We start from the raw sequence: 115,343 nt of genomic DNA on the forward strand, positions 1-115,343 counted from the left end.
GACATCAAGACGGTGCGCCGCTGGGAAAAAGGCGAAACACCGTGCCCGGCGATGCTCGAGCCGGCCCTGCGTGATCTGTTGCAGGAACGCGCGCGAACCGGCAGCGGCACGGCCGGCGACGCGCAATTCCGTTTCATCGATCTGTTCGCCGGTATCGGCGGAATTCGCATGGGCTTCGAGGCGCACGGCGGCGATTGCGTGTTCACGAGCGAATGGAACGACTTTTCGACGAGAACGTACCGCGAGAACTATCCCGGCGGCGGCGACCACGCGCTGATCGGCGACATCGTCGCCTTCCCCGCCGACGAGGTGCCGGGTCACGACGTACTGCTGGGCGGCTTCCCCTGCCAGCCGTTTTCGATTGCCGGCGTCAGCAAGAAGAACGCGCTGGGCCGGCCGCACGGTTTCGAATGCACGACGCAAGGCACGCTCTTTTTCGACGTCGCGCGGATCATCGCGGCGAAGCGCCCCGCCGCGTTCCTGCTGGAGAACGTGAAGAACCTGCTGTCGCACGACAAGGGCCGCACCTTCGACGTGATCCTGCAAACCTTGCGCGACGAACTCGGCTATGAAGTGCACTACCGCGTGATCGACGGCCAGCATTTCACGCCGCAGCATCGCGAGCGGATCATCATCGTCGGCTTTCGCGGCAAGACCGCGTTTTCCTGGGACGACCTGCATCTGCCGGAACAGGGCCCGCGGCTCGGCTCGATCCTGCATCGCACGGATGGCAGCGAACCGGTGCTGCCGTGGGACCACGACCGCTTCTTCGACCACACCGCGCAACGCGTGCAGCCGAAGTACACGCTCACACCGAACCTCTGGACTTATCTGCAGAACTACGCGGCCAAACACCGCGCGGCGGGCAACGGCTTCGGCTTCGGCATGGCCTATCCGGACAGCGTGACGCGCACGCTGTCGGCGCGCTATCACAAGGACGGCTCCGAGATTCTCGTGTACCAAGGCGAAGCGCTACGCCCGCGCCGCCTGACACCACGCGAATGCGCGCGGCTGATGGGCTTTCCCGACACCTTCAGGATTCCGGTCAGCGACACCCAGGCCTACCGGCAATTCGGCAACAGCGTCGTCATGCCGGTGATGCACGAAGTGGCGCGCATCATGCTGCCGCATGTGCAAACCCTGCTCGCCGAGGACAACTCGCATGGCTCGAAGCAAGCCCTTTCGCTGTACGCGTGAACCGCGCGTCGCCGTGACGGCCCGCCGGCGTCGCGGCGACGTCGCATCCAGGTCAGGGCACTGACGCGATGGTCGATATCGTCGACAGCGCGACACGCAGCCGGATGATGTCCGGCATTCGCGGCCGCAATACCAAACCGGAAATCCTGATCCGCAGCCTGCTGCATCGCCAGGGCTTTCGCTTTCGTCTCGATGCGCGTGATCTGCCGGGCCGCCCCGACATCGTGTTGCCGCGCTATCGCGCGGTCGTGCTGGTGCACGGCTGCTTCTGGCACGGCCACGACTGCCGTCTGTTCAAATGGCCGCAAACGCGGCCGGAATTCTGGCACGAGAAGATCGGCCGCAATCGCAGCAATGACGACAAGGTACGCCACGCGTTGCTCAACGACGGCTGGCGTGTGGCGGTGGTGTGGGAATGCGCGTTGCGTGGCGCCAATCGCGACATCGCGGGCGTGTTGCAACGGCTCGTCGACTGGTTGAAAAGCGACGCGCCGAGCTTCGAGGAACGCGGCTGAAAGCCGCCTGTCGCCGGCCTGTCGCCTGCCCGGGCAGGGCGAATCCCGCAGCCGCTGGTGATACACTCGACAGGCTACTTCGGAGCCTTTTTGTGCGCCGTTGCGGACGGTGCGCCGCACCCCGTCCAGCACGCAACCGCACGCTCCGACTATCCCAGAACCAATCAACAAGGGAGGCACATCATGGCTGATTTCCGTCTCTGGTCCGACGACTTTCCCACCAACGGCTTCATGCCGAAATCGCACGAATATCACGATAAGGCGTTCGGCGTGGACGGTGAGAACATCTCGCCCGCGCTGCAGTGGGATGCGCCGCCGCCGGACACACAAAGCTTCGCGCTCACCGTGCACGACCCCGATGCCCCGACCGGCAGCGGCTTCTGGCACTGGGTCGTGGTGAACATTCCGGGCGACGCCCGCTCGCTGCCGCGCAACGCCGGCAAAGCGGACGGCTCGCTGCTGCCGCAAGGCGCGCTGCAGGTGCGCAACGACTACGGCACGGTCGGCTTCGGCGGCGCCGCGCCGCCGCGCGGCGACCGGGCACATCGCTACATCTTCCGTCTGCATGCGCTGAAGGTGCCGCATCTGCCGATCAACGCGGACACCACCAACGCCGTGGCGCGCTTCATGACCCATCTGAACGAACTCGACTCCACCACCCACACGGGCCTGTACGAACTCAAGTAACGCACGGCACGCACTGCCGGCTCGCGTTCGCGGCGCCGGCAGTGCGTTTTACCGTGCACGGCGAGCCGCGCGCGCGGTCGTCGGCGGATCGCCGGGCCATCCCACTACAAATCGAACAATCGATGCACGCACAATCCTCGCGCAACGGCCCCTCCTCGCCGAGCGCTGCAGCCGACGCCCCCGCCGCGTCGCCCGAGACCGGCGCCGAACTCGGCCTGCCGCTGCCACAACGCTACTGGGCGATGCTGGTCATCGCGCTCGGGCTCACGCTCGCGGTGCTCGACAGCGCGATCGCCAACGTCGCGCTGCCGACGATCGCGCGCAACCTGCACGCGAGCGCGGCCGGCTCGATCTGGGTCGTCAACGCCTATCAGCTGGCGATCACCATTTCGCTGCTGCCACTCGCCTCGCTCGGCGACCGCATCGGCTACCGGCGCGTCTATCTGAGCGGCCTCGTTCTGTTCACGGTGTCCTCGTTCGGCTGCGCGCTGTCCACCTCGCTGCCGACCCTCGCGTTCGCCCGCGTGATCCAAGGCTTCGGCGCGGCGGGCATCATGAGCGTGAACACCGCGCTGGTACGCATGATCTATCCGCCCGCGCAGCTCGGCCGTGGCGTCGCGATCAACGCGATGGTGGTCGCGGTGTCGTCGGCGGTCGGGCCGACGGTGGCCTCCGGCGTGCTCGCGGTCGCGTCGTGGCCGTGGCTGTTCGCGATTAACGTGCCGATCGGCATCGCTGCGATCGTCGGCGGCTTCAAGGCGCTGCCGATGAACCCTGGCCACGACTCGCCGTACGACTACCTGAGCGCCGTGATGAACGCGTTCGTGTTCGGCCTGCTGATTTTTGCGGTCGACGGACTCGGCCACGGCGAGCGGTACGGCTATGTCACGGTCGAAGCCATCGCCGCGCTCGTGATCGGCTACTTCTTCGTGCGCCGTCAGTTGACTCAGTCGGCGCCGCTGCTGCCGATCGATCTGCTGAAGATTCCTGTGTTCGCGCTGTCGATCGGCACCTCGGTCTGCTCGTTCTGCGCGCAGATGCTGGCCTTCGTGTCGCTGCCGTTTCTGCTGCAGGAAACCTTGGGGTTATCGCAAGTCGAAACCGGTCTGCTGATGACGCCGTGGCCCGCGATCATCATTCTCGCGGCGCCGCTTTCCGGCGTGCTGTCGGACAAGGTGTCGGCGGGCTGGCTGGGCGGCATCGGCCTCGCCGCGCTGGCGCTCGGACTGCTGCTGCTCGCCACGCTCGGCCCGCATCCGGACGCATGGCAGATCTCGTGGCGCATGGCGTTGTGCGGCGCTGGCTTCGGCATCTTCCAGTCGCCAAACAACCGCACCATCCTCTCGGCCGCGCCGCGTGAGCGCAGCGGCGGCGCGAGCGGCATGCTCGGCACCGCGCGCCTGACCGGGCAGACGCTCGGTGCGGCACTGGTCGCGCTGATCTTCGGCATTGCGCCGCAAACCGGGCCGATCGTGGCGCTATATGTGGCGGCGGGCTTCGCGGCGGTGGCTTCGGTGGTTAGCACGGTGCGCGTCATGCAGCCGGGCAGCACGCCAGCCGTTTGACGCAGTTTTCCCCCTCGCATCGCACACATCGCACGCACAAACAGAAAGAGCGCGGATCACATGATCCGCGCTCTTTCTGTTTCGTTCGTTCTCCGATCTTGATTTCAATCCCGCCTGGACGTGACAGCCTGGGTGCCTCCCTCAAGACCGAAAGAGGCGCCGATCCGGCTACGACGAAGACGCCGTCACGTCAGCGAGCTTTACCGCTTTGGCCGTCACCGAAGAGGCGGTCGCGACGTTGCGCAGATCCGCGAGGAAGGTGTCGCGCCAGACCGATAGATTGTTCTCGCGCATCGGTGCCATCATGTCGGCGTGACGCGCCTGGCGCTCGGCGAGCGGCATCGACAGTGCGCGCTCCAGCGCTTCGGCCATCTGCGACAGATCGAACGGATTGACGACCAGCGCGCCCGGCAACTGCTCGGCCGCGCCGGCGAATTGCGACAGCACCAGCACGCCGGGATCGGCCGGGTCCTGTGAGGCGACATACTCTTTCGCGACGAGATTCATGCCGTCGCGCAACGGCGTCACATAGCCGACCTGCGACTGACGGAACAGCGCCATCAGCAGATTGCGTTCGTACTTGCGATTCAGGTACTGGATCGGCGTCCAGTCGAGCTGCGCGAAACGTCCGTTGATGCGGCCCGCTTCGCCCTCCAGCGTCTGACGGATGCGCTGATAGGTCTGCACGTCCGCGCGCGTCGGCGGGGCGATCTGCACGAGCGAGACCCGGCCGTGCCAGCCCGGCGCATTCAGCAGCAATCGTTCGAACGCCTGGAAGCGCTCCACCAGCCCCTTCGAATAATCGAGGCGGTCGACGCTCATGATCAGCTTGCGCCCGCGCATGCCGTCGCGCAGGCTGCGTACCGGCTTGCGGTCGGTGAACTGCTCGGCGGCCTTCGCAATCGCGTCCGGATAGATGCCGATCGGATACGCGCCGACCTTCAGGAAGCGGTTATACGCGTGCACCATGCCGTCTTCGCTGGAGGTGCCGTGCTGGCCGCGCTCAATATAGTCGACGAACGACTGGCGATCCGCCTCGGTCTGAAAACCGATCACGTCGTAGCTGCACATCGCCTTGACCAGTTCTTCGTGCGGTGGAATCGTGCGCAGCACTTCCGGCACCGGAAACGGAATATGCAGGAAAAAGCCGATCGGATTCTTCACACCGAGTTCGCGCAAGCAGCGCGCGAACGGCAGCAGGTGATAGTCGTGGACCCAGATGATGTCGTCGGGCTTGAGCAGCTCTTTGAGCTGCTTCGCGAGCGTCGCATTGACGCGCTGATAGCCCGCGTATTCCTGGCGGTCGTAGCGCGAGAGATCGTTGCGATAGTGGAAGGTCGGCCACAGCGTCGCGTTGGAAAAACCGCGGTAGTACTGGTCATAGTCGCGCTTGGTGAGGCCCACGGTCGCGTAGGTCACGTTGCCCTGTTTTTCGATGACCGGAGCGGACGGCTCGCTCACCGTTTCGCCGCTCCAGCCGAACCAGACCCCGCCGGTTTCCTTCAACGCGTCCAGCACGCCGATCGCCAGGCCACCTGCTGCTGGGCGTCCTTCCTGAATGGGTGCGACACGATTCGATACCACGATCAGTCTGCTCATTGGTTCTCCACCTAGTCAGTTGTTTCGTTGCATGCGGACATATGCCGAAAGGTGTATGCAAGTCGCGTGCCGAATTTCGACATGGGAAAATAAAAATGTATGCAAATGTGACGGGCAAGCAGAAACCCGCGAGGAATTCGCATCACAAAGGAATTTTTGCTGTACTAGCCGACGAAACCGGAACAGACGCTCCGACCGTCAAAATCGTTCGAATGGGGTTCGGACGAACTCACGCATCCTGTTCCGAGCCCAGATCGCGCTGGTAATCGAGCCCTTCCTTGCGTGCGCCGCCCTGGTTGTGCTCGCCGTCGGGCGGCGCGTCGGGCGCCACGCGGTTCTGCGCGGCCGGGTCCGGCGACACCGCGGGCTCGGTCTGGCTGCCGCCTGGCCGGGCGTCGCGCTTCGAATGGCGCGCTGAGCGTCGCAATGCGGGATGTCTCATGATCGTTGCCTCCGGGGAAGCGCGCCGCTATCCAGCGGCATCCATACAGTCTAGGGGGCGCGAAGGTAAATTGCCGGTAAAAGATGCGCCCGGTTTGTAACAAATACACAAATTTGCTGCGTCAGACGGGTGCCCGGTGTAGCGGACGTGTCAGAGTTGCATTCGCTGCGTCAGGGTGCCGACAGCTTGCGGCGTCTGCGTGGGCTGCGGGGGCGGATCACCGATCGGCGGAGCGACGGGCTCGATCGGTTCGATCGGCTCCGGATCCGGAGTGGGGATGGTGTCGGGCTCGGCCGGGTTCGGCGGCGGCGACGGCGGTTCGATCGGCTCGGGACGATGAGCGTGCTTCGAAGGGGGAAGCGCGGGAGCGGCGGCGTAGTCCGGCATGTCGGTTATCCTCGTTTGCGTTCCTTCGGATCGCAGCAAGGCCTGTGCCGCTAAGACGCGCTCCCGGCTGGCTGGGCGATGGGAGTGCGGACGGGCGCCAAGCCGCGCCCGTCAGGCGTCCGCGCCGCCCAGTGCGCGCGATTCGTCGGCGGCATCGCCTTCCTCGCGCGCGTCGTTGCCGTACTCGACCAGCCGGTTGTACAGCGTCTTAAGACTGATGCCGAGAATCTCCGCGGCGCGCGTCTTCACCCCGCCGCATTGTTCGAGCGTGGCGAGAATCAGCTGACGGTCCGCCTCGGCGAGCGACGTGCCGAACGGAATCGTAATGGCCGTGCCGGCAGCGGGCTTCGACAGCGTGATCTGCAACGGCACCGTCGCCGTGCTGTCCGAATCCGTGCCCGACATGATGTGCGCGCGCTGCACATAGTTCTTCAGCTCGCGCACGTTGCCCGGCCACGGATACGACATCAGCATTTCCTTCACGGCGGCGGGGAAGTGCTTCTTCGTGCTGTGGCGCTCGTTGAGTTCGTCGAGGAAAGCCTGCGCGAGCAGTTCGACGTCCTTGCCGCGGTCGCGCAGGGGCGGCAGGCTGATCGGAAACACGTTCAACCGATGGTAGAGGTCGAGGCGCAGCTTGCCTTCCAGCACTGCCTGCTCGGGGTCACGGTTGGTGGCCGCGATCAGGCGCACATCGGTTTCGATTTCCTTGGTCGTGCCGACCCGCATGAACATGCCGGTTTCCAGCACGCGCAGCAGTTTCACCTGCAGCTCGATCGGCATCTCGGTGATCTCGTCGAGAAACAGCGTGCCGCCGTTCGCGCGCTCGAAATAGCCCTTGTGCTGCCGGTCCGCGCCGGTGAAGGAACCGCGCTCGTGACCGAACATTTCCGATTCGATCAGATTCGGCGAGATCGCCCCGCAGTTGACGGCGAGGAACGCGTGCTTGCGGCGCAAGCTCAGTTCATGCAGCGTCTGCGCGGCGACTTCCTTACCGGTGCCCGACTCGCCCACCAGCATCACGGAGGCCGCGGTCGGCGCGACGCGGCCGATCTGGTCGTAGACCTCCTGCATCGCCGGCGAGTTGCCCAGCATCAGCCCGAAGCGTCCCATGCGGCGCAGCTCGCCACGCAACGTGCCGATTTCCGCCTTCAGGTCGCCGGCGCGCGGCAAACGCGACAGGATCGCCTTCACGCGCTGCATGTTGATCGGCTTGACCAGGTAGTCGGTGGCGCCCATCTTCAGCGCGTTGACCGCCGACTCCACCGTGGCGTGGCCGGTAATCACGATCACCTCCACGCCGGAGCGCGGATCCAGATCTTCGAACAGATCGACCCCGCTGCCATCGGGCAGCTTCAGGTCCGTAAAAACGACGTCCGGCATCTGCCGGATCAGTTGAATGCGCGCTTCGCGCAAATCGCCCGCGGTGGCGGTGGTCAGACCGTCTTCCCCAATGATGGCGGAAAGCGCCTCGCGGGTACCGGCATCGTCATCGACAATCAGTACATGTGGCATCGCGTCTCGAAAAGCTGCAAGCGTGGGTAGGGAAGCATGCCAATGTGCATGCTGAAAAGCGGGCCGGCGGTGGCGCGCTCTACCGCACCGCGCCTCGGATATGACGAACGCATTGACTTTTTGCGCGCGCACTCGCCGGTGACTTCATACAATACTGCAACAATAACCAGGGAATTCCCGACTATCGCCGCAGCATTGTTGTGTATTTACCCATTATACGGCTTTATCCAAACAAATTAACCTTTTGGCTTGGGGCGACGTGCGTCAATGTGAAATGGCCGCGATACGGGGCAGCCACCGCTTTAACTGCGCGGAAACGGCCACGCCCGGCCATCGCCATTCGTATGCGCCGGGCCGTTCGCTGCGTGCGCGTCCGGGCTCGCACTTGCCGTTGCCAGGCCCGCTGCGGGGGACGCGGGCGTGGCGACAGCGCCGCCCTCGCCTTCCCAGCGGCTCAATTCCCGCGCAGACGGCAACTTGGCCGCGCGCTTGCTCTGCACGTAACGGACTGCCAGAAAGCCGCCCAGCGCCATCAATGCACCGAAGATGCCAATTGGTCGTGCCATCGTGAACTCCTCGTGATCGTGAAGCGGATAAGGTCCGCACCGCGCTCGCCACTCAGCGCGCGGTCAGGACGCCCAGCAGAAAGCCTACACCCGCCGCGATACCGATCGCACGCCATGGGTTGTGCCGCACGTAGCGCTCCGTGCTGACGGTGGCTACCCGGTAACGCCGCTGCGCGTTGTGCTGCGCATCGCCCAGCGCGGATTGCAACGTCTCCACGTGCGTGCCTAGCCTGTCGCGCAGCGCGTCCACGCCCTCGCCCGGGACGTTGGCGGCGAGCCGCAGCATTTCCTCCGAGTCCTTCAGCAGCACCCGCAGATCCTCGACAATCTTCTGGCCGCCGAGTGCAAGTTGTTGCGTGGTGTCAGTCATCATTCACTCCTCGTCTAGATTCCGCGTTCGTGTGCGCACCGGGGCGTCACGGGGCTTCGCACCCTGCGTCGATGTTCGCCGCGGAAAAACACACGCGTGTCGGGCCGTTGGCGCAAACGCTGTGCCCGGTAAAACCGGCCTTCCAGGACCCCGCTCGTTGCGTCATGCACATTCGACCGATCGCGCGCGAATGTCCGTCTCACTGCGTTAGTTAGATTGCCGGAAACCGTGTCGAAGTGGTTAAATCGACTTCTGCGAGATATCGGCTGGACCGCGCTGTCTCGCGTCCAAGGCCTGCGCGCCGTAACAACACACTCATTTGCACAGGACCGTCTATGGCGTCAATCGATCTGGACTCGCCCACCGTCTCCGCCGGCGGCAATGCTTCGCCACAGGCGAAGCAGCGCGTCGCGGACGGCGTCGCGGGACTGAAATCGTACGGGCTGCTGTACGGCTCGTCGCCGATCATGCTGGATCTGTACGAGCAGATCGAGCGCGTCGCCAGCACCGACGCGACCGCGCTGATCATCGGTGAATCCGGCACCGGCAAGGAACTGATCGCCCGCACGATTCACGATCAAAGCAGCCGCAAGGACGCCGCGTTCGTCGCCGTGAACTGCGGCGCGATTCCCGATGAACTCATCGAAGCCGAGCTGTTCGGCCACGAAAAAGGCAGCTTTACCGGCGCGGTCCAAGGCCGCGTCGGCTACTTCGAACACGCTAACGGCGGCACGCTGTTCCTCGACGAAATTACCGAAATGGCGCCGGTGCGCCAGGTCAAACTGCTGCGCGCGCTCGAAACGGGCACCTTCTACCGGGTCGGCGGCACCGACCTGATCAGCGGCAACGTGCGCGTGATCGCCGCCACCAATCGCGACCCCGCGGTGGCCGTGAAGGAAAACGGCTTGCGCGAAGACCTGATGTACCGGCTCGCGGTGTTCCCTTTGCGCGCGCCGCCACTGCGCGAGCGCGACGGCGACCGTGAACTGCTCGCGCAACACTTCCTCGTGCAATTGAATCAGCAGGAAGGCACGAGCAAGAGCTTCAGCAAACGGTCGATCGAAACGCTGCGCACCTGGTCGTGGCCGGGCAACGTGCGCGAGTTGAAGAATGCGGTGTATCGCGCGTTCATTCTCGCGGAGAAGACCGTCGAGCTGCCGCATCCGCATCTCGCGTCGCGGGTTAAAAAAGCCGTCACGCAGGGTGACGCGATGAGCGTGTGGATCGGCACGCCGCTCGCCGATGCGCAAAAGCAGATCATCCTCGGTACGCTCAAGTATTGCGGCGGCGACAAGCGGCGCGCGGCCAAAGCGCTCGGCGTGAGTTTGAAGACGCTGTACAACCGCCTGAGCGCATACGGCGACGAAGGCGCGGAAGAAGAAGCCGAACAGTAAGCGTTTCGCAAGACGAGCCCCTGCGCTGAACCACTGCCTTGCCTGGCCCGGTACTCACGCGATCCCTCGCGTGAGTACCGCTCCACTATCCCGATAATGTGGATGCAGCGGGCGAAACAGCCGGCTCCGCATCGCTTCGTGCATTGCTTCGCATTACCAGGCAAATTCCTGGTTTCGCTCACCAGAAACCGGTTTGGTCTGCATCATGTTTTGCAATTTCTTGCACTTTGCCACTGCCAATTACAAAACGCATCCTGCAAAATGCGGCAGCGTATTGGAACGACGTGCCGCACGTTCGCGCTCGCTTCTCGCGTGAATGAAAGGCACTTGCACGAGCAGAGACAGGGAAATGCAAAAAAACACGGTGTGGGCCGGCAGGGCAAAAACAACGGCCAGATGCGCACGTCAGCGTGCAACGGCGCTCGTCGCATTCGCGCTCGTTGCGTCGTCGGCGTTGAGCGGCTGCAGCTCGCTTTACTCCGAAGGTGCCGTGGCAGGCGCCGGTATCGCGGGCGCGGCGGTCGCGACGAAAGTCACGAGCAACGCGGCAGTCGCCACCGGCATCGGCCTCGGCGCAGTGGCGGCGGCCCGCGCCGGCGTGCAGTATTCGGAGCGCGTGGTCCATCGGAATACGCAGGACAGCATCGCCAGAGCGGCCGGACCGCTCGAGGTCGGCGCGGTCGCGCCATGGGGCGTGACCCACTCCTTCCCGATCGAAGACGATCAGCACGGGCGCGTCACCGTCAGCCGCGCAATCAGCACGGGCGCGCTCGACTGCAAGGAAATCGTCTTCTCCGTCGACGAGACCGCCACCAAAAACGTCCCCGCGAGCAGCGCGTTCTTTGTCGCGTCGGTCTGCCGTGACGGCGAGAACTGGAAGTGGGCGTCGGCCGAACCCGCCACCGAACGCTGGGGCGCGCTGCAATGAAGACGCTCTCGCTTCGCGTCTCGCGCGCGGCGGCTCGCGCACGTGTCGCGCGATTGTCCGGCAACCGTCTGCGGCTGATCGCGGCCGGCGCGCTCTGCGTCGGCGCAAGCCTGCTGACGAGCGGCTGTTCGTCCGTCGGCGCCGCGAGCGGCGCGGCGGCGGGCGTTGCATCGGGTCTCGTGACCTCGAACCCGGCCGTCGCGATCGGCGTCGGTATCGCCGTGCAGGCCGCGACAGACGAAGTCGTCGGTCGCTACATGCGCAGCATGCACAAGGACCAACAGGACCTGATCGCCGCGTTGGCAGGCGCGATGCCGGTGGGCGAGACGCGGCCCTGGTCGGTCAAGCACACGCTGCCCATCGAGAACGGGCACGGCGAGGTGCGCGTGACGCGCGCGTTCGGTTCGGCGCTCGCGCTGTGCAAGGAGTTCGTGTTCTCGGTGAAGGACGGCGACGGGCCGAACGCGCCGCAAGCCTGGTTCACGGCGAGCGCTTGCCAGCAGGACAAGGGCTGGAAGTGGGCTTCGGCCGAACCGGCGGTCGAACGCTGGGGCAATCTGCAATAAAAAAGCGGCGGGGTCTCCCCTGCCGCTTTCGCACGAACCGCCTTCCTTGTCTTGTCTGTCTGAATCAATCAGACCCGCTACGCCTCAAGACTCCACGTCTTCCAGACTGAAGATTTCGGTCTGGTCGTTGTACGAGAAGATCTCGCCATAACGGCCCCAGTTGATCACCGCGTCGAGCGTTTCTTCTGCCGCGCTGTCCGACAGAAAATCTTCCAGCTCCTGCTCGAAGCGCACGCGCGGCGCGCGATGCCCCGGCCGCTCGTTCAACACCTTCTTAATCCGCGCGGCGAGCGGCACGTGCCGCAGCAGATGCTCGGCGAACATCATCTTGCGTTCCTGCGTACCGAATTCGGAGAACACGCGCGCGGGCGGCGTCAGGAAAATATCGCCTTCGCGCACGTCGGCAAAACCCAGATGCTGCAGCACTTCGGCCACCGGGAACAGGTCGTCCACCTCCAGATGCAGCGAGCGCGCGATTTCCGGCATGTCCGCGCGGCCGTGATACGGCGCGGCGGCCAGCGTCTCGATCAGACCGGCCATCAGGTTAGTCGACACATGCGGCAGCCAGCTATGCAGCTCCAGCCCCTTCTTGGTCTTTTCGTCGGTCTGACGCGCGGTCATCTTCGCGTAGATGTCGTCGACCAGACGCCGGAACGCCGGGTCCAGCCGGTTGCGCGGATGCTTGAACGGCACCTTGATCTCGGCGATCACGCGGCCCGGATTCGACGACAGCACCAGAATCCGGTCGCACATGAACACCGCTTCCTCGATGTTGTGCGTGACGATCAGCACCGCCTTGATCGGCATGCGGCCTTGCGTCCACAGATCGAGCAGATCGGTGCGCAGGGTTTCGGCGGTCAGCACGTCGAGCGCGGAGAACGGCTCGTCCATCAGCAGCAGCGTGGGGTCGACCACCAGCGCGCGTGCAAAGCCGACGCGCTGCCGCATGCCGCCCGACAACTCGCGCGGATACGCGTTTTCGAAACCGTCCAGACCGATCAGGTCGATCGCGGCCAACGCGCGCGTGCGCCGCTCGGCGGCGCCGACGCCTTGCGCTTCGAGACCGGCTTCCACGTTCTGCAGCACGGTCAGCCAGGGGAACAGCGCGAAGGTCTGGAACACCATCGCGACGCCCTTCGCCGGGCCGTCGAGTGGCTTGCCCATATACGTGACTTCGCCGTCGGTCGGCTCGATCAGACCGGCGATGATGCGCAGCAGCGTCGACTTGCCCGAGCCCGAACGGCCCAGCAATCCGACGATCTCGCCTTCGCGCAACGACAGGTTCGCGGCGTCGAGCACGAGCAGCTCGCCCTGCGTCTTGTTGAAACCACGGCACACGTCCTTGACACGCAGGATCTCTTCGCCGAGGCGCGGCGGCTTCGGCGGCGTCTGGGTCGGCGCGGCGGTCATAGCAGCTTTGGGATTTTGCATCGCGTTATGCCTTCATATCTCAATCGAGCCGGAGCTTGGCTTCGGCGTAGGCGTACATCGGACGCCACAGCAGGCGGTTGAACAGGGTCACGAACAAGGACATCACGGCGATGCCCACGATGATCTTCGGATAGTCGCCCGCCGCGGTGGTCTGCGCGATGTACGCGCCCAGCCCGTGAGCGGCCACCTTCGTATCGCCCCACTGGACGAATTCGGCCACGATGCTCGCGTTCCATGCGCCGCCCGACGCGGTGATCGCCCCGGTCACGTAATAAGGGAAGATGCCCGGCAGCATCGCCTGACGCCACCACTGCCAGCCGCGGATGTGGAAATTCTTGGCCGCCTCGCGGTAGTCGTTCGGATAGGAACTCGCGCCGGCGATCACGTTGAAAAGGATATACCACTGCGTGCCGAGCACGATCAACGGCGACAGCCAGATGTCCGGGTTCAGATGGAAACGCACGATCATGATCACGAACACCGGAAACAGCAGGTTCGCCGGGAACGCGGCGAGGAACTGCGCGAGGGGCTGGATCTTTTCCGCCAGCGCCGGGCGCAGGCCGATCAGCACGCCGACCGGCACCCAGATCACCGAGGCGATCGCGATCAGCACCACCACCCGCAGCAGCGTGATGAGCCCGAGCACGAGCACGTGGCCGACCTCTTCGAGCGTCACGCCGGTGCGCACATAGAGGAACACGCGGTACACCACGTAGACGGTAGCGATCAGCACGAACGCCGCCCACAGGATGTCGCCGAGCTTCGAACTCTTCTCGCGCTGCGGAATCTGGAAGCGCGGCGCGCTGAACGCCGGCAACTGGAAGCGCACCCGCGCGGCCTTCGCGAACATCCAGCCGATCGGCACCAGCAGGCGGTGAATCAGGCGCGTGCGGCGAATCAGGTCGAGCAGCCAGGACTCCGGCGCGTCGCCCGAACTGGTGGTTTCCATGCGGAACTTGTCGGCCCACGCGACGAGCGGACGGAACAGGAACTGGTCATACGCGAGGATCACGACCGTCATCGCGAGGATCACCCAGCCGATCGCATGCAGGTTCTTCTCCGAGATCGCCTGCGCCAGAAACGCGCCGATGCCCGGCAGCGTGATCGTGTTGTTGCCGACCGTGATCGCTTCGGAGGCGACCACGAAAAACCAGCCGCCCGACATCGACATCATCATGTTCCAGATGAGGCCCGGCATCGAGAAAGGCACTTCGAGTTTCCAGAAGCGCTGCCACGAGGTCAGATGAAAACCGCGCGACACTTCGTCCAGATCGCGCGGCACCGTGCGCAGCGACTGATAGAAGCTGAACGTCATGTTCCACGCCTGGCTCGTGAAGATCGCGAAGATCGCCGCGAGTTCGGCGCCGAGCACGCGGCCCGGAAACAGCGCGAGAAAGAACGTGACCGTAAACGAAATGTAGCCGAGCACCGGCACCGACTGCAGGATGTCCAGAATCGGCACCAGCACGAGGCCGGCGCGGCGGCTCTTGGCCGCGAGCGTGCCGTAGACCAGCGTGAAGATGAGCGAGGCGACCATCGCCGCGAGCATGCGCAGCGTGGTGCGCATCGCGTACTCGGGCAGGTTCGCCGGATCGAGCGAGATCGCCTGGGTCTTGAGCGTCGACATCGGCGCAAGGGTTTCGTGAAAGCCGATCGCCGCCATCGCGATCATGCAGATGATCAACGGAAAGGCGACGAAGTCCCAGCGATTGGGCAGCACCCGCCATGCCGACGCATTGGCGGTGCGCTTCAGGTTAAAACTGAAATCCATTAGATGCCCCCCCCTTCGATGCAGGCACTGGTTCGCTCGAAGGAGGCCGCGGCTTCGGCGCGGCGGTCTGAAGATCGGTCCGGAAAGCGGAAATCATGCATGGGAAAACGCGTGTGCGCGGTAAATCGTTAGCGTTGGAGACACGTGGGCCGGTAACGGACGTGTCATGGACGAGCCGTCCAGGACCACCCCATCACGCCGGACTCCTGTCGCCGCAGGCGCCGCCCGAAGGCTGGCGAGCTTTCCTTGTTTTGGACGGCACGACACTACACCATCCTATGTTTCAGGCACAACCTTTCACGGCAAATCGCGATAAATCGCCCCCGCCCGCGCCACGCCGGCCTTGGCCGGCGCCGCGGCACGTTGGCGCGAACCGTCGATCGTGGTGCGTGAGCCACAGCGCGGCTCATCGCCGCCACGCCGGCCACACGCGGCGAACCACCCGGACGACCCACGCAGCCATCAAGAATCCGGCTCGCGTGCCGTTAAGAGCCGGACAGCCTTCGTTTATGCACTTCGCATTCCCGCAATAACGGTGGCGTCTGGCCCCATGCCGGTTAAAATCAGAAAATGACGCGCATGTTTGTCAGCGTGCGGTTTATCCCGGGCCGCAGCGGCGGCGCGGGCAGCCGCTTCCTAAGGGTCGACACAGCGCCTGCGCGCTGCCACGAATGAGCTAGTTGCATGTCACAGCCAGACGGATCAGAGGGTCGATGAACGGGACAACCTTGCGCCAGGCAACCGGGCCGGTCAGCTTCGTGCTGATCGTACTGGTTTGCTGGTTTGTGGCCGGCATGGTCGCGGACCGGATGGTACAGCAAGAGCTGGACGCGGCGCTGCGCGCGCAGCGGCAAATGTCCGCGTCGATCGTCGACAACATGGCCGAGGTGATTGCCAGCGACCTCGCCATGTCCCGCGCCATCCCCGCAACCATGGCCGAAATGGACGTGGTCCAGCGCGCCCTGGTGCAATCCCAGAATTATGCCGCGAACAGCGAGGCGGCGGAACCCGCCCTGCGCGCCGCGCTGCTAAAAGATGCGCGAATGACCACGGTCAGCCGCTTCCTGCACGACGCACAAGGTTTCTCCGGGCTCGACCAGGTCTGGCTCGTAAACGCCAACGGCATTTGCGTGGCGTCGAGCAACTCGATCGACAACCCGATCGCGGCGGAGCACTCGTTCGTCGGCGTCGACATGCGCATGCGCGGCTATCTGACGAGCGCGCTGCTCGGCGCGTTCTCGGAAGCGTATGGCGTCGGCCGCACGAGCGGCGAGCCGGGCATCTTCATCGCCGCGCCGGTTTACGCGGAGGGGTTGCTGGTCGGGGCGGTGGTCGCCAAAGTGGGGATCGCGCGGCTGCGCCACTGGGTTGCGCACGCGGGCACCTTCGTCGCCGACGACAACGGCGTCATCATCATGGCGCACAACAGCGAACTCGAAGGCCATACGCTGCCGAACTCGCGCGTCACGCAGATGAGCCCCGCCGAGCGCAGGCTCGTCTACCACCGCGAAACTTTCCCCGGCATGCAGATTCGCGTCGCCGCCCAGGTGCGCGAACAGGCTCCGTGGGTGCCCGCGGCGGTCGCCGGCCAGTTGTTCGGCATGAGCGAGCAGCGGATGCCGGCGCTGTATCAGGACCGCGTCGGCCTGAATTCGGGGCTCTCCGCGCATCTGGTCGACCCGCTCGCGGCCTGGCCGGAACTGCTGCGCAATCACAAGCGCGACCATCTGCTGGTGTTTCTGACGCTGGCTGGCACGGTCGCGCTGGCGTGGGTGATCACCGTGTCGTATGTGCGCGAGCGGCGCCACCATCGCGCCACGCGCGACCTCGCCGAGCAGTTGCAGGCGGCCAATACGCTGCTCTCAGCGGAAGCGCGCCACGACGTGTTGACCGGCGCGCTGTCGCGGCGTTACTTCCTCGATCTGCTGCGCCACGAGATCGAACGCGCGCATGCGAACAACGAGCCGCTGTGCATGGCGATCGCCGACCTCGATCACTTCAAGCAGATCAACGACCGCTTCGGCCATGCCGCCGGCGACCGCGCGCTCGAACATTTCGTCGACACCTGCCGCGCCGAACTGCGCGGCGCCGATGCGATCGGCCGGCTCGGCGGCGAAGAGTTCGGCTTGCTGCTGCCGGCCACCGGCCTCGCCAGCGGCCGCGACGTCGTGGAACGCTTGCGCCTGCGTCTGAAAGCGGTGCCCTCGCCGAAGCTGCCGCCCTCGGTGGGCTTGAGCGTGAGCATCGGCATCACCGAACTGTCGCCGGACGATCTGCCCGAGCGCCTCATGAGTCGTGCCGACACCGCGCTCTATGCCGCGAAAACCGGCGGCCGCGACCGCACCGAAGCGCTGCCGCCCGACGACACCGCACCGCCCGCACGCACGGTAGCGAACGTCTGGTAAAGCGCCGGCTGGCGCCCTTCCTGCGCCTTTCTCCCCTGCCGCTCCCGCGCGCCGATGTGTGCTTCGACCGACATAGCGCAAGCGCGCAGCGCGGAGCTTTCCGTAACGAAGCAGGTATGATCGACTCTGACATCGAGGTTGACGCTACCGATTTAACGGGAGATTCGCATGAAGGGAAATTTGGTCATCGTCTGTCGCGATCAGGATGCTGACGCGTTCGATCATCTGCTGGCGGAATACGGTGCGTTCCAGACGCGTCTGTCGTCTACCGCGTGGTACCTGAAGCTGGCCGTCGCGCCGGAGCTGATTCAGGAAGAGATCCTGGCGCGCCTTGGCAAATACACGACGCACTATATTTTCGAAGCGGAAACGGTGACATGGAACACGGTGGACAGTGACGCGGCAAATGCATTGAACACGCTGTTCTCGGACTAGTCCCCGCTTGAGCGCCACGCTCGGAACGATGCGTCCGGGGTTCATCAAATCGACTATCAATACGGTGCAGACGCATCGCGTCCGCACCGCCTGGCATTTACCAGAGAACTACCACGCGCTTTCCGAAGCCGCCGCCACGCGCGGCAACGCCTCAAATGGAAAGCTCATCAAAACCCGCAAGCCACGGCCGCCGTGGTTGCCGATCTCCCACTCTCCGCCCGCACGCCGTACCAGCCGCTCGACGATCGCGAGCCCGAGTCCGCTATGGCCGTTGCCGCCGCGCGCCGGGTCGAGCCGCACGAACGGCCGGCTCGCGTTGAACAGATCCTGAGCGGCGATGCCGCTGCCGTTGTCGCTCACCGACAGCGTGAAGCCTTGCGCCGTGCGCGCGGTGGCGACGGTGACCGGCGGCGCGCCGTATGCGTGCGCGTTGTCGAGCAGGTTCGACAGAATCCGGTCGAGCGTGGCGGCGGGCAGCAGGAACGCCGGCCCCGCGTTAAGTTCGGTCAGCACGCTGGGCGCACCGGCGGCCACCGCGCGATAGCTGCGCACGACCCGCTCGCACTGCATGTCCACTTCGACGGCTTCGCTGCGATCGGCGCCGTCATGCGCGAACACGAGAAACTGTTCGACGATATGCGTCATCGAATCGACGTCGCGCACCACGCCGTCGCGCATCTTCACCTCGTCCATCATCTCGGCGCGCAACCGCAAACGCGCCAGCGGCGTTTTCAGATCGTGCGCCACACCGGCCAGCATCACCGCGCGATCGTTCTCGGTGCGCGCCACTTCCTGAACCATCTGATTGAAGCCGTGCGTGAGTTGCCGCAATTCGCGCGGACCGCGCTCCGGCACCGGCGGCACCGGCAGGCCGCGGCCGAAGCGCGCCACCGCCTGGGCCAGCGAGCGCAGCGGCTGCTGCAACGCCCAGGCGGCGAACAGCGCCGCCATCACCGCGAACGAGAAGATGATGACGAGCCACAGCACCGTACGGTCGAGCGAGCGTGGCATGCGCAACGGCTGCATCGGCACGACGATCCAGCTGTGATCGTTGGCCGCGCGCACCCATAGCGCGGGCGGGCGGCCCGGCAAGCCGACCCGCACCTGGGTATCGGAAGGCATGCGCTCACGCACGTCCTCGACGAAACGTTCGAGCGGCGGCGGCATCTCCGTACTCTCGGGCGGCACGTCCGGGCTCGCCGGGTCGACGAGTCTGACGCGCGACGGCAACGGCTGGTCCGGCGTACGGGCGACGTGCTGGCGCACCGCGTCGACGAGGAAGGTCGCTTCCTCGACCGCGTAGCGCGTTTGCAATTGCGAGCGTTCGAGCCGCATCAGCGCGTACCAGGCGAAGTGCGACAGCAACAGCACCGCGACGACTAGCAGCGCGAGTCGTCCGAACAGCGAATCAATGGGCCGGCGCATGTTGCTCGCCGTCGGGCACGAACACGTAGCCGCGCCCGCGCACGGTCTGAATGAAGCGCGGTGTGGACGGGTCGGTTTCGAGGATACGGCGCAGGCGCCACACCTGCACGTCGATGCCGCGGTCGGTGCCGTCGTATTCGGGACCGTGCAGCAGTTCGAGCAGGCGCTCACGCGTGAGCGTGCGCATCGGGTGATTGACGAAGATCTTCAGCAACGCGAACTCGCTGCCGGACAGCGTGAGCGGCTTGTCTTCCAGATGCAGCGTGCGCGACTGGAAGTCGAGCGTGAAGCGACCGAAGTTGAACGGCTCGCGCTGCTCCGGCGCCGCCGCCGACGGCAACGTACGGCGCCGCCGCAGCACCGCCTGGACGCGCGCGAGCAACTCGCGCGGATTGAACGGCTTGCCGAGGTAGTCGTCCGCGCCGAGCTCGAGGCCGACGATGCGGTCGACGTCGTCCGCGCGCGCCGTGAGCATGATCACGGGAATGTCGTCGCCTGACGCGCGCAGCTTGCGCAGCGCCGTGAGTCCGTCGACACCGGGCATCATCAGATCCAGCACGATGAGGTCGGGACGTTCGCGTTCGAGCCTGCGCTCGAGGGAGCCCGCGTCGTGCAGCACCGACACTTCGATGCCCTGGCGGGCCAGATAGTCGCGCAGCAGGTCGCGCAATTCGACGTCGTCGTCGACAACAAGTATTTGAGTAGCCATGGAATGAAGTTTAACGCGCAGCAGGAAGGGTTTTCGTTAACCGATGCCCCTCAAGGGTTACCGGGTGTTACTGTGAAAGGCAGGCGTAATGGTCCGTAATAGCCGCATCAAGCCACGTAACACAGCCATCGGCGAGCTTCTCTACGCTGTGCCTTACCGAATGCACGCAGTCCACATGACCGGTTGCATCGTCGGCTATTCCATTACAAGGAGCCTTATATGTCCATCAAAAAGATGTCGCGCGTTCTCGCCGTTGCCACCACCGCCCTCGCCATCGGCACGGGTGCCGCCTTTGCCGCACAACCCGCCTCGCCTGACGGCCACGGCGGTCCCGGCGGCTGGCATGGCCACTTCATGAAGCAGCTGACGCAACTGCACGACCAGTTGAAACTGAACGCGGATCAGGAAAAGCAATGGCAAACCGCGCTCGACACGATGAAGCAGGGCCACGAAGCGATGCGCGCCAATCACGAGCAGATCAAGAGCCAGTTCAAGGCTGCGCAGCAACAGCCGATCCTCGATCTGAACGCGATGGCCGCCGCGCATCAGCAAGTCGAGCAGAAGGACGCGCAACTGCGTCAGCAAACCACCGACGCATGGCTCAAGTTCTATGACGGCTTGAACGATCAGCAGAAGACCACCGTCAGCACGGCGCTGAAGCAGCGCTTCGCGAAGATGGAATCTCGCCACGAGAAGATGCGCGATCGCTGGGAGCATCACAAGGGCGCGGCGTCGGCGCCGGCCGCGAATCAGTAAGCGGCGCGAGCGAGCAGCAAGGCGGGCCTATGCGGCCGTCTTGTTCCTGTCGATGCAAATAGAAACGCCACGGAAAAATATCCGTGGCGTTTTTGCGTGGTGCTACTGGCTTCTGTTTTGCGACGGCAAGCTCGTTCCACTTTCATTCATTAGCGCAACGAAGACCCGCCGACACGATCCGTCGATCAGCCGTTCATCTCAGTTCAGTTGACCGAGATCAAACAGCAGCACTTCGGAGTTCTCGCCCTTCTCGAGCGTCACCGTATCGGTTTCGCTGAGCTTTGCGGCATCGCCTGCCTTAAGCGCTTGCCCGTTCACCGTCAGCGCACCGCGCGCCACGTGCACGTACGCGAGACGGCCCTTCGGCAACGCAAACGTGGCCGCTTCCGCACCGTCGATCAAACCCGCATAGATCGATGCATCCGCGTGAATCGTCACCGAGCCGTCACGGCCATCGGGCGACGCGACCACACGCAGCCGGCCGCGCTTGTCGGCGGCGTCGAAACGCTTTTCCTCATAGCCGGGCTGATCGCCCGCGCGCTTCGGAATCACCCAGATCTGCAACAGATGCGCGGGCTCGTCCTGCGATGCGTTGAACTCGCTATGCTGCACGCCGGTGCCCGCGCTCATGCGCTGCACGTCGCCGGGACGGATGGTCGAGCCGTTGCCCATGCTGTCGCGATGAGCGAGCGCGCCTTCGAGCACATACGTGACGATCTCCATGTCGCGATGGCCGTGCGTGCCGAAACCCTCGCCGCCGGCGATGCGGTCTTCGTTGATCACGCGCAGCGGGCCGAAATGCACATGCTGCGGGTCGCGATAGTCGGCAAACGAGAAGCTGTGATACGAGTCGAGCCAGCCGTGGTTGGCGTGGCCGCGTTCTTCGGAACGGCGAATCTCGATCATGGAAATACTCCCGGTATGTAAATAGCGATGACGAGAATGTAGGGGCAGCGCGGCCGCCAAACAATCAGGCGCGAGTGCACCGGATCGTTCCATAAATACGGGCAATCGGGCGCGGGCGTGGTGGGCGGACGTTCGGGCCAGGACTGCGACGGCGAAAGAGCCGCCCTCGCCGCGAAACCGCCAAGCCGCCAAGCCGCGCGAGACCCGCAAACCTCGCGCAAATCCCATACGCGAGCCGGCGCCCGGCCGGCGCAAACGCAAATCCGCACAGGAGCAAATCCACGCGGGGCACAAACCTGCCCAAAACTAGCCGACGCGAAAAGGACGCGCCACCGCCACGCTCGCCGCAATCGGAGCAAATCACCCGCAACGTCGCGCACGCACAACGCCAACAACGGCCAGTTAGCCGTCATCGGCGTCCTGCCTGACGCCTTGCCTCTGTTCGGGTAAAATACCGCGCTTTTCAAGATGCGTGGGCGCCCAAGTACGCCAGCGGACCCGGCATGGTTGGCCGCGAGGCGCTCGCGCGCAGGCTTCGGGTCCGCGCCGGGTTTCCTCGACGCCTCAAAAATGCCGCCGCCAAAGCGCAGCAGCATCCCGCGCGGCGCAACAATTTTGACCGCCTAGAATAGCGACGGCCGGCCCAGCGCCGGCGGTCGCCGGGTCATCCCAAGACGATCAGTTTGATCCAGGAGAAACATGAAGAAGTTCGCACTGTGCGTGGCGCTTGCGCTCATGGCCACCGGCGCGATGGCGAAAGAGTGGAAGACCGTGCGCATCGGCGTGGACGCCAGCTACCCGCCGTTCGAATCGAAAGCGCCGAGCGGCGAGGTCGTCGGCTTCGACGTCGATCTGACCCGCGCGCTGTGCGCGAAGATGAACGTGAAGTGCGTTTGGGTCGAACAGGATCTCGACGGCATCATTCCCGCACTGAAGGCCCGCAAGTTCGACGCGATCGTGTCGTCGCTGACCGTCACGGACAAGCGCCGCGAACAGATCGACTTCTCCGACAAGCTGTTCGACGCCCCCGCCCGCATGATCGCCAAGGCTGGCTCGCCGCTCCTGCCCACGGTCGAGTCGCTGAAGGGCAAACGCGTCGGCGTCGAGCAGGGTTCGACTCAGGAAGCCTATGCCAAGGTCTGGTGGGAGCCCAAGGGCGTGATCGTGGTGCCTTACCAGAATCAGGATCAGGTGTACGCCGATCTCGGCTCGGGCCGCCTCGACGCCGCGCTGCAGGACCAGATCCAGGCCGACGCCGGCTTCCTGAAGACGCCGCGCGGCAAAGGCTTCGGCTGGGCCGGTCCGGCGGTGCAGGATCCGAAGACGATCGGCGACGGCACGGCCATCGGCCTGCGCAAGACCGACGCCGATCTGAAGGCGATGTTCAACAAAGCGCTGGCGCAAGTCCACCAGGACGGCACCTTCGAGAAGCTCGAAAAGCAGTACTTCGAGTTCGACATCTACCCGGGGCATTAAGCCGGGGCGCCGGGCGGTTGCCGCGCAAGCGGCCCGCAGCGGGTAGCAAGCAGCACAAAATAAGCAGCACGCAGCATCCGCGAGACTCGGGGCTCGCCCGCATGGGCTTTCCCGGGGCTTCGTACTAGAGTCGGAAAGTCAGTCAGTCGGCAGTAGATTCAAACCGTTTCGAGACAAGTTTCCCAACAAGCGCGCTGCAAGGCCGGCAACGTCCATGCAGTCATGATTTGCACAGCGGTGCGCTGTGCGCCGCAGGTCACAGCGAGCATCCGGCTCGCGGCAAACGCGGCGCAGAGCTGGCCGCGTCTTTCGCGGTGCGTCGCAAACGCATCGTCAAGGACCCCATATGTTTCTTCAAGGCTACGGCCCGCTGCTTCTCAACGGCACCTGGCAAACCGTCAAACTGGCGGTGTTGTCGCTGGTGTTCGCCTTCGTGCTGGGCTTGCTCGGCGCGGCGGCGAAACTGTCGAAGAACCGCCTTTCCTACGGCGTCGGCACGGTGTACACGACGCTCGTGCGCGGCGTGCCCGATCTGGTGTTGATGCTGCTGCTGTTCTACAGCATCCAGATCTGGCTGAACAACCTGACCGACATGCTCGGCTGGGACCAGATCGACATCGATCCGTTCGTGGCGGGCGTCGCGGTGCTCGGCTTCATCTACGGCGCGTACTTCACGGAGACCTTCCGCGGCGCGTTTCTGGCGGTGCCGCGCGGCCAGCTGGAAGCGGGCTCGGCCTACGGCATGACGAGCTGGCAGGTCTTCAGGCGCGTGATGTTCCCGCAGATGATGCGCTTCGCGCTGCCCGGCATCGGCAATAACTGGCAGGTGATGGTCAAGGCCACCGCGCTCGTGTCGATCATCGGTCTTGCGGACGTCGTCAAGGCTTCGCAGGATGCCGGCAAGGGCACGCTGCGGTTCTTCTTCTTCACTTTGCTCGCAGGGGCGATCTACCTCGCCATCACCACCGTGTCCAACTTCGTGCTGATATACCTCGAAAAGCGCTACTCGACCGGCGTGCGAAAGGCGGATCTATGATCGCGATCATTCAGGAATACTGGCGCAACTATCTCTTCACCGACGGCTACCGCTTCACCGGCCTCGCGATCACGCTGTGGCTGCTGGTGGTGTCGATCGGTTTGGGCTTCTGTCTGTCGATTCCGCTCGCGGTCGCGCGGGTGTCGAAGAAGAAGTGGCTCGCCGGCCTCGTGTGGCTGTACACGTATATCTTTCGCGGCACGCCGCTCTACGTGCAGCTGCTGCTCTGCTACACCGGCCTGTACAGCCTCGAAATCATCCGCAATAACGAGCTGACCAACGCGTTCTTTCGCGACGGCATGCATTGCACGCTGCTCGCCTTCACGCTGAACACCTGCGCGTACACCACCGAGATTTTCGCCGGCGCGATCAAGGCGACGCCGTATGGCGAGATCGAAGCGGCGCGCGCGTACGGGATGTCGTCGTTCACGCTGTACCGGCGCGTGATTCTGCCGTCGGCGCTGCGCCGCGCGCTGCCCTATTACAGCAACGAAGTGATTCTGATGCTGCACGCCACCACGGTCGCCTTCACCGCGACGGTGCCGGACATCCTCAAGATCGCCCGCGACGTGAACTCCGCGACTTATCAGTCGTTCAACGCGTTCGGCATCGCCGCCCTGCTCTACCTCTGTATTTCTTTCGCGCTCGTGTGGCTGTTCCGCCGCGCCGAGCGCCGCTGGCTCGCTTACCTGCGGCCGCAAGGCAAGTAAAACCGGGCACCACCGTGCCCCTGGCAAGTAAGCTCGTCAAGGATCCTGATGAACACCAAGAAGCAAAAGCTCTTCGTCGACGAGCTTCACAAGCAGTACGGCGATAACGAAGTTCTCAAAGGCGTGTCGCTCAAGGCCAACGCCGGCGACGTGATCAGCGTGATCGGCTCGTCCGGCTCGGGCAAGAGCACGATGCTCCGCTGCATCAACTTTCTCGAACAGCCGAACTCGGGGCGCATCTTCGTCGACGGCGAGGAAGTGCGTACGCAGATCGGCAAGGCCGGCGCGCTGCGCGTGTCGGACCCGAAGCAGCTGCAGCGCGTGCGCACCAAGCTGTCGATGGTGTTCCAGCACTTCAACCTGTGGTCGCACATGAACGTGCTCGAGAACATCATCGAGGCGCCGGTCAATGTGCTGGGCTTAAAGCGCAAGGACGCCGAAGAGCGCGCCCGCGAGTATCTGGAGAAGGTCGGCCTCGCGCCGCGTCTGGAAAAACAGTATCCGTCGCATCTGTCGGGCGGCCAGCAGCAGCGTGTCGCGATCGCGCGCGCACTGGCGATGCATCCCGACGTGATGCTGTTCGACGAACCCACCTCGGCGCTCGACCCGGAACTGGTGGGCGAAGTTTTGAAGGTCATGCAGACGCTCGCCGAAGAAGGCCGTACGATGATCGTCGTCACCCATGAAATGGCATTCGCGCGCAACGTGTCGAATCACGTGATGTTTTTGCATCAGGGCCGCGTCGAAGAAGAAGGCCATCCCGACGAGGTATTCAAAAACACGAAAAGCGAACGCCTCAAACAGTTCCTTTCCGGAAGTCTCAAATAATGACCGCTCAAAGCCCGATACTTGGGCTTTAACCGCATTAGTATTACAAGGCGCTTACGAGCGCCTTTTTTTGCTTTTCTCCGCGCATATTTGCCCTAGGGGCCGCGAAACCCGCTCCGGGCGGGCCTCGCCCCTCGTCAGACCGCCCTACTCTGCCACTTTAAAATCGTCAATAGTGGCAATCCTTAATCTTGCCCCCGCCGAACCATGATTCCCTTGCCGGATAAGGGTTTGCACGCTTTTCCCAGCCTACGCAACGAGTCATTGCACACATTCTTATTGCAATTTGGAGACACCACCAAATGCCGGTACTAATTTCTTCTCCCACTCCAGGGTATTTTTGCTAAATTAGTAACCAAAGTAGCAAAACAAAGTTGATTAAAAGTAGTTTCACTTCAAAGCACAGAGGAGAACCGGTCGGCGAGGGATCGGCATGACGAGCAGATAGCCCGAAGGCTACACGTCACGGCAGGAGACCCAATCCACCCGCTAATCTCCCTGGTACCACCGATTTCTGTTCGGCACGGCTCGTGTCCGAACACCATTCGCAGTACTGGGTTTCATTTTTTGACAGGGTATGGAGGAGAAGATGAAGAAAGCTTTGCTCGCCGCTGCGCTGATGTCGGCCGGGGTTGTCGCACACGCTCAAAGCAGCGTCACGCTGTATGGCCGCCTTGATGCGGGCATCGAATACATGTCGGGTGTTCCGACCGGTGCGAACGCCAATGGCGCGGCCAATGGCAAAACGAACCGCTGGAAAGCTGAAAGCGGCGACTGGGGTACCAGCCTGTGGGGCTTGAAGGGCGTTGAGGACATCGGTGGCGGCAACAAGGTCCTGTTCCAATTGGAAGGCTCGTTTAACACGATGACGGGCGCGGGTCCTGGCGGCGGCGGTCTCTTCAATCGTTGGGCAACCGTCGGCCTGGCGAACGACCAGTACGGTACGTTCACGATGGGCCGCATGCTCTTCATCTCGAACGGCGTGTGGGACTTCGACCCGTTCGGTCAGTCGAACTGGTCGTCGGCATCGCTGGTGCGTGGCCGCAACTGGCCGCAATCGAGCAACAACTTCGCGTACCAGTCGCCGAAGATCGCAGGCTTTGACTTCTACGGTCAATACGCTCTGTCGAACGCAACGGCATGGAACGGCAACGGCACGACCGCACAAGGTCGCGAAGCCGGCGCACAGGTCACGTACACGAACTCGCTGTTCCAGGTCCGCGGTATTTACGACGAAATCCGCAACCCGACTACAGGCGGTCTGTGGGGCGGCGCAGTTGCCAACAATGGCATCAATACGGCTAATACGGGTAACGGCGTTTTCTCGGCATCGCGTGAATACTCGGCGCTCGTAAACGTTTTCCTCGGCCAGTTCAAGATTCAGGCGGCTTACCAAGCTGTCCGTTCGGCAGGTGCAACCGGCGTACTGCCGGGGCAGCCGACCACGCTCGATCATGAATGGGGCGGTGTGACGTGGCAAGCAACGCCGGCTGCAGCGCTGATTGCAGCGGTCTACCACGTGAACGGCAACAATGGCGCAGGCAATGCGACGATCTACACGGTCGGCGGCTCGTACAACCTGTCCAAGCGCACGCTGCTGGATCTGCAGGTGGCAACGGTGCAAAACAGCCGTGCAGCCAACTTCGGTCTGAACGCGAACAACGCAGGTTACGCCGCTTCGACGGACAACCCGCTGCAAGGTCGCGCGCAATCCGGCGTGTACGCAGGTATTCAACACTCGTTCTAAACGAACGAAGCGCCCCGAAAGAATTTCCTTCGGGGCGCATTCAAGACTTCTTCAAGAGAATCTTTTTCACGCTGCTGCGAGAGGCGCGTATCGGTGCAATATCCGCAAGGGTATTGCACCGTTTTTTATTTGTGCGCGCGGTTTTGCCGTGGTCCCGACGCACCGGCTCGGTGCGTGCGTGGATCAGAGAGGGCAAGACCGGCGTTTGCTACCTTGTTCTTCGATACGGCGATTTTGCGAAGCCGCACGCTCGCCTCAGACCGCCGCTTCGTTTTCTTCGCCGGTACGGATACGGATCACGCGCTCCACATCCGCGACGAAAATCTTGCCGTCGCCGATCTTGCCGGTGCGCGCCGCGCCGATGATCGCGTCGATGACCTGGTCGCACTGATTGTCCGCAACCACCACTTCGATCTTCACCTTCGGCAGAAAATCGACCACGTACTCTGCACCACGATAGAGCTCGGTATGGCCTTTCTGCCGGCCGAAGCCCTTGACCTCGGTCACGGTCAGCCCGGTGAGGCCGACTTCAGCGAGCGCCTCGCGCACTTCGTCGAGTTTGAACGGTTTGATGACTGCAGTGATGCGCTTCATGGCGGACCTCGTCTCGTGACTGGAAGAGTGAAAGGGAAATGGGTGATTTTTATTCTACGCCGCGCCGGATGCATTGCGGCATTCCGGCGCGTGCTTCGGATTTGCTTCGCGTGCGGCAGCAGTGCTGCGCCGCGTCTCACTCTACCGGCTCGGTATAGCGTGAGGTGATCGGATAGCGCCAGTCGCGGCCAAACGCGCGATGCGTGACGCGAATGCCGATCGGCGCCTGACGGCGCTTGTACTCGTTGACCTTGATCAGGCGCGTGACGCGTTTCACGTCGTCGGCCGCATAGCCCGCGGCGATGATTTCAGCGAGCGAGCGATCCTCCTCCATGTACATGCGCATGATCGCGTCGAGCACTTCGTATTCGGGCAGGCTGTCCTGATCGGTCTGGTTTTCGCGCAGTTCCGCCGACGGCGCACGCGTCAGAATCCGTTCGGGAATTACATCGCGCTTCTCGAACGTCGTCGCTTCGTTGCGATAGCGGCACAGGCGGTACACGAGCGTCTTGGCGATGTCCTTGATGACCGCGAAGCCACCGGCCATGTCGCCGTACAACGTGCAGTAACCGACCGCCATCTCGCTCTTGTTGCCCGTGGTCAGCACGATCGAGCCGAACTTGTTCGACAGCGCCATCAGCAACGTGCCGCGAATGCGCGCCTGAATGTTCTCTTCGGTGGCGTCTTCAGCGCGGCCCGCGAATTCCTCCGCGAGCGAGCCGCGGAACGCGTCGAACATCGGCGCAATCGCGATTTCGTCGTAGCGCACGCCGACACGGCGGGCCATGTCGGCGGCGTCGGTGGTCGAGATGTCGGCTGTATAGCGCGAGGGCATCATCACCGCGCGCACGCGATCGGCGCCGAGCGCGTCGCACGCCACGGCCAGCACCAGCGCCGAATCCACCCCGCCGGACAAGCCGATCAACGCGCCAGGAAAACCGTTCTTGTTGATGTAGTCACGCACGCCCATCACGAGCGCCGCATACACCTGCGCTTCGAGCGACTGCTCCGCGGCGATCGCGCCAGGCACCGGCACACCGTTGTCAAATTCGACGATCGCGGTCGCTTCCTCGAACTGCGCCATCTTCGCGATCAACGCGCCTTGCGCATCCAGCACGAACGAACCGCCGTCGAACACCAGCTCGTCCTGCGCGCCGACCATATTCACGTAGACCATCGGCAGGCCGGTTTCGCGAATCCGCGCACGCAGAATGTCGAAGCGCACCGCTTCCTTGTTCAGGTGATACGGCGAGCCGTTCGGAATCAGCAACACTTGCGCGCCCGCCGCCTTCGCCATCTGCGCGGCCGATGCATGCCACGCGTCTTCACAGATCACCACCCCGTACTTCACGCCGTCGAGATCGAACACGAACGGCTGCGGGTCGGACGCGAAGTAGCGCTTCTCGTCGAACACTTCGGTATTGGGCAAATCCTGCTTGCGGTAGGTGCCCTTCACTTCGCCGTCGACGATCAGCGACGCCGCGTTGAACGTATCGACCGGCGGCACGCCGCGCTCGATCGGCGCGTTTGCATTACCATGGCCGTGCGCTGCGTCGCGTGAAGGATGGCCGACGATCACATGCAAGCCGCTGAACGGTTTGAGTTGCACGGCGAGATCGGCCAACGCCGCCGCGCTCGCGGTATAAAACGCGGGACGCAGCAACAGATCTTCGGGCGGATAGCCGGATAGCGCGAGTTCAGGCGCGATCAGCAGCTTCGCACCATCGTTGTGCGCCGCGCGTGCGGCTGCGACAATCTTGGCGACGTTGCCGGCGAAGTCGCCGACAGTGACATTGATTTGAGCAAGAGCGATTCGGGTCTTCATGGCAGGATCGACAGGCAAGCCAGGTGGCTTGCGAGTACCGCGGCTGGTTGGCTCGACGGAACGGACAAATCGGATAAACAAACGACGCGGTCATCACGACACCGCGCCGCTCATTGGGAACAGTCACACAGATTGAACCAGGAACGCTTCGATTATCGCACGGGCATTCTGGCGTCGCCCTCCGAGGTGGACGCCGCCGAATGGAATGCCCTCCTCGCGCAGCAGTCGCAACCCACGCCGTTTCTGCGGCACGAGTTTCTGAGCGCGCTGCATGCGACCCAATGCGCGGTCGCCGATACCGGTTGGGCGCCGCAATTCGTCACCCTGACCGACGCCCGCACGGGCAAGCTCGCGGCGGCCGCGCCGGTGTATCTGAAGGGGCACTCGTACGGCGAGTATGTGTTCGATTGGGCATGGGCCGACGCGTACAAGCGCAATGGCTTGCCGTATTACCCGAAGCTGCTGTGCGCGGTGCCGTTCACGCCGGTGCAGGGCAACCGCTTGCTATCGACGGATGCGCACGCATTGCGGCATCTCGCGGCCACGCTGATGGCGTTCGCGGAGCAGGCCGACGTGTCGTCGCTGCACGTGCTGTTTCCGACCGAGACCGAAGCGAACGCGCTGACCGGCATGGGCATGATGCAGCGCGAAGGCGTGCAGTTTCATTGGCTCAACGACGGCTATCGCGACTTCGACGATTTCCTCTCGACGCTCGAACAGAAAAAGCGCAAGAACATTCGCGCCGAGCGCCGCAAGGTTCACGAGGCGGGTGTGACGATGCGCCGGATTCGCGGCGAGGACATCCAGGACGCCGACTGGCGTTTCTTCAGCAAGTGCTATCGGCAGACGTACCGCGAGCATTTTTCGAGTCCGTATCTGAACCTCGATTTCTTCCGCATGATCGGCGCGACGATGCCGGAGAATCTGCTGCTCGTGATCGCCGAATACGCAGGCAAGCCGATTGCGAGTTCGCTCGTGGTGTATCAACGCGACGCGGCAACTGGCGGCACCTTGTATGGCCGCTACTGGGGCGCGTTGGAACACGTGCCGTGTCTGCACTTCGAAACGGCGTACTACCAGCCGCTTGAATTTTGCATCGAGGAGAAGCTCGGCGCGTTCGAAGGCGGCGCGCAAGGCGAACACAAGATGGCGCGCGGTTTCCTGCCCACGGTGACGCGTTCCGCGCATTGGCTCGCGCATCCGGCCTTCGCCGATGCGGTCGGCCATTTCCTCGACAACGAAAAGAACAGCATCCACGCCTACGTGGATGAGCTGCGCGAACACAATCCGTTCAAAGGGTAAAGCGCGTTTATGGCGTGGTTTCTTTATCTGCTCGAATGCTCGGACGGCAGCGTCTATACCGGCATCGCCGTCGATGTGCAGGCGCGTTTCGACAAGCACATGAGCGGCATGGGCGCGCGTTATACGCGCTCGCGAAAACCGGTGCGGGTGCTGGCGTCGTTCGAACTCGCGGACCGCTCGAGCGCATCGCGGGCGGAGTATTGGGTCAAGCGCTTGCCGGCAGTCGATAAGCGCGCGCTGGCGGCGGGGTTGCGGACGATCGAATCGGTGATGCCGGTGGCGGAGCCGACCGCTGAAGAGACTGAAGCGACACGTGAGGAAAGCGACGCCGCGTGATGACGCTGATTCGACGTATTGCGGCGCCCTCACCCACTACCCCCTCGCCTCCCGCATCCTCTCGGTCAACAATCGCTGCATCCGCGCGAGCTCGCCCACCGCATCGGCTTCGAGCGACGTCAACGTGTCCCGCGCGGGAAGCTCATGTCGAACCGGCCGCAAGGTCCGGTTTAACGCCGCATCGATATCGGCGCTCACCTGCGCGACCCATTCTTCAAGTCCATCGTGCCGGTCGCGCCGGTTCGTGCTCAGACGCAACTGTGTCGCGGTGCCGGCCATTCTGCGCAACAGGCTGAGGACCGTCAGCGTCACCGTATCGACCATCGTATCTTCGAGTTTTTCGAGGCGAATCCGTCCGATCGCTTCTTCGGCGTTATTGCTGCCGAGACCGGCGGCGCGGCGCAAACGCTCCATGTCCTTCGCGCTGCGATGTGGCGACTCCAGCGCGGCACGCAGATACGCCACATTCGCACGCACCGCCTCGCCCAGATAGGCACGGTAGTCGGCCTTTTCACGCGTCGGCCACAGATAAAAAGTCGCGAGCAGCGCGAGCACGCAGCCGAGCACGTTATTGCCGAGCCGCGTGAGCGCGAATGAGAATTCGTTGGCGCCCGGCGTCGCGAAGTCGGCGACGAGCACGAAGGTCGGCGTGAGAAACAGCACGAAGAGGCTGTAGCTGACGGGCCGCAATGCCATGGTCGCCATCACCAGCGGAAAGACCGCGAGCGATATACCGAGCGGCGAATGAATCGCGTAGCCGATAGCCGCCGCCAGCACGCCGCCGACAATGCTGCCCGCCGCGCGCTCGATGCTGCGCGGCCACGTCGCGGCAATCGACGGTTGCAGGATCAGCAGCGTCGCCATCGTGGCCCAGTAGCCGAACGGCAGGCCGAGCGCGCGGATCACCAGAAAACCCGTCGTGGTCGTCACACCGACGCGCGCCGCGTGCCGCAAGCCGACAGACTCACTCGACAGATTGGCCTTGAACGTCGCCCACGTGCGCGCCGCGAGACGGGTCGCGCCCTCGGTCCACCGTTCGGGCTTTGCATCGCGCGGCGCGAAATCGACCAGCTCGAAATCGGACTGCAACTTCACGGGTTCCATCAGCGCGCTTTCGAGGCGCGTCGCAAGACGGCGCAAGCGCGCCTGCAAATTCGCGAGACGCTCCCAGCGCGCGTCATTGGCCGCTGCGGCGATGGCGCGCAACACCTCGCCGAGCGCGCTCAACAGGCGGGCTGCGCGCTTCGCGCGCCAGGCGTCGTCGGGGACTTTCTCACTCGCGCCGGACACGGCGATCAGATATGCGAACAGCGCTTCCCCATCGGTCAGCAAGCCGAGCAGCGTGTCGTAGACCGGCCGGCCGTTCGTGCGCGACGCGGGCACCTTTGCCAGCGCCTCGCGCGAGCGCTCCAGCGCGGCGCGCGCATCGGCGCGGAATTTCGCGGCATGCGTGGCCCAGTCGCGCGGCGGCGCGCGGTGCTCCAGCAAACGCGCGCTGTCGAACGCGATGTCGGCGAGCCGCAGATACACGGCGCGCAGCGTCGAACGGCTCGTGCCGAAGGGATGAATGCGCCACACGCTCAAACTGAGCGCGACGGCAAACAGGCAGCCGACCAGGTAGACGCCGAGAAACGCGATGCCGGCGCGCACGTCGTGCACCGGCCGGTCAACCATCACCACGCAGGCGGTCGCGGCGAGAATCGTCACCTGCGAGGTCGCCGCGCCCCAGATGCGGCCGAACGCGCCGAGCGTCGTGAACACGAGCACCGCGAGCGCCGCGAACTGCGCCCCGGCGCCGGAGGCGAACGAGGTGAGGCCGCCGCACAAGGTCGACAGCAACGCGAAACCCATCATCGATGCAAAGCGCGCACGGTTGGAACCGGCGGCGTCGGCGAGACAGGTCCAGAAGGCGCCGATCGCGGCCCACGCGAAGACCGGATCGTGCAGCAGGTTGCCCACCGCCAGCATCGCCGTGGAGGCGCACGCTGCTCTCAAGCCTTCCGACAGACTGGCCTCGCTCGTTGCGAACGACACCATCCAGACCGGCCGCTTGCGATAGATCGCAGTGACGATCGCATACAGCCGGCTCGACCAGCGTGGCGACGACGGGTGGGACTTGCGGTTCATCATCCGGACGATGTGCTCCTGAAAACGCTCATCAAGCGTTGCGTTTGGCGCGAGGTCCGCGCTTCGATCCAGCCGAGCGCAACTGCGCTCGGAAGGTGGTCAATGTTACGGGTTAACACCTAAATATGAAAATGCCTTCGCCTCATCCCCGCGATGCACTGCGTCTATACGCTCGGCCATGCCGTCAGGGTCCATCTGCCTGATTGGATCATCGTGTGGCGGGATGAGCCGAGGGCTCGTTGACGCTTGGGGGTAGAGCATTCACTTGCCTTGCTGCGTCATCGTCTTTAATGGACTCCGCTTGGATTGTGGCGTCTTGCTTTAAAAATCCGCGGAGCAACGTCTAGTGTTCAGCAATAGGTCGGTGATACTCGACAGACGACGCCGACGCTCGAAGCAACGAACGACCGCCAGACAAACCATAATGTTTTTTCGCCGTGCCCTATACGGCGAGCTTCACCTAACGGGCTTCCATAACAATTCAAGTGAGGTTTTCGTGAGACATGCGCTGATGCTGACGGTTGGTCTGGCAGGCGCCCTATTCGTCAATTCAACCCGAGCCGCTGACATTAGCGGTGCAGGCAGCACTTTCGCCGCGCCCATCTACACCAAATGGGCAGGCGCTTATGTGGGCACGGGCGGCGGCAAGGTGAGCTATCGCGGTATCGGCTCAACGGACGGTGTCAGGCAGATCGTCTGCCAGTCAGGTCGAAACCACATGTCCTATGTCGCCATGAAACGTTGAAATTTTTGACTGGGCACTCACGAACGGTCAACAGGCCGCGGAGGATCTGGACTACGTTCCACTTCCCGCAGCTGTCGTCGACGAGGTCCGTGCTCAACTACGCATCAAGATCAGGAGCGCGTCGGGCAAGGCAATCACCGCGCAGTGATTTTCCTTGACAGACATTCGAAGATCGCTATCCCGTAGGTGGCGTCGTGAACGGTCACGGCAAGCGAGGCTCGTAGCATTCGACAAGCCCTTAAACATGCCCGCTCCTCGCAGGCGAGCCGCTTCTACGCGACTCATGTCCTGCGACGAGTGAGGCGAGTGCGACGACCGATGACGACAGTCGCACTCAGCCGGCTCAGGATTTTGCTGGCCGCCCGGTCTTGACTTGCTCCACTGCGGCTACGGCGGCCAGCAGTCGCTTGGGTGCCGCCGATTCGAGCATCAGCAGGCCCGCGCGCAAGAGTTCGCTCTTCTTGATTGAAACGCCCGCCGCCAGGCACTTGAGCTTAAGCGCTGCGATTTTCTCGTAGTCGGACTGGGGCATGGTGAAGCTGTCGCGTACGACCTTATCCTTTTTCGCCCGCTTGGCTTTGACCTCAGCATTGGCTTTGGACGGCTTGGTCTTCACTGTCGCGCTGGGCTTGGTCTTCGACGATTTTTTGACCGTTGCCGCGTTTTTCGGTGCGCTCACCTTCGGCGCTGCCGTTACCGCATTGTCCTCGACTGCAGTAGTGCTATCGGCGGCCTTGGGGAAATGAAATGCTTTCTTGGTTGCTTTTTTAATGGTGGGTTCGCTCATGCTCATCTTCCGTTGATATTCGGTATAAACAGTATATACGGTTTCTGAGGGATAACCTGCTTTGTGTCAGGTCGGGTCGCCGTGTGGACACGACCCTCAATCAAAACCGGAGCGCAAAACTAAAGCCGCGGGAAATCAAAGGCAAAAAAAAACGCTCCCGAAGGAGCGTTCTGTGAGCAAAGCAAGTTTTCTGATGGCCGACTTTACTTCGAGAAGTTCGCAACGCCTTCGCTGATTTCCTTATGGGCGGCTTCGATGCCTGCCCAGCCGTCGACCTTCACCCACTTGCCCTTCTCCAGCGCCTTGTATTGCTCGAAGAAGTGCTTGATCTGGTCTTTCAGGTACGCCGGGACGTCGTCGATCGACCTGAGGTCGGCGGTCATCGGGCAGACCTTGTCGTGCGCGACGGCGACCAGCTTCGCGTCCACGCCCGATTCGTCGGTCATCTGCAGCATGCCGAGCGCGCGGGCGCGCACCACCGAGCCTGCCAGCAGCGGGAACGGCGTGATGACGAGCACGTCGACCGGGTCGCCGTCGCCCGAAAGGGTTTGCGGAATGTAACCGTAGTTCGCCGGATAGCGCATGCCGGTGCCGATGAAGCGGTCGACGTGAAGCAGGCCCGTTTCCTTGTCGGCCTCGTACTTCACCGGATCGCTTTGCGCCGGGATTTCGATGATGACGTTGAAATCGTGCGGAAGGTCTTTGCCTGCGGGGACGTGATTGAAGCTCATGAGCGCTCTCTGATCAGGATGGAAGTCGGGACACGGCGTGCGGCGCGCAGGCTCGAGTTTGCAGGTCCTGCGTGAATCTCGTGCGGACCTTGCGTCGAGCGGCATTGCGCACCGAACAGTGCGGAATGCGCCATTATAGCCGCTCGGGCGTTGCCACCTGGCCGGGGATCGGCGCGATAATCGTTCTGCGTCTCCCGTTCGCTTCGATCATTTGCGTCACCGGTTCGCGTCACCCGTTTGCGTCACCCGTTTGCGTCTCTCGCTTGTGCCTCACTTGTATCTCTCGTTTGTGAACACCGCGTCGCCGGACACGGCTCGCGCGAAACATCAAGGAGCATGCATGGAAGAAGCCCGACACTTCATCGGCGGCGAGTGGGCCGCCGCATCCGGCGGCGACACGATCGCCGTGCTCGATCCCTCGGACGGCCAGCCGTTCACGCGCATCGCGCGCGGCAACGCGGCCGATATCGACACTGCCGTGCACGCCGCCCGCCGCGCCTTCGAAGGGGCGTGGGGCGCGGCGAGCGCGGCCGAACGCGGACGCGTGCTGTACCGGCTGTCGATGCTGGTGGCCGCCCGCCAGGAAGAACTGGCGCAACTCGAAGCACGCGACACCGGCAAGCCGCTCAAGCAGGCGCGCGCCGATTCGGCCGCCCTCGCCCGCTATTTCGAGTTCTACGCGGGCGCCGCCGACAAGCTGCACGGCGAAACGCTGCCTTATCAGAACGGCTACACGGTACTGACGATCCGCGAGCCGCACGGCGTGACCGGCCACATCGTGCCGTGGAATTACCCGATGCAGATTTTCGGGCGCAGCGTCGGCGCGGCGCTCGCCACCGGCAACGCGTGCGTCGTCAAACCGGCCGAGGACGCGTGCCTGTCCGTGCTGCGCGTCGCCGAACTGGCCGCCGAGGCGGGCTTGCCGGCCGGCGCGCTGAACATCGTCACGGGCTATGGGCACGAAGCGGGCGCCGCGCTCGCGGGCCATGCGGGCATCGATCACATTTCGTTCACCGGGTCGCCGGAAACCGGCAAGCTCGTCACGCAAATGGCCGCCGAAAACCACGTGCCCGTCACGCTGGAACTCGGCGGCAAGTCGCCGCAAATCGTTTTCGCCGACGCCGACCTCGACGCGGCGCTGCCCGTGCTGGTCGCGGCGATCGTGCAGAACGCCGGGCAAACCTGTTCGGCGGGCAGCCGCGTGCTGATCGACCGAGCGATTTACGAACCTCTGCTCGACCGCTTGAGCGGCGCATTCAACGCGCTGCGCGTCGGCCCTTCACAGGCCGATCTCGACTGCGGTCCGCTGATCAACGCAAAGCAGCAGCAGCGCGTGTGGGACTTCCTCTCCGATGCGCAGCACGACGGCATCACGATGGCCGCGCATGGCGAGGTGATTCCCGAGGCGCCGGAAAGCGGCTTCTATCAGGCGCCCACGCTGCTGCGCGACGTGCCCGCGAGCCACTGCCTCGCCCGCGACGAAGTGTTCGGCCCGGTGCTCGCCGCCATGTCCTTCAGCGACGAAGACGAAGCGCTCGCGCTCGCCAACGGCACGCAATACGGACTTGTCGCCGGCATCTGGACCCGCGACGGCGCACGCCAGATGCGACTCGCGCGACGCGTGCGCTCCGGCCAGGTGTTCATCAACAACTATGGCGCGGGCGGCGGTGTCGAATTGCCGTTCGGCGGCGTCAGGCATTCGGGGCATGGACGCGAGAAAGGCTTCGAGGCGCTATACGGCTTTACCGTGCTGAAGACCATCGCGATCCGGCACGGCTAGGGGCATCCCGATTCGATTCGATTCACGCAGACAGCAACACCATCCACAACAAGCAACGGAGACATCATGCGGTTGACAGGTAAAACGGCCATCGTCACGGGTGGCGGCTCGGGTTTCGGTGAAGGCATCGCGAAGACCTACGCGCGCGAAGGCGCGAACGTCGTGGTCAACGATCTGAACGGCGCGGCCGCCGAGCGTGTGGCGAGCGAAATCGCGCTGGCCGGCGGCAAGGCCATCGCGGTGGCGGGCAACGTCGCCCAGCAAGACGACTGGCGCACACTGCGCGAGGCCGCGCTCGAAGATTTCGGCAGCGTGCAGATCGTCGTCAACAACGCGGGGACCACGCATCGCAACAAGCCGGTGCTCGAAGTGACCGAAGCCGAGTTCGATCGCGTCTACGCGGTGAACGTCAAAAGCATCTACTGGAGCGTGCAGGCGTTCGTGCCGTATTTCCGCGAGCAAGGCGGCGGCTGCTTCATCAACATTGCGTCGACGGCCGGCGTGCGGCCGAGGCCGGGGCTCGTCTGGTACAACGGCAGCAAGGGCGCGGTGATCATCGCGAGCAAGTCGCTTGCGGTCGAACTCGGCCCGGACCGGATTCGCGTGAACTGCGTGAATCCGGTGATCGGCGAAACGGCGCTGCTCTCCGAGTTCATGGGCGTCGAAGATACACCGCAAAACCGGCAGCGTTTTCTCGCGGGCATTCCGCTCGGAAGATTTTCGACGCCGCAGGATATTGCGAATGCCGCGCTGTATCTGGCGTCGGACGAGGCGGAGTTTATTACCGGCGTGTGCCTCGAAGTGGATGGCGGGCGCTGCGTGTAACGGCGTGCGGGGCTGACGTGAGCCGGTCCGTTCGCGCGGGCCGCTCATGTGTGGCCGCGCGGGTGTCAGTGTTTTCCCCCGGTATTGATTCGTCATGCAAAGCACCGGGCGCGGCTAGAATCGGTCCCAGTCGTTAGCGCTTCAATTCCACAAGAAAAGAGGAGACATCATGGCTAGTCCTGCAAATCCGCTTCAGCATCCCGGCGCAGAGGCGCCGTCAACCTTCGAAGAGGCCACCTACCGCAAGGTCAGTTGGCGGCTCGCGCCGCTTCTGATGCTCTGCTACGTGGTCGCGTATCTCGACCGCGTGAACGTCGGCTTCGCCAAGTTGCAGATGACGAGCGACCTCGGTCTGAGCGATGCGGTGTACGGCTTCGGCGCGGGGATTTTCTTCCTCGGCTATTTCATCTTCGAAATTCCGAGCAACGTGATCCTGCACAAGGTGGGCGCGCGGGTGTGGATTGCGCGGATCATGGTGTCGTGGGGCGTGATCTCGATGCTGACGATGTTCGTCACCACGCCGACCATGTTCTACGTGATGCGCTTTCTGCTAGGGCTGGCCGAAGCGGGGTTCTTTCCTGGGATCATCCTGTATCTCACTTACTGGTATCCGGCGCATCGGCGCGGGCGCATGACGACGTGGTTCATGACGGCGATTGCGCTGTCGGGGGTGATCGGCGGGCCGGTGTCGGGCTACATCCTGAGGAGCTTTAACGGCATGAACGGATGGCATGGCTGGCAGTGGCTGTTTCTGCTCGAAGGGATTCCTTCGGTGATCGTCGGGATCATGGTGTTTGTGATGCTCGATGATCGGATTGCGAATGCGAAGTGGTTGACGAACGAAGAGAAGCAGTTGCTGGAGCGGCAGGTGTCGACGGAGGAAGCGACCAAGCATGACATGCCGATTCGTCAGGTGCTCACGAATGGGCGTGTGTTGATGTTCAGCCTCACGTACTTTTCGTTCGTGATGGGCTTGTATGGGGTGAGCTTCTGGTTGCCGACGATTATCAAGGCGACTGGTGTGACCGATGCGTTCATGATCGGGTTGTTGTCGGCGATTCCGTTTGCGGCGGCTGTTGTCGCGATGGTGTTGGTTGCGCGTAGCGCGGATCGGCAGCGCGAGCGGCGCTGGCATATTGCGTTGCCGGCGTTTGCGGGGGCTGTGGGGTTGGTGCTTTCTGTTGTGTGGGCGCATAACACCGTGCTGGCGATGGCGTCGCTTACTCTCGCTACTATGGGGATTCTCACTACTCTGCCGTTGTTCTGGAGCTTGCCTACGGCGATTCTCGCGGGGACGGGGGCGGCGGCTGGGATTGCGATGATTAATTCTATTGGCAACCTGGCCGGGTTTCTTAGTCCTTATGCGGTGGGGTGGTTGAAGCAGGCTACTCAGGCTAATGATTCGGGGATGTATATGTTGGCGGCGTTTATGGTGCTGGGGGGGCTGCTTGCGATTAGTGTGCCGGCGAGGATGGTTAATAAGTGAAGGGTGAGGTGAGGTGCGGGCCTTGGCGGTGATTTTACCGCTGAGGCTTCGCGTTGATGCGCGAAGGAAAGACTACTTCATCGCTACAAACGGTGGTTTCGATAGATGTGGCCGACTCCTGCCAATGGCATGAGGCAATAGCCGGCCACAACCAGACGGTCGACACAGCGGGCAAGATTGGTGACAATTTTCCTCAGCGGCTCCATCCCGTGTCCGGTCGCGGATACTGGCCGAACGACACCTAGAGTTCCCATCTAGCATGAGCAATATCTTGCCAGTCGTCTTCATTCATGGCTTCATCGGCACTCTGGATGTGGCCAGCTACGAGTCTCCGCACGCAGCTCCCGATCTGCTCGGTTACGGCGAGCACCAATCCGCGCCCATAGATGCCATATCGCTCCCCGGCCAGGTCGAACACCTGCGAGCCTTCGTTGACGCCCGCTTTGGGAGAAAGCCCGTCGACATAGTTGGTCATTCCGTTGGCGGTGCGATCGCCATGCTGTTCGCCCATACGTACCCGGAGTACGTCCGCAGGGTTGTCAATGTCGAAGGGAACTTCACATTGGACGATGCGTTCTGGTCGGCGTCGGTCGGTCGAATGAGTTCGAACGAGGCCGGCGCCATGATGAACAAGTTCCGCTCTGACCCGGTAGCCTGGATCAGTGGTTCCGTAATCGCGCCTGCGCCACATCTGAGTGAGATCGCCATCCGCTGGCTTTCTCACCAGCCGGCGTCTACGCTTCGCGCGATGGGGCAGTCGGTTGTCACAACAACAGGCGACGATAACTACCTCGCGGCACTCGAACAGGTCTTCGATCGGCATCCGGTGTATTTGCTTTCCGGTGAGCATTCACGCAAAGACTGGAACGTACCAGACTGGGCACTGGAAAAATGCGCTGGAGATCACACACTAGCTAACAGCGGTCATCTGATGATGCTCGACAACGATGTCGCTTTTTCAGCAGCGATCAAGCGATTCTTGGCCGAATAGCTCGGCTGCTGCGATTACGTGGGGCGACAGTCGGCCAAAAGCCGACGTCCATCGATGTAGGTCGAATCGCCGACAATCGGTTCCCTCGTGGTAGGGCCGTTCTCGTGCGGCGGTTGCGCACCCGCCGTATGCCGCGCCTTGTCAAACCGTACCTATCAGCGCTCGGGAACGACTTCGAGCGGTGTAGCCAAGATTGCAATCGTCGCTATTTTTTTCTTCAAAACGTTGTGTAGACTCTTATCTCGGAAAAGAACTGCTTACGTGCCAATGGCATTATTTTTCTGTGATTTCGTTCAGGCGCGCGCCTAAGGGACAGCAAATCAATGGACAAGAATACCCAGGCTGCCGCTCCGGACTCTATCGGGCAGAAAATCACAGAATTACTCGCTGCGATTAACTCAAACGACCGCCTTGCAGTTCGAGCGTTTCTGGATGAAAACGTCGTTTCCCCGCCGGCTTCGCAGAAATATCCTGCCCGAAACGATCTCGAATGGTTGCTTGGCCTTTTCCGAATTACGCAGGGCGTGGACTTACTGTCCGTGGCCGAAGATACGAGTAACTCGACGGTGGTGGTCACCGTCGAGGACCGAGTGTACGCGGGATGGCACGAAATTCGATTGATTATGGAATCTGGTGGGTCAGGACGCATATTCGAGATGACCGCGAGGCCAACTCTCACGCGAAACGCAACTCGGACACAACTGGCCACGACGGATTTGGCTGAGCAGGCGCTCGAACTCTGCGTGAAAGGATTCAATGCCGGTGTGTTTTCCGGGGCGGTGCTCATCGCGCACGGGGGTGAGGTTCTGTTCGAATATGCATGTGGTCACGCAAACAAGCGCTTTCACATCAATAATGGTCCGGATACCAAATTCAACCTGGGGTCCGCGAACAAGATGTTCACTGCCGTTGCGCTCGCGCAGCTGACAGAAACCGGTCAGCTCAGTTTTGAGGACTCTCTCGACAATTATCTGAGCGATGAGTGGCTTCCTGCCTCCGTGTCGAGTAGGGTAAAAATAAGACACCTTCTTACCCATACCTCTGGCTTGGGAAGTTACTTCAATGAGACATTTTTCAAGACTTCCCGCGACCTTTTCCGCAGCATAGACGACTTCAAAGTACTCGTTCGAGACGACAGCCTTGCGTTCGAGCCTGGAAGTGAGTTTCTATACAGCAACAGCGGTATGTTGCTGGCAGGTGCCGTTATTGAACGGGTAACTGGTGCGGACTACTTTAGTTATGTTCGCGATCGAATATTTGTTCCGTGCGGAATGTTTGACACCGACTGCTACGACATCGACGACCCCATCGAAAATCTCGCGATGGGCTATGTTCCCACATCGCAGAATCGGTCCGGGTGGCGCGAAAACATATTCACCCACGTTGCCAAAGGCGGACCGGCAGGCGGCGGTTTCTCAACCGTTCGAGATCTTCACCGATTCGCCACGTCGCTCTTGTCCGATCGCCTGATCAGTCGCAAGACACGTGATTTGCTGTGGAGAGATCACATCGGGGCGCAGTATGGGTACGGATTTTTTGTGTGTGGTGAGGGGAGCGACTTAAAGGTCGGCCACGCTGGTGGTTTTCCGGGCATCAGTGCAGACTTCGAGATTCAACTGAATGGCGGTTTTGTTACAGTTGTGTTGTCTAACTACGACCTTGGAGCATTGGAACTATCACGGCGCCTACACGAGCTAGTTGACCAAATACATTTTTGAATTGTCTCGATTCTCGCAACTAGCTGCCCTCCGCTGAATCTGCTTCAGCGGCCGGCACGACCGTCGAAGATGAAGTTTGAATGTCCGCTCTGGAATCCGTCGAAAGACCGCTGTGGGTCGACTTCAGTCCTCCGCGTCGTCCTGAGTACTTCCCGGCCTTGTATCGATTGGAGCGCTAGAAGGCACAAACTCCAGTCAGCCGTCTACGAAATTGCGGTAGAAATAGGCAAAGCGCCGAGCAACCATCCCAGTGGATTAGTCGCGCTTATCCAATCGGCCAATCCCAACATTTAGGCGCAAGACTAAATCCGAGATAGGCCCACTCCCTTATAATTACTAAGTCGTCGGGAAACACCCGGCGACCGGGTTTGACAGCCTGTTTGTTACGTCCGCACCCCGCTCAGGCGGGAGTGCGTCTACCTCTGCACGTCTATATTCAATGGGCGGGCCTTGGTAGGGGAGCCGCAAGGCTCGCCGGCTTGACGTAACCGGTCTGTCAACCCTACTTCGTGCCCGCTCACCCCTCCCCCAAAAGGCGCGTGTTCGGGCGACCCCAAGAACCAACAGGGAGATCACCCCATGCCCAGGTCCGTCAAAAATCAACCGGCTTCGCGTCCGCCAGTCGACGCACTCCAGTACGAAAAGCTTGCCCTATCCGCGTTCGATTTATGCGACCGGCAGGTGGGTCAACTGAACACCTTGATCACACTAGCGTCCTCAATAGTTAGAAATCCTGCCCTTACGCGCGACGAAAGAAATCGCCGCCAAACGCTGCTCGAATTGCTGCTGGACACAACCGAGCAGTATCAGCAGGAACTCGAATGCGACCGCGAGTTGTTCCAGGTGATTGCACTCGACGCGAAGGGCGTCCCGCGCAGCCGCATGACGGCGCAGCATGCGACGAAGTTGCTGGCCGAAGCATCGCAGAGAGCAAAAGCGCCCATCGAAGAAGCCAACGCTTCGCCCCGCAAAAAGCCCTCCGCGAAAAGCACGATCACGTTGACCTCAACCGCCCTGCACCAACCGTCCACTGCCCCGCACTAAGCGATCAAAATCAGGCAACCGCACAACAGGCAACAGCCAGCACAAAAACAAATGGCCGCAGCAAAAGCTGCGGCCATCGAGGTGTCGAGCATCGATTCGAGAGGCTTAAAACAGTGCGCCAGAAATCAAGAACGAACGCACAAACGCACGCACCACCAACCCCTCAAACAATATTCATCGCCAACGCACTCTCCCGATAATGCTGGCTAGCCTTATCGCTATCCCCAAGCTGCTCATGCAACCGCGCCAACGCACGATGCGAGCGAATCCTCAGCGTCTCGTTATCGGCCAGCTTCAACGCCCGCTCAAGGAACGACTGCGCCTTCCCCCACAACTGCTGATGCAGGCACAACCGCCCCAACGCAAACATCAAATCCGCATCTTCCGGCCGATCCTTCTGCCACCCCTCGGCCTTCTGAATCAGCGGCAACGCATCGCCCCCAGTCGTATCCGGATAACGCCGCAACAATCGCGCATCCCAATTCTGCGCAAGCGCTTCCTCGACGATCTTGCGCGCTTCCTGCGGCCGGTTCAGCGCCACCAGCAATTCAGCGGCGAGATCCGCAAGACGCGGCGAATGACGCTCGGTCGCCGACAGCGAATTCCACAACTCCAGCAACGCATCCGCGTTATGACGCCGGTCCCGCAACAGGTTCTCCGCCGCCAGTTGACGCAGACGCACCGCCACCGCCGGATGAATCGCCTCGCGCTTCTCCAGCGTCTTGACGAGCTTGAGCACTTCGCCCCAGTTCTTCAATTGCTGCTGCGCGCGCAACATGATCTGCTGCGCGTGAATGCGCCGCGCGCCCTGCGATTGCATTTCAGTCAGCGCGGTCAAGGCGCCGTCCGCGTCGCGGCCGTCGGCGCGCATGTCGGCGGTGGCCATCAGGCGCGCGTCCTGCCAGTCGGCTTCGTCGATCTTCGCGAGCCATTCGTCGCGCCGCGCATATTCATGCATCCGATGCGCGGCCGTGGCCGCGATCAAACCGGCCGCGCCCTTGTTGTCGCCGTTCGCGAGCGCATCCTTCGCGGCCTTTTCGGCGCGCGAAAAACGTCCCGCGTACAGGTTGCCGATCGCGTCACGCAGCGCGGCGTGCGCCTTCGCGACACGCGCACGCGCACGGTACGCGGCCACGCGCTGCGGCATGCGCCAGACATTGCGGACGATGCGCAACAGCGCATACAGCAGGATGAACAGCACCACCAGCCCGACCACGAACAGATTCAACGAAATGTCGACGCGGTACGGCGGATAGATCAGCAGCACCTGTCCGGTGTCGAAGCGCCCCGCCACCGCCAGCACCACCGCGATGGCGAACAGAAACGCGAGCCATAGAAGTCCCCGGATCGCCATGATTAACCTCGGCTCCGGTATTGATTGACGGCCTGCAGGCTCGTGTCCAGATTCGGCAGCGCGACCGCACCCGAACCGGCATCCACCTGCTTGACCAGATCGAGCACGGTCTGCGTCTGTTTCGACGAGTTGTCGAAGTAGCGCGTGAGCGCGTTTTGCGCCGCCAGCAGGTCCGACTTCAGCGTGGTCTGGTTGCGCGAGAGCAGTGCGAGTCGCGCGGACAGCAAACGCAGCTTCACGTTCTGCCGCACGAAGTAGCCTTGATCGGGCGCGCTCAGCATCGCGTCGGCGTTATCGATGCGGCGCACGTGCACGAGGCTCGTCAACTGATCGCCGATGCCGGCGGTCACTTCCTTCAACCACACTTCCCAGCGCGGCTTGCCGGTGGCCGCGGCCACCTTTGCGGTGTCGGCCCATGTGGCCGCGCGCGGCGTCGCGTGCGGGATCGGCGCTTCGCCGGAGAGCGGCAGGTCGTCGATGTGGTCGATCGCGTTGTCGAGCTTGATCGCGAGACCGGTGAGGTCGGTGGAAGGCGCGGCCTTCAGCTTGTCGATGTCCAGCGCGATGGCCTTGCGCACGGCCAGCGCCTGCGTGCTGTCCGATGCGGCGAGGCGCGTGTCCGCGCTTTGCAGCGCGAACAGCGCGAGCTGCGTGTTGCCGGTGAGCTGCAACTGCTGGCTCGCGGCCGACAGCATCTGCGCGACTTCGGCGAGCGTCCAGTCGTCGCGATTGCGCGCGAGGTCCGTGTACTGCTGTTGCAGCGCCTGCTGCGCGGCTTGCGTATCGGCGAGCTTGCCGGTCACCTGCGCGACCTGCGAATCCGCCTGATGCACAGCGGCGAGCGCCTGCTCGATCTTGATGCGCAGTTCGTTGGCCTGCGTGTCGTTGGCTTGCTGGCGCTGCGCGAGCTGCTGCTCGGTGCGCTCCAGCTTGCGGTTCAGCGCAAAGCCCGCCACGCCCACCGCGCAAGCGATGATCACCACCACGAACCACAAGAGCGGCATGCTCGCGTTGCGGCGCTTTTGCGCTTCGTATGGCGTGAAGGGTTGATTCGGCGGCAACGGGGTGCTCGCGGCCGGCTGGGGAGAAGCGTTCTTGGATTCGTTCGTTTCAGTCATGCGTGATTTAGCCGGTGATTGAGCCGGGTTGGACGGTACCGGTTGAACTACGGGCGGAACGGCGGCAAGCAACGCGCGGACAATGCGCTCGTCGCCCGCACCGGACACCGTCATCCTATCAAAACCCAATGCCCGCGCGGTTTGCGAGATACGGGGATGCGGCGTGACGAGCGACGCGTGTTTGAGTTGCACGATTTCGTCGGCGGTCAGGTGCTCCTGCGCGAGTTCGTGCAGGTTGCGCACGCCTTCCGAACTGGTCAGCAGCCACGCATGCGGCGCGCCCGCGAGCAACGCGTGCACGCGCGCCCAGCCGCCGATCGACGGTTCCGGCACGATGCGCCGGTAGGCGGCGACCGCTTCGACTTCGGCCCCCGCTTCGCGCAGACGGTCGGCGAGCCATTCGCGGCCACCGTCGCCGCGCACGATCAAGACGCGCTTGCCTTCGAGACTCGTTGCGCCGAGCGATGTCTCGATCGCGGCATAGAGACCTTCGGAGTCGAAGCTCGTCGATTCGTCGTCGGTGGCGGAAGCGGGGCTGATCACCTGATGCGCCGGGGCCGCGACGCCGTGGCGTGCCAGTGCCTGCACGCTGCCCGGCCCGACCACGCCGACCGGCAACGCATGCGGCCAGATGCCGTCGCGGCGCGCGAACGCGTGATCGACGGCGTTCGGCGACACGAACACGACCAGCGCATACCGTTCGAGCGAGGCGAGCGCCGCGCGCAAGGGGGCGTCGTCCGCCACAGGTGCGATGTCGATCAGCGGGAATTCGAGCGAGGCGACGCCCGCCGCGTCGAGCTGTTTGATCAACTCGCTCGACTGACCGGCCGGTCGCGTAATCACAACCGTGAACGCCGCCTTATCGGCGGAGGAAGTCGCGTTGCCTGGGATGTCGGCTGCCATCACGCGCCGGTCGCCGCGCTGTCGTCGCGTGATGCGGCGGCGGGCCCGCTGGCGGTGCTGAGCGCGCGCACGATGTCCATCGCGCCTTGCTGTTCAAGCTCGCTCGCCACTTCCTGGCCGAGCGCAAGCGCACGTTCAACGGTAGGCGCGGGCGCCGACGCCTGCGCACTCAACACGCGCTGCCCATCCGGCGTAGCGACGATGCCGCGCAGATGCAGCGCGCCGTCGTGCCAGCTCGCGTACGCGGCGAGCGGCACTTCGCAACTGCCGCCGAGCGCACGCGACACCATGCGCTCCGCTTCGACGGCCGCCGCCGTGTGTTGGTGATGCAACGGCGCGAGCCACGCGGCAAGGTCCGCGCGATCGGCACGAATCTCGATGCCGAGCGCGCCCTGCCCCGCTGCGGGCAAGCTGTCCTCAGGATCGAGCAGCGCACGGATGCGATCGCCGAGACCGAGGCGCTTCAAACCGGCCGCAGCAAGAATGATCGCCGCGTAATCGCCGCGATCGAGTTTCGACAGACGCGTATCCAGATTGCCGCGCAATGGCCGCACCTCGAGATGCGGATAACGCATGCGCAGCATCGCCTCGCGCCGCAGGCTGGAGGTGCCGACCACGGCACCAGCGGGCAGCGCGGCCAGCGAATCGTATTCGTTGGACACCAGCGCGTCGCGCGGGTCTTCGCGCTCCATGATGGTGGACAGCGCAAAGCCCTCGGGCAACTCCATCGGCACGTCTTTGAGCGAGTGCACCGCGAGATCGGCGCGGCCATCGGCCAATGCGGCTTCGAGTTCCTTGACGAACAAACCCTTACCACCGACTTTCGACAAGGTGCGATCGAGAATTTGATCGCCGCGTGTCGTCATTCCGAGGATTTTTACGTCGCAAGATGGATATAATTTGTGCAGCGCACATTGCACATGCTCCGCTTGCCACATGGCGAGGCGGCTTTCTCTCGACGCAATCACAAGCGTGTGGGGTGGCGTGGAAAACGTCTCGGTGTTCATTAGCTTGCTGATCGAATGAAGGGATGTAACAACAATCAATGTTAGCACGCGCCCTGGTGTCTTCCTTGCCTCTCAAGACACGGCGGAGCGCCGTGCCGGCACGGTATCGATGGAGGAGACGGGCTTCGCGCCGCGCGCGCCTGCCCCATCCCGCTTATGTTCACGCACGGTCGTTCGCGCACCGTGCCCCGGCATGCGGGATGATGCAATGCGGCGCAACCCGCGCCGCCTGCATGCGCATATGTCTTCGCGCGTGGCGCGTAGCGTGGGGTGTACTCAGCGAGTGCGCCTCGCGTGGTTCGTGCAGTTCGTGCGAACGCGCGTCCCCCTCTCCGGCGTAGTGCCATCGGTCCAGACCGTTTCGTGCAGTTCACGTTGCAGTTCCAAGTGCAGTTCCGCAGTAGCAGTTCATCACTTAACAGACCCTGGCTTCCCTGAGGAAACCCATCGTGACGTCTTCCGGATCGGCGCGCCCTGCCCGCCGCAACACTGCATCGCCCAATGCACGCGCGGCCGACGCCGCTGCGCCCACGAATTCCGCCGCCACCGCTGCTGAGACCGGCAGCGCAGCCCAGGCTGCGTCGACAGCCGGCCAACGCGCCGGCAAAACCGCGTTGGCCGCCAAAGCCCCCAAGGCCGCGAAGACCTCCACACCGGTTAAGGCGAACAAAGCGCTGAAGACCGACAAGGCGAATAAAGCAGACAAAGCGGGCAAGCCGGCCAAGGCCGCGGCGTCCGCGAAAGTCAAAGCGGTGGCGACCAGCGCCGTCGCGGAACCCGCGAGCGCGCCGGCATTGCAAGCCGTGTCGGCCGACACGCTCATAGCCGCGCCAAAAAGCAATGGCCGCACGCGTGAGAACAAGGACCATCCGCTGTTCCAGGATATTCGCTATCTGGGCCGCCTGTTGGGCGACGTGCTGCGCGAGCAGGAAGGTGACGAGGTGTTCGACATCGTCGAAACGATCCGTCAGACCGCCGTGCGTTTTCGTCGCGAGGACGACAGCGCCGCCGCGCAGACGCTCGAGAAGAAGCTGCGCTCGCTGAGCCCGGAGCAAACCGTCAGCGTGGTGCGTGCGTTCAGCTACTTCTCGCATCTCGCGAACATCGCCGAAGACCGTCACCGCAACCGCCGTCACCGGATTCACGCGCTGGCCGGTTCGACCTCGCAGCCGGGCACGATCGCCCATGCGCTCGAACGCCTGGTCGAAGCGGGCGCGGCCGCCACGCCCGTGCTGCAGCAGTTCTTCAACGACGCGCTGATCGTGCCTGTGCTGACCGCGCACCCGACCGAAGTCCAACGCAAGAGCATTCTCGACGCGCAGCACGACGTCGCGCGTCTGCTCGCCGAGCGCGACCAGCAGTTGACGAGCCGTGAACGCGCGCACAACGAAGCGATGCTGCGCGCGCGCGTCACGTCGCTCTGGCAAACGCGGATGCTGCGCGACTCGCGTCTGACTGTCGCCGATGAAATCGAAAACGCGCTGTCGTATTACCGCGCGACCTTCCTCGAAGAAATCCCGGCGCTCTACGCCGACATCGAAGAGTCGCTCAAGGAGCACGGTCTCGAAGCGCGACTGCCGCCGTTCTTCCAGATGGGCAGCTGGATCGGCGGCGACCGCGACGGCAATCCGAACGTCACCGCCGAGACTCTGGAAAACGCGATCACGCGCCAGGCCGCGGTGATCTTCGAGCACTACATGGAGCAGGTTCATAAGCTCGGCGCGGAGCTGTCAGTATCGAACCTGCTGGCGGGCGCGAGCGACGCACTCAAGGAACTCGCGGCGACCTCGCCCGACCAGTCGCCGCATCGCACCGACGAGCCGTACCGGCGCGCGCTGATCGGCATGTACACGCGGCTTGCGGCGAGTGCGCGCGTGCGTCTGGGCGAAGGCAGCGTGCCGGTGCGCAGCGCGGGCCGCGGCGCGGCGCCCATTCGCGCGAAACCCTATGACGACTCGTCTGAATTCGTACGCGACCTGCACGTGCTGATCGATTCGCTCGCCGAGCATCATGGCGCGCCGCTCGCCGCTCCGCGTTTGTCGCCGCTCGCGCGCGCCGCCGAAGTGTTCGGCTTCCATCTCGCGAGCATCGACTTGCGGCAAAGCTCGGACATCCACGAAGCGGTGATCGCGGAACTGCTCAAGCGCGCGGGCGTCGAGAACGACTACGCGGCGCTCTCCGAAGAAGACAAGCTCAAGGTGCTGCTCGCCGAACTCGCGCAGCCGCGCCCGCTGCGTCTGCCGTACGCCGAGTACTCGGACCTCGTGAAGAGCGAACTCGGCGTGCTCGAAGAAGCGCGCGTCACACGTGAGAAGTTTGGTGCGCGCGCGGTGCGCAACTACATCATTTCGCACACGGAGACCGTCAGCGATCTGGTCGAAGTGATGCTGCTGCAAAAGGAAACCGGTCTGCTGCGCGGGCGTCTGGGCGACGCGAACGATCCGGCTCACGCAGGCCTGATGGTGATCCCGCTGTTCGAAACGATCCCCGACTTGCGCAATGCGCCGCACATCATGCGCGATCTGATCGCGCTGCCGGGCGTCGATGCGCTGATCGAACATCAGGGCAACGAGCAGGAAGTGATGCTCGGCTACTCGGACAGCAACAAGGACGGCGGCTTCCTCACGTCCAACTGGGAGCTGTATCGCGCGGAACTCGCGCTGGTGTCGCTGTTCAACGAACGCGGCGTCACGCTGCGTCTGTTCCATGGACGCGGGGGCACCGTCGGCCGTGGCGGCGGCCCGACCTACCAGGCGATTCTGTCGCAGCCGCCGGGCACCGTCGATGGCCAGATCCGCTTGACCGAGCAAGGCGAAGTGATCGCGAGCAAGTTCGGCAACCCGGACATCGGCCGGCGCAATCTGGAAACGGTGGTGGCCGCGACGCTCGAAGCGTCACTGCTGCCGCACGGCAATGCGCCTGAGCAACTGCCCGCGTTCGAGGAAACGATGCAGCAGTTGTCCGACGCGGCGATGGCTTCGTATCGCGCGCTGGTCTACGAAACGCCCGGCTTCAAGGAGTATTTCTTCGAGTCGACGCCGATTGCGGAAATCGCCGAGCTGAACATCGGCAGCCGGCCGGCTTCGCGCAAGTTGCAGGACCCGAAGCAACGCAAGATCGAAGACCTGCGGGCGATTCCCTGGGGCTTCTCCTGGGGGCAATGCCGTTTGCTGCTGACCGGCTGGTACGGTTTCGGCAGCGCGGTGGCCGCGCATCTTGACAGCGCGCCGAGCGACGCTGAACGCGCACGCCGTCTCGGGCTCCTGAAGAAAATGCATAAGACGTGGCCGTTCTTTTCGAACCTGCTGTCGAACATGGACATGGTGCTCGCCAAGACCGACCTCGCGGTTGCGTCGCGCTATGCGGCGCTCGTGTCGGACAAGAAGCTGCGCAAGCACGTGTTCGAGCGGATCGTCGCGGAGTGGGAGCGCACGTCGAAGGTATTGTCGGAGATCACAGGCAAGAGCGAGCGGCTCGCGGAAAATCCGCTGCTCGCGCGGTCGATCAAGAACCGCTTCCCGTATCTCGATCCGTTGAATCACTTGCAAGTGGAGCTGCTCAAGCGGCATCGCGGGGGCGATACCAATGCGCGCGTGCGGCGCGGGATTCATTTGAGCATCAACGGGATTGCAGCGGGGTTGCGCAATACGGGTTGAGGCCGCGCACTACCGTGTAAGCGGCGTGCGCTGATTGGGCGCCACGTAGGGTCAAGGTGGTTCGCTGCGGCGGGATGTCGGTTTGTCGGCATCCCGCCGTTTTCATTTTTTCGTTTGCGGCGGCGCTTACTGCGCGGCGATCATCAATGCGTCGAGCTTGAAAGAGTGATCCGTCTGCACGTCGAAATACTGCCGCACTTCATCAGGCGCACCGTCCCACAGCGAGTGGATCGCCACCACACGCGGCTGCGGCGTGCGCATGCGCGCGACCCAGGAAGCGAACTCGATATCGATGCGCCAACGCTCGCGAATCGCCGCCTTGAACCCCGCCGCGTCGAACAACGCAACCCATTCGTCGGCGCGGTAATCGCGGATATGCGAGCCGTCGCGCAGCAACTCGATCGCCTGGATATGCGTGTCGAGCAACGGATGATCGATCCCGGCGATATCGACGAACAGCACCTTGCCGCCCCGCTTCAGCACGCGCCGCACTTCGGCGAGGGCCGCCGGCACATCGTGCCAGTGGTGCGCGCTCATGCGGCTGATGACCCAGTCGAACGAATGGTCGTCGAACGGCAGCGTTTCGGCCGCGCCCTGCTGCGTGCGGATGTTGGCGAGGCCGCGCTCCTTCGCCGCGCCGTCGACCGTCGCGAGCATTTGCGGCGCGATATCGTAGGCGACCACATCCTTCGCATGGGGCGCGACCGCGAAACTCGCGTGCCCTGCGCCACAGCCCATGTCGAGCACCGTCGCGCCCGGCGTCGCGGCAATCGACTCGGCCAGCATCCGCAGATCGGCGCCGGTTGCATGGGTTTGACTCGTCAAATACGCGGCGGCGGTCGAGCCGAAGGCGTCGGCGACCTGATCGTGATGCTTCATGGGGAGGCTCCGGTTATGAGTTGAAAAGCGGATTGCAAACCGCGCCACAAGCACACTGGGAGGCGGTTTGCCGTTCCAGTCGCTACAATAGGGCCCGCCGTGTACCAGTACAAGTTGAGCAAGTATTCTGGTATATCTATTACTACCCCGAATCCACGCCCTACTCGCCACCCGATCAGCATGACCACGCCGTCTTCCGCCGACCACCCGCCGCCGCTCGACGCCACCCCGGCCCGCGCGCTCGGCGACTTCATCCGCGCGCATCGCGAACGGCTCTCGCCGCAAGCGGTCGGCCTGCCGCCCGGGCCGCGCCGCCGCACGCCCGGCTTGCGGCGCGAAGAGGTCGCGCAGTTGTGCGGCGTGAGTCCGACCTGGTACACGTGGATTGAACAGGGCCGCCCGGTTTCGGCCTCCGCCGACGCGCTCGCGCGTATCGCGGTCGCGCTCCAACTGTCGCGCGCGGAGCGGGCTTATCTGTTCGAGCTGGCCGCGCAGCGCGACCCCGCCGAGCCCGACCCGGCCGCCGCCGACGCGCCCGCCACGCTGCTGGAAACGGTGCAACTCGTGAACGCGCCGGCCTATGTGCTCGACCGGCAGTGGAACGCGCTTGCCTGGAACGAGCGCGCCGCCGATCTGTTCGTCGGCTGGCTGGACGGCGCGCACGACCGCAATCTGCTGCGCTATACCTTCACCGAGCCGGCCGCGCGCGCCTTGATCGTCGATTGGGAAACGCGCGCGCGGCGGCTCGCCGCCGAATTCCGCGCCGACTCGATCCGCCATCTGAGCGACCCACCCACGCGCGCGCTGATCGACTCGCTGAGCGCCGCGAGCGACGCGTTTACGCGTCTCTGGGCGTCGCAGGATGTGGGCGGGCGCGAGGGTGGGCAGCGCGAGTTCAACCATCCGCGCGATGGGCGCATCGTCTACGATCAGATCACCTTCAAACCCGCGCACCGGGAGGATCTGAAGCTGGTGGTGCTGGTGCGTGAATAGCGGCGAGGCGTCTTGAACGCCCACGGCCAGTGTTAAAATCCCTGTCTTTCCTCGCGTCGGCGCCACCTTTGCACCGTACGTGGCGTGCATGACGCGCCGACAGCCTGTTCACCGCTCGCTCAACTGCCGCTTAACTGCCCAACACCATGACGTCCCAACTGCACAAAAAAGGCGAAGCCTGGTCGGCTCGCTTCTCGGAGCCGATGTCGGAGCTCGTCAAACGTTACACGTCGTCGGTTTTCTTCGACAAGCGTCTGGCACTCGTCGACATCGAAGGGTCGCTCGCGCACGCCTCGATGCTGGCCGCGCAGAAGATCATCGCCGCCGACGACCTCGCCGCGATCCAACGCGGCATGGCGCAGATCAAGGGTGAAATCGAACGCGGCGAGTTCGAGTGGCAACTCGATCTGGAAGATGTGCACCTGAACATCGAAGCGCGCCTGACCGCGTTGATCGGCGATGCGGGCAAGCGCCTGCACACCGGCCGCTCGCGCAACGATCAGGTCGCGACCGACATCCGCCTGTGGCTGCGCGGCGAGATCGACCGGATCGGCGGCTTGCTGACCGAGCTGCGCAGCGCGCTGCTCGACATGGCGGAAAAGAATGCGTCGACCATCATGCCGGGCTTCACGCATCTGCAGGTCGCTCAGCCGGTCACGTTCGGCCATCACCTGCTCGCCTACGTCGAAATGTTTTCGCGCGACGCCGAACGCATGCTCGATTGCCGCAAGCGCGTGAACCGCCTGCCGCTCGGCGCGGCGGCGCTCGCCGGCACCAGCTATCCGATCGACCGTCACGCGGTGGCGAAAACGCTCGGCTTCGACGGCATCTGCGCGAACTCGCTGGACGCGGTCTCCGACCGCGACTTCGCAATCGAATTCACGGCGGCGTCGGCGCTCGTCATGACGCACGTGTCGCGCTTCTCGGAAGAACTCGTGCTGTGGATGAGCCCGCGCGTCGGCTTCATCGATCTCGCCGACCGTTTCTGCACCGGTTCGTCGATCATGCCGCAGAAGAAAAACCCGGACGTGCCCGAGCTCGCGCGCGGCAAGACCGGCCGCGTGAACGGCCATCTGATGGCGCTGCTCACGCTGATGAAAGGCCAGCCGCTCGCGTACAACAAGGACAATCAGGAAGACAAGGAACCGCTGTTCGACACCGTCGATACGGTGGCCGATACGCTGCGGATCTTCGCTGAAATGGTCGCCGGTATTTCGGTGAAGCCGCAGGCGATGCGCGACGCCGCGTTGCAAGGCTTCTCCACGGCGACCGACCTTGCCGACTACCTGGTCAAGCGCGGCCTGCCGTTCCGTGACGCGCATGAAGCGGTCGCGCTGGCCGTGCGTATCTGCGCGGATCGCGGCTGCGATCTCGCGGACCTGACGCTCGAAGAAATGCGCGCCGAGCTGCCGAACGTCGCACATCTGATCGGCGAGGACGTGTTCTCGTACCTGACGCTCGAAGGCTCGGTCGCGAGCCGCAATCATCCGGGCGGCACTGCGCCGGAGCAGGTGCTCGCGGCGGTGAAGGCAGCGCGTGCGGCGTTGAAGTAACGAAAGTGGCAGGCGGCGCAGCAGGTCAGCGAGCGCCGCTTACCGCTTGCATCGCGCATGCTTGAGGAAAGGCGGATCCGTCAGCGGGTTCGCCTTTTTTATTTGTCGGGCCGGTCGGCCCGCAGCAGTCTGTGCGAACGCGTCGCCGCGCAAAAAAATAAAGCCCGCACGAAGCGGGCTAAAAAAGACTTCCACCGATGCCTCCCGAAGGAGGCCATCGAAGTGTAGGCGTGTTCCGTCCGCCGACCAACCCGCCTCATATTTCCGGCTATTACACGAGAGCGCGGCGGTACGTCGAGGCCCGTTGCGGGCGAACGCCAATTGCATCCCGGCGGGTTTTGACTACCATCAAATCAGGTCCTCTCCATGCTTCTCGCCGACGATGTTCACCCGCTCGCGTCACCCTCTCCGCCTGACCGGACGCCGCGCAGCCTGCGTGGGCGCGGCGCCATCGCGCACGCGGCAGGCGCTGCTCGCCACGGCGCTCACCGCCGCCGTGGCCGGCTGCACGATCACGCTGCCGCCGCACGAGGCCGCCGTCAAAACACCGGTGGCCGCAATCAACAGCGCGACGCTCGATCAGTATCGCGAGGCGGTCGCGCGGCGCATCACGGACCGCAATCCTTCTTACGTGCTGCGCGGCACGCCGCAGGCGATGCTGCGCTCGCTGGTGGTGGTGTCGTTCACGGTGGATCGCAACGGGCACATCGTGGAGTCGTCGGTGTATCGCACCAATGGCGACGACGAAACCGAGAGCACCGCGCTCGCCACGCTGCGGCGCGCCGCACCGCTGCCGCAACCGCCCGACAAGCTGCTGAATGGGCGCGGTCAGCTCGAACTGTTCGAAGACTGGCTGTTCAACGACGACGGCAAGTTCCAGTTGCGCGAGCTTGCATCGCCGCAAGCGCAGACGATCGATTGAAGGCGAGTGGCCTTGCGGCGTGCGGCGCGACTGTGCACGTCAGACCGGCGTCGTAACGACTGCGTCGCGGCCTGGCCACCGCCTCGCCACAATTCAACCGCACACGGCGATCCTTACGCCGCCATTGCTGCTCGACGCCCGCGCTCGCTATAATTTTCCGATTCCCTGCGCCGGAGCCTTCCGGCATGGCTCACGCCGCCCGCCTACCCGCCGGCGCGGCGCGACGCCCGATTGCAGCGCCGCCGCGCCATCCGCGCGCGCCGTCTGCTCGATGCTCGATGCGCGATGCACGCGACGCCTGATGCTCAGGTTTGACGCCTGGCGGCTCATACCGGGCAGTCAACGCGTCGCGCCGCACCGGCCGCCTCGTCGTCCGCACGCGTCACGCAACCCACCTGGTTATTCCCCTGGTAGGGCCACTGTTGGGCGCGACCCGCGCGGGCTGCCGTTGTAAGCTGTCGCTTCATCGCCCGCGCCGCACGTGGCTTCACTGAGCCAGCGAACGGCGCGGCGCTGGCGAACCCCCAAAAAGATGCCGCCCGGCACGCGCCGTCGAGCTTCGACGTATTTCGACGCACGGCGCCCCGGCGGCCCTACGACACCTGGAGACCCTGCATGTCCACATCGCCGATTTCCTCGGCCCAGCCCAACGCAAGCGGGCAGAACAGCAGCGCGCGGATTATCTTCGCGAGCTTCATCGGTACCGCGATCGAGTTCTACGATTTCTACGTCTATGCGACCGCTGCGGCGCTCGTCATCGGACCGGTGTTCTTCCCGCATAGCTCGACGACCGCCCAGGCCTTGTCGGCCTTCGTCACGTTCGGCATCGCGTTCATCGCGCGGCCGATCGGCTCGTTCCTGTTCGGTCACTTCGGCGACCGCATCGGCCGTAAATCGACCCTGGTCGCGTCGCTGCTGGTGATGGGCCTATCGACCACGCTGATCGGCTTCGTGCCGGGCTACGACTCGATCGGCAGCCTCGCGCCGATCCTGCTGTGCGTGCTGCGCTTCGGCCAGGGCATCGGCCTCGGCGGCGAATGGGGCGGCGCGGCGCTGCTCGCCACCGAAAACGCGCCGGCCGGCAAGCGCGGGTGGTTCGGCATGTTCCCGCAGCTCGGGCCGTCGATCGGCTTTCTCGCGTCCAATGGCCTGTTCTTCGCACTGGCGACGTCGTTGAGCGACGAGCAGTTCCGCAGCTGGGGCTGGCGCGTGCCGTTCATCGTCAGCTCGGTGCTGGTCGTGCTCGGCCTGTACGTGCGCCTGAAAATCGCCGAGACGCCGGCCTTCCAGGCCGCCATCGAGCGCAAGGAACGCGTCAAGGTGCCGATCGCCACGCTGCTGTCCCAACACTGGGTGCCGACCGTGCTCGGCGCACTCGCGATGGTGGTCTGCTACACGCTGTTCTACAACGCGACCACGTTCTCGCTCTCGTATGGCGTGTCGGTGCTGCATATTCCGCGGCAGACCTTCCTCGGCCTGCTGTGCATCGCGGTCGTCTTCATGGCGCTCGCCACGCCGCTGTCGGCGCGTGCGAGCGACCGCTTCGGGCGCAAGCCGGTGCTGATCGTCGGCATCATCGCGGCGATTCTCTCCGGCTTCACGATGGCGCCGTTGCTCGGCAGCGGAGAAACGCCGCTGGTGCTGCTGTTTCTCGTCATCCAGCTGTTCCTGATGGGCGTGACCTTTGCGCCGATGGGCGCGCTGCTGCCGGAGCTGTTCCCAACCAACGTGCGCTATACCGGCGCGGGCGTCGCCTATAACCTGGGCGGGATTCTCGGCGCCTCGGTCGCGCCGTATATCGCCCAGCTGCTGTCCGCGCACGGCGGACTGCCTTGGGTCGGCATGTATGTGTCGGTGGCTGCGGCGGTCAGCCTGATCGGCGTGCTATGCATGCGCGAAACGCGCGACGCGCGCCTGATGTAATGCCGTAGCCGGTATCGGCGCGCCGATCCCCTGCCGACGCCTCGAATGCAACGCCGCCAGGCGCGTGATGGACGCGCCGTGGCGGCATCCGTTGCCCCTTCCGCCCAAGCTCGGCTTTCGTTCTGCTTACCGAGCATTCTTTGGGTAAATTCCCTGCCTTGCGCGCCTTTTTGACTTGCCTATACTCGAATTGAATAACCCTAAGGCAAGCAGGGAGGCTCGGATGAACATTCATCTCCACAACTCGGACATTGTGATGATCATCGCGCTCGCGCTGCTCGGTGCGCTGCTGCTCGCGTTGCGTTTTCGTCCGGCGACATGGAAGGGTATCGTCGTCGAAGCGGTGGCTGCGAACGCGGCCGCCATTGCCGCGGTAGTCGCGTTCGAAATCCTGATGGCTTGAGCGGCGTATCCGAGGTGGCTTACCGGTAGTAATAGCCGCCGTGATGGTGGTAGCCGCCGCCGTAGTAGCCCGGCGCGGGGGCAACGATGCAGCCGCCGAGTGCCGTTGCGAGGAGCGTGCCGGCGGCGAGGGTCAAGATCAGGCGTTTCATATTTGTTCTCCATCGAGTCGAAATTCATTCGAGCCAAATCCCCGAATGACCCGATTGGACACGACCTCGACCTGCTGGAACGTTGCGATTTGTAAGGGAACATCACGAACGCGTTACATGATCGGTGGCGAAACTCGCCCGCTCCGAAGCACCGGAGGATCGCTTCAGGTCGCCTGAAAACAGCGCGTATACTGCGTTGAACGTGTTCAAGAAAGTGCGCCCCCCCGCTGGCGTGGCGTAGGCTGTTCAAGGCGCTGCGGGTGTGACGGGGTTTGCGCTGCTGCGGCGCACGCGAGGCCGAAGTCAAAGCCGCCGGACATGCGAACCCAGCCGGCATAAGCAATGAGGCACTCAACGAAAAGCGACAGATTTAACAGGCGTGTAATGTGCGAGGAGCGCCGCCAATCTCACGCTGACCGACATTGAGATCGGAACGTGTAACCTGACCGCTGCATCAGGCAGCCAATGCAGGCTCAGATTTTTTGCAACGATTTCCTCTCCGCCCGCTGTTCCCCGACGCGGGCGTTTTCGGAGGCGTTACGTAGCGGCGCCCGTTTGACTGGGCGGATGCGCGTCACGCCTCTTTTCTTTTTGAGCAAACGATTGCGCATCAGCAGGACGCCGCCGCGCCACGCTCATGCTATGGCTTCATGCGGCTCGCTGGGGCGCTCATAGGCCTCGCCGTGCACGTAGTCGATCGCGTCGAGTGCGGCGCTGACCGGCGGCACCGACTGGCCGTCACCGATCGAGATGGAGCGATTCGGCGATTCGACGCCGCAATGCGACGGCGACGTCGCCACGAAGATCATCACAGTGCGCTTCTGCAATGCGTGAGCAAGATGGACGAAGCCCGTGTCGGTGCCGACCACCAGCGCGCACGCGTCGATCATCTGCGCGATTTCGGTCACGCTCATTTTCGGCAGCACATTCGCGCCCGGCACCTGCGCGGCGATCCTCTCCGCCTCGGCGCGCTCGGCGTCCGAACCCCACGGCAAGACCACGCGAAAACCGCGTCCCGCGAGTTCGAGGCCGACCGCGACCCAATGGCTCAGCGGCCACTTCTTGTCGTCTTTGGAGGTGGCGTGGAAAAACGCCGCGACCGGCGCGCTGTCGGCGGCGAACGGCGGGCTGGCCGGTTCAGGCAGGCGCAGATTGTAGACAGCCGGGCCGTCAACCTCGTAGCCGAGCGCCTCGCCTGCGCTGATGCGCATGCCATGCCAGGCATTGCCTTGCGGACGCGGGCCGAATCGCCCGGTGTACGCGAAGGCAGCGCCCCGCTCGCCCAGATCCTGGGACTGATAGCCAATGCGCCGCGACGAGCGCGCGAGGAACGCGATGATCGCGCTCTTGTAGACACCGTGAATGTCGATGATGAAATCGTAGCGATGCGCGCGCAACTCGGCGATGGACGCCCAGATGGCCTTGAGGTCGCTCCAGTTGCGCGCTTTCTTGAAGCGGCGCAACGGCGCGCACAGCACGCGGTCCACGCTTTCGCTCCAGTGCACGAGTTCGGCGAAAGCCTCGTCTGCCGCCCAATCGACCTGAACGCCCGGAAACGCGCGCTTGATATCGGCGACGACCGGCAGCGCCTGTACGATATCGCCGAGTGAGGTGACCTTGACGATGAGGACTCGCTTCATTGAAGACCTGTTAGTTGTTCAAAAATCGCATCATTTTAGCCGACGATTGAAATTTCTTGCCAAATCGCCTCGGCCCGCACGCCGCATTCGCAATACCGCGCATTCCGTCGCGCGTCTGGAACGCGGCGATTCTGCGGCATTCAAAAAAAGTTTCATACGCGTTTGCACGCGCGCCGCGCTCTATACTTGACGCTTTTGCGCCGGCCCGTCATGCCCAAGCTCTTCTCTCTCCAACCTTCCGTCGTCCTGCGTCGCGCGAGACGCCTTTGGCGGCAGTACGGCATTTTCTGGCTCGGCGCAATCGCCGTCGGCCTGATTGCGGTGCTGTATGCCCGCCTGATCGATTGGGGCTACGCCGAATTCCGCACCTTGCAGAAAGGGTACGCGTGGGCCCCGCTCATCGTCACGCCCGCGGTCGCGGCGCTCGCCGTCTGGCTCACGCGCACCTTCTTTCGCGGCGCCGAGGGCAGCGGCATTCCGCAAGTGATTGCCACGCTGCATTCGAAACCCGGTCCATACGGCGAGCGGCTGTTGTCGTTCCGGATTCTGTTCGGCAAGATCGCCGTGTCGTTTCTGGGAATTCTGGGCGGCTTCACGATCGGCCGCGAAGGACCGACCGTGCAGGTCGGCGCGGCGCTCATGTTCAATCTACGGCGGCTCTATCCACGCTCGAATGCGCTGATCGAGCGGCAACTGGTGCTGGCCGGCGCGGCCGCGGGCTTGTCCGCCGCGTTCAATACGCCGCTCGCCGGCGTCGTGTTCGCGATCGAGGAACTGACGCGCAGCTTCGAGGCGCGCGCGAGCGGCGTGCTGATCACCGCGATCATCATCGCCGGCGTGGTCGCGCTTGGGTTGAACGGCAACTACACGTATTTCGGCACCATCCAGATTGGCGTGCACTTCCCCGACCTACTCGCGCTCGCGGTGCTGCTGACCGCGGTCGTCACCGGCATCGCCGGCGGTGTGTTCGGTTGGCTGCTGCTGAACACGGCGCGCTGGATTCCTACACCATTGCGTCAATTGCACCGCGAACGGCCGGTCGTGTTCGCCGCGTTGTGCGGTTTCACGATCGCGGTGGTCGGGCTGATTTCGGGCGGCACGACCTTCGGCAGCGGTTATGCGGAAGCGCGCGGATTGCTCGACGGCCATGAGCGCCTGTCGGTCTTCTATCCGTTCCTGAAGATGATCGCGATGATCGGCTCTTACCTGCCCGGCATTCCGGGCGGCATCTTCGCGCCGTCGCTGTCGATCGGCGCGGGCTTCGGCAATCTGCTGCACATGGTGTTCGATTCGATGCAGTTGCCGATGCTGATCGCGCTCGCGATGGTCGGCTATCTCGCCGCCGTCACGCAGTCGCCGATTACGTCGTTCGTGATCGTGATGGAGATGATCGACGGCCACGCGCTGGTCATTTCGCTGATGGCCACGGCGTTGATCGCGAGCCGCGTGTCGCGCCTGTTCGCGCCGCCGCTATACGAGTCGCTGGCGGAGCGTTATATGGCGCCGCTGCCGCAGCCGGTGCCCGCACCCACGCCCGAAGTACCCGAGGTGCTCGACGTGCCCGAGCCGGCAACGGAGCCGGTCGACGGCGAGCCGCCTGCCGAAGACAGCGCCGACACGCCGCGTCAATAAACGACGATGCGCGGCGCGTGCACGTACAACGGCCGGGCCGGCACGATGACACAGCCGGCCAGCATCACCGCCAGCGCGGCAAGCAGAAGCAGATTCTTTTTCATCACGTGTTTTCCTGAAGCCACGGGCGCGCGCTACGCGGCGCCCGTGTTGTCGAACTGGTGAAGGCGGCGCGAGCGATATCGAACGCGCCGCGCCTTGCCAAACGTTCTCGCGTTACGCCCAGTGGCCCTGGACCCAGCGGTAGTGCGGACCGTGCGAGACCCAGTGGCCCGGCACCCAGTGATAGCCGACGCGCTCGGCCTGCCAGTGTCCCGCAACCCAGACGTAGCGGCCATGATCCCAGCGCCAGTGACCGTGGTCCCACACGTAGCCGGCTCGCGCCGCGGGCACGGCTTCGTAGCGCACAGGCGGCGGCGCGGACGGTGCGATCACGACGACTTCCGCGGCCGACGCGGACGCCACAGCGGCGGCACCGGCCGCGATCAACACGGTATGGGCAAGCAGCAAGCGAAAGGTTCTGTTCATGATTTCCCTCTGTGATTGAACACCGGGTACGGCGTTATCCGTTTAATGCGCGAGGGCTGCGACCGGCTGACGGTGGGCGTGTAACGGCGCACGCTGAAGTGCAACGGTTTATTTCGACGCAAGGACTGCGCATGGGAAAGCGTCATGACGGGCTTGCGCGACGCGTGGGGACGCGGCTCGGCACAGCGACGCAGCCACGCAGCGCGGCTCGCGATAGCCCGCAGAAAACGAGGGAGGGAATTGAAACGGCAAGGAAACGACGGGCAGCCGCGCACACGACAATCACGCAGCGAATACCGCACGGCGTCACGTCATCTCAACGCAGCACCGCGCGGCGCACATCGGCTGAAACCAGCCGCGGAACAGAACCGCTTCCGGCCGATCAGGCCTGCGGTATTTCGATCTTGACCTCGAGCACTTCGAGATCGTCCTGACGCTCGAGACTCACGCGAATATCGTCGTCGGAAATCTTCACGTACTTCGAAATCACGGCTACCAGTTCACGTTGCAACGCAGGCAGATAATCGGCGGGCGCGTGGCCGCCGGCGCGCTCGTGCGCGATGATCAACTGCAGGCGTTCCTTCGCTACCGACGCGGACTTCTTTTTCTCGCCCAGCAAAAACGAAAGAATCGACATTACGTGCGCTCCCCTTACTTGGTGCCGAAGAGGCGCTGCAGCAGCCCGGGCTTCTGGTAATCGGTAAAGCGAAGCGACTTCTGCTCGCCGAGGAAACGCGACACGACGTCCTTATAGGCTTCGGCCACATCGGTGCCGTCCAGATGCACGGCGGGCAGACCCTGGTTCGACGCGTGCAGCACCGCTTCCGATTCCGGAATCACGCCGATCAGATCGATGCGCAGGATTTCCTGGATGTCGGTGAGCGACAGCATTTCGCCTTCGCTGACGCGCTTCGGGTTGTAGCGGGTGATCAGCAGGTGCTCCTTGATCGGCTCCTTGCCTTCGATCGCGCGCTTGGTCTTCGACGACAGGATGCCGAGGATGCGGTCCGAGTCGCGTACCGACGACACCTCGGGATTGGTCACGATCAGCGCTTCGTCGGCGAAGTGCATCGCGAGCAGCGCGCCCGATTCGATACCGGCCGGCGAATCGCAGACGATGTATTCGAAGTCCATCGCGATCAGGTCGTTGATGACCTTCTCGACGCCTTCCATTGTCAGCGCGTCCTTATCGCGCGTCTGCGAGGCCGGCAGGATGAACAGGTTCTCGCACTTCTTGTCCTTGATCAGCGCCTGGTTCAGGTTGGCTTCGCCCTGGATCACGTTGATCAGGTCGTACACCACACGACGCTCACAGCCCATGATGAGATCGAGGTTGCGCAGGCCGACGTCGAAGTCGATCACGGCGGTTTTGCTGCCACGCAGTGCGAGGGCCGATGCAAAGCTCGCGCTCGTGGTCGTCTTGCCCACGCCACCCTTGCCCGAAGTCACCACAATGATTTTTGCCATTACCCTTACCTTGTGTTCGTCAAATTCATCAATTATGTGCGGCCATATTTGCCGTGAAACGCCGCGCGCCGGATTCGTTCAGCGCCGCACCCGTTTCCCGTCGCTTACGTGAGCCGCAGCGGTTCGATCATCAGTTTTTCTTCTTCGAGCCAGATCTGCACCGGCTTGCCGAGTACATCGGACGGCAGCGGGTTCTCGGTCGTTCGATAGATGCCCGCGATCGAGATGAGTTCCGGTTCGAGACACGTGCAGAAAATGCGCGCGTCGTGATTGCCCTGCACGCCGGCCAATGCGCGGCCACGCAGCGGCGCGTAAATATGGATGTTGCCTTCCGCAATCACTTCCGCGCCGTAGCTCACGAGACCGAGCACGACCAGATCGCCCTTTGCGTAGATGCGCTGGCCGGAGCGCAACGGCTTCTCGACCACCATCGTTTGCGACGACGTGGCGAGGCGCACGGGTTCGGCGGCGACAGCCGGCTCGAGCGCAGCGGGGGAGCCGGATTCGGGGACGTCGGGCGGAAGCAGGCTCGCCTGGGCCGGCGCGTCTGCCGTCGGCGCAGCGCCGCTCGTGCCGCTCGCCGCGTCGGTGCTGCCTTCGTCGCCAGGCTTCGACACCGCGCCGCGACGATCGCGCGCTTCGAGCAACGGCAGCGCCGATTCCGCCGCCCACGTCTGCTGCGCGTTGGCGACCACGCCGACCGGACGCATGCGCACGCTGTCGAGCAGTTGCGCGATGTCGGCGAGCCGCACGCTTTCGTTGTCGGCGAGACGCCGCACGTCGATCGCAACGACGTCGTTAGCGAAAAACTCGGGGGTCGCCTCGAAGCGCCGGGTCAGCTCGGCACGCATGGCATCGAGGTCGGTAGTCTTGACCACGAACAGGAGCGTATCGACCGAGCCGCTGCGGAGTTCGAAAAAAGGCGATTTCTTGGGCGACATAGCGTTCGGCAAAAAATTTTGCGTATTTTACAGGCGTCCACGTGCGCGGCCAGCTTTTTTGCCGGTGAATGCACGACCTCGACGAGCCACCTCGATCGACGCAACCACGCACAGGGCATTCAGGCCGCGCCATGGCCAACGATCGGGCCGCTCGCAGGACCGGCGAGCCGGCCACGATTGCTGGACTGACGCGGAGGGGATTCGAGCGGCAGACTGTTGCGCCGCTCGCGAGATCACTGCTGGAGCGCCTGTGACGTGCTCGGCACGTGGCGCACCAGCAGACTTTCGACTTGCTCCGGCGCACGTTCGACACGCCGGTGTTCACCGGTCGGACCGAAGCCGAGCGCTTCATAAAAGCGCATGGCGTTGCGGTTGGCGTCGGCGACCCATGCGTAGATTTCCGTCGCGCCTTCGCCCGCGAGCCAGTGGCCGGCCGTGTCGACCAGCAGCTCGCCGCCGCGCAGATGACGCACGGCCGGCGCCACCCACAGCTCGCAGACGAACGCGCGGCGCTCGGCGGTGTCGTCGAAATGCGCTTCGATCAGGCCGGCCGGATGGCCTTCGGTGTAGAGGATGAAAGTCGCGACGGAGAACGAAACCGCGCGTTCCGCGGCGGTGGTGTCGAAACTGGCTGCATCGGCCGACAACGCGTCTTCGAGCGTCGCGCCGAAGGCATAGGGCGCCTCCCGTAGCGACGCAGTACGGAGTTCGCGAAAAACGGCGCCCTGATCAGCGGCGATACGGCGAACGGTCAATGACGGACTCATGCAGACGGAAACCTCTTGAAACCCTAAGGCGTAGCTTTAACCGAACCGGCGCGCGAGTCAATTCATTATTGACCGGACCGCGCCATCGCTCGACGTATTCGCACGCGGCACGCACAAAGCCGCGGCACGGCATGCCGGCGGCGTGGGCTGCTAGCTGCAAGCAGCCCGATGTTGCGCGCGCTGCGTGCTCACGGCGCTTCGTAGCTACCGGTGCCATCCGGCCACGGCGTCAGCAGTTCATAACCGTCGTCCGTGACGGCAATCATGTGCTCCCATTGCGCGGACAGCGAGCGGTCTTTCGTGACCACCGTCCAGCCATCGCGTTGCACGCTGGTGCCGGCGCGGCCCGCGTTGATCATGGGCTCGATCGTGAAGACCATGCCCGGCTTCAGGCGCACGCCCTGCCCCGGCTGGCCGTAATGCAACACCTGCGGGTCTTCGTGATAGACCTTGCCGATACCATGCCCGCAGTAGTCGCGCACGATCGAGAAGCCGTCGCGCTGCGCGACTTTCTGGATTGCGTGGCCGACGTCGCCGAGCGTCGCGCCCGGCTTCACTTCGCGGATGCCGGCGAGCATCGCCTCGTAGGTCGTGTCGATCAACTGGCGCGCCACCGTGCTCGGCTGGCCCACGCAATACATGCGGCTGGTGTCGCCGAAGTAGCCGTCCTTGATGATCGCGACGTCGATGTTGATGATGTCGCCGTCCTTCAGAATCTCGCCGCGATTCGGGATGCCGTGGCACACCACCTGGTTGACCGACGTGCAGACGGTCTTGGGGAACCCCAGATAGCCGACATTGGCCGGAATCGACTTTTGCATGTTGACGATGTAGTCGTTGCACAGCGCGTCGAGTTCGTCGGTGGAGACGCCGGCCTTGACGTGCTCGCCGATCATCGCCAGCACGTCGGCCGCGAGGCGGCCGGAAATGCGCAGTTTGGCGATGTCGTCGGGAGTCTTGTAAGTAATGGCCATGAATTCAATCGATGTGAGTCGGATGGGGTTCGAGGTTCGGCGCAAGACGCCGGGCCGCCGCAAGCGGCACGGCGAAAGCAGGCTCACGCCGCGATCGATCCGGCCAATTGTACAGAGGATCGCCGCCCGAGCCGGCAAAATGGCCCGAACTGGCTAGCCGGGCGATTGTGTGGCGGCGGTGGATGGCTGGTGAAATCCAGCGCGCCGCCCGTCCGCGCTTCATGCGACGAGTCTTGCACGTCGTATGTCAGTTCGCCACTCAGCACACGCGCTGCTCGCCCACAGTACCGGCACGAGAACCGCCGAAAGCGCGCAGGTCAGTCGGCTTTGGCGAGTACTGCTAGTACTAACGGCAGCACGTCGGTGCGCCCTTCGTCGAAGCCCGCTTCGCAATACGCCAAATACAGCCGCCACGTGCGCACGAAAATCTCGTCGAAGCATTGCGCGCGGATCGCATCGAGTTGCGCTTCGAACGCGCCGCGCCAGCGGCGCAAGGTCTCCGCGTAACCGTGGCCGAATGCGAGCGACGCTGCACGCCAGCAGCATGGCACGCCATGCCGCGTCGGCGAAACGCCGTGGACTCGGCAACATGTCCCCCCGCGGAAATGAGCTCACGGATCACGGATAAAGTCGCTCGTCGCTCGTCGCTCGTCGCTCGTCGCGCGATAAGCGGCGAAGTGCGAGTCGTCGATCGTGATGGTTTGCATCAGCGCGCGCGCACCGTGACGCAGACACTCGCAGCATGCCGAAGTACGTCGGCCAGAAGGTCTCGCACTGCCGTGCCGAGGCGGACATCGTCGAGCGTGCTCGTCATGCGCCTCACGTACTCCCGGCCGCCAGCAGTTCGCCCATCGACACGCGCGTTTGCATCGCGATTTCGAGGTTGTGCTCGGCGCCGCTGTTAAAGCGCACGATGTCGCGCAGCATGCCGATGAAGGTCGGCGAAAACAGGTTACGGCGTTGCGCGAAGACAGTGTTCAGCTCGTGCCGGATCATTCGAGACGGCCTTCGTCGAGCGAGACCGAGATGCTCATGTCGCTCGGATGCGACTGGACGCCGAGCTCGCCGAACAGCGCGATCAGCTTCGGGTAGGTGCGGTCGTTGACCACCAGGAAGCCTGGTATCGACGGGATCCATGTGGTCGTCGAACGTGACGTCGACAGTGTTGGTATGGCCGCCCGCGTAGGCGGCCGATTCGAATAGCGCGACGCGGTGGTAGCGCGCCAGCAGGTACGCGCTGGCCAGGCCAGAGATGTCGACGCCTATGACCGCGACCCGCGAGCCGCGCGGTAGTGAGGAGGTCAATGCGGGGTGAGGCATGGCGCGTGTCCTTGAGGGGATTTACGCAGCGGGAGCGGGAACGGATGCAGGTCGCGTTAGGCCACAGGGCACGGTCGAAACAGTCAAACGTCTCCAACTTCCAAAAGCAAAACCCCCGCTGAACTTCCGTTCAGCGGGGGTTCTTAAATTTGGCGGAAAGGGTGAGATTCGAACTCACGGTACCCCTAAAGGTACACTGGATTTCGAGTCCAGCGCATTCGACCACTCTGCCACCTTTCCGTGATTTCCAACTCACAGCGATGAAGCTGTTTCGTCAGAACCAAGCGGGTCGTTGCTTGGGAGAGAAAGATTATAGAACAGCTAAATCCGTTTTCCAAGCCCCTCGTCAAAAAATTTTCATGCGGCTGGCCAACCACATGGCACGCCGCGGCGTCATTGCAAGCAGATCAGCCCGCCGTTACTTCCAGCCGCTCCACACCGCCGAGGTAAGGCCGCAGCGCCGTCGGCACCGTCACCGAGCCATCGGCATTCTGGAAGTTCTCCAACACGGCCACGAGCGTGCGGCCCACTGCCAGCCCCGAACCGTTCAAGGTATGCACCAGCTCAGGCTTGCCCTGGGCATTGCGATAACGCGCCTGCATGCGCCGAGCCTGGAACGACTCGGTGTTCGAGCAGCTCGAAATCTCGCGATAGGTGTTCTGCGCCGGCACCCACACTTCCAGGTCATAAGTCTTCGCGGCCGAGAAGCCCATGTCGCCCGTGCACAATGTGATCACGCGATACGGCAGTTCCAGCTTCTGCAAAATCGCCTCGGCGTGGCCGACCATCTGCTCCAGCGCGTCGTACGACGCTTCCGGCGCGACGATCTGCACCATCTCGACCTTGTCGAACTGATGCTGGCGGATCAGGCCGCGTGTGTCGCGGCCATACGAGCCCGCTTCCGAACGGAAGCACGGCGAATGCGCGGTCAGTTTGATCGGCAATGCGTCCGCTTCGACGATGCTCTCGCGCACCGTATTCGTCAGCGAAATCTCCGACGTGGAGATCAGATACTGCGTGACCGTGTTCTCGTCGCCGCCCTTCTCGACGCGGAACATGTCGTCGGCGAATTTCGGCAGCTGGCCGGTACCGTAAAGAATCTCCGGATTGACGATGTACGGCGTGTACACCTCGGTATAGCCGTGCTGTTGCGTGTGCGTGTCGATCATGAACTGCGCGAGCGCGCGATGCAGCCGCGCAATCTGTCCGCGCAGCAGCGTGAAGCGCGCGCCCGACAGCTTCGCGCCGGTCTCGAAGTCGAGCCCGAGCGGCGTGCCGACATCCACGTGATCCTTCACCTCGAAATCGAACTGGCGCGGCGTGCCCCAGCGGCGCACTTCGACGTTGCCGGCTTCGTCGTCGCCGACCGGCACGCTTTCGTGCGCGAGGTTCGGCACGCCGAGCAGCAGGTCCGACAGACGCTTCTGGATATCGTCGAGCTTCGCGGCCGACGCCTTCATCTCGTCGCCGATGCCACCGACTTCGGCCATCACCGCCGAGGTGTCCTCGCCCTTGCCTTTCATCGCGCCGATCTGCTTCGACAGGCTGTTGCGGCGCGCCTGCATTTCTTCGGTACGAGTCTGGGTGTCGCGGCGTTCCGCTTCGAGCGCGGTGAACGCTGCCGCGTCGAAGGTATAGCCGCGGTCGGCGAGGCGTTTGGCGACGCCTTCGAGGTCTTTGCGCAGCAGCTGAATGTCGAGCATGGGATGGGACGGGTATTCGTTGTATGAAGGTGGGATTTTAGCGCACCGGCGCGCGCGGCCGGTGCGTTCGATGGTCGACGCGCGCGGATCGCCGCCTCGGCCGGCACCGCCGCGAGCGCAATGGCGCAACGGGCCGCGCCGGAAAACGGCAAGGCTCAGCTCTTCTTCCGCTTGTTCTCGCTGCGCCATTGCGCATCCAGTTCGGCCAGACGCGCCATCTTGTCGCCGATCTTGCCTTCGAGCCCGCGCGGCGTCGGCTCGTACCAGTGCGGATCGCGCATATTCTCCGGCAGATAGGTCTCGCCGGCCGCATACGCATCGGGCTCGTCGTGCGCGTAGCGATACTCGTGGCCGTACCCAAGCTCCTTCATCAGCTTGGTCGGCGCGTTGCGCAGATGCACCGGGACGCCGCGCGACTGATCCTTGCCGACGAAACGACGCGCTTCGTTGTACGCGTTGTACCCGGCGTTCGACTTCGGCGCGACCGCGAGATAGATGATCGCCTGCGCCAACGCCAGCTCGCCTTCCGGCGTGCCGAGGCGCTCGTAGGTTTCGGCGGCGTCGAGCGCGATGCGCGCGGCGCGCGGGTCGGCGAGGCCGATGTCCTCCCACGCCATGCGCACGATGCGGCGCGCCAGATAACGCGGGTCAGCGCCGCCGTCGAGCATCCGGCAGAACCAGTACAGCGCGCCGTCGGGGCTGCTGCCGCGCACCGATTTATGCAGCGCGCTGATCTGGTCGTAGAATGCGTCGCCGCCTTTGTCGAAGCGGCGCAGGTTTTCCGCGAGCGCGCTGCCGAGCAACGCGCTGTCGATCTCCGTGGTCTTTTGCTGCGCGGCCGCGCGCGCGACGATTTCGAGGTTGTTCAGCAGCTTGCGGCCATCGCCGTCGGCGGAGCCGATCAGCGCGTCGCGTGCTTCGTCGGTAAACGTGAGGCCGCCGAGTTCCTGTTGCGCGCGCTCGAGCAGTTCGCGCTGTTCTTCGTCGGTGAGGCTCTTGAGCACGTAGACCGCGGCCCGCGAGAGCAACGCGCTGTTCACCTCGAACGACGGATTCTCGGTCGTCGCGCCGACGAACACGAACAGCCCTGACTCGACGTGCGGCAAGAACGCGTCCTGCTGGCTCTTGTTGAAGCGATGAACCTCGTCGACGAACACCAGCGTCTGATGGCCGTTCGCGCGATGAATCTGCGCGGTCTCGACGGCTTCGCGGATATCCTTCACGCCCGAGAGCACCGCCGACAACGCGATGAACTCGGCGTGAAACGCATCGGCCATGAGCCGCGCGAGCGTGGTCTTGCCGACGCCCGGCGGGCCCCAGAGGATCATCGAATGGGCTTCGCCGGATTCGAACGCGACCCGCAACGGCTTGTTCGGGCCGAGCAGGTGCTTCTGGCCGATCACTTCGTCGATATTGCGGGGCCGCAGGCGTTCGGCGAGCGGAACATTGGCACGGGTTTCTTCAAACATGACGTTTTGGGGATAATCTCGGCTTTTCCGGACGCGGTCCGTGGGAAGGCGGCGTGCTGCCGGACGAGCGCAAAGCCGGCACGTGAAGGTGCGGGCAACGTCCTGCATTATGACAGTGACGGCGTGCACACGAGGATCGCGCGGCGCGGCGGCATGCCCCGGGCGGCAGCGCGCGCCGGAAGTTCGGCCATGAAGACCGCAGCCGCGCAGGCAACCGCGGCGTGAAAGACAAATGCAAACATAACAGGACAGGACAAGCCACCCGGCACGCACGCCGCCGAGCGGCATGGCAAGCAACACCGCAACACCAACAGGGACAACTACAGATGGCAAACGATCCACTCGCCGGCGACGCCGGTTCCACCTACGCGCCGCTCACGCCGGTGCCCGACGCGCGCCGCGCGTTCCGCACCGGCGACGCGTTCGCGCTCTGGTTCTCACTCGGCATCGGCCTGCTGGTCGCGCAGGCCGGCGCGCTGCTGGTGCCGGGATTGTCGCTGCCGCACGCGCTCTTGGCGATCGTGATCGGCAGCGTAATCGGCGTGGTGCTGCTGGCGCTGGCCGGCGTGATCGGCACCGACACGGGGCTCGCGGCGATGTCGTCGCTGCGCCCGACGCTCGGCGTGCGCGGCGCGTCGGTGCCGGCAGTGCTGAACGCGGTGCAACTGGTCGGCTGGGGTTCGTTCGAAGTGATCGTGATGCGCGATTCCGCCGACGCCCTCGCCAAACAATCTTTCGGCCTTTCGATGCCGCTGATCTGGACCGTCGTGTTCGGCCTGCTCGCGACGCTGTTGGCGATCAGCGGCCCGCTGTCGTTCGTGCGGCGCTTTCTGCGCAAGTGGGGCATCTGGCTGCTGCTCGCGGGCGCCGCATGGCTCACGTGGAATCTGCTCGCGCGCCACAACCTGGCCGAGCTGATGCGCCGGCCGGGCACCGGCGAGATGCCGTTCGGCGGCGCGATCGACCTCGTGGTGGCGATGCCGCTGTCGTGGCTGCCGCTGATCGCCGACTACACCCGCTTCGGCCGGCAACCCGGCGAGACGTTCCGCGGCACGCTGCTCGGCTATGGCATCGCGAACATCTGGTTCTACGCGCTCGGCGCGGTCTACGGCCTCGCGGCCGGCGGCGGCGACGCGCTGCTGACCAGCGCGCTGGCCCAGGCGGGCGGCGGCCTTGCACTGCTGCTGATCCTGATCGACGAAATCGACAACGCGTTCGCCGACATTCACTCGGCCGCCGTCTCGACCGGCACGTTCTGGACGCGCGGCAGCGTGCCGTTGCTGTCGGCGGCGTTCGGCGCGTTGTGCACGCTGATCGCGCTGCTCGTGCCGATGGCGAAGTATCAGAACTTCCTGCTGCTGATCGGCTCGGTGTTCGCACCGCTGTTCGGCGTGGTGCTGATGGATCACTTCATCGTGCGCAAGCGCCGTATCGAGGCCGCCGTGCTCGCCGACGTGCGTGGCCGTTACGGCTTCTCGGGCGGCTGGCATCTGAGCGCATTCATCGCTTGGGCGATCGGCATCGCCTCGTATCAGGTGATCAATCAATGGCTGCCGAATCTCGGCGCGACCTTGCCGTCGCTCGTGATCGGCGCGGTGTGCTACTACGTGTTCGTGTCGGCGCGTAAGACGGCTTACGCCTGACGCATCTGGCGCGCGGTCAGCGCAACTTGGCCGACGAAGAAAAAGCCTGCATTTACAGGCTTTTTCTTTTGCGCATGACGCGCCACGCGTTCGGTTCAGTTCGGTCCACTTCAACGCGCGGCGGCGCGATATTCGACACCCGGCAGCACGCATAGCAGCTCGAACGCGAGATTCGCGCCGAGGAGCGCAGTCGTGCCGAACGGATCGTACGGCGGCGCCACCTCGACCAGATCGCAGCCGACGATGTTCAAGCCGCGCGCACCGCGAATGATCTCCAGCGCCTGCGGCACCGTCAGCCCCGCGATCTCCGGCGTGCCCGTGCCCGGCGCGAAAGCCGGATCGATCCCGTCGATGTCGAATGTGATGTACACGGGGCCGTCGCCCATCCGCTCGCGAATGCGCGTCATCAGCGGCGCGAGCGACTGATTCCAGCAGGCCTCCGCCTGCACGACCTCGAAGCCCTGATCGCGGCACCAGTCGAAGTCTTCCGCCGCGTAACCGGTGCCGCGCAAACCGATCTGCACGACCCGCTCGCAATCGAGCAGCCCCTCCTCCACCGCACGGCGAAACGGCGTGCCGTGTGCAATCTTCTCGCCCATCATCGTGTCGTTGACGTCGGCGTGCGCGTCGACGTGAATCAGCCCGACCTTGCCGTGCTTGCGATGAATCGCGCGCAGGATCGGCAGCGCGATGGTGTGATCGCCGCCGAGCGTGATCGGCTTGCAATCGTGCTGGAGGATTTCGTCGTACGCGGTTTCGATCCGCGCGATCGAGTCGTGCAGGTTGTACGGATTGATCGCGACGTCGCCGAGGTCGGCCACGCGCAGCGAGTCGAACGGCGCGGCGCGGGTCGCCATGTTGTACGGGCGCAGCAGCACCGATTCGCTGCGTATCTGGCGCGGCCCGAAGCGGGCGCCCGTGCGGTTCGACGTGCCGAGATCGAACGGCACGCCGACGAAGCACGCGTCGAATCCGGCAGCCGAGCCGACGTTCGGCAGCCGCATCATCGTCGCGATACCGCCGCAGCGTGGCATCGCGTTACCGGACAGCGGTTGGGGCCGTTCGCCGGCTTCGGGGGAAATGAAGGAGGAAGTATTCATCGTGGCTCGGCAATGAAAGAAATTCGGCGCGAAGAATCGGCGGAAATGGGCCACAGTCCGGCCAGAACAGCGCGTCTTTTGGAGGAACTTCAATTCTTGAGCCGTTTCCCGCCAGCGTAAATACCGGTAATGCATCCTTCACATTGATCATTAGCGATGTATGCTGAAGCATGTTCTCCCAACTCACCGATCTTGACCTGCGGCTGATCCGCGTCTTTCTCGCCATCGTCGACGCGGGCGGGGTTTCGCCCGCCCAGGCGACGCTCAACATCGGCCAGTCCACCATCAGCACCCAACTGGCGACGCTCGAAACGCGCCTCGGCTACCGCCTGTGCGAGCGCGGCCGCGGCGGCTTCAGTCTGACCGCGCGCGGCGAGCAGTTCATCGAGGCCGCCCGCGCGCTGCTGTCGGCCGTCGACACCTTCGGCATGCAGGCGCGCAACGTGGGCCGCAAGCTGGTCGGCACGCTCGACATCGGCATGATCGGCCATACGCCGGTGTCGGCGAGCGCGCGCATCAGCAACGCGATTGGCCGTTTTCGCGCGCGGGATCAGTCGGTGCGTTTTTCGATTCTGGTGCGCTCGCCGGGTGAGCTGGAAGAACTGCTGCTCAATGGGCGGATTCAGATCGGCATCGGCTATTTCTGGCATCGCGTGCCGTCGCTCGAATACACCGAGGTGTTCGCCGAGGAGCAGTTTGCCTACTGCGCGAAAGGTCACCCGTTGTTCGCGCAGGCGGGCAAAGTGTCACCCGAAGAGGCCGCGCAACATGAATGGGCATGGCGCAGTTATCCGTTGCCCGAAGCGCAGAGTTCGGCCACGCCGCAGAACGTCACGGCGGTCGCGGACAACATGGAAGCGGTTGCGATGCTGGTGCTGTCATCGCATCACCTCGGTTATTTGCCGGGGCATTTCGCGGCGCCGTTCGCCGCGCAAGGAATGCTCGCCGCGTTGAATCCGGTGCAGATGCGCTACCGCGTCGCGTTTCACATGGTCACGCGCACGCGTCAGCATCGGTCGGAGATCGTCGAAGCATTTATCGACGATATGAAAGCCGCACATGCGCTAGAAGTTCCGATGGGGGACGAGTAGCGTGTCCTCAAGCGCGCGTACTCGCGACGCGCACCCGGAAATCAAAAAGCCGTACCCGAAGAGCGCGGCTTTGTTGTTGCCTGCGTGCAAAGCTATGTCAATCAGCAGGCTTATCCGTTGATCACATCCGCGCCCTTCGGCACCGTGAACTTGAATGCATCGGCGGGCAGCGGCGGGTTCTTCTGGATGTTCGAGAACGTCAGCAGCGTCACGTTGCCGAACACGTCGTGCAATTCCATCGCTTCGAGATTGCCGTCCTTGAAGCCGATGCCGACGCGTTGAAACTGCGTGTCCTTCGCCTTCGGCGTCAGTTCGAGCCAGTCGATGCCGGCCTTCACGCCCGCATCGCGCAGCGTGAAATTCTTGTCCAGATCGTTGCTGCCGAACAATATCGCCGCCGGACTCGCGCCGAGCGCGCCACCGAGCGCACGCACCGTCACCTGGTTCAGATCCTTGTCGTACACGTAGAGCTTGTCGCCGTCCGCTTGAAGCAGTTGTGCGTAGGGCTTCTCGTATTGCCAGATGAACTTGCCGGGGCGCGCGAACGTAAAGGTGCCGCTCGACGTGCCGGTCTTGCCCGCGCCGCCGGTGGACAGCGCGCCGCTCGCGCCCTGCGCCTTGCTCGGCGCGCGCACTTCCTGCTGCACGAACGTGCCGCGCGCGGAGTGCACCTGCGCGACGAACGCCTTCAGTTGCTCGGTGCCGCTCGCGAATGCCTGCGACGCGACGAGCATGGACGTGCCGATCGCCACGCTGCCGACGCTGCGCACGATAGTCCGCGCGAGTTGGCCGAAGCGGCTGGCTTGAGCGCTGTGTCTAGTGCGCTGCTGCGCGAATAGCTGCATGTAGTTTTCTCCCTTGATTGAATTCGATGAGCGGGGCGAACGGCGGTGAGGCCGGGCGATGGTCGCTTTCGGTGGCAGGACCGCTCGCGTGGCTGGCAGATCCGCAACCGACGCGATGCCCGACACGTCGAGCGGTCCAGCTTGAGCGCGCGTTGCAAACCTTCTGCAGCGAGCCGTTGCCCGCAGACTCGCCCGCCGCGCACCTCACCGCACCGGCTTCGCCACGCGATAACGCCATCCGCCTATTCCGCTTCCCGCGCCGGCGCCAGGATCTCGCGATTGCCGTTCGACGACATCGCCGACACCACGCCCGAGTTTTCCATCTGCTCGAGCAAACGCGCCGCCCGGTTGTAGCCGATGCGCAAATGCCGCTGCACCAGCGAGATCGACGCGCGACGGTTCTTCAGCACCACGTCGACCGCCTGGTCGTATAACGGGTCCGACTCGCCATCGGCCGATCCGGTTCCCGCCGAGCCCTCGTCGCCCTCGCCGGTCACGCCGCCTTCGAGAATGCCCTCGATGTAGTTCGGCTCGCCCTGCTCCTTGAGTTTGTCGACGACGCGATGCACCTCTTCATCCGACACGAACGCGCCGTGCACCCGCACGGGCAAGCCGCTGCCCGGCGGCAGATAGAGCATGTCGCCCATGCCGAGCAGCGATTCCGCGCCCTGCTGGTCGAGAATGGTCCGCGAGTCGATCTTCGATGACACCTGGAAGGCCATCCGCGTCGGCACGTTGGCCTTGATCAGACCGGTGATGACATCGACCGACGGACGCTGCGTGGCGAGAATCAGATGGATGCCGGCCGCGCGCGCCTTCTGCGCGATCCGCGCGATCAGCTCTTCGACCTTCTTGCCAACCACCATCATCAGGTCGGCCAGTTCGTCGATCACGACCACGATATTCGGCAGGCGCGTGAGCGGCTCCGGTTCTTCCGGCGTGAGGCTGAACGGATTCGGCAGCTTCTCTTCGCGCTTGGCCGCTTCGTCGATCTTGTTGTTATAGCCGGCGAGGTTGCGCACGCCGAGCTTGCTCATCAGCTTGTAGCGGCGCTCCATTTCGGCGACCGCCCAGTTCAGCGCGTGGCCGGCTTGGCGCATGTCCGTGACGACCGGACACAGCAGATGCGGAATGCCTTCGTAGACGCTCATTTCGAGCATCTTCGGATCGATCAGGATCATGCGGACCTGCTCGGCGCTCGCTTTGTAGAGCAGCGACAGGATCATCGCGTTGATACCGACCGACTTGCCCGAACCGGTCGTACCCGCGACCAGCAGGTGCGGCATTTTCGCGAGGTCGGCGCATACCGGCTTGCCACCGATGTCCTTGCCCAGACCCATGGTCAGCGGCGACGCGGCGTCCGCATAGACCGCCGAGCCGAGAATCTCCGAGAGGCTCACGGTCTGGCGGCGCTGATTCGGTAACTCCAGCGCCATGAAGTTCTTGCCCGGAATCGTTTCGACCACGCGGATCGACACGAGCGACAGCGAGCGCGCGAGATCCTTCGCCAGATTGACGATCTGGCTGCCCTTCACGCCCGTGGCCGGTTCGATTTCATAGCGCGTGACGACCGGACCCGGATAGGCGGCCACCACGCTCACTTCGACGCCGAAGTCCTTGAGTTTTTTCTCGATCAGACGCGACGTGAATTCCAGCGTGTCCGCGGAGATGGATTCCTGCGCGGCGGGCGCGGGGTCGAGCAGCGCAATGGGCGGCAACGTCGAGTCGCCCGGCAGGTCGGTGAAGAGCGGCACTTGCCGTTCCTTCTCGACGCGCTCCGATTTGGCCGGCGTGACGACCGGCGGCACGATCACGACCGGCTCATGCTCCTCGATCCGCACGCGGCCCTTCTCGACCTTGCCCTCGCGCTTCACCGCGGCCGCTTCGCCGAGCTTGCGGTCGCGCCCGGCCTCGCGGCGCAGCTTCGCGAAAGTCACCGCCGAAATGATCGACTCGCCGACTTTCTCCGACACCGACAGCCACGAGAAACGGAAGTACAACGACAAGCCGATCGCGAGCGCGATCAGCAGCGCGAGCGTGCCGCCGGTGAAGCCCAGCGCATGCGACACCCCACGCGCGACGGCTTCGCCGACCACGCCGCCCGGCGCGCGCGGCAACTGCACTTTGAGCGACCACATGCGCAGCGCTTCGATGCCGTTGCACGCGAGCAGCACGAGCAGGAACGCGAACGCATCCGCGAGCCAGCTCACGCCGCGCGGCTCCTCGTCCTGCTCGTCTTCGTGACGGGTGATGCGCTTGTAGTTGCGGGAAATGTGACGGCCGAGCAGCACGATCCACCAGTAGGCGGACAGACCGAACAGCAGCAGCAGGATGTCCGAGGTCCACGCGCCGACACGGCCCGCCCAGTTGGAGATGTGGTCGACCTGCGCGGCATGGGTCCAGCTCGGGTCGCGCCTGCTGTAGCTGACGAGCGCCATGAGCAGGAACACGCCGAGCGCCACCTGCAGGATCCAGCGGATTTCGGTGAAAAGGCGCGACATGCGGTGCGGCAACGCCTGCGCGCTCGCGGAATAGGGAGCTTTTGCCATTGATCCTGTTGCGTGGGTAGCCGGTTGCCGACCGGAAGCGCGGCCAGAGCCTCGCCCAGCGTGGCTTCGGGTCCGATCCCGGCGACCGGAAACGTCGATCCGGCCTATTGTAAACGCACTGTCCCGCGCAAGGCTGTAAATGACGGTAACTTGGCCGATTGGCCACAGAGCGGCACCCGGAATGCGCCCACGGCGCTATCGCGGCGATCGGAAAGCTTCATGGAGCAGCCTCGCGCCACGCCCTTTATAATGCCGCACTGGCACCCATCTACAGTGACAGCTTAAGTCGCACGGCCTCGCATGGGCGAGCCCGGCGCCGTACAAGGATTCAATCATGCCCGCAACTTCAACGAAACACGCCAAGGTTCTGATTCTCGGTTCCGGTCCGGCCGGCTACACGGCTGCGGTCTACGCGGCGCGCGCCAACCTCGCGCCGGTGCTCGTCACGGGTCTCGCCCAGGGCGGCCAGCTGATGACCACGACCGACGTCGAAAACTGGCCCGCCGACGCCAACGGCGTGCAAGGCCCGGAACTGATGGCGCGCTTCCTGGAGCACGCCGAGCGCTTTAACACCGAGGTCATTTTCGACCACATCCATACGGCCAAGCTGGATGAGAAGCCGATTCGCCTGATCGGCGATTCGGGCGAGTACACCTGCGACTCGCTGATCATCTCGACCGGCGCATCGGCGCAGTACCTCGGCCTGCCGTCCGAAGAAGCGTTCATGGGCAAAGGCGTGTCGGCTTGCGCGACCTGCGACGGCTTCTTCTACAAGCAGCAGCACGTGGCCGTGATCGGCGGCGGCAATACCGCGGTCGAAGAAGCGCTGTACCTGGCCGGCATCGCGAAGAAAGTGACCGTGATCCATCGCCGCGACAAGTTCCGCGCCGAGCCGATCCTGATCGACCGGCTGCTCGCGAAGGAAAAGGAAGGCGTCGTCGAAATCAAGTGGAACCATACGCTCGACGAAGTGACCGGCGACCAATCCGGCGTGACCGGCCTGCGTATCAAGCACACGCAAACCGGCGAGACCACCGACATCGCGCTGCAAGGCCTGTTCGTCGCGATCGGCCACAAGCCGAATACGGACATTTTCGCGGGCCAGCTGGAAATGAAGAACGGCTACATCATCACCAAGGGCGGTCTGAACGGTTTCGCGACCGCCACCAGCGTGCCGGGCGTGTTCGCTGCGGGCGACGTGCAGGACCACGTGTACCGTCAGGCGATCACCAGCGCGGGCACCGGCTGTATGGCGGCCCTCGACGCGCAACGCTACCTGGAAACCATCAACGAGATGGCCGGCGAGCATGCGATGAGCCAGGAAGCCGAGCGTTAATCGGCGGCGCCGAACTGCGACGTTGGGCGCGACGGTAAAATAGCGGCTGGGCGCGACCCGGCCGCTTGCTCCAGAGAAGGCCGCGGCTGAAAAGCCCGCGGCCTTTTTTGCGTTCAGGCGGTCGGTGTGGGGGTGGGTTTGCCTTGCGGGTTTGCAAAGCTTTGCAACGCGTCAGCACCACCCGTGTTTGCATCGCGCCCCGGCGGACCGTTTTGCCGTGCATCCGCTGCGCGTCCACGCGCTGTCGAGCGCTTCACCGCACGCCAATCTCATTACCCGTTTCGCAGCCCCTAAAAAAACCCGTCGCGCGACCGATCCACATTTTCTGCGTGTATTACCGATATGCCGAAGAATCAGCCCCACCCAAGCGAACCGAAGCGCGCGCGCGCCGTCGCCACGCCCGCGCCCGAACCGGCCGCGCCCAAAGCCAAACCGAAGCTCGATCCCGCAGCGGGTCTCGCCGGACTCGGCGCATTGCGCGACGCATTGAAGATCGATACGCAACGCCGCGAGCGCGAACGCGCGGCCGCGGCGGCCGCGCAGCGCGAAGCAGCGGCGGACGCCGATCTGTTTCGCCGCGAGATCGGTTCGGTGGCCCCCCTCGTGTCTCCCCCGCGCGCGAGCTTGCCGCGCAATCCCCCGCCGCCGCTGCCGGTGCAAACCATGCTAGACGAGGAAGCCGTCCTGCACGAAGCGATTTCCGACGAGTTCGACCCCGAAGTGCTGCTCGAAACCGACGAAACGCTCTCCTATTGCCGCCCCGGCGTCAGTCAGGAAGTCGTGCGCAAGCTGCGGCGCGGCGACTGGATCGTGCAGGCGCAAATCGACCTGCATGGAATGAGGCGCGACGAAGCGCGCGAGGCGCTCGCCGAGTTCATCCGCGAATCGGTGAAGCGGGGCTTGCGCTGTTTGCGCGTGATTCACGGCAAGGGCTTGGGATCGATCGGCAAGGAACCGGTGCTCAAGGGCAAGGTGCGCGCGTGGCTGGTGCAGAAGGCCGAGGTGATCGCATTCTGCCAGGCACGGGCGCACGACGGCGGCGCCGGCGCGGTGGTCGTGCTGCTGCAGCCGGGCGCGTTGCCGCCTCACGCCAAGCCCTGACGGAGTCACAGTGATCCATCCGAGGCTGACACTGGCGCTGACCATCATGGAAGCGCTGGCTATTTTCGCGTACGCCATTTCCGGCTTCATCGAAGCCCGCAGCCGCCGGCTCGACGCGGTGGGCACGTTCCTCGTGGCGATCGCCACGGCGTTCGGCGGCGGCACGTTGCGCGATGTGTTGCTGGAGCGCCGGCCGTTCTACTGGGTCGAGCATCAGGTCTATCTGATCGCGATCTTCGTGATGTCCCTGTTCGCGCCGACACTGCTGAAAATGACCTCGCGCCTGCTCTCCGAGCGGGTGCTGCTGGTGGCCGATGCCATCGGGCTGGGCCTCTTCAGTATCGCGGGGACGTCGATCGCGCACGACGCGCAGATGCCGTGGTTCACGTCGGTGATGATGGGCGTGCTGACGGGGGTGTTCGGCGGCGTGATCCGCGACGTGCTGTGCAACGAGGTGCCGTTGATCCTGCGCGATTCGCGTCCCTACGCGACCTGTGCGTTCGTCGGCTGCTGGCTGTATGTGTTGCTGGACTATGTGAACTTCGACACCGTGTATAGCGTGCTGGTCGCGACCGCGTTTATTCTGCTCGCAAGGCTGGTGACCTACCGGTTCGATGTGCGCTTGCCGCATTGAACGCTCAACGGTGTGGGTGTTCGGGCGTGGGTGCGCAGGCTTGTGGACGCCGATTCGCGCAGGTCGTGGGCGTTAGCCGCACCCCACCCCTGCGCCATGACTGTCGATTTTCACCAGCGTCGTTCGTCGTGAGGTAAACGGCTCTTGCGGCCGTCGTTGCGCCACGGCGCGCCCTGCAACCGTCAAAGGTGACCGCGATGCCCCTGAAGCTTTATGCCCACCCGTTCTCTTCGTACTGCCAGAAGGCCCTGACGGCGCTTTACGAAAACAGCACACCGTTCGAGCTGCGCCTGCTGGCGCACGACGATCCGTCAATCATGACGGAGTTCGCGGCGCTCTGGCCGATCAAGCGCTTTCCGGTGCTGGTGGACGGCGAGCGGACCGTGGTCGAGTCGAGCATCATCATCGAATATCTCGGCCTGTATCATCCGGGGCCGGTGCCTCTCTTGCCCGCCGACGCCCGCGCCGCGCTGGAAGTGCGCAGCATGGACCGCTTCTTCGACAACTACATCTCGACGCCGCAGCAAAAGATCGTCTACGACCACATGCGCCCCGAGCCGGAGCGCGATCCGCGCGCGGTGGCCGACGCGCGGGCGATGCTCGACACCGCCTACGGCTGGCTCGACAAGGTGATGGCCGAGCGCGAATGGGCCGCCGGCGACACCTTCAGCCTCGCCGACTGCGGCGCCGCACCGTTTCTCTTCTACGCCGACTGGACACATCCGATCGATCCCGCCTTCACGCATGTGCGGGCCTACCGTCAGCGGCTGCTGGCAAGGCCGTCGTTCGCGCGCGCGGTCGACGAAGCGCGGCCGTATCGTCCGCTGTTTCCGCTCGGTGCGCCGGAGCGTGACTGACAGCGACTGAGCGACACTCATGCACGCGAGCCTCGCGCGCGCACCGGCGCAATGTGCCGTGCGCCGCGCGAGGCGGCCTGGCGGAATCCGCAAACAGGCTTTCTCGCCCGTCCATTCGGGCCATCGGCCGGAATCCGCCCCGAACAGAGCCGCGCAACACCGCATCCCCCAGCGCGACAACAACATTTCCTCCCTGTAAACTCCACCTCAAAAGCCACTTCCGGCCATCACTCATAAGGCACACCATGGACCGTTTCGAAGCGATGGAGATATTTACGCGTGTGGTCGAGGCGAACAGCTTCACCAAGGTATCCGAATCGCTCGACCTGCCCCGCGCCAAAGTCAGCCGCACGATCCAGGCGCTGGAGGAGCACGTCGGCGTGCGCCTGCTGAATCGCTCGACGCGCCAGGTGAGCGTCACCGAAGACGGCGCGTCGTTCTACGAGCGCTGCGTACAGATCCTCGCCGAAGTCGCCGACGCCGAATCGTCGCTGTCGAACAAGCGCGAAAATCCGGCCGGCACGATCCGCGTCGATACGTCCGGCACGCTCGCCCGCGCGCTGCTCCTGCCCGCGCTCGACGACTTCTACCGGCGATACCCGGAGATCGACGTGCGGCTCGGCCTCGCCGATCGCAACATCGATCTGATCCAGGACGGTGTGGATTGCGTGATCCGCATGGGCACGCCGGAGGAATCGAGCCTCGTCGCGAAACGCATCGGCGAGGCGCGCATCGTCACGTGCGCGTCGCCCGCGTATCTGGAGAAATACGGCGCGCCGACCACGCTGGAAGAACTCGCGGAACATCGCGCCGTCAACTACGTGTCCGCACGCACCGGCCGGACCTTCCCGTTCGAATACCAGGTGGACGGCGAGATCGCCAAGGTGACGATGAAAAGCGTGCTCGCCGTCAACGACGGCTCGGTCTACATCGGCGCGGGCGCGCTCGGCCACGGCATCATCCAGCCGTCGCGCTTCATGGTCGCCGAGTTGATCGAGCAAGGGGCGCTGAAGGAAATTCTCACCAACTACACGAGTCCCGGCACACCGCTGTCGGTCCTCTACGCGCACCGCCGCAATCTGAGTTCGCGGCTGCGCGCGTTCATCGACTGGGTCAGCGAGCTGTCACATAACAATCCGGACCTGCGCATCCCGGACGCGTAAGCGGCCGCAAAGCAGGCGCCCAAAACAAAGCCCCATGCGCAACGAAACGCATGGGGCTTTTTTAAGGCGTCAAACTACGCGGCGAAGCACTCGCCTCAGGCAATCCGCTCTTCGTTCGACGGATCGAACAGCACCGCCTTCGACGTATCGAACAGCAGCGTCGTGTTCGTCAGCGGCTGCGGATTCGACGCCGGGTGCACACGGCTCACGATGCGCTTGCCGTTGACCTGCGCGAACACCAGCGTATCCGGGCCGGTCGGCTCGATTACGTCGACCTTCACTTCGATCGGCTGCAGCTTCGAGTCGTCGCCATGCGCTCCGCGCGCGTCGGTGATGCGCTCCGGCCGCAAGCCGAGAATCACATCGCGGCCGACGTGCGACTTCACCTTCGCCGAATCGAACGGCAGATTCAGCGCCTTGCGCGCGACGCCCGTATCCAGTTCGATGCCGATGCCCGCGCCCTGCTCCACCAGCTTGCCCTGGATGAAGTTCATCGGCGGCGCGCCGATGAAGCCGGCCACGAACAGGTTCGACGGCGAGTCGTAGATATCCTGCGGCGCGCCGAACTGCTGCACGATGCCGTCCTTCATCACCGCGATGCGGTCGCCGAGCGTCATCGCTTCGATCTGATCGTGCGTCACGTAGACGATCGTCGTGCCGAGGCGTTGATGCAGCAGCTTGATTTCAGAACGCATCTCGATGCGCAGCTTCGCGTCGAGGTTCGAGAGCGGTTCGTCGAACAGGAACATCACCGGATCGCGCGCCAATGCACGGCCCATCGCCACGCGCTGACGCTGGCCGCCGGACAGCTGGCCCGGCTTGCGGTCGAGCAGGTGCGTGATCTGCAGCGTGTTCGACACGCGATCGACGATCTGCGCCTGCTCCTGCTTCGGCACCTTGCGGATGTTCAGGCCGAACGAGATGTTCTCGCGCACCGTCATCGACGGATACAGCGCGTACGACTGGAACACCATCGCGATATCGCGATCTTTCGGCGACAGGTTGTTGACCGTCTTGCCGTCGATCTGGATCTCGCCCTTGGTCACGGTCTCGAGGCCCGCGATCATGTTGAGCAGCGTCGACTTACCGCAGCCCGAGCCGCCGACCAGAATCAGGAACTGGCCGTCTTCGATGTCGATATTGACACCCTTCAGAACCGGCACCCCGTTCGGGTAGGTCTTGTACACGTCACGGATGGAAAGGCTTGCCATGCTGTGAATCCTCTTGTCTCTGGTACTGCCTGAAAACGTCTTGTCGGATGACGGCGGCGCATTTTTCTTGAAGCGCCGCCGCGCTCGGATGGTTTGGCCCGCGGCCCCGGTTTACCCCTTGACCGCGCCGGCCGTCAGGCCGCGCACGAAATAGCGTCCGGCGATGATGTAGACCAGCAGGGTCGGCAACGCGGCGATGATCGCGCCGGCCATATCCACGTTGTATTCCTTCACGCCGGTCGAGGTGTTCACGAGGTTGTTCAGCGCCACCGTGATCGGCATCGAATCGACGCCGGAGAACACGATCCCGAAGAGGAAGTCATTCCAGATCTGCGTGAATTGCCAGATCAGGCACACCATGAAGATCGGCAGCGACACCGGCAGCAGGATCTTCGTGAAGATCGTGAAGAAACCCGCGCCGTCGATGCGCGCCGCCTTCACGAGTTCAGCCGGAATGCTGACGTAGAAGTTGCGGAAGAACATCGTGGTGAACGCGATACCGTAAATCACGTGCACCAGCACCAGACCGGTCGTCGTGTTCGACAGGCCCATCATGCCTTCGAAGCGCGCCATCGGCAGCAGGATCGCCTGGAACGGAATGAAGCAGCCGACCAGCAGCATCGTGAAGATCGGGTCTGCGCCGCGGAAACGCCAGTGCGTGAGCACATAACCGTTGAACGCGCCGATGATCGACGAGATCAGCACGGCGGGAATCACCATGCGCACCGAGTTCATGAAGAACGGCTGCATGCCGTCGCAACGCACGCCGGTACAGGCGCCGCTCCATGCCTTGATCCACGGATCGATACTCCAGTGCGTGGGCGGCGTGAGCAGGTTGCCGGTACGCAGCTGGTCGATGTCCTTGAACGACGTCGACAGCATCACATACAGCGGAAACAGGAAATACAGGGCGAACAGAATCAAGGCCGCGTAAATGACGGCACGGCTGATCGTCATCTTAGGCTGCATTGCGGGTGCTCCTCGATTCCAGATACATCAGCGGCACGAGCACGGCCACGACTGTGGCGAGCATCATGATCGACGATGCCGCGCCGACGCCGAGCTGCCCGCGATTGAACGAAAACGTGTACATGAAGATAGCCGGCAGCGACGACGACGTGCCCGGACCGCCCGCGGTCAACGCGACAACCAGGTCGAAGGTCTTGATGGTGATGTGGCAAAGAATCAGCAGCACGGAGAAGAACACCGGGCGCATGCTCGGAATCACGATCTTGCGGTAGATGGTGGGCAGGTTCGCGCCGTCCATCTGGGCGGCCTTGAAGATTTCACCGTCGACACCGCGCAGGCCCGCGAGGAACAGCGCCATCACGAAGCCGGTGGATTGCCATACCGCCGCGATCACGATGCAGAAAATCGCCTTGTCCGGATCGCCCAGCCAGCCGAACGAAAAGCTCGTCCAGCCCCAGTCGTGGAACACCTTTTCGAGGCCGATGCTCGGCGTCATGATCCATTGCCACGCCGTACCGGTCACGATGAACGAGAGCGCCATCGGGTACAGAAACACCGCGCGCAGCGCGCCTTCATTGCGGATCTGCTGATCGAGCAGAATCGCGAGGAACAGCCCGAGGCCGATACAGAAGCCGATGAACGGGATGCCGAACCAGCCGAGGTTCGCGGCCGACGTCCAGAACACGTCGTTCTCGAACAGTTCGCGATAACGGTCGAGACCGACAAAGGTATAACTAGGCATCAGTCGCGAATTGGACAGCGACAGATAGCCGGTAATTGCGATGAAGCCATACACGAAGATCAGGCTGATCACGACGCTGGGTGCAAGCACCAGCTTCGGAATCCAGCGATCGGCAAGGGCCGCCATGGGCGACGTGCGGCGGGTGGCGGTGGCCGTTTTCCCGTTTCCGCTGATAGAAGCAGTCACTACTCGACTCCTGCTGAAACTGTACCGCCGGGGTGCTCGCGCGTGAATGACACGAGGCCGCGACAGCATAGGTGTGACTCGATGAAACCAGGGTAAAGCCGCCGGCAATCCGCGCACCAAGCGCAATCAGCGGCCTGAAGAACACGCCCGGCACTTCCTGGGGAAGCCACCGGGCATGCCGCTTCGCTTACTTCACTTACTTGGTTTTCGCTGCCTTTGCGAGCGCGGCCACTGCGGTCTTCGAATCTTCCTGCGAGTTCATGAACTTCGTGACCACGTCGGAGATCGCGCCGGCTGCTGCATCCGGTTGCGCCATGCCGTGTGCCAGCGAAGGCACATAGCCGCCTGCCTTGATCGCGATCTGTTCATCCGCGTACGACTTCTTCGCGCAGTCGTCGAACTTGTCCATCGACACGCCCAGACGAACCGGGATCGAGCCTTTGTACAGACTGAACTGTTCCTGGAATGCCGGCGACATGATCGTCTTGGCGAGCGCCAGCTGACCCGGCGTCGCAGCCTTCTGGCCTTTCTGCTGGAAGAACACGAACGAGTCGACGTTGAACGTGTAGGCTTTCTCCGTGCCCGGCACGGCGGCGCAGACGTAGTCCGTGCCCGACTTCTTGCCGGCGTTGGCGAACTCGCCCTTCGCCCAGTCGCCCATGAACTGCATGCCGGCCTTGCCGTTGATGACCATCGCCGTGGCGAGGTTCCAGTCACGGCCCGTGCGGCCCGCGTCGAAGTAACCCTGGATCTTGCGGACGGTGTCGAACACGCCGATCATTTTGTCCGAAGTCAGCGTCTTTTCGTCGAGGTCGACCAGCGCCTTCTTGTAGAAGTCCGCGCCCTGCGACAGCACGACGTCTTCCCACAGCGTCAGGTCTTGCCACGGCTGACCACCCATCGCGATCGGCTGGATGCCCGCGGCCTTCATCTTGTCGGCCACTGCGAAGAACTCAGGCCACGTGGTCGGCACCTTGCCGCCTGCCTTTTCGAGCGCCGCCTTGTTGATGTACAGCCAGTTCACGCGGTGCACCGAGAACGGCGCGGCGACATAGTGACCGTCCGCGTGCATGATCTTGTCGATCTCCGGCGGCAGGTTCTTCTTCCAGTCGCCCGCGACCGAATCGATCGGCACCAGCACGCCTTGCGAAGCCCAATCCTGGATCAGCGGACCCTTGATCTGCGCGGCGCTCGGTGCATTGCCCGAGATCACCTGCGTCTTCAGAGCCGTCATGGCTGCCGCGCCGGCGCCACCCGCAACCGCGAAGTCCTTCCACGTGTAACCCTGCTTCGTCATGTCGTCCTTGAGGACGCCGACGGCTTTCGATTCGCCGCCCGAAGTCCACCAGTGCAACACTTCGACCGACTCGGCAGCCTGCACCGCCGAGACGCCACACATCAGACCCGCAGCGCACAAAGCGCCCATGATCGCGCGAAATTTCATTGCTTATCTCCTCCAGACACCTGAACAAAAAACAAATGGCCCCTGATGTCGCCAGGGTGCTGTGGTTGGTTCAAACAGGCAAAACACTGGGCGATCGAGCACGGTCGGGCGCATGCGCGAGGCATGTGCCGGCGGACCGTTGTCCGGCCGCTAGAAGCTCAAGAGATGAGTGGTTTGGGATGCAACTGTCTGTCTCCTCTTTTGATTTTTGCCTGCCCGCGTCGCGCGCGGCAGACTCGAGGTGCCTTGCAAGTCAACCCGGCCAGCCACCCGCCAGCCGCTCCACTACCCGGACTTCCGTAAGGGCTGCCGGGCAGGCTGGCACGTGCCGACAGGCAATGTCCGTTAACATGCAGGGACGCCCGCCGATTTGAAAAACCGCGCAAGTTGCCGAACAGCGCACGCTTTTTTCATCGAATTAGCGCTACCTCTTGATTTGGATTGTAGTTAAACTACAATTCAGTGTCAAAAAATATTTTATCGGACTACGGTCGCCCTTTTCGAACACTGCGCGCTCGGCGCGGCGGCCCCCAGGACATCGACGGAGACTCATGCAAACCGATTCAAGTTTCACCTTCGTTCTCTTCGGCGGTACCGGCGATCTGTCGATGCGCAAGATCCTTCCTGCACTGTTTGAAGCGCACCGTGCGGGCGGCATGCTCGCGGACAGCGGCAAGATCGTCGCGGTGGCGCGTCACGCGGCGAATCGCGATGAGTATCTGCAGTGGGTGAACGAACACGTCAAGCCGCATGTGTCGAAGGACGGTCTGGACGAAGCCGCATGGACGAGCTTCCTCGAGCGCATCGAGTTCGTGAAGATCGATCTCGGCAACCCCGAAGACTTCGTGCAATTGCGCGATGCGATCAAACACCTGCCCGGCATCCGCGTGTTCTATCTGGCCACCGGTCCGTCGCTGTTCGTACCGATCTGCCACGCGCTCGCGTCGGTGGGGCTCAACGAAAACGCGCGCATCGTGCTGGAGAAACCGCTCGGCTACGACCTGAAGTCGTCGAATGCGATCAACGACGCGGTCGGCGAAATTTTCGCGGAAGAGCAGATCTACCGGATCGACCATTACCTCGGTAAGGAGCCGGTGCAGAACCTGCTCGCGCTGCGCTTCGGCAATGCGCTGTTCGAGCCGCTGTGGCGCCGCGAGTGGGTCGAGAGCATCCAGATCACGATCGCCGAGGAACTCGGCGTCGAAGCGCGCGGCGACTTCTACGACAACACCGGCGCATTGCGCGACATGGTGCAAAACCATTTGCTGCAGCTGCTGTCGATCGTCGCGATGGAGCCGCCCCACTCGATGGACTCGGATTCGGTCCGCGACGAAAAGCTGCGCGTGCTGCGCGCGCTGAAGCCGATCGATCCGAACGAAATCGGCAAGGTTGCGGTGCGCGGCCAGTATCATGCCGGCGGCATCCGCGGCAGCACGGTGCCGGGCTACGCGACCGAAGCCGGCGTGAAGCCGGACAGCACGACCGAAACCTTCGTCGCGCTGAAAGTCGAGATCGAGAACTGGCGCTGGGCCGGCGTGCCGTTTTTCCTGCGCACCGGCAAGCGCCTCGCCGATCGCGTCGCCGAGATCGTAGTGAATTTCCGCGCGGTGCCGCATTCGGCGCTGGGCGCCTCCGCGCTGCGCGCCGGCGCAAACCGTCTGGTGATCCGCCTGCAGCCGAACGAAACGATTCGCCTCTACTGCCTCGCGAAGCAACCTGGCGAAGGCATGAACCTCGCGAGCGTGCATCTCGACCTCGCGTTCGACAAGTTCTTCCGCGAAGGGCAGATGGAGGCGTATCAGCGGCTGCTGCTCGATGTGATCCGCGGCCGCCTCGCGCTGTTCGTGCGGCGCGACGAGCAGGAAGCCGCATGGCGCTGGGTCGAACCGATCCTGAACGAATGGAAGGTCTCGACCAAGCCGCCCAAGCCGTACGCGGCGGGCACCTGGGGACCGGCCGCGGCGAGCGCGATGCTCGCGCAGCACGGTACCTGCTGGCTCGAAGAAGAGAATTGATGCACGGCGTTGCGAGAGCTTCGAGCGAAGCTCTCGCAACGTCCGAGTAAGACCCACCGACGAACTGAACGGAATGGCGCCGGTATCGCGAAGGCGCCTGCAAGTCATCCCACCTTGCAGGCGATGTGCGAGAGCAGTACGGCAGATTCCGCAGATCTAACAAAAAAGCAGCACGGAGGAGAAGTGATCGAGCTTCACGCTTTCGACGATCAACGCGCCCAATCCGACGCGTTGGCGAAGGCGGTTGGCGACGCGTTACATGCGTCGCTCGCCGCACAGGCGGCCGCGACCGGCACGCCCACTACTAGCGCACGCCCCGCCATGCTTGCCGTGTCCGGCGGCAGCAGTCCGCGTCCGTTCCTGCAAACGTTGTCCACGCAATCCTTCGACTGGTCGCGCATTGCCGTGACGCTGGTCGACGACCGCTGGGTGCCCGAGACGGACAGCGCAAGCAATTCGCAACTGGTGCACGCGACGCTGTTGCAGAACGCCGCGAAGGAGGCGACCTTCTGGCCGCTCGTCGACACCGCGCAGGATCTCCACGCGCACGTCGCCGCGCTGAACGCCGACGCACGCTTTAGCGCCGTGCCCGACGTCGCGATTCTCGGCATGGGCGAGGACGGCCACACGGCGTCGATCTTCGCGGACGCGCCTGAATGGGATCACGCCATCACCGCAGCCGAGCGCTTCGTCGCGGTGCATCCGGGCAGCGCGCCGCATGCGCGCGTGAGCTGGTCCCTCTCCGCGCTGAAGGAAGTGAAGCACCTGTTTTTGCTGATCGCAGGACCGCGCAAGATGGACGTGCTCAATGCAGCCGCCGCTTCGCTACAAAAAAATGCCATCTCGCAGTTGGCAAACGACAAGGGAGTGAGACTCGATGTCTACTGGTGTGCAAACTAAGGCTGTACCGGGCGCGGGCCAGCACGCCGACGGACCGAGGCTTCTGGCCGACATCGGCGGCACCAATGCGCGCTTCGCGCTGGAGACGGGCCCGGGCGGAATCGGCTCGGTGCAGGTCTATCCGTGTGCGGACTATCCGGGTGTCGCCGACGTCATCAAGAAGTATCTGAAGGACACCAGGATCGGCCGCGTGAATCATGCGGCGATCGCGATTGCAAACCCGGTCGACGGCGATCAGGTGAGCATGACGAATCACGACTGGAGCTTCTCGATCGAAGCGACGCGCCGCGCGCTCGGCTTCGACACGCTGCTGGTAGTGAACGATTTCACCGCGCTGGCGATGGCGCTGCCGGGCCTGACCGACGCGCAACGCGTCCAGGTGGGCGGCGGCGCGCGTCGTCCGAACAGCGTGATCGGCCTGCTCGGGCCGGGCACCGGCATGGGCGTGTCGGGCCTGATTCCCGCCGACGACCGCTGGATCGCGCTCGGCAGCGAGGGCGGCCACGCCACCTTCGCACCCGCCGACGAACGTGAAGACATCGTGCTGCAGTACGCGCGCAAGAAGTGGTCGCACGTGTCGTTCGAACGCGTGGCCGCGGGCCCCGGCATCGAAGTGATCTACCGCGCGCTCGCGGGCCGCGACAAGAAGCGCGTGGCGGCTAACGTCGAGACGATCGAGATCGTCAAGCGCGCGCTGGACGGCGAGCCGCTCGCGGCCGAATCCGTCGACGTGTTCTGCGGCATTCTCGGCACCTTCGCGGGCAACATCGCGGTGACGTTGGGCGCGTTGGGCGGCATCTACATCGGCGGCGGCGTCGTGCCGCGCCTCGGCGAATTCTTCGCACGCTCGTCGTTTCGCCAGCGCTTCGAAGCGAAGGGTCGCTTCGAGGCGTATCTGCGGAACGTGCCGACCTATGTGATCACCGCCGAATATCCGGCCTTCCTCGGCGTCTCCGCGATTCTCGCCGAGCAGTTGTCGAATCGCGCGGGCGGCAGTTCGTCGGCGGTGTTCGAGCGGATTCGCCAGATGCGCGACGCGCTGACGCCGGCCGAGCGCCGCGTCGCCGATCTCGCGCTGAACCATCCGCGCTCGATCATCAACGATCCGATCGTCGATATCGCGCGCAAGGCCGACGTGAGTCAGCCCACCGTGATCCGCTTCTGCCGTTCGCTCGGCTGCCAGGGCCTGTCGGATTTCAAGCTGAAGCTCGCGACCGGTTTGACCGGCACGATTCCGGTGAGCCACAGCCAGGTGCATCTCGGCGACACGGCGACGGACTTCGGCGCGAAGGTGCTGGACAATACCGTGTCGGCGATTCTGCAGTTGCGCGAGCATCTGAACTTCGATCAGGTCGAACGCGCGATCGATCTGTTGAACGGCGCGCGCCGCATCGAGTTCTACGGGCTCGGCAATTCGAACATCGTCGCGCAGGACGCGCACTACAAGTTCTTCCGCTTCGGCATTCCGACCATTGCGTACGGCGATCTGTACATGCAGGCAGCCTCCGCCGCCTTGCTCGGCAAGGGCGATGTGATCGTGGCGGTCTCGAAGTCGGGCCGCGCGCCCGAGTTGCTGCGCGTGCTGGATGTCGCGATGCAGGCCGGCGCGAAGGTGATTGCGATCACGTCGAGCAATACGCCGCTCGCCAAGCGCGCCACCGTCGCGCTCGAAACCGATCACATCGAGATTCGCGAGTCGCAGTTGTCGATGATTTCGCGGATCCTGCATCTGGTGATGATCGATATTCTCGCTGTCGGCGTGGCGATTCGTCGCGCGGTGCCTGCAGCCGATGTCGCCGAGACGGTCGCCAAGGCGCGCGAGGGCGCCGACGACGACGCCACTGCCGTGCTGGACTGGCTGAGCCACGGCGCGGCCTCGTCCGCCCGCGATTGAGCCGGTGAAGGTGAATGGCCCACGGCGGGCGTATCGAATGTGATGCGCGCGCCGTGGGCCATCTTCGTCGTTGCCCGCTTCATCGCCCGCATTGCGTCAGGTCCGCCTGAAGCGCGTGCCCGCACGGCGCCCCTGTCCGGACAACAAGCGATAATAGACGCTCTATCGCTCGAGACCGACGGCTCAACCCAATGATCATCCGCCCGCATCTCCATTGGTTCCGCATGCTGCTCGCGTGGCGGGGTTCGGTTCTTCCACAGTTGCTGCCGCGGCTCTCGCTGATCTTCTGCATCTCGATCGTCGCGCTGGCCGCCCACGACCACCTGCTGCCGGTCTCGCTGAACCTCAACACGACCGCGCCCTTCTCGCTGATCGGCATTGCGCTCGCGGTGTTCCTCGGCTTTCGCAACAACGCCAGCTACGATCGCTGGTGGGAAGCCCGCAAGCTGTGGGGCCAACTGCTCAACGAGTCGCGCTCGCTCACACGCCAGGTCTTCACGCTGGCGTCCCGGCCGTTGCCGAAAGAAGAGCTCGAAGCATTTCTCGCCGCGCTCGGCGCGCTGCCTCACGCGCTGCGTCACCAGCTTCGCAAGAGCGATCCCCACGACGACCTCGCCGCGCGCTTGCCCGCGCCGCTGTTCGAGCGCGTTATCGCCTCGCGCTACAAGCCGGCGACCTTGCTGCTCTATCTCGGCGAGTGGGTACAGCGCCAGGCACAGGCCGGCGCGATAGAGCCGATGGCGGTGCTCGCCTTCGACCGGAACCTGAATGGGCTATCGGATGTGATCGGCGGATGCGAGCGCATCGTCTCGACGCCGCTACCGTTCGCGTACTCGGTGATGATTCACCGCACGGTGTATTTCTTCTGCGCGTCGCTGCCGTTCGGCCTAGTCGACAGCATCGGCGTTTTCACGCCGGTGTTCGCGGTATTCGTCGCTTATACCTTCATGGCGCACGAAGCCATCGCATCGCAGCTCGAAGAACCCTTCGGCACCGACGACAACGACCTCGCACTCAACACGATGTCCGCCATGATCGAGGATGCGCTGCGCGATCTGCGCGGCGAGCCGGCACGCACGTTGCCGAGCCGGCAAGCGGAAGACTATCTGTTCGATTGACCGTGCGCGAGGCGCAGGCGAGGTGCGCGCTCAGTCGTTGCCGACCGTCTCCGACAACCGCTTGAGCGTCGCCACCCGCGCGCCGATGATGTCGATGCGCCCGCGCTCGTCGACCACCGGCGTGGTGGCGGCGAGATACGCAGTCCAGCCTTTTTGCGCACGCACGAGCGTGGGGCGCGAATGCGCCGGCATCTTCGACTGCAAGCGACGGTAGTAGCGCTTCAGATCGAACATCGCGTGCTCGCATTGCGCGTCGGCGCGACAGGCGCGCGGACGACGCGGCGGCGGCCCACCCGCCTTGTCCGCCGCGCTGCGCAGCGCGAGCGCGCGGTCGCGCACCGGCTGCAACTGCATGTCGGCCTCGGCCAGCACGTACATCGTGCCGCGCGTCGTCGCGAACACCGCGGCCAGCAACTGCTTCTCGGCCTCGCGCGAGGCGAGCCAGCTTGTCTGGCTCTTTTCCCACAGCTTGCGCCGCGCGGGCGGCAACTTCGCCTGAAGCTGCTGCCACGCGCTGTCCAGAGCGGCCTTCCAGCCGATCCGCGCGTTGTCCATGCACTGCACCTGTCCCACCGTCGTCGACATGTCGCTGCGCGCGAGACACGAGCGCATCGACGCGTCGATTGGATCGGCGGCCGCGACCTCGGCATGCGCCGCTGGCGACAGCGCGCCGAAGAGCGCCGCCGCCAGCGTCATTGTCAGCGCGCCGGCTATGCGCCGCCAACTAGCGGCGCCCACCCAGGACTTCAGACCCCCCATCGTCAGGCGCGAACGCAATCGACGAAATATTCGATGCGCCCGTTGATCATTTCACCGACCAGCCCGTGGATGTCCGTATGGAAACCGGGGAAGCGCTCGTTGAACTCGCGCGCGAAACGCAGATAGTTGACGATGGTCTTGTTGAAGCGCTCGCCCGGAATCAGCAACGGAATGCCCGGCGGGTAAGGCGTCAACAGGATCGACGTGACGCGGCCTTCGAGTTCGTCGATCGGTACCCGGTCAATCTCACGGTGCGCGAGCTTGGCGAACGCGTCGGACGGCTTCATCGCCGGCTCCATGCTCGACAGGTACATCTCGGTCGTCAGGCGCGCGATGTCATTCGCGCGGTAGACGCTGTGAATCTGCTGGCACAGATCGCGCAAGCCGACGCGCTCGTACATCGGATGATGCGCGACGAATTCGGGCAGCACGCGCCACAGCGGCTGGTTGTTGTCGTAGTCGTCCTTGAACTGCTGGAGTTCGGTGACCATCGAGTTCCAACGGCCCTTGGTGATGCCGATCGTGAACATGATGAAGAACGAATACAACCCGGTCTTCTCGACGATGATGCCGTGCTCGGCCAGGTACTTCGTGACGATCGCGGCCGGAATGCCGGTCTCGCCGAAGCCGCCGTCCATGTCCAGACCCGGCGTGACGATGGTCGCCTTGATCGGGTCGAGCATGTTGAAGCCTTCGGCGAGCGGGCCGAAGCCGTGCCACGCGTCGTTCGGACGCAGCATCCAGTCTTCGCGCGAACCGATGCCCTCTTCCGCGAACTGGTCCGGGCCCCACACCTTGAAGAACCAGTCGTCGCCGTATTCGGCGTCGACCTTGGTCATCGCGCGGCGGAAGTCGAGCGCTTCGGCGATCGACTCTTCGACGAGCGCCGGGCCGCCAGGCGCTTCCATCATCGCCGCCGCCACGTCGCACGACGCGATGATCGCGTACTGCGGGCTCGTGGACGTGTGCATCAGATAGGCTTCGTTAAAGCGGTGCTTGTCGAAGCGGCTGTTCTTCGAATCCTGCACGACGATCTGCGAGGCCTGCGAAATGCCGGCCAGCAGCTTGTGCGTGGAGTGCGTCGCGAACACCATCGCGCCGATGCGCGGACGGCCCGCGCCGATCGCGTGCATGTCCTGATAGAACTCGTGGAATTCCGCGTGCGGCAGCCAGGCTTCGTCGAAGTGGAGCGTGTCGAGCCAGTCGCCCAGCATCTCCTTGATCATTTCGACGTTGTAGATCACGCCGTCGTACGTGCTTTGTGTGATCGTCAGAATGCGCGGCTTGAGGCCCGGATTCTTCGCGAGCGCTTCGCGCGCGAACGGGTTCGCCTCGATCTTCTTGCGGATGTTTTCCGGCTCGAACTCGCTGCGCGGAATCGGGCCGATGATGCCGAAGTTGTTGCGCGTCGGCGTGAGGAACACCGGGATCGCGCCGGTCATCGTGATCGCGTGGAGGATCGACTTGTGGCAGTTGCGGTCCACCAGCACGATGTCGCCCGGCGCAACGGTGCCGTGCCAGACGATCTTGTTCGACGTCGACGTGCCGTTGGTCACGAAGAACACGTGGTCGGCGCTGAAAATGCGCGCGGCGTTGCGCTCCGAGGCCGCCACCGGGCCGGTGTGGTCGAGCAGCTGGCCGAGTTCGTCGACCGCGTTGCAGACGTCGGCGCGCAGCATGTTCTCGCCGAAGAACTGATGGAACATCTGGCCGAGCGGGCTCTTCAGGAACGCGACGCCGCCCGAGTGGCCAGGACAGTGCCACGAGTACGAACCCTCTTCCGCGTACTGCACCAGTTCCTTGAAGAACGGCGGCGCGAGCGAGTCCAGATACACCTTGGTCTCGCGGATGATGTGACGCGCGACGAACTCCGGCGTGTCCTCGAACATGTGGATGAAGCCGTGCAGTTCGCGCAGGATGTCGTTCGGCAGGTGGCGCGAGGTGCGCGTCTCGCCGTACAGGAAGATCGGAATGTCCGCGTTGCGGCGGCGCACTTCGGCCACGAATGCGCGCAACGCGACGATCGCCGCGGCCAGCTCCGGCGTCTCGCCTTCCACGACCACGTTGTCGACGTAGGGCAGCAGTTCATCGTCGTCGATCGACAGGATGAAGCACGACGCGCGGCTCGATTGCTGCGCGAACGAAGTCAGGTCGCCATAGCTCGTCAACCCGAGCACTTCCGCGCCTTCTTTCTCGATAGCTTCGGCCAAAGCCCGGATGCCGGAACCCGAGATGTTCTCGGAGCGGAAATCTTCGTCGATGATGACGACGGGAAAACGAAACTTCATGGGCGATTCTCCAAAAAGAACGACCGCTGCATTCTGAAAATTGCAGCGGTCACCCGAATAGCTGATGGGTCAGTGCGCTGCCGACGTCACGTCTTGGGCAACGTGACGCCGTGCTGACCTTGATATTTGCCGCCGCGATCCGCGTACGACGTTTCACAAATCTCGTCGCTTTCGAAAAACAGCACCTGGGCGACGCCTTCGTTCGCGTAGATTTTCGCAGGCAAAGGTGTCGTATTCGAGAATTCGAGCGTGACGTGGCCTTCCCATTCCGGCTCGAACGGCGTCACGTTGACGATGATCCCGCAGCGCGCATACGTGGATTTGCCCAGACACACCGTCAGCACGCTGCGCGGAATGCGGAAGTACTCGACCGTGCGCGCGAGCGCGAACGAATTCGGCGGAATGATGCAGACGTCGCCCTTGAAGTCGACAAACGACTTCTCGTCGAAGTTTTTCGGATCGACGATGGTCGAATTGATGTTCGTGAAGATCTTGAATTCGTCGGCGCAGCGGATGTCGTAGCCGTAGCTCGACGTGCCGTAGCTGACAATCTTCCGGCCGTCTTCGGAAACGCGAACCTGATCGGGCGCAAACGGCTCGATCATGTTGTGCGACTCGGCCATGCGCCGGATCCACTTGTCGGATTTGATGGTCATAGGTGAACGCTGCTCGACGTGAATGACAGGTGTGTGACGGATAACAACCCGGCGAAACCGGGCGACTTTCGGGTAATAAGGTGCTGGCTTGGGAGCGCCTTCGAGGTCTGCGCCTTGCGCGGCGCGCCGCTTGAACGGGCCTTGCCACGCTCCCGCACCGGGTGCTCGACGCCGGCTTCAACTGCGGGTTCCTGCCGGGCACCCCAACGGAAGGCGCTTATTTTACGCGATCACGAGGATGCTGCCGCGGGCAATGTCTGAAGGGCTCGCCGCTCACTGGCGAATCACACCGCAGGCGATGGCGGAACCGGCACCATGCGGCGGATAAGCGTAGGGATCGGCCGCGTCGTGATGCAGCAGCACAGCGCGCTGCAATACCGAACGGATACCGTCGAGCGAGACATCCGGCGCGACGATGAAGCCGGTGGCCACGCCGTTCGCATCCGCATGAATGTTGGCCAGGTCGCCCTCGACTCGCGCACCCACCTTGAGGCGCTCGGCCGCCGGCGAAAAGATCGCGCCCGCGCTGGAGCCGTCGGCGGCATTGCAGTCGCCGCGTTCGTGGACCTGCAATGCGTGGTCGCTATTGGGCGGCAAGCCCGTGAGGTTGTAGGTGACCTGCACGCCGTCCGAGCGCTCGATAAACGTCACGAGGCCGCGCGCCTGATTACCCACGGTGGGCAGCAACTGCGCGTCGGCGCGCTTTTCCTGTGGTCTCAGGAACGCGCTGCAGCCGCTCAACAGCACACAACTGGCAGTCAGGACGATGAACATATGCACCGCCTGCCCGTCGATTCGTTTTCCCATGCGATCCTCTTGCCGGCCGACGGGCGCCCCTGCGGCCGCCGAGCCGAACCTGTGAAGTCGACATGATACCGCGAGACCAGGCGCAAATAGGCGCCTTGGCCCCTTGTCCGAATGGCTGTTCAGGTGTTCTGCACGACGATGTTGGGAAACTTCGACGTCATGTCGCGAGCCCGCTCGGCGATATGGATCGCCACCTTGCGCGCGATCGAGCGATAGATCTCCGCGATGCGCCCGTTCGGGTCCGCCACCACAGTGGGCTTGCCCGAGTCGGCCTGCTCACGGATCGCGATGTCGAGCGGCAGGCTGCCGAGCACGTCCACACCGTACTCCTTGCCCATGCGCTCGCCGCCGCCGGCGCCGAAGATATGCTCTTCGTGGCCGCAGTTCGAGCAGATATGCATGCCCATATTCTCGACGATGCCGAGGATCGGAATGCCGACCTTCTCGAACATCTTGAGACCCTTCTTCGCGTCGAGCAGCGCGATGTCCTGCGGCGTCGTGACGATCACCGCGCCCGTCACCGGCACGCGTTGCGAGAGCGTGAGCTGGATGTCGCCGGTGCCCGGCGGCATGTCGACGATCAGATAGTCGAGGTCGTGCCAGTTGGTCTGTCGCAGCAACTGTTCGAGCGCGGAAGTGGCCATCGGGCCGCGCCACACCATCGGATTGTCCTGCTCGATCAGAAAGCCGATCGAGTTGGCCTGCAGGCCGTGGCCGGTCATCGGGTTCATCGACTTCTCGTCGGGCGACTCGGGACGGCCGGTGATGCCGAGCATCATCGGCAGTGAGGGGCCGTAGATGTCCGCGTCGAGCACGCCGACCGACGCGCCTTCGCTCGCCAGCGCGAGCGCCAGATTCACGGCGGTCGTGCTCTTGCCGACGCCGCCTTTGCCGGACGCCACCGCCACGATATTCTTGACGCTCGGCAGGAGTTTCACGCCACGCTGCACGGTATGCGCAGCGATTTGCTGGGACACTTCGACACGCGCATTGCCGACGCCCGAAACATGGCGCAGCGCGTCGGTGAACTGGGCGCGAATCGCTTCGAACTGACGCATGGCCGGATAGCCGAGCACCACCTGGAGGCTGACGGCGTCGCCTTCCACGGCGACGTTGCGGATGTTCTTGGCGGCCGCGTACGGCAAGCCGGTGTTGGGGTCAGTGACGGCTGCGAGGGCAGCGTCGACCAATGCCCGATCGATACTCATTGACACTCCGTGGGGAACACGTACGGCACGGTGGAATCCAAGTTTGCGCCACGCGCCGGAATTTGAAAGAAATTGTTAGGCAGGATTGCGAAATCCAGACGGCCCGGGCACCCTTCGGGCAGGCGGGACGCCATGGGGTCGCATCACTGCGTGACTTCAGCCTTTATTGTAGTGGCTCATGCCGTGCGCTGCCGTAAGACCCTTCTTCACTGTCGGACCGGAGCGAAGAGAGGGTAGGATTTCCCTGTTTCGTGTGCTCTACCGTACCGCCGTAATGTTGCTTAGATAGATTGACGGCTACTCGCCGGTTTATCGCTTCAATCAAGAGGAATCGAAAATGAATGCAAAAATCATGACTCGCCTGGCGGTCTTCGCCGTTGCCGGCTCCGTGCTGGCAGGCTGTGCCACGCAGCAGGGCACTAACACCGCCGTTGGCACGGGGGTGGGCGCCGGCACTGGCGCGGCGCTCGGCGCGATCTTCGGCGGCGGCAAGGGCGCGGCGATCGGCGCGGGCGTCGGCGCAGCGGTGGGCGGCGTCACCGGCTACAACTGGCAAAACATTCGCAACCGCATGTCGGGCGCCACCAAGGGAACCGGCACCGAGATTACTGAGCAGCCGGACGGTTCGCTCAAGCTGAACATCCCGAGCTCGGTCACGTTCGACACCAGCAGCTACGCGATCAAGCCGTCGTTCGCACCGGTGCTCGACCAGCTCGCGCAAACCATGCAGCAGAATCCGGAGATCGTCGCGTCGGTGGTCGGTCATACGGACAGCACCGGCTCGCCGCAATATAACCAGACGCTGTCGGTCAACCGCGCGCAAAGCGTGACGGGCTATCTCGGCCAGCGCGGCGTCGCGCCGCAGCGCCTGTCCGCCACCGGCATGGGCCAGAACCAGCCGATCGCCGACAACAACACCGAAGCCGGCCGCGCCGCAAACCGTCGCGTGGAAATCTATCTGCGCGCTACCGCGCAGCACGCACCGCAATAAGGACAAGGCTTCAGGAGAATGCCGCGAGCGGGCGCCGGGGCTTTGCCTGCGGCGCCCAGCCCGGCGTAAAAAGCGGAGGAAAGAAAATCTCGCACGGGAACGAAAAAAATTTCGAACTCTGCCGAAAATCCGCGGTCTGTCTTTACGGTACGTGGCTGGCGAAGCCGCCGCGTCACCATTCTCCTCTTGTCGTTGTTGCTCCGGGGTTTAATCACCCCGGTTTTTTTTGGCACACGGCATTTCCCACTTTTCGCGCGCTTGCGCGCCGCGACCCGCCGGCCCCGCGCCCGCGCGGCCCATCCCGCGCAGGACGGCCGCCCTGCTAGAATCAACGTTTCGTCCCACCGCAGGCTCCCGCCACCCTTATGTCAGCACCCGCCACCGATCTCTCCGCAGGCGCGCCGTCAGGCCGTCGCCAGATTCTCGTCACGTCGGCCCTTCCGTATGCGAACGGGCAAATCCATATTGGCCACCTGGTCGAATATATCCAGACCGACGTCTGGGTCCGGACGTTGCGAATGCACGGGCACGAGGTCTACTACGTGGGCGCCGACGACACGCACGGCACGCCGGTCATGCTGCGCGCGGAGACGGAAGGTCTCACGCCGAAGCAGTTGATCGAGCGCGTCTGGCAGGAACACAAGCGCGATTTCGACAGCTTCGGTATTTCGTTCGACAACTACTACTCGACCGATTCTGAAGAAAACCGCGTTCTCAGCGAAAACGTCTATCTGGCCCTCAAGGAAGCGGGCCTGATCGAAGCGCGCGACATCGAACAGGCGTATGACCCGGTCAAAGAAATGTTCCTGCCGGACCGTTTCATCAAGGGCGAATGCCCGAAGTGCGGGGCGAAAGACCAGTACGGCGACAGTTGCGAAGTATGCGGTTCGACGTATCTGCCCACCGAACTGGTCAATCCGTATTCGGTCGTCTCCGGCGCCACGCCGGTGCGCAAGACCTCGACGCATTACTTCTTCCGCCTGTCCGACCCGCGCTGCGAGAATTTCCTGCGCGCGTGGGTGGGCGGCCTGGCGCAGCCGGAAGCCACCAACAAGATGCGCGAGTGGCTCGGCGACGCGGGCGAAGCCAAGCTCGCCGACTGGGACATCTCGCGCGATGCGCCCTACTTCGGCTTCGAAATCCCGGGCGCGCCGGGCAAATATTTCTACGTGTGGCTGGACGCGCCGGTCGGCTACTACGCAAGCTTCAAGAACCTCGCCGAAAAGCGCGGCCTCGATTTCGACGCATGGGTTCGCCAAGGTTCGAAGGCCGAGCAGTACCACTTCATCGGCAAAGACATCCTGTATTTCCACACGCTGTTCTGGCCGGCCATGCTCGAATTCTCGGGCCATCGCACGCCGACCAACGTGTTCGCGCACGGCTTCCTGACCGTGGACGGCGCGAAGATGTCGAAGTCGCGCGGCACCTTCATCACCGCGCAAAGCGTGATCGACACGGGCCTGAATCCGGAATGGCTGCGTTATTACTTCGCGGCCAAGCTGAACAGCACGATGGAAGATCTCGACCTGAACCTCGACGACTTCCAGGCGCGCGTGAACAGCGACCTGGTCGGCAAGTACGTCAACATCGCGAGCCGTGCGGCCGGTTTCCTGATCAAGCGCTTCGACGGCCGCGTGCAGGACAGCGCGATGCAGCATCCGCTGCTCGCCACGCTGCGCGCCGCCGTGCCGCAAATCGCCGCGAACTACGAGGCGCGCGAGTACAACCGCGCGCTGCGTCAGACCATGGAGCTGGCCGACGCGGTCAACGCATACGTCGACACCGCCAAGCCGTGGGATCAGGCGAAAGACCCGGCGAACGCGGTCGCGCTGCATGAAACCTGCAGCGTGAGCATCGAGGCGTTCCGCCTGCTGTCGCTCGCGCTGAAGCCAGTGCTGCCGAAGCTGGCCGAAGCGGTCGAAGGCTTCCTCGGCATCGAGCCACTGGTGTGGGCCGACGCCAATGTGCCGCTCAGCTCCGCACGTCCGATCAACGCGTACAAGCACCTCATGACGCGTGTCGAGCCGAAACAGATCGAAGCGCTGCTCGCGGCCAATCGCGACTCGCTGCAAGCCGCGCCGGAAGCGGCCGCGCCGGCCGATGCGAAAAACAAGGCGAAGGCCGCGAAAGCCGCCGCCAACCACGACGACACCCCCGGCGTGATCTCGATCGACGATTTCGCGAAGATCGACCTGCGCATTGCGAAGATCGTCGACTGCAAGGCGGTGGAAGGCTCGGACAAGCTGCTGCAACTCACGCTCGACATCGGCGAAGAGAAAACCCGCAACGTGTTCTCGGGCATCAAGTCGGCGTATCAGCCGGAGCAACTGGTCGGCAAGCTGACGGTGATGGTCGCGAACCTCGCGCCGCGCAAGATGAAGTTCGGCCTGTCCGAAGGGATGGTGCTGGCGGCGTCGGCTGCAGACGAGAAAGCCGAACCGGGTCTGTACGTGCTCGAACCGGATAGCGGCGCGAAGCCCGGCATGCGCGTGAAGTAACGCGCGACGGCTTCGCTCGCGGCGTTCGGCGCTGCGGGCTTGCATGAAAAAAACGGCACGCCTTTCAAAGCGTGCCGTTTTTTATTCGGCGGGTGGCGATGCGCGCGGCCGCATTCCACGTCATCGGCGCAACCGCGTCACCACAACGACTTGAACCGGTCGAAGCGCCGCGTGTACAGCACGTCGGCCCCATAGAACGTGCCGCCGTAAGCGACCACCGACCAGTAGCGCGTCAGGTTGACGGTCGCCTTGATCGCATTGCTCGCCGATTGCAGCCCTTGCTCGTAGCCGATCACGAGCCACTCGTTGATCGCCTTCGACACCATCACCACCTGCGGGTCGGTTAGTCCGACATCGCTTCGCCCGATCGAAAACTCGTCGAGCCCGACCGTCTCCGCGATTCGCTTGCCGGTCGCGCTGCCGAGCAGCGCGAGCGCGGTCGTCATTGTGCTTTGCTGGCCCAGGTTGTTGCCCTGATCCGTGCCATGTCCGAACAGCAGCCACGAGAGCTTTTCGTTGTCCGGCACGCTCGGCTCCGACACCAGCCGCGCCACCGGCGACTGAACCGTGCCGGTCACTTGCACGCCCGCCTCGACCTGCTGGTTGCGGCGCATCGCCAGAATATTGATGCCGGGGTTCGTCACCGGACCGTTGAACGTGAAGAAACCATTCTCGATGGTCAGCTTGCGGCCGAACGCGGTATAGGTCGAACCCTGCGTGACTCGCACGTTGCCGACCGCGCGCAGCGGCGTGTTCGGCGCGCTCATCGCGGTGATCGTGCCGGTCAGGCGGAGATCCGCGCCCTGCCCGCGGAAGCGGAAGTCATTGCCAAGGCCGATGTCGATATTGGCGTTCGGCGTAAACGGCCCGACCGGCTGGGTGCCGCCCTCCACCGGCCGTGGGCGGCCGCCTGACGTGGTGCCGTCCGGGCGTACGATCACGACGTCGTCGCCGAGACTCGGCGCGGCCTGCTCCGGCAGATCGAACAGCGCGTGATCGACGATGAATTTACCGTTGATCGCCATCCCGCGCTGCGCGCCGCCGTTGGCGATGCTCGCGCTGCCCGTCAGCGACAGGTTGCGATCCGGCGACGCGAACAGTTCGAGCTTGTCCGCGACGATGCTCGCGGCCAGGTCCGGCTCCGCGCCGTCCAGCCGTACGCGCCCGGTGGCGCGCAGCGTGCCGCTCGCGCCGCGGAACTCGACCTGCTGGAAGTCCACCAGATTCTCCGACAGCGCAATGCGCACCACGCCGTCCTTCAACTGCACGCCCTGGTCGACCATCGTCGCGGACAGGCCGTCGCCGACCAGCGAGCCGGTCAGGCTCGGCTTGGCGACCGTGCCGCCGAGCGCGAGCTTGAGCGCGAGATGGCCGTCGAGCAGATAGCTCGGGCCGAGCAGGCCGCCGGTCGTTCTCAGCGACGGCACGTTCGCGTTCACGCTGCCGGACAGCGCGCCCTCCGGGTTGAAGGTCAGCAGGCCGTCGCGCATCACCAGCGTGGTGTGCGCGTCGGCATCGATCACGCCGAGCCGGCTCGCCTGTGCGTGCAGCGTCGCGTTGAGCCGGTTGCCGCCGCTGAATTCGGCGCGCGCGCTGATATCCGAGATGCCGGTCGACGCGAGCCCGCGGCCGATCTCGACCGTGACGTCACCGCTGCGCCGCCGCAACTGGATGTGGCCGCTCGCCGTGGCGCCGAGCGAGAAATCCCAGTCGCCGTCGAACACCAGATCGGTTCTGACGGCCGGCGGCTCGCCGGTGATCTCATGGCGCAACTGCTGCAAACGCGTGAGCGAAATGTCGGTCAGGCTGCCCGCGGATTGGATCCTGCCGTGGTCGAATGCGAACGACTTCAGACTCAGCACCGAGCCTTCGAGCGTCAGCCGCGTGGCGCCGAGCGTCAGCCGGTTCGGCGCGGCGCTCACCGCAAGCGGCGACTCGAGATTGAACGCCGGCGTGCCGCGGTTCTGCAGACGCGTCACACTGCCGTCCCAGCGCGTGCCGTCGCGCGCTTCGGTCAGCTTGCCGTTGGCGGCGAGCGTCAGATCGAGCGGCCGGTCCTGCAGCTTGCCGGTTGCCGCCGCTTCGAACGTGTGATTGGCGCGCGTGCCGGACAGGCGCGCGGTGAGCGTGGTCAGGTCGACGCCGCCCGCGCTGAGATTGCGCGCGTCGGTGGTGAAGGCGAGCGCGCCGTTCGCGCCGTCGCGCAGCTCGGCGCGGCCTTCCGCATGGCCCACGCGGTTGCTGCCGAACACCACGCTGTCGGCCTTGTAGCTCAGCGTGACGTTCGGGTGCGCGAACGAGCCGGTGACGTCGCCATCGGCAGCGATGAGCCCTGCGAGGCCGAAACCGAGCCGCTCGAGCTGCGGCGCGTCGACGCGAAACCGCAGCCGGTCGCCGCTCGCGCCGAAGCTGCCCTGCAAATCGACCTGGTTGCCCGCCACCGACAGATTCGCGCGGCTCGGCAGAATTCGCGAGCCGGCGAGCTGAATCGTACCGCCGCCGGTCAGCGGCAGATTGTCGTAGACACTCGGACCCAACCTGAATTCGGCCTTGGTCGTGAAGACGGGACCCAGCACGCCGACTGCGGTGAGCGTGCCGTTCACTCGCGCTTCGATCTTGCGCGCGGCAGGCGCGGCGTGTGTGGCGGCGCGAGCGGGCGCGGGCGTCCTGCGCTGCACCACCTCGGTCTGCACCGCGGCTTTGGCCGTGTTTTTCGCTATCGCGGCGGCCTGATCGCCCGGCGCCGCGCTCCTTGCGCCGGCGCTGCTGCCGGCTAGCGCCGCCGCCTGCGCGGTGCGCGCGCGCTGAGCGCCGCTCGCCGCGGGCGCCGGCCCCGCGACCGGCGTGCGCGACGGCATCTGCGAAGCCAGCGTCAGCGGGTCGAAATCGGTCAGTTGCGCTTTCAGGTTGTAGGTGGAATTCGCGTCGTGCTTGAGCGCGCCGGACAAATCGATGCGCCCGCGTCCCGACGTGATGCGCAGGTCGTTGAAGCTCATCCGGGCGGGATCGAACGTCACTTTGCCCTGGGCGCGCAGCGCCGCGCGCGGATCGGCGAGATCGAGCGTGAGGCTCTGGATGTCGTCGTTCAGGCGGATGCCGATGGTCCCGGCGAGTTGCGTGGGCCGCACCGTCGCTTGCAGCGCATTCAGGTCGAGCCCGGCTACGCGCAGATCGAACTGCCCGCGCCGGCCGGTCAACGCGCCGCCGCCGGTGATCGTCGCGTTGCGGACGATCCGCACGTTCAGGTTCGAGATGCGCTGGGCCTGGGCGTCGAGCCGGACATCGGCGTTGGCGTCGATCAGCGGCAGCAGGTTCTGGTCGATCGCACCGGGTTTGGCATTGACGATCGATACATGGCCGGCAACCGCGAAGCCTGCGGCGCCGGTTGGCGCGGCGTCGTGTTTCCCGTGGCCGGTGGCGTGGTTCGCCGTCGCGCTGCCGCCCGGGACGACGGCGCTGGCCGGTCCCGGTGCGCCGCCCACCGCGCCGCTGGCGGCATCCGTCGCACCGCTCGCACGGCCCGCGACCGTCCCGCTGGCAGCGCTCGCCCCTGCGAGACCGCCCGCGCCCGGGACCCCCGCCTGATCCTGCCCCACCGGCTGCAACTCCGCGCGCACGGCCAGATCGGCCAGCGGCGCGCCGGGCGCGAAGGCTTGCGGATTGACATGGTCGAAGCTCAGCGTCGCACGTTGCAAGGGCACCGCGGCGAACGGCGTAGCCTCGACCCGCGCATGGCCGGCGAGCTTCATACCGGTGGCGTCGAGTTCGGCGACAAGCTGTTCGAGCGAGCCGCCCAGATGCCCGCCCACCTCCACCGCCTCGTTATTGACCTTGCCCGAATAGCCGACCTCGCCGGTGAGCGGAAACGGCCGCACGCCGTCGAGCTTCGCCGACGCCGTCACCGCGCCGAACGGCGTATCGAGCCGCTCGATGGCGGCCTCGTGATGGCGTCCGTCGCTGCGTCCATGAAATGCGAAGCGCGACAGCTCGGTGGTCGATGCGCCCTGGTGCAGCAGCAGCTTGTCGACCTGCACGTCGCGCACGTCGAGCTGCATCGGCAAGCGCAGATCCTGCGGCAGCTTCAGCGGTTCACTGCTGCTCGACGACGACGCGCCGATCCGCGCGTCGATCGTGCCGACATGCAGGTAGTCGATCGTGAAGCGCCACGGTTCGCGCGCGAGCGCCCAGCGGCCGGCGACGCGATCGATCTGGATGTCGGTGCCGCTGCCGTCAAGGCTGCGCCAGCGTACCTGCCGCAGTTGCACGCCGTTCGCGAGCGTGCCGCCCTCCAGCGTGCCGCCCAGCCGACCGTCCAGCAGCCTGAGCGCCGCCTGCCACGCATAGGCGGTGCCGCGCTCGGTGGTCAGCGCGCCATACAGCAGGCCGACCGTCAGCCCGACCAACAGCACCAACACCAGCACCGTCGAGACGAACGTTTTCAGCAGCACGCGGCCGAGCCGATGCCTGCGCGGCGGCGGCTCGGGCGGCGGCTGTCCGGGCGGATTGGCGCCGGGCGGCTGCGGGTTGGGCGGGTCGGCTGCGTCCGTGGTCATGCGCGAATCATGTCAAAACAGGTTTTCATCAGAAGGCGATACCGAGCGTCAGATAAGGCCGCACGCGGTTGCCACGGATCCCATAAGCGATATCGACATTGACCGGGCCGACCGGACTGCGCCAGCGCGCCCCGATGCCGACGCCCGGATAGAAGACTTTTTCACCCCAGGTGTCGGTGGCGGTGCCGATGTCGAAGAACGCGGCCGCGCCCCAGTCGTGCGAGAACCAGTGCTGATACTCGGCCGCCGCCGTCACGAGATATTTGGTGGGCAGCACCGAACCGCCGACGTTGTTGCCGATGCTCTGGAAACTGTAGCCGCGCACCGAGTTCGATCCACCCGCCCGAAACAGCAGTGACGCCGGTATGCCGCTCGACGGACCGCTCGTGAACACGCCGCCGAGTTCGGCGCGGATCAGCACGATGTCGTCCTTGCCGATCGGCACGTATTGCTGGCCGCGCGCGTAGCCGCGGATAAAGGTCTGATCGGTCAGCACGCCCTTGATCGCGAAGCCCGCCTCGGCGTGAATCAGATTGCCTCTGCGCGGGAACAAGGGGTCGTCGGTGTCGCGCCGGGTCCAGGACCACGCGGGCACCAGCGCGCGCGCCGTGGAGGGCGGGGCCGTGTTCTGGTCGAGCCGGTCCTGGTAGTACAGCAGCGAGTAGTTGTAGTCGAGGAACTGCGACGTGCGGGCGCGCTGCACGCCGCCCCGGATGCTGTAGATGCGCGTGTCGGACACGTCGGTGGTGGTGTAGGACGCCAGCACGCTGTTGGTCCAGCCGCGCAGCCCCGGGGGCATCGAGAGCTGGATTTGCCCGTATTGCTGGGTCTGGTCCGCGCGGCCTTCGACGGTGAACGGCCATGCCTTGCCGAACGTGTTCAGATAGGTGTACGAGCCCTGGACCAGGGGGCCGTTATCGGTCGAGTAGCCCACCCCGCCGCGGAAACCATGAAACGGAAATTCCGAGACCTTCACATGGACTGGTGTGTTGATCGGCTTGGTCGGGTCGTTATCCAGATCGATCGCGACGCTCGCGAAGTACGGCGTGTTCTGCAACTGCCGCTGCAATTCGGCGACGCGGCGCGTGTCGTAGATGTCGCCGGGCGAAATCGGATTGACGTTGTGGACGATCCACTCGGGATAGCGCCGCGTGCCCGATACGTCGAGCTCGCCCATCGTGAAGGTCGGCCCGCTTTCGTAGGTGACCGACAGTGTCGCCTCATGCGTGCGCGGATCGACCCGCGCCTCGGAGTGATAGATCTTCGCGGCCAGATAGCGGCGCGACGAGAGGACTCTGAGCGACGCGTTCTTGGCGTCGTCCCAGGCGCTCTGCGAGAACGGCTCGCCCTCATGCAGCGAAAATGCGAAGCGCGTGGCGTTTTCCTGCTCCGGGTCTTCGGTGAGCACCGCGCCGCGAAACGTCAGCGTAACCGACTTGACGATGGTTTGCGGGCCCGGATCGACGTTGACCGTGACGCGCCGTGTGTCGTCGACGGTACGCACATCCGTGCTGACGACCGGCGTGAAGTAGCCCTGCGTCGCGGCCAGATCACGCACCTGCTGCGGCGTGGCGGTAATCAGGAAGGCGAACTGGTCGGCGCTGACGTCGGGGCGTGTGGCGAAGCGGGCAATGTCCAGGTGTGCTTCGAGCAGCCGGCGCAGCGAACGCGGCGTGGCCACGACGTCAACCTTGTAGCTCGCCGCCGCGCGCGCGGCGTGCGCGTCGCCGGCCGCCAGCGTCAGCATGACGATCCCGAAAGCCAGCCACGCGCGCAGCCGGCACAGCGCGGACGCCGCACGCACGCGCCGCGAGCCGGCCTTGCCGCGCCGCAGACGCGGCTTGTCGATCGCACCTCCCGCCAAACGGGACCTCCCAGCCATGATTGATGATTTTTTCCCGCCTGGCCGCGCGGCGGCCGTGGCATGCTATTTGACCACATCGGCGGAGGCCGCGAGATCTCAAAAAGGCCCAATCTCGCCGTTTTTCGACCGCGCGCGGCGCATGCGGTAAAATTCCGAATAACGGCGCTGCGCCTTGTCAGGTTCCTGCCGGGCAGCCGCCCACTCACCCACCCCACGGACGTCGAGCCATGTATCAATCGGACATCACCCAGTTCCTGAACCAGCTCAAGCAACAGAAGCCCAATCTGGAAGCCGAGCAGCGCCGCGGCCGCGCGCTGCTGTGGGACAAACAGCCGATCGATCTCGAAGAACGCGCCGAGCAGAAAGCCTCGCGCGTGGAACAGACGTCTTACTCGTACTATCAGAACTTCTAAGCGCCCCACCGCCGCGATGACTCACGCCGACGAGGTACACGGCCCCGCGCCGGCCCCCGCCGACGCCGCGCTGGCCGCGCCCGCCACCGATTCGACGCCCGACACCGTCGACGGCATCGCATTCGCGCGCCTGTACGGCGAGCCGCTGTTCAAGCTGCCGACCGACCTGTACATCCCGCCGGATGCGCTCGAGGTGTTCCTCGAAACGTTCGAAGGACCGCTGGATCTGCTGCTGTACCTGATCCGCAAGCAGAACTTCAACGTGCTCGACATCCCCATGGCGGACGTCACGGTGCAATACCTCGGTTACGTCGACCAGTTGCGCCAGACCAATCTCGAACTCGCGTCCGAATATCTGCTGATGGCCGCAATGCTGATCGAGATCAAGTCGCGCATGCTGCTGCCGGTGAAGAAGGCCGACAGCGGCGAGGAAGCCGAAGATCCCCGCGCGGAACTGGTGCGCCGCCTGCTCGAATACGAGCAGATGAAGCTCGCCGCGCAACGCATCGACCAGTTGCCGCAACTCGGGCGCGACTTCCTGCGCGCCGAGGTCTACATCGAGCAGAGCATCACGCCGCGTTTTCCGGACGTGAACAGCGAGGATCTGCGCAGCGCCTGGGCCGATGTGATCAAGCGCGCGAAGCTCGTGCAGCATCACAAGATTTCGCGCGAGGAGCTGTCGGTGCGCGAGCATATGAGCTCGATCCTGCGGCAACTGCAAAACGCGCGCTTCATCGAGTTCTCCGATCTGTTCGACACCAGCAAGGGCGTGCCGGTCGTGGTGGTGAACTTCATCGCCGTGCTCGAGTTGTGCCGCGAGTCGCTCGTCGAAATCACCCAGGCGGAGCCGTTCGCGCCGATCTATGTGCGGCTCGCCTATTTGCCGGCCTGACGCCGTCAATGCCACGCGCGCCGGAGCCGCTTGCGCCGGCGCACCGGCGGCGGCTTCACGAGCTTGCCTCGTTTCGGTGCGCCAAGCTCACAAATCCACTACAATCCCGCGCTTCAAACCCGTCATCGTCAATGAGAGCGGCGGCCCGCGCGATGCGCTGAAGCCTTTGCGCCAACCGAGTCGCGCGCCGCGCGAGGAAATTCCTGTCCGATCATGAAAGTCATTAGCTCGATCCATGAATTGCGCGACCAGTTGCGCGGCCAGAATCGCACGGCCTTCGTGCCGACCATGGGCAACCTGCACGAGGGCCATCTGTCGCTGATGCGCCTCGCCCGCCAGCACGGCGACCCGGTGGTGGCGAGCATTTTCGTTAACCGGCTGCAGTTCGGCCCGAACGAAGACTTCGACAAATACCCGCGCACGCTCGAAGCCGACATCGACAAGCTGCAGAAGGAAGGCGTCTACGTGCTGTTCGCGCCGACCGAGCGGGATCTGTATCCGGAGCCGCAGGAGTATCGCGTGCATCCGCCGCACGATCTGGGCGACATCCTCGAGGGCGAATTCCGGCCGGGCTTCTTCCAGGGCGTGTGCACCGTGGTGATGAAGCTGATGTCGTGCGTGCAGCCGCGCGTCGCGGTGTTCGGCAAGAAGGATTACCAGCAGCTGATGATCGTGCGCCGCATGTGCCATCAATTCGCGCTGCCGACCGACATCATCGCCGCCGAAACCGTGCGCGATGCCGACGGCCTCGCGCTCAGCTCGCGCAACCGCTATCTGCAGGCCGCCGAACGCGCCGAAGCGCCAGTGCTGGCCGCCGAACTCAATCGCGTGCGCGACGCGGTGCTGTCGGGCGAGCGCAACTTCGCGAAACTCGAACAGGCGGCGATGGCGGCCCTCGCCGCGCGCGGCTGGCAGCCCGATTACATCGCGGTGCGCAAGCGCTCGGACCTGCTTCCGCCCGGCGCGCAGGACGCGAACGCGGAACTGGTCGTGCTGGCCGCGGCCAAGCTCGGCGCGACCCGTCTGATCGACAACCTCGAAATCTGAAGCCGTCACCGAAAGCAGTCACTGAAGCCATACAGGATTGGTCATGCAACGCAACATGCTGAAGTCGAAAATCCACCGCGTCGCGGTCACGCACTGCGAACTGCACTACGAAGGTTCGTGCGCGATCGACGAAGATCTGCTCGAGGCGGCGAACATCGTCGAAAACGAACGGATCGACATCTGGAATATCAACAACGGCGAGCGTTTCTCGACCTACGCGATCAAGGGCGAGCGCGGCAGCGGCATGATTTCGCTGAACGGTTCGGCCGCGCGGCGCGCGCAACTGGGCGATCTGGTGATCATCGCGGCCTTCGCGGTGGTCGATGAAGCGGAACTGAAAGCGGGCTGGAAGCCGGACCTGGTGTTCGTCGACGACAACAACAGGATCAAGGGCAGCCGCGATCACGTGCCGACGCAGAACTGGACCTGAGCCGGGCGGTCGTTCGTTGTGGGTTTGCTTTGCACGCGCGTTGCTTTTTCGACGCGCGTTTTCATTTCACGGACACGCGCCCGCGCTTATGCAAGCGCCCGGTGAGCGGGCGGCCATAGCCGCGCCTGCCTCGCCACCTTGAGCCTGCTACGCCTCAACCCTAGCGCGCGGCCCCATTCGTCCATTCGACGATCGGCTGCCACTGCTCGAGGTCCTTCTCGACGCGGCTTTTCGCGACATCCCACAGGGTCAGCCCATGGGCCGCCAATTGCACGTAGTTCTGCGTGTCGCGCAGAAAGCCGAGCACCGGCAGCTCCAGGCCCTCGACAAAGCGATGCAGTTGCTCCGCCGAACGCGTGCGCGCATCGACGCGCATGCCGACCACGCCGACTTCGATCGCGCCTTTCCTGACCGCTTTTTCCTTCGCGAGCCGCTCGAGAAATTCCTGGGTGGCAAGAATGTCGAACATCGACGGCTGCAGCGGCACGATCACCTTGTCGGCCAGATCCAGCGCGATGCTCAGGCGATGGCCGTGGAGGCCCGCCGGCGTGTCGATGACCGCATGCTCCAGGCCCTTCGGCGGTTTGGCCGGCGTGTCCTGGTTGACTTCCCATGTCTCGATGGCCGGCAACGTGTCGGGCCGCAATGCCAGCCAGGCGTGCGCGGACTGCTGCTTGTCCAGGTCGGCAAGCGCCACCCATTCGCCGGCCGCGGCGAAATAGCCGGCCAGATTGGTCGCAAGCGTGCTCTTACCCACGCCGCCCTTTGGATTCGCCACCACGATCACCGTCATGAATGCTCCCGGAAAAGAAGGCTGGTCGCCGCCAGCCGGTTTGCCGCGCGATTGCTTATTGCTGTGACTTGCGCCGGCGGGTTCCGATCTCGTACCGTTTCGGGTTCGCCCGCCGATCCAGGCGTTGATAATATCGACAAATGCACTGCGGCGAAGCCCCCACATGGCGAATCAGGGCTAATCGACCGCTTTGCCCTGTCGTTTTATTCAATCACGGACCCGAATCCCATGAGCAAACTCCGCCCGGAATACACCGTCGAACGCCTGCACGAACGCCAGCAGGGCAAGCTGCCAGGCTTGCTGGGCGTACGGGTGCTGTCGCTGGAAGAAGGCGTTCTGACCGCGGAATTGACCGTGCGCCCCGAGTTGCTCGCGCCGAACGGCTTCCTGCACGCGGCCACGGTGATCGGTCTCGCCGATACCGCGTGTGGCTACGCTTGCCTCGCGCACCTGCCGGAAACGGCGCGCACTTTCACGACCATCGAACTGAAAAGCAATTTTCTCGGCACCGCGACTGAAGGGACGATCCGCACGGTCGCCAAGGGTGTGCATCTGGGACGCAGCACGCAGGTATGGGATGCGACCGTCACCGACCCCAACGGCAAGACGATGGCGCTGTTCCGCTGCACGCAGATCGTGTTGTATTGAAGGATTGAGCGCGGCTCGGCGTACTGCGGAATTTAACCGTTCACCTCGAACCGATTTCGCTCAGCCAATTGCCGCAAAAAGCTTCGCCAGGTCGAGATGGCCGGCCAGCGTATCGGCGAGGCGCTCCAGCGACGCCTCGCGCAGCGCCGGGTAGTCGATCTGCTGCGCGTCGCTCAGACCGGCCCACGCCAGCAACGCGGCGCACGCGGCCGGCGTGTCGAACAGCCCATGCACGTAGGTGGCGAGGATCTGGCCATCGGCGGACTTTGCCCCGTCCGGATGCGCCCCCTGCGTGGTTTCCAGACACAGCGCGGGCGCGTCCAGCGCCGGGCCATGCGTCTCGCCCATGTGAATTTCGTAGCCGGCCACTTCGGGCGATCCGGGCAGCGCGAGGCTTCCGGTCACGTTCTTCAGCGTCTTTTCCCGTGTAAGTATCGTCGAGTAATCGAGCCAGCCGAGCCCCGCCCACGTCCCTGGCGCGCCTTCCACGCCATGCGGGTCGGCCACTTCGCGCCCGAGCATCTGCATGCCGCCGCAAATGCCGATCACGCGCCCGCCATAGCGCAGATGCCGCTGCAGCACCGCGTCCCAGCCTTGCGCGCGCAGGAACGCGAGGTCGCCGGGCACGTTTTTCGAGCCCGGCAGGATGATCAGATCGGCCGGCGGCAGCGGCGTGCCACTACGCACATAGTGAAAGTCGACCTGCGGGTGCGCGCGCAGCGCGTCGAAATCAGTGTGATTGCTGATGTGCGGCAGCACCGGCACGACGACCCGCAGCATTCGTCCCGCGTCGCTGTGCGCCGCGCGCAGCTCGGGTGGCAGCATGTCTTCCGCGTCGAGCGTAAGCCCGTGCAGATAGGGGACGACACCGAGCACCGGCTTGCCGGTCTGCGCTTCGAGCCAGTCGAGCCCCGGCTGCAGCAAGCTGATGTCGCCGCGAAACCGGTTGATGATGAAGCCGCGCACTCGCGCCCGCTCGCTCGCCGACAGGCACGCGAGCGTGCCGGTCAGATGCGCGAACACGCCGCCGCGATCGATATCGGCGACCAGCACCACCGGGCAATCGACGGCTTCCGCGAAACCCATGTTGGCGATGTCGCGCTCGCGTAGATTAATTTCGGCGGGACTGCCCGCGCCTTCGACGAAGATCGTGTCGTACGCGGCCTGCAGACGCGCATACGACTGCAGCACTGCTTCGAACGCGACGGGCTTGTAGTCGTGATACGCGCGCGCGTCGAGATTCATGCGCGCCTTGCCGTGGATGATCACCTGCGCACCGCGATCGCTGGTCGGCTTGAGCAGTACCGGGTTAAGGTCCGTGTGCGCGGCAATCCCCGCGGCCACCGCCTGCAACGCCTGGGCGCGGCCAATCTCGCCGCCGTCGACGGTCACCGCGCTGTTGAGCGCCATGTTCTGCGGCTTGAACGGCGCGACCCGCACGCCGGCGCGGCGCGCGAGCCGGCAGAGGCCGGCGACCAGCGTGCTCTTGCCGGCGTCGGACGTGGTGCCCTGGATCATCAGCGTGCCGCGCGGCACGGGGACGGCGTCATGCGGGAGCGGAAGCGAAGTCGAAGTGGTGGTCACGGGAGGTCGGGCTCGGCAGTGAAAAGGCAGTGAAGCAAAGGGTGGTGAAGGTCGTAGCGAAACGGCAAGCGGTGTGCGTGCGGCGATGCGGCGGCAAGGACGCGGCACGACAAACAGATCGCGTGGGGCGTTGAGGCATAACGGGTACTTCGGCGCT

The 115,343-nt window shown here is 64.2% G+C and carries 94 protein-coding genes, 1 tRNA gene and 3 pseudogenes (1 of these 98 running past the window's edge); 49 read left to right on the plus strand and 49 right to left on the minus strand.

Features of this window, described 5'->3' with window-relative positions:
- From dcm to HV770_RS05965, 4 genes are all read left to right on the plus strand, one after another.
- A protein-coding gene (gene dcm, locus HV770_RS05950) for a DNA (cytosine-5-)-methyltransferase (RefSeq protein ID WP_175158542.1) crosses the window boundary here: on the plus strand, positions 1–1,197 show its 3' portion. Its footprint begins 84 nt before the window's first position; only the last 1,197 of its 1,281 coding nucleotides appear in the window; its start codon lies off the left edge, out of view; its stop codon occupies positions 1,195–1,197.
- A gap of 68 nt (positions 1,198–1,265) precedes the next feature.
- Positions 1,266–1,712, plus strand: coding sequence for a very short patch repair endonuclease (locus HV770_RS05955; RefSeq protein ID WP_175158543.1), 447 nt, complete (start codon positions 1,266–1,268; stop codon positions 1,710–1,712).
- Positions 1,713–1,895: 183 nt separating this feature from the next.
- Positions 1,896–2,399, plus strand: coding sequence for a YbhB/YbcL family Raf kinase inhibitor-like protein (locus tag HV770_RS05960; RefSeq protein WP_175158544.1), 504 nt, complete (start codon positions 1,896–1,898; stop codon positions 2,397–2,399).
- A 122-nt stretch (positions 2,400–2,521) separates the two neighbouring features.
- Positions 2,522–3,964 carry an MFS transporter gene (locus HV770_RS05965; protein ID WP_175158545.1) on the plus strand — a complete coding sequence of 481 codons (1,443 nt, stop codon included), beginning with the start codon at positions 2,522–2,524 and terminating at the stop codon, positions 3,962–3,964.
- A gap of 168 nt (positions 3,965–4,132) precedes the next feature.
- Here the strand turns inward: HV770_RS05965 and otsA are convergent, their stop codons facing one another.
- The 6 genes from otsA to HV770_RS05995 form a co-directional block, all read right to left on the minus strand.
- Positions 4,133–5,563, minus strand: a complete 1,431-nt coding sequence (gene otsA / locus HV770_RS05970; RefSeq protein WP_175158546.1) for an alpha,alpha-trehalose-phosphate synthase (UDP-forming) — start codon at positions 5,561–5,563, stop codon at positions 4,133–4,135.
- Positions 5,564–5,792: 229 nt separating this feature from the next.
- Positions 5,793–6,005 carry a hypothetical protein gene (locus HV770_RS05975; protein WP_175158547.1) on the minus strand — a complete coding sequence of 71 codons (213 nt, stop codon included), beginning with the start codon at positions 6,003–6,005 and terminating at the stop codon, positions 5,793–5,795.
- Between the two features lie 150 nt (positions 6,006–6,155).
- Entirely contained in the window at positions 6,156–6,392 is a 237-nt protein-coding gene (locus HV770_RS05980; RefSeq protein WP_175158548.1) for a hypothetical protein, read from the minus strand.
- Between the two features lie 111 nt (positions 6,393–6,503).
- A complete protein-coding gene (locus tag HV770_RS05985; protein WP_175158549.1) occupies positions 6,504–7,904 on the minus strand; it encodes a sigma-54-dependent transcriptional regulator in 1,401 nt (466 codons plus the stop codon).
- Positions 7,905–8,206: 302 nt separating this feature from the next.
- Positions 8,207–8,470, minus strand: coding sequence for a hypothetical protein (locus HV770_RS05990; protein ID WP_175158550.1), 264 nt, complete (start codon positions 8,468–8,470; stop codon positions 8,207–8,209).
- Positions 8,471–8,522: 52 nt separating this feature from the next.
- Positions 8,523–8,840 carry an ElaB/YgaM/YqjD family protein gene (locus tag HV770_RS05995; RefSeq protein WP_175158837.1) on the minus strand — a complete coding sequence of 106 codons (318 nt, stop codon included), beginning with the start codon at positions 8,838–8,840 and terminating at the stop codon, positions 8,523–8,525.
- Between the two features lie 335 nt (positions 8,841–9,175).
- On the opposite strand from HV770_RS05995, the gene HV770_RS06000 reads away from it, so the two are divergent.
- The 3 genes from HV770_RS06000 (at position 9,176) to HV770_RS06010 (ending at position 11,728) form a co-directional block, all read left to right on the plus strand.
- The gene (locus HV770_RS06000; RefSeq protein ID WP_175158551.1) at positions 9,176–10,234 is read left to right on the plus strand and encodes a sigma-54 interaction domain-containing protein; all 1,059 of its coding nucleotides are present in this window, start codon (positions 9,176–9,178) and stop codon (positions 10,232–10,234) included.
- Between the two features lie 349 nt (positions 10,235–10,583).
- The gene (locus tag HV770_RS06005; RefSeq protein WP_175158552.1) at positions 10,584–11,162 is read left to right on the plus strand and encodes a hypothetical protein; all 579 of its coding nucleotides are present in this window, start codon (positions 10,584–10,586) and stop codon (positions 11,160–11,162) included.
- Positions 11,159–11,728 (plus strand): hypothetical protein, encoded by a 570-nt coding sequence (locus HV770_RS06010; protein WP_241991300.1) that lies wholly within the window; start codon positions 11,159–11,161, stop codon positions 11,726–11,728. The genes HV770_RS06005 and HV770_RS06010 overlap by 4 nt, the downstream gene beginning before the upstream one ends.
- 84 nt (positions 11,729–11,812) lie before the next feature.
- Here the strand turns inward: HV770_RS06010 and HV770_RS06015 are convergent, their stop codons facing one another.
- Positions 11,813–13,159, minus strand: coding sequence for an ABC transporter ATP-binding protein (locus HV770_RS06015; RefSeq protein ID WP_175158553.1), 1,347 nt, complete (start codon positions 13,157–13,159; stop codon positions 11,813–11,815).
- 19 nt (positions 13,160–13,178) lie between these two features.
- Positions 13,179–14,930 carry an ABC transporter permease gene (locus HV770_RS06020; protein ID WP_175158554.1) on the minus strand — a complete coding sequence of 584 codons (1,752 nt, stop codon included), beginning with the start codon at positions 14,928–14,930 and terminating at the stop codon, positions 13,179–13,181.
- 713 nt (positions 14,931–15,643) lie between these two features.
- Between HV770_RS06020 and HV770_RS06025 the strand changes: the two genes are divergently transcribed.
- Both HV770_RS06025 and HV770_RS06030 read left to right on the plus strand, forming a co-directional pair.
- Positions 15,644–17,335 (plus strand): sensor domain-containing diguanylate cyclase, encoded by a 1,692-nt coding sequence (locus HV770_RS06025; RefSeq protein ID WP_175158555.1) that lies wholly within the window; start codon positions 15,644–15,646, stop codon positions 17,333–17,335.
- Positions 17,336–17,503: 168 nt separating this feature from the next.
- Positions 17,504–17,770: a double-stranded DNA-specific endonuclease gene (locus tag HV770_RS06030; protein WP_074763386.1), complete on the plus strand. Its 267-nt coding sequence runs from the start codon at positions 17,504–17,506 to the stop codon at positions 17,768–17,770.
- 108 nt (positions 17,771–17,878) lie between these two features.
- On the opposite strand, the gene HV770_RS06035 is transcribed toward HV770_RS06030, so the two are convergent.
- Both HV770_RS06035 and HV770_RS06040 read right to left on the minus strand, forming a co-directional pair.
- The gene (locus HV770_RS06035; protein ID WP_175158556.1) at positions 17,879–19,195 is read right to left on the minus strand and encodes an ATP-binding protein; all 1,317 of its coding nucleotides are present in this window, start codon (positions 19,193–19,195) and stop codon (positions 17,879–17,881) included.
- Positions 19,179–19,904, minus strand: a complete 726-nt coding sequence (locus HV770_RS06040) for a response regulator (RefSeq protein WP_012432166.1) — start codon at positions 19,902–19,904, stop codon at positions 19,179–19,181. Before HV770_RS06040 ends, HV770_RS06035 begins: the two co-directional genes overlap by 17 nt.
- A gap of 219 nt (positions 19,905–20,123) precedes the next feature.
- Here HV770_RS06040 and HV770_RS06045 point away from each other — a divergent pair, with 219 nt between their 5' ends.
- Positions 20,124–20,660, plus strand: coding sequence for a Spy/CpxP family protein refolding chaperone (locus tag HV770_RS06045; protein ID WP_121316855.1), 537 nt, complete (start codon positions 20,124–20,126; stop codon positions 20,658–20,660).
- A 198-nt stretch (positions 20,661–20,858) separates the two neighbouring features.
- Here the strand turns inward: HV770_RS06045 and HV770_RS06050 are convergent, their stop codons facing one another.
- The gene (locus HV770_RS06050) at positions 20,859–21,566 is read right to left on the minus strand and encodes a pirin family protein (protein ID WP_175158557.1); all 708 of its coding nucleotides are present in this window, start codon (positions 21,564–21,566) and stop codon (positions 20,859–20,861) included.
- A gap of 699 nt (positions 21,567–22,265) precedes the next feature.
- On the opposite strand from HV770_RS06050, the gene HV770_RS06055 reads away from it, so the two are divergent.
- The 5 genes from HV770_RS06055 (at position 22,266) to HV770_RS06075 (ending at position 27,363) form a co-directional block, all read left to right on the plus strand.
- Entirely contained in the window at positions 22,266–23,042 is a 777-nt protein-coding gene (locus HV770_RS06055) for an ABC transporter substrate-binding protein (RefSeq protein ID WP_175158558.1), read from the plus strand.
- Between the two features lie 346 nt (positions 23,043–23,388).
- Entirely contained in the window at positions 23,389–24,078 is a 690-nt protein-coding gene (locus HV770_RS06060; RefSeq protein ID WP_175158559.1) for an ABC transporter permease, read from the plus strand.
- Entirely contained in the window at positions 24,075–24,788 is a 714-nt protein-coding gene (locus HV770_RS06065) for an ABC transporter permease (RefSeq protein ID WP_121316851.1), read from the plus strand. Before HV770_RS06060 ends, HV770_RS06065 begins: the two co-directional genes overlap by 4 nt.
- A gap of 48 nt (positions 24,789–24,836) precedes the next feature.
- Positions 24,837–25,616 carry an ABC transporter ATP-binding protein gene (locus HV770_RS06070; protein ID WP_175158560.1) on the plus strand — a complete coding sequence of 260 codons (780 nt, stop codon included), beginning with the start codon at positions 24,837–24,839 and terminating at the stop codon, positions 25,614–25,616.
- 589 nt (positions 25,617–26,205) lie between these two features.
- The gene (locus tag HV770_RS06075; RefSeq protein ID WP_175158561.1) at positions 26,206–27,363 is read left to right on the plus strand and encodes a porin; all 1,158 of its coding nucleotides are present in this window, start codon (positions 26,206–26,208) and stop codon (positions 27,361–27,363) included.
- Between the two features lie 255 nt (positions 27,364–27,618).
- Here the strand turns inward: HV770_RS06075 and glnK are convergent, their stop codons facing one another.
- Together glnK and HV770_RS06085 are read right to left on the minus strand one after the other, a co-directional pair.
- Positions 27,619–27,957, minus strand: a complete 339-nt coding sequence (gene glnK / locus HV770_RS06080; RefSeq protein WP_006048444.1) for a P-II family nitrogen regulator — start codon at positions 27,955–27,957, stop codon at positions 27,619–27,621.
- Positions 27,958–28,093: 136 nt separating this feature from the next.
- Positions 28,094–29,782 (minus strand): NAD+ synthase, encoded by a 1,689-nt coding sequence (locus HV770_RS06085; protein WP_175158562.1) that lies wholly within the window; start codon positions 29,780–29,782, stop codon positions 28,094–28,096.
- Between the two features lie 132 nt (positions 29,783–29,914).
- On the opposite strand from HV770_RS06085, the gene HV770_RS06090 reads away from it, so the two are divergent.
- Both HV770_RS06090 and HV770_RS06095 read left to right on the plus strand, forming a co-directional pair.
- The gene (locus HV770_RS06090; protein WP_175158563.1) at positions 29,915–31,084 is read left to right on the plus strand and encodes a GNAT family N-acetyltransferase; all 1,170 of its coding nucleotides are present in this window, start codon (positions 29,915–29,917) and stop codon (positions 31,082–31,084) included.
- Positions 31,085–31,093: 9 nt separating this feature from the next.
- Positions 31,094–31,420: a GIY-YIG nuclease family protein gene (locus HV770_RS06095; protein WP_175158564.1), complete on the plus strand. Its 327-nt coding sequence runs from the start codon at positions 31,094–31,096 to the stop codon at positions 31,418–31,420.
- Between the two features lie 36 nt (positions 31,421–31,456).
- On the opposite strand, the gene HV770_RS06100 is transcribed toward HV770_RS06095, so the two are convergent.
- Positions 31,457–33,550, minus strand: a complete 2,094-nt coding sequence (locus tag HV770_RS06100; RefSeq protein ID WP_175158565.1) for an FUSC family protein — start codon at positions 33,548–33,550, stop codon at positions 31,457–31,459.
- A gap of 508 nt (positions 33,551–34,058) precedes the next feature.
- Here HV770_RS06100 and HV770_RS06105 point away from each other — a divergent pair.
- A pseudogene (locus tag HV770_RS06105) lies at positions 34,059–34,253 on the plus strand (phosphate ABC transporter substrate-binding protein PstS); the annotation flags it as partial.
- A 382-nt stretch (positions 34,254–34,635) separates the two neighbouring features.
- Here the strand turns inward: HV770_RS06105 and HV770_RS06110 are convergent.
- A complete protein-coding gene (locus HV770_RS06110) occupies positions 34,636–35,079 on the minus strand; it encodes a hypothetical protein (protein WP_175158566.1) in 444 nt (147 codons plus the stop codon).
- A gap of 203 nt (positions 35,080–35,282) precedes the next feature.
- Positions 35,283–35,810, minus strand: coding sequence for an inorganic diphosphatase (gene ppa / locus HV770_RS06115; RefSeq protein ID WP_175158567.1), 528 nt, complete (start codon positions 35,808–35,810; stop codon positions 35,283–35,285).
- A gap of 340 nt (positions 35,811–36,150) precedes the next feature.
- On the opposite strand from ppa, the gene HV770_RS06120 reads away from it, so the two are divergent.
- The 6 genes from HV770_RS06120 (at position 36,151) to HV770_RS06145 (ending at position 43,654) form a co-directional block, all read left to right on the plus strand.
- Positions 36,151–37,590 carry an aldehyde dehydrogenase family protein gene (locus tag HV770_RS06120; RefSeq protein ID WP_175158568.1) on the plus strand — a complete coding sequence of 480 codons (1,440 nt, stop codon included), beginning with the start codon at positions 36,151–36,153 and terminating at the stop codon, positions 37,588–37,590.
- Positions 37,591–37,656: 66 nt separating this feature from the next.
- Complete coding sequence (locus tag HV770_RS06125) at positions 37,657–38,415, plus strand: SDR family oxidoreductase (RefSeq protein WP_121316837.1); 759 nt, start codon at positions 37,657–37,659, stop codon at positions 38,413–38,415.
- A gap of 169 nt (positions 38,416–38,584) precedes the next feature.
- On the plus strand, positions 38,585–39,901 hold the full coding sequence (locus tag HV770_RS06130; protein WP_175158569.1) for an MFS transporter: 1,317 nt from the start codon (positions 38,585–38,587) through the stop codon (positions 39,899–39,901).
- Positions 39,902–40,160: 259 nt separating this feature from the next.
- Entirely contained in the window at positions 40,161–40,892 is a 732-nt protein-coding gene (locus HV770_RS06135; RefSeq protein WP_175158570.1) for an alpha/beta fold hydrolase, read from the plus strand.
- 323 nt (positions 40,893–41,215) lie between these two features.
- Positions 41,216–42,610: a serine hydrolase domain-containing protein gene (locus HV770_RS06140; protein ID WP_175158571.1), complete on the plus strand. Its 1,395-nt coding sequence runs from the start codon at positions 41,216–41,218 to the stop codon at positions 42,608–42,610.
- 579 nt (positions 42,611–43,189) lie between these two features.
- Complete coding sequence (locus HV770_RS06145; protein ID WP_175158572.1) at positions 43,190–43,654, plus strand: hypothetical protein; 465 nt, start codon at positions 43,190–43,192, stop codon at positions 43,652–43,654.
- 163 nt (positions 43,655–43,817) lie between these two features.
- Here the strand turns inward: HV770_RS06145 and HV770_RS06150 are convergent, their stop codons facing one another.
- The 3 genes from HV770_RS06150 to hemC are packed head-to-tail and all read right to left on the minus strand — an operon-like array spanning position 43,818 to position 48,036.
- A complete protein-coding gene (locus HV770_RS06150; protein WP_175158573.1) occupies positions 43,818–45,008 on the minus strand; it encodes a heme biosynthesis protein HemY in 1,191 nt (396 codons plus the stop codon).
- A 2-nt stretch (positions 45,009–45,010) separates the two neighbouring features.
- Complete coding sequence (gene hemDX, locus HV770_RS06155; protein ID WP_175158574.1) at positions 45,011–47,029, minus strand: fused uroporphyrinogen-III synthase HemD/membrane protein HemX; 2,019 nt, start codon at positions 47,027–47,029, stop codon at positions 45,011–45,013.
- Positions 47,029–48,036, minus strand: coding sequence for a hydroxymethylbilane synthase (gene hemC / locus HV770_RS06160; RefSeq protein ID WP_175158575.1), 1,008 nt, complete (start codon positions 48,034–48,036; stop codon positions 47,029–47,031). The genes hemDX and hemC overlap by 1 nt, the downstream gene beginning before the upstream one ends.
- A gap of 449 nt (positions 48,037–48,485) precedes the next feature.
- Here hemC and ppc point away from each other — a divergent pair, with 449 nt between their 5' ends.
- Positions 48,486–51,692 carry a phosphoenolpyruvate carboxylase gene (gene ppc, locus HV770_RS06165; protein ID WP_175158576.1) on the plus strand — a complete coding sequence of 1,069 codons (3,207 nt, stop codon included), beginning with the start codon at positions 48,486–48,488 and terminating at the stop codon, positions 51,690–51,692.
- Between the two features lie 126 nt (positions 51,693–51,818).
- Here ppc and HV770_RS06170 read toward each other — a convergent pair whose 3' ends face one another.
- Positions 51,819–52,571, minus strand: coding sequence for a class I SAM-dependent methyltransferase (locus HV770_RS06170; protein WP_175158577.1), 753 nt, complete (start codon positions 52,569–52,571; stop codon positions 51,819–51,821).
- A 180-nt stretch (positions 52,572–52,751) separates the two neighbouring features.
- Between HV770_RS06170 and HV770_RS06175 the strand changes: the two genes are divergently transcribed.
- The 5 genes from HV770_RS06175 (at position 52,752) to HV770_RS06195 (ending at position 58,365) form a co-directional block, all read left to right on the plus strand.
- Entirely contained in the window at positions 52,752–53,564 is an 813-nt protein-coding gene (locus HV770_RS06175; RefSeq protein ID WP_175158578.1) for a helix-turn-helix transcriptional regulator, read from the plus strand.
- 146 nt (positions 53,565–53,710) lie between these two features.
- Positions 53,711–55,117 (plus strand): argininosuccinate lyase, encoded by a 1,407-nt coding sequence (gene argH / locus HV770_RS06180; protein ID WP_175158579.1) that lies wholly within the window; start codon positions 53,711–53,713, stop codon positions 55,115–55,117.
- A gap of 382 nt (positions 55,118–55,499) precedes the next feature.
- Positions 55,500–56,039, plus strand: a complete 540-nt coding sequence (locus HV770_RS06185; protein ID WP_175158580.1) for an energy transducer TonB family protein — start codon at positions 55,500–55,502, stop codon at positions 56,037–56,039.
- A 615-nt stretch (positions 56,040–56,654) separates the two neighbouring features.
- Positions 56,655–57,962 (plus strand): MFS transporter, encoded by a 1,308-nt coding sequence (locus tag HV770_RS06190; RefSeq protein ID WP_175158581.1) that lies wholly within the window; start codon positions 56,655–56,657, stop codon positions 57,960–57,962.
- Between the two features lie 223 nt (positions 57,963–58,185).
- The gene (locus HV770_RS06195) at positions 58,186–58,365 is read left to right on the plus strand and encodes a hypothetical protein (RefSeq protein WP_175158582.1); all 180 of its coding nucleotides are present in this window, start codon (positions 58,186–58,188) and stop codon (positions 58,363–58,365) included.
- 19 nt (positions 58,366–58,384) lie between these two features.
- Here HV770_RS06195 and HV770_RS39350 read toward each other — a convergent pair whose 3' ends face one another.
- Together HV770_RS39350 and waaC are read right to left on the minus strand one after the other, a co-directional pair.
- Positions 58,385–58,516, minus strand: coding sequence for a hypothetical protein (locus tag HV770_RS39350; protein ID WP_274597559.1), 132 nt, complete (start codon positions 58,514–58,516; stop codon positions 58,385–58,387).
- 635 nt (positions 58,517–59,151) lie between these two features.
- The gene (waaC, locus tag HV770_RS06200; protein ID WP_175158583.1) at positions 59,152–60,156 is read right to left on the minus strand and encodes a lipopolysaccharide heptosyltransferase I; all 1,005 of its coding nucleotides are present in this window, start codon (positions 60,154–60,156) and stop codon (positions 59,152–59,154) included.
- 210 nt (positions 60,157–60,366) lie between these two features.
- On the opposite strand from waaC, the gene HV770_RS06205 reads away from it, so the two are divergent.
- Entirely contained in the window at positions 60,367–61,788 is a 1,422-nt protein-coding gene (locus HV770_RS06205; protein WP_175158584.1) for a chloride channel protein, read from the plus strand.
- A 216-nt stretch (positions 61,789–62,004) separates the two neighbouring features.
- Here the strand turns inward: HV770_RS06205 and HV770_RS06210 are convergent, their stop codons facing one another.
- From HV770_RS06210 to HV770_RS06260, 11 genes and pseudogenes are all read right to left on the minus strand, one after another.
- On the minus strand, positions 62,005–62,316 hold the full coding sequence (locus HV770_RS06210) for a YXWGXW repeat-containing protein (RefSeq protein WP_175158585.1): 312 nt from the start codon (positions 62,314–62,316) through the stop codon (positions 62,005–62,007).
- Positions 62,317–62,698: 382 nt separating this feature from the next.
- The gene (minE, locus tag HV770_RS06215) at positions 62,699–62,953 is read right to left on the minus strand and encodes a cell division topological specificity factor MinE (RefSeq protein ID WP_008922443.1); all 255 of its coding nucleotides are present in this window, start codon (positions 62,951–62,953) and stop codon (positions 62,699–62,701) included.
- A gap of 14 nt (positions 62,954–62,967) precedes the next feature.
- The gene (gene minD, locus HV770_RS06220; RefSeq protein ID WP_007175863.1) at positions 62,968–63,783 is read right to left on the minus strand and encodes a septum site-determining protein MinD; all 816 of its coding nucleotides are present in this window, start codon (positions 63,781–63,783) and stop codon (positions 62,968–62,970) included.
- A gap of 104 nt (positions 63,784–63,887) precedes the next feature.
- Positions 63,888–64,724, minus strand: coding sequence for a septum site-determining protein MinC (minC, locus tag HV770_RS06225; RefSeq protein WP_175158586.1), 837 nt, complete (start codon positions 64,722–64,724; stop codon positions 63,888–63,890).
- Between the two features lie 233 nt (positions 64,725–64,957).
- Positions 64,958–65,491, minus strand: coding sequence for a GNAT family N-acetyltransferase (locus HV770_RS06230; protein ID WP_175158587.1), 534 nt, complete (start codon positions 65,489–65,491; stop codon positions 64,958–64,960).
- A gap of 188 nt (positions 65,492–65,679) precedes the next feature.
- Positions 65,680–66,465: a type I methionyl aminopeptidase gene (gene map, locus HV770_RS06235; RefSeq protein WP_175158588.1), complete on the minus strand. Its 786-nt coding sequence runs from the start codon at positions 66,463–66,465 to the stop codon at positions 65,680–65,682.
- A 317-nt stretch (positions 66,466–66,782) separates the two neighbouring features.
- A pseudogene (locus tag HV770_RS06240) lies at positions 66,783–67,236 on the minus strand (class I SAM-dependent methyltransferase); the annotation flags it as partial.
- A 57-nt stretch (positions 67,237–67,293) separates the two neighbouring features.
- Positions 67,294–67,785 (minus strand): annotated as a pseudogene (locus HV770_RS06245) (NAD(P)-binding protein); the annotation flags it as partial.
- Positions 67,786–67,935: 150 nt separating this feature from the next.
- Positions 67,936–68,025 (minus strand) — tRNA-Ser (locus HV770_RS06250).
- Positions 68,026–68,192: 167 nt separating this feature from the next.
- On the minus strand, positions 68,193–69,488 hold the full coding sequence (serS, locus tag HV770_RS06255) for a serine--tRNA ligase (protein ID WP_175158589.1): 1,296 nt from the start codon (positions 69,486–69,488) through the stop codon (positions 68,193–68,195).
- 155 nt (positions 69,489–69,643) lie between these two features.
- Positions 69,644–70,957, minus strand: coding sequence for a replication-associated recombination protein A (locus HV770_RS06260; RefSeq protein WP_175158590.1), 1,314 nt, complete (start codon positions 70,955–70,957; stop codon positions 69,644–69,646).
- Positions 70,958–71,283: 326 nt separating this feature from the next.
- On the opposite strand from HV770_RS06260, the gene cytX reads away from it, so the two are divergent.
- Entirely contained in the window at positions 71,284–72,600 is a 1,317-nt protein-coding gene (cytX, locus tag HV770_RS06265) for a putative hydroxymethylpyrimidine transporter CytX (protein ID WP_175158591.1), read from the plus strand.
- Between the two features lie 110 nt (positions 72,601–72,710).
- Here cytX and speB read toward each other — a convergent pair whose 3' ends face one another.
- A complete protein-coding gene (gene speB / locus HV770_RS06270) occupies positions 72,711–73,700 on the minus strand; it encodes an agmatinase (RefSeq protein WP_175158592.1) in 990 nt (329 codons plus the stop codon).
- 170 nt (positions 73,701–73,870) lie between these two features.
- Here speB and HV770_RS06275 point away from each other — a divergent pair, with 170 nt between their 5' ends.
- The gene (locus HV770_RS06275; RefSeq protein ID WP_175158593.1) at positions 73,871–74,791 is read left to right on the plus strand and encodes a LysR family transcriptional regulator; all 921 of its coding nucleotides are present in this window, start codon (positions 73,871–73,873) and stop codon (positions 74,789–74,791) included.
- Between the two features lie 110 nt (positions 74,792–74,901).
- Here the strand turns inward: HV770_RS06275 and lolA are convergent, their stop codons facing one another.
- Both lolA and HV770_RS06285 read right to left on the minus strand, forming a co-directional pair.
- A complete protein-coding gene (gene lolA / locus HV770_RS06280; protein ID WP_175158594.1) occupies positions 74,902–75,636 on the minus strand; it encodes an outer membrane lipoprotein chaperone LolA in 735 nt (244 codons plus the stop codon).
- 242 nt (positions 75,637–75,878) lie between these two features.
- Positions 75,879–78,185, minus strand: coding sequence for a DNA translocase FtsK (locus tag HV770_RS06285; RefSeq protein ID WP_175158595.1), 2,307 nt, complete (start codon positions 78,183–78,185; stop codon positions 75,879–75,881).
- A 334-nt stretch (positions 78,186–78,519) separates the two neighbouring features.
- Between HV770_RS06285 and trxB the strand changes: the two genes are divergently transcribed.
- From trxB to HV770_RS06310, 5 genes are all read left to right on the plus strand, one after another.
- Positions 78,520–79,521, plus strand: coding sequence for a thioredoxin-disulfide reductase (gene trxB / locus HV770_RS06290; protein WP_175158596.1), 1,002 nt, complete (start codon positions 78,520–78,522; stop codon positions 79,519–79,521).
- Between the two features lie 342 nt (positions 79,522–79,863).
- Positions 79,864–80,622 (plus strand): Smr/MutS family protein, encoded by a 759-nt coding sequence (locus tag HV770_RS06295; RefSeq protein ID WP_175158597.1) that lies wholly within the window; start codon positions 79,864–79,866, stop codon positions 80,620–80,622.
- 13 nt (positions 80,623–80,635) lie between these two features.
- Positions 80,636–81,256 carry a trimeric intracellular cation channel family protein gene (locus HV770_RS06300; RefSeq protein ID WP_121319292.1) on the plus strand — a complete coding sequence of 207 codons (621 nt, stop codon included), beginning with the start codon at positions 80,636–80,638 and terminating at the stop codon, positions 81,254–81,256.
- 197 nt (positions 81,257–81,453) lie between these two features.
- A complete protein-coding gene (locus HV770_RS06305; protein ID WP_175158598.1) occupies positions 81,454–82,113 on the plus strand; it encodes a glutathione S-transferase family protein in 660 nt (219 codons plus the stop codon).
- A gap of 245 nt (positions 82,114–82,358) precedes the next feature.
- The gene (locus HV770_RS06310) at positions 82,359–83,276 is read left to right on the plus strand and encodes a LysR family transcriptional regulator (protein WP_175158599.1); all 918 of its coding nucleotides are present in this window, start codon (positions 82,359–82,361) and stop codon (positions 83,274–83,276) included.
- A 95-nt stretch (positions 83,277–83,371) separates the two neighbouring features.
- Here HV770_RS06310 and HV770_RS06315 read toward each other — a convergent pair whose 3' ends face one another.
- From HV770_RS06315 to HV770_RS06330, 4 genes are all read right to left on the minus strand, one after another.
- On the minus strand, positions 83,372–84,487 hold the full coding sequence (locus HV770_RS06315) for an ABC transporter ATP-binding protein (RefSeq protein WP_175158600.1): 1,116 nt from the start codon (positions 84,485–84,487) through the stop codon (positions 83,372–83,374).
- 111 nt (positions 84,488–84,598) lie between these two features.
- On the minus strand, positions 84,599–85,456 hold the full coding sequence (locus HV770_RS06320; RefSeq protein ID WP_175158601.1) for a carbohydrate ABC transporter permease: 858 nt from the start codon (positions 85,454–85,456) through the stop codon (positions 84,599–84,601).
- Complete coding sequence (locus HV770_RS06325; protein ID WP_175158602.1) at positions 85,446–86,384, minus strand: carbohydrate ABC transporter permease; 939 nt, start codon at positions 86,382–86,384, stop codon at positions 85,446–85,448. The genes HV770_RS06320 and HV770_RS06325 overlap by 11 nt, the downstream gene beginning before the upstream one ends.
- Before the next feature lie 196 nt (positions 86,385–86,580).
- Complete coding sequence (locus HV770_RS06330) at positions 86,581–87,828, minus strand: ABC transporter substrate-binding protein (RefSeq protein ID WP_175158603.1); 1,248 nt, start codon at positions 87,826–87,828, stop codon at positions 86,581–86,583.
- Positions 87,829–88,379: 551 nt separating this feature from the next.
- Here HV770_RS06330 and zwf point away from each other — a divergent pair.
- The 4 genes from zwf (at position 88,380) to HV770_RS06350 (ending at position 93,755) form a co-directional block, all read left to right on the plus strand.
- On the plus strand, positions 88,380–89,843 hold the full coding sequence (gene zwf, locus HV770_RS06335; RefSeq protein ID WP_175158604.1) for a glucose-6-phosphate dehydrogenase: 1,464 nt from the start codon (positions 88,380–88,382) through the stop codon (positions 89,841–89,843).
- A gap of 183 nt (positions 89,844–90,026) precedes the next feature.
- Positions 90,027–90,743, plus strand: coding sequence for a 6-phosphogluconolactonase (gene pgl, locus HV770_RS06340; RefSeq protein ID WP_175158605.1), 717 nt, complete (start codon positions 90,027–90,029; stop codon positions 90,741–90,743).
- Positions 90,721–92,637 carry a bifunctional transcriptional regulator/glucokinase gene (locus HV770_RS06345; protein WP_175158606.1) on the plus strand — a complete coding sequence of 639 codons (1,917 nt, stop codon included), beginning with the start codon at positions 90,721–90,723 and terminating at the stop codon, positions 92,635–92,637. The genes pgl and HV770_RS06345 overlap by 23 nt, the downstream gene beginning before the upstream one ends.
- A 191-nt stretch (positions 92,638–92,828) precedes the next feature.
- Entirely contained in the window at positions 92,829–93,755 is a 927-nt protein-coding gene (locus HV770_RS06350) for a bestrophin family protein (protein WP_175158607.1), read from the plus strand.
- A gap of 30 nt (positions 93,756–93,785) precedes the next feature.
- Here HV770_RS06350 and HV770_RS06355 read toward each other — a convergent pair whose 3' ends face one another.
- The 5 genes from HV770_RS06355 to apbC form a co-directional block, all read right to left on the minus strand.
- Positions 93,786–94,514 (minus strand): lysozyme inhibitor LprI family protein, encoded by a 729-nt coding sequence (locus tag HV770_RS06355; protein ID WP_175158608.1) that lies wholly within the window; start codon positions 94,512–94,514, stop codon positions 93,786–93,788.
- 2 nt (positions 94,515–94,516) lie between these two features.
- On the minus strand, positions 94,517–96,802 hold the full coding sequence (locus HV770_RS06360) for an arginine/lysine/ornithine decarboxylase (RefSeq protein ID WP_175158609.1): 2,286 nt from the start codon (positions 96,800–96,802) through the stop codon (positions 94,517–94,519).
- Between the two features lie 86 nt (positions 96,803–96,888).
- Complete coding sequence (dcd, locus tag HV770_RS06365) at positions 96,889–97,458, minus strand: dCTP deaminase (protein WP_028200499.1); 570 nt, start codon at positions 97,456–97,458, stop codon at positions 96,889–96,891.
- A gap of 273 nt (positions 97,459–97,731) precedes the next feature.
- Entirely contained in the window at positions 97,732–98,265 is a 534-nt protein-coding gene (locus HV770_RS06370) for a superoxide dismutase family protein (RefSeq protein ID WP_175158610.1), read from the minus strand.
- A gap of 119 nt (positions 98,266–98,384) precedes the next feature.
- Positions 98,385–99,473 carry an iron-sulfur cluster carrier protein ApbC gene (apbC, locus tag HV770_RS06375; protein WP_175158611.1) on the minus strand — a complete coding sequence of 363 codons (1,089 nt, stop codon included), beginning with the start codon at positions 99,471–99,473 and terminating at the stop codon, positions 98,385–98,387.
- Between the two features lie 337 nt (positions 99,474–99,810).
- Here apbC and HV770_RS06380 point away from each other — a divergent pair, with 337 nt between their 5' ends.
- Both HV770_RS06380 and metG read left to right on the plus strand, forming a co-directional pair.
- On the plus strand, positions 99,811–100,464 hold the full coding sequence (locus HV770_RS06380; protein WP_175158612.1) for a YiaD family glycine zipper/OmpA-like lipoprotein: 654 nt from the start codon (positions 99,811–99,813) through the stop codon (positions 100,462–100,464).
- Positions 100,465–100,829: 365 nt separating this feature from the next.
- The gene (metG, locus tag HV770_RS06385; protein WP_175158613.1) at positions 100,830–102,962 is read left to right on the plus strand and encodes a methionine--tRNA ligase; all 2,133 of its coding nucleotides are present in this window, start codon (positions 100,830–100,832) and stop codon (positions 102,960–102,962) included.
- A gap of 137 nt (positions 102,963–103,099) precedes the next feature.
- Here the strand turns inward: metG and HV770_RS06390 are convergent, their stop codons facing one another.
- The gene (locus tag HV770_RS06390; RefSeq protein ID WP_175158614.1) at positions 103,100–107,515 is read right to left on the minus strand and encodes a translocation/assembly module TamB domain-containing protein; all 4,416 of its coding nucleotides are present in this window, start codon (positions 107,513–107,515) and stop codon (positions 103,100–103,102) included.
- Positions 107,516–107,543: 28 nt separating this feature from the next.
- Positions 107,544–109,379 (minus strand): autotransporter assembly complex protein TamA, encoded by a 1,836-nt coding sequence (locus HV770_RS06395; protein WP_246290748.1) that lies wholly within the window; start codon positions 109,377–109,379, stop codon positions 107,544–107,546.
- Between the two features lie 227 nt (positions 109,380–109,606).
- On the opposite strand from HV770_RS06395, the gene HV770_RS06400 reads away from it, so the two are divergent.
- The 4 genes from HV770_RS06400 to panD all read left to right on the plus strand — a co-directional run bounded on the left by HV770_RS06400 (position 109,607) and on the right by panD (position 112,161).
- On the plus strand, positions 109,607–109,792 hold the full coding sequence (locus HV770_RS06400) for a DUF3460 family protein (RefSeq protein ID WP_121316781.1): 186 nt from the start codon (positions 109,607–109,609) through the stop codon (positions 109,790–109,792).
- Between the two features lie 16 nt (positions 109,793–109,808).
- The gene (locus HV770_RS06405) at positions 109,809–110,684 is read left to right on the plus strand and encodes a segregation and condensation protein A (RefSeq protein ID WP_175158616.1); all 876 of its coding nucleotides are present in this window, start codon (positions 109,809–109,811) and stop codon (positions 110,682–110,684) included.
- A gap of 213 nt (positions 110,685–110,897) precedes the next feature.
- Positions 110,898–111,731, plus strand: a complete 834-nt coding sequence (gene panC / locus HV770_RS06410; protein WP_175158617.1) for a pantoate--beta-alanine ligase — start codon at positions 110,898–110,900, stop codon at positions 111,729–111,731.
- A gap of 43 nt (positions 111,732–111,774) precedes the next feature.
- Positions 111,775–112,161 (plus strand): aspartate 1-decarboxylase, encoded by a 387-nt coding sequence (panD, locus tag HV770_RS06415; RefSeq protein WP_007175926.1) that lies wholly within the window; start codon positions 111,775–111,777, stop codon positions 112,159–112,161.
- 160 nt (positions 112,162–112,321) lie between these two features.
- On the opposite strand, the gene HV770_RS06420 is transcribed toward panD, so the two are convergent.
- Positions 112,322–112,954 (minus strand): ParA family protein, encoded by a 633-nt coding sequence (locus HV770_RS06420; RefSeq protein WP_175158618.1) that lies wholly within the window; start codon positions 112,952–112,954, stop codon positions 112,322–112,324.
- Between the two features lie 228 nt (positions 112,955–113,182).
- Here HV770_RS06420 and HV770_RS06425 point away from each other — a divergent pair, with 228 nt between their 5' ends.
- Positions 113,183–113,602: a PaaI family thioesterase gene (locus HV770_RS06425; protein ID WP_175158619.1), complete on the plus strand. Its 420-nt coding sequence runs from the start codon at positions 113,183–113,185 to the stop codon at positions 113,600–113,602.
- Positions 113,603–113,662: 60 nt separating this feature from the next.
- Here HV770_RS06425 and HV770_RS06430 read toward each other — a convergent pair whose 3' ends face one another.
- On the minus strand, positions 113,663–115,120 hold the full coding sequence (locus tag HV770_RS06430) for a cobyric acid synthase (protein ID WP_246290749.1): 1,458 nt from the start codon (positions 115,118–115,120) through the stop codon (positions 113,663–113,665).
- Positions 115,121–115,343 lie beyond the last annotated feature (223 nt).

Origin of the sequence: Paraburkholderia fynbosensis, from assembly GCF_902859935.1 — a bacterium.
GTDB classification, from domain to species: domain Bacteria; phylum Pseudomonadota; class Gammaproteobacteria; order Burkholderiales; family Burkholderiaceae; genus Paraburkholderia; species Paraburkholderia fynbosensis.

Bases quoted from the DNA above. Each gene is read 5' to 3' on its own strand.
- otsA (WP_175158546.1), bottom strand. From the start codon at position 5,563: ATGAGCAGACTGATCGTGGTATCGAATCGTGTCGCACCCATTCAGGAA.
- HV770_RS06150 (WP_175158573.1), bottom strand. From the start codon at position 45,008: ATGGCGATCCGGGGACTTCTATGGCTCGCGTTTCTGTTCGCCATCGCG.
- minE (WP_008922443.1), bottom strand. From the start codon at position 62,953: ATGTCGATTCTTTCGTTTTTGCTGGGCGAGAAAAAGAAGTCCGCGTCG.
- metG (WP_175158613.1), top strand. From the start codon at position 100,830: ATGTCAGCACCCGCCACCGATCTCTCCGCAGGCGCGCCGTCAGGCCGT.
- HV770_RS06095 (WP_175158564.1), top strand. From the start codon at position 31,094: ATGGCGTGGTTTCTTTATCTGCTCGAATGCTCGGACGGCAGCGTCTAT.
- HV770_RS06015 (WP_175158553.1), bottom strand. From the start codon at position 13,159: ATGCAAAATCCCAAAGCTGCTATGACCGCCGCGCCGACCCAGACGCCG.
- HV770_RS06005 (WP_175158552.1), top strand. From the start codon at position 10,584: ATGCAAAAAAACACGGTGTGGGCCGGCAGGGCAAAAACAACGGCCAGA.
- HV770_RS06135 (WP_175158570.1), top strand. From the start codon at position 40,161: ATGAGCAATATCTTGCCAGTCGTCTTCATTCATGGCTTCATCGGCACT.
- HV770_RS06125 (WP_121316837.1), top strand. From the start codon at position 37,657: ATGCGGTTGACAGGTAAAACGGCCATCGTCACGGGTGGCGGCTCGGGT.
- HV770_RS06145 (WP_175158572.1), top strand. From the start codon at position 43,190: ATGCCCAGGTCCGTCAAAAATCAACCGGCTTCGCGTCCGCCAGTCGAC.
- HV770_RS06310 (WP_175158599.1), top strand. From the start codon at position 82,359: ATGGACCGTTTCGAAGCGATGGAGATATTTACGCGTGTGGTCGAGGCG.
- apbC (WP_175158611.1), bottom strand. From the start codon at position 99,473: ATGAGTATCGATCGGGCATTGGTCGACGCTGCCCTCGCAGCCGTCACT.
- ppa (WP_175158567.1), bottom strand. From the start codon at position 35,810: ATGAGCTTCAATCACGTCCCCGCAGGCAAAGACCTTCCGCACGATTTC.
- HV770_RS06070 (WP_175158560.1), top strand. From the start codon at position 24,837: ATGAACACCAAGAAGCAAAAGCTCTTCGTCGACGAGCTTCACAAGCAG.
- HV770_RS06120 (WP_175158568.1), top strand. From the start codon at position 36,151: ATGGAAGAAGCCCGACACTTCATCGGCGGCGAGTGGGCCGCCGCATCC.
- waaC (WP_175158583.1), bottom strand. From the start codon at position 60,156: ATGAAGCGAGTCCTCATCGTCAAGGTCACCTCACTCGGCGATATCGTA.
- lolA (WP_175158594.1), bottom strand. From the start codon at position 75,636: ATGCAGCTATTCGCGCAGCAGCGCACTAGACACAGCGCTCAAGCCAGC.
- HV770_RS06400 (WP_121316781.1), top strand. From the start codon at position 109,607: ATGTATCAATCGGACATCACCCAGTTCCTGAACCAGCTCAAGCAACAG.
- HV770_RS05955 (WP_175158543.1), top strand. From the start codon at position 1,266: ATGGTCGATATCGTCGACAGCGCGACACGCAGCCGGATGATGTCCGGC.
- HV770_RS06190 (WP_175158581.1), top strand. From the start codon at position 56,655: ATGTCCACATCGCCGATTTCCTCGGCCCAGCCCAACGCAAGCGGGCAG.
- HV770_RS06100 (WP_175158565.1), bottom strand. From the start codon at position 33,550: ATGATGAACCGCAAGTCCCACCCGTCGTCGCCACGCTGGTCGAGCCGG.
- HV770_RS06330 (WP_175158603.1), bottom strand. From the start codon at position 87,828: ATGAAATTTCGCGCGATCATGGGCGCTTTGTGCGCTGCGGGTCTGATG.
- HV770_RS06130 (WP_175158569.1), top strand. From the start codon at position 38,585: ATGGCTAGTCCTGCAAATCCGCTTCAGCATCCCGGCGCAGAGGCGCCG.
- HV770_RS06260 (WP_175158590.1), bottom strand. From the start codon at position 70,957: ATGTTTGAAGAAACCCGTGCCAATGTTCCGCTCGCCGAACGCCTGCGG.
- HV770_RS06360 (WP_175158609.1), bottom strand. From the start codon at position 96,802: ATGAAGTTTCGTTTTCCCGTCGTCATCATCGACGAAGATTTCCGCTCC.
- trxB (WP_175158596.1), top strand. From the start codon at position 78,520: ATGCCCGCAACTTCAACGAAACACGCCAAGGTTCTGATTCTCGGTTCC.
- HV770_RS06380 (WP_175158612.1), top strand. From the start codon at position 99,811: ATGAATGCAAAAATCATGACTCGCCTGGCGGTCTTCGCCGTTGCCGGC.
- HV770_RS06170 (WP_175158577.1), bottom strand. From the start codon at position 52,571: ATGAAGCATCACGATCAGGTCGCCGACGCCTTCGGCTCGACCGCCGCC.
- serS (WP_175158589.1), bottom strand. From the start codon at position 69,488: ATGCTCGACATTCAGCTGCTGCGCAAAGACCTCGAAGGCGTCGCCAAA.
- HV770_RS06430 (WP_246290749.1), bottom strand. From the start codon at position 115,120: ATGATCCAGGGCACCACGTCCGACGCCGGCAAGAGCACGCTGGTCGCC.
- HV770_RS06000 (WP_175158551.1), top strand. From the start codon at position 9,176: ATGGCGTCAATCGATCTGGACTCGCCCACCGTCTCCGCCGGCGGCAAT.
- HV770_RS06205 (WP_175158584.1), top strand. From the start codon at position 60,367: ATGCCCAAGCTCTTCTCTCTCCAACCTTCCGTCGTCCTGCGTCGCGCG.
- HV770_RS05960 (WP_175158544.1), top strand. From the start codon at position 1,896: ATGGCTGATTTCCGTCTCTGGTCCGACGACTTTCCCACCAACGGCTTC.
- hemDX (WP_175158574.1), bottom strand. From the start codon at position 47,029: ATGGCAGCCGACATCCCAGGCAACGCGACTTCCTCCGCCGATAAGGCG.
- HV770_RS06305 (WP_175158598.1), top strand. From the start codon at position 81,454: ATGCCCCTGAAGCTTTATGCCCACCCGTTCTCTTCGTACTGCCAGAAG.
- HV770_RS06295 (WP_175158597.1), top strand. From the start codon at position 79,864: ATGCCGAAGAATCAGCCCCACCCAAGCGAACCGAAGCGCGCGCGCGCC.
- hemC (WP_175158575.1), bottom strand. From the start codon at position 48,036: ATGAACACCGAGACGTTTTCCACGCCACCCCACACGCTTGTGATTGCG.
- argH (WP_175158579.1), top strand. From the start codon at position 53,711: ATGACGTCCCAACTGCACAAAAAAGGCGAAGCCTGGTCGGCTCGCTTC.
- HV770_RS06040 (WP_012432166.1), bottom strand. From the start codon at position 19,904: ATGGCTACTCAAATACTTGTTGTCGACGACGACGTCGAATTGCGCGAC.
- speB (WP_175158592.1), bottom strand. From the start codon at position 73,700: ATGAATACTTCCTCCTTCATTTCCCCCGAAGCCGGCGAACGGCCCCAA.
- HV770_RS06320 (WP_175158601.1), bottom strand. From the start codon at position 85,456: ATGCAGCCTAAGATGACGATCAGCCGTGCCGTCATTTACGCGGCCTTG.
- HV770_RS05985 (WP_175158549.1), bottom strand. From the start codon at position 7,904: ATGCCACATGTACTGATTGTCGATGACGATGCCGGTACCCGCGAGGCG.
- HV770_RS05990 (WP_175158550.1), bottom strand. From the start codon at position 8,470: ATGGCACGACCAATTGGCATCTTCGGTGCATTGATGGCGCTGGGCGGC.
- HV770_RS39350 (WP_274597559.1), bottom strand. From the start codon at position 58,516: ATGAAACGCCTGATCTTGACCCTCGCCGCCGGCACGCTCCTCGCAACG.
- HV770_RS06010 (WP_241991300.1), top strand. From the start codon at position 11,159: ATGAAGACGCTCTCGCTTCGCGTCTCGCGCGCGGCGGCTCGCGCACGT.
- panC (WP_175158617.1), top strand. From the start codon at position 110,898: ATGAAAGTCATTAGCTCGATCCATGAATTGCGCGACCAGTTGCGCGGC.
- HV770_RS06175 (WP_175158578.1), top strand. From the start codon at position 52,752: ATGACCACGCCGTCTTCCGCCGACCACCCGCCGCCGCTCGACGCCACC.
- HV770_RS06025 (WP_175158555.1), top strand. From the start codon at position 15,644: ATGAACGGGACAACCTTGCGCCAGGCAACCGGGCCGGTCAGCTTCGTG.
- HV770_RS06185 (WP_175158580.1), top strand. From the start codon at position 55,500: ATGTTCACCCGCTCGCGTCACCCTCTCCGCCTGACCGGACGCCGCGCA.
- minD (WP_007175863.1), bottom strand. From the start codon at position 63,783: ATGGCAAAAATCATTGTGGTGACTTCGGGCAAGGGTGGCGTGGGCAAG.
- HV770_RS06345 (WP_175158606.1), top strand. From the start codon at position 90,721: ATGTCTACTGGTGTGCAAACTAAGGCTGTACCGGGCGCGGGCCAGCAC.
- HV770_RS06035 (WP_175158556.1), bottom strand. From the start codon at position 19,195: ATGCGCCGGCCCATTGATTCGCTGTTCGGACGACTCGCGCTGCTAGTC.
- HV770_RS05975 (WP_175158547.1), bottom strand. From the start codon at position 6,005: ATGAGACATCCCGCATTGCGACGCTCAGCGCGCCATTCGAAGCGCGAC.
- HV770_RS06350 (WP_175158607.1), top strand. From the start codon at position 92,829: ATGATCATCCGCCCGCATCTCCATTGGTTCCGCATGCTGCTCGCGTGG.
- HV770_RS06060 (WP_175158559.1), top strand. From the start codon at position 23,389: ATGTTTCTTCAAGGCTACGGCCCGCTGCTTCTCAACGGCACCTGGCAA.
- HV770_RS06055 (WP_175158558.1), top strand. From the start codon at position 22,266: ATGAAGAAGTTCGCACTGTGCGTGGCGCTTGCGCTCATGGCCACCGGC.
- HV770_RS06355 (WP_175158608.1), bottom strand. From the start codon at position 94,514: ATGGGGGGTCTGAAGTCCTGGGTGGGCGCCGCTAGTTGGCGGCGCATA.
- HV770_RS06085 (WP_175158562.1), bottom strand. From the start codon at position 29,782: ATGAAGACCCGAATCGCTCTTGCTCAAATCAATGTCACTGTCGGCGAC.
- HV770_RS06065 (WP_121316851.1), top strand. From the start codon at position 24,075: ATGATCGCGATCATTCAGGAATACTGGCGCAACTATCTCTTCACCGAC.
- HV770_RS06110 (WP_175158566.1), bottom strand. From the start codon at position 35,079: ATGAGCGAACCCACCATTAAAAAAGCAACCAAGAAAGCATTTCATTTC.
- HV770_RS06075 (WP_175158561.1), top strand. From the start codon at position 26,206: ATGAAGAAAGCTTTGCTCGCCGCTGCGCTGATGTCGGCCGGGGTTGTC.
- HV770_RS06020 (WP_175158554.1), bottom strand. From the start codon at position 14,930: ATGGATTTCAGTTTTAACCTGAAGCGCACCGCCAATGCGTCGGCATGG.
- HV770_RS06370 (WP_175158610.1), bottom strand. From the start codon at position 98,265: ATGGGAAAACGAATCGACGGGCAGGCGGTGCATATGTTCATCGTCCTG.
- HV770_RS06405 (WP_175158616.1), top strand. From the start codon at position 109,809: ATGACTCACGCCGACGAGGTACACGGCCCCGCGCCGGCCCCCGCCGAC.
- panD (WP_007175926.1), top strand. From the start codon at position 111,775: ATGCAACGCAACATGCTGAAGTCGAAAATCCACCGCGTCGCGGTCACG.
- glnK (WP_006048444.1), bottom strand. From the start codon at position 27,957: ATGAAGCGCATCACTGCAGTCATCAAACCGTTCAAACTCGACGAAGTG.
- HV770_RS05965 (WP_175158545.1), top strand. From the start codon at position 2,522: ATGCACGCACAATCCTCGCGCAACGGCCCCTCCTCGCCGAGCGCTGCA.
- HV770_RS06275 (WP_175158593.1), top strand. From the start codon at position 73,871: ATGTTCTCCCAACTCACCGATCTTGACCTGCGGCTGATCCGCGTCTTT.
- HV770_RS06045 (WP_121316855.1), top strand. From the start codon at position 20,124: ATGTCCATCAAAAAGATGTCGCGCGTTCTCGCCGTTGCCACCACCGCC.
- HV770_RS06030 (WP_074763386.1), top strand. From the start codon at position 17,504: ATGAAGGGAAATTTGGTCATCGTCTGTCGCGATCAGGATGCTGACGCG.
- HV770_RS06210 (WP_175158585.1), bottom strand. From the start codon at position 62,316: ATGAACAGAACCTTTCGCTTGCTGCTTGCCCATACCGTGTTGATCGCG.
- minC (WP_175158586.1), bottom strand. From the start codon at position 64,724: ATGTCGCCCAAGAAATCGCCTTTTTTCGAACTCCGCAGCGGCTCGGTC.
- HV770_RS06285 (WP_175158595.1), bottom strand. From the start codon at position 78,185: ATGGCAAAAGCTCCCTATTCCGCGAGCGCGCAGGCGTTGCCGCACCGC.
- HV770_RS06050 (WP_175158557.1), bottom strand. From the start codon at position 21,566: ATGATCGAGATTCGCCGTTCCGAAGAACGCGGCCACGCCAACCACGGC.
- HV770_RS06420 (WP_175158618.1), bottom strand. From the start codon at position 112,954: ATGACGGTGATCGTGGTGGCGAATCCAAAGGGCGGCGTGGGTAAGAGC.
- dcd (WP_028200499.1), bottom strand. From the start codon at position 97,458: ATGACCATCAAATCCGACAAGTGGATCCGGCGCATGGCCGAGTCGCAC.
- map (WP_175158588.1), bottom strand. From the start codon at position 66,465: ATGGCCATTACTTACAAGACTCCCGACGACATCGCCAAACTGCGCATT.
- HV770_RS06425 (WP_175158619.1), top strand. From the start codon at position 113,183: ATGAGCAAACTCCGCCCGGAATACACCGTCGAACGCCTGCACGAACGC.
- HV770_RS06195 (WP_175158582.1), top strand. From the start codon at position 58,186: ATGAACATTCATCTCCACAACTCGGACATTGTGATGATCATCGCGCTC.
- HV770_RS06230 (WP_175158587.1), bottom strand. From the start codon at position 65,491: ATGAGTCCGTCATTGACCGTTCGCCGTATCGCCGCTGATCAGGGCGCC.
- HV770_RS05995 (WP_175158837.1), bottom strand. From the start codon at position 8,840: ATGACTGACACCACGCAACAACTTGCACTCGGCGGCCAGAAGATTGTC.
- cytX (WP_175158591.1), top strand. From the start codon at position 71,284: ATGGCAAACGATCCACTCGCCGGCGACGCCGGTTCCACCTACGCGCCG.
- HV770_RS06140 (WP_175158571.1), top strand. From the start codon at position 41,216: ATGGACAAGAATACCCAGGCTGCCGCTCCGGACTCTATCGGGCAGAAA.
- HV770_RS06315 (WP_175158600.1), bottom strand. From the start codon at position 84,487: ATGGCAAGCCTTTCCATCCGTGACGTGTACAAGACCTACCCGAACGGG.
- HV770_RS06390 (WP_175158614.1), bottom strand. From the start codon at position 107,515: ATGACCACGGACGCAGCCGACCCGCCCAACCCGCAGCCGCCCGGCGCC.
- HV770_RS05980 (WP_175158548.1), bottom strand. From the start codon at position 6,392: ATGCCGGACTACGCCGCCGCTCCCGCGCTTCCCCCTTCGAAGCACGCT.
- zwf (WP_175158604.1), top strand. From the start codon at position 88,380: ATGCAAACCGATTCAAGTTTCACCTTCGTTCTCTTCGGCGGTACCGGC.